General features: G+C 44.7%; 59 protein-coding genes. 26 read left to right on the top strand and 33 right to left on the bottom strand.

Annotated elements, in window-relative coordinates:
• Positions 1-192: 192 nt before the first annotated feature.
• The 3 genes from GVN16_RS25265 (at position 193) to GVN16_RS25255 (ending at position 2352) form a co-directional block, all read left to right on the top strand.
• On the top strand, positions 193-1599 hold the full coding sequence (locus tag GVN16_RS25265) for a M56 family metallopeptidase (protein WP_166566762.1): 1407 nt from the start codon (positions 193-195) through the stop codon (positions 1597-1599).
• 125 nt (positions 1600-1724) lie between these two features.
• Positions 1725-2063, top strand: a complete 339-nt coding sequence (locus GVN16_RS25260; protein ID WP_166566761.1) for a type II toxin-antitoxin system RelE/ParE family toxin — start codon at positions 1725-1727, stop codon at positions 2061-2063.
• Positions 2053-2352 carry a helix-turn-helix domain-containing protein gene (locus tag GVN16_RS25255; RefSeq protein ID WP_205748992.1) on the top strand — a complete coding sequence of 100 codons (300 nt, stop codon included), beginning with the start codon at positions 2053-2055 and terminating at the stop codon, positions 2350-2352. Before GVN16_RS25260 ends, GVN16_RS25255 begins: the two co-directional genes overlap by 11 nt.
• Positions 2353-2498: 146 nt before the next feature.
• Here the strand turns inward: GVN16_RS25255 and pafA are convergent, their stop codons facing one another.
• The 5 genes from pafA to GVN16_RS25230 form a co-directional block, all read right to left on the bottom strand.
• Positions 2499-4121: an alkaline phosphatase PafA gene (pafA, locus tag GVN16_RS25250; RefSeq protein ID WP_166566760.1), complete on the bottom strand. Its 1623-nt coding sequence runs from the start codon at positions 4119-4121 to the stop codon at positions 2499-2501.
• A gap of 109 nt (positions 4122-4230) precedes the next feature.
• Positions 4231-7086 carry a beta-sandwich domain-containing protein gene (locus GVN16_RS25245; RefSeq protein WP_166566759.1) on the bottom strand — a complete coding sequence of 952 codons (2856 nt, stop codon included), beginning with the start codon at positions 7084-7086 and terminating at the stop codon, positions 4231-4233.
• A 202-nt stretch (positions 7087-7288) separates the two neighbouring features.
• Entirely contained in the window at positions 7289-8371 is a 1083-nt protein-coding gene (locus tag GVN16_RS25240; protein WP_166566758.1) for a FecR family protein, read from the bottom strand.
• A gap of 81 nt (positions 8372-8452) precedes the next feature.
• The gene (locus GVN16_RS25235; protein ID WP_166566757.1) at positions 8453-9040 is read right to left on the bottom strand and encodes an RNA polymerase sigma factor; all 588 of its coding nucleotides are present in this window, start codon (positions 9038-9040) and stop codon (positions 8453-8455) included.
• A gap of 181 nt (positions 9041-9221) precedes the next feature.
• Positions 9222-10505, bottom strand: coding sequence for an acetyl-CoA hydrolase/transferase family protein (locus GVN16_RS25230; RefSeq protein ID WP_166566756.1), 1284 nt, complete (start codon positions 10503-10505; stop codon positions 9222-9224).
• A gap of 99 nt (positions 10506-10604) precedes the next feature.
• Here GVN16_RS25230 and GVN16_RS25225 point away from each other — a divergent pair, with 99 nt between their 5' ends.
• The 11 genes from GVN16_RS25225 (at position 10605) to GVN16_RS25175 (ending at position 25381) form a co-directional block, all read left to right on the top strand.
• On the top strand, positions 10605-10952 hold the full coding sequence (locus GVN16_RS25225; protein WP_166566755.1) for an MmcQ/YjbR family DNA-binding protein: 348 nt from the start codon (positions 10605-10607) through the stop codon (positions 10950-10952).
• Between the two features lie 165 nt (positions 10953-11117).
• Positions 11118-12764, top strand: a complete 1647-nt coding sequence (locus GVN16_RS25220) for a TldD/PmbA family protein (protein ID WP_166566754.1) — start codon at positions 11118-11120, stop codon at positions 12762-12764.
• Positions 12765-12782: 18 nt separating this feature from the next.
• Positions 12783-14099 (top strand): TldD/PmbA family protein, encoded by a 1317-nt coding sequence (locus GVN16_RS25215; RefSeq protein WP_166566753.1) that lies wholly within the window; start codon positions 12783-12785, stop codon positions 14097-14099.
• A gap of 148 nt (positions 14100-14247) precedes the next feature.
• Positions 14248-15888, top strand: coding sequence for a TldD/PmbA family protein (locus GVN16_RS25210; RefSeq protein ID WP_166566752.1), 1641 nt, complete (start codon positions 14248-14250; stop codon positions 15886-15888).
• Positions 15889-15940: 52 nt separating this feature from the next.
• Positions 15941-17278: a TldD/PmbA family protein gene (locus GVN16_RS25205; protein ID WP_166566751.1), complete on the top strand. Its 1338-nt coding sequence runs from the start codon at positions 15941-15943 to the stop codon at positions 17276-17278.
• A gap of 85 nt (positions 17279-17363) precedes the next feature.
• Positions 17364-17978 (top strand): DUF4159 domain-containing protein, encoded by a 615-nt coding sequence (locus GVN16_RS25200; protein WP_166566750.1) that lies wholly within the window; start codon positions 17364-17366, stop codon positions 17976-17978.
• Between the two features lie 3 nt (positions 17979-17981).
• Positions 17982-18956: a MoxR family ATPase gene (locus GVN16_RS25195; RefSeq protein WP_166566749.1), complete on the top strand. Its 975-nt coding sequence runs from the start codon at positions 17982-17984 to the stop codon at positions 18954-18956.
• Positions 18957-19297: 341 nt separating this feature from the next.
• Entirely contained in the window at positions 19298-20164 is an 867-nt protein-coding gene (locus tag GVN16_RS25190; protein WP_166566748.1) for a DUF58 domain-containing protein, read from the top strand.
• Positions 20161-21384 (top strand): BatA domain-containing protein, encoded by a 1224-nt coding sequence (locus GVN16_RS25185; protein WP_166566747.1) that lies wholly within the window; start codon positions 20161-20163, stop codon positions 21382-21384. The genes GVN16_RS25190 and GVN16_RS25185 overlap by 4 nt, the downstream gene beginning before the upstream one ends.
• A gap of 121 nt (positions 21385-21505) precedes the next feature.
• Entirely contained in the window at positions 21506-23725 is a 2220-nt protein-coding gene (locus tag GVN16_RS25180) for a DUF4175 family protein (protein WP_166566746.1), read from the top strand.
• Positions 23726-25381 (top strand): hypothetical protein, encoded by a 1656-nt coding sequence (locus GVN16_RS25175; RefSeq protein WP_166566745.1) that lies wholly within the window; start codon positions 23726-23728, stop codon positions 25379-25381. It abuts the gene before it with no gap.
• A gap of 194 nt (positions 25382-25575) precedes the next feature.
• Here the strand turns inward: GVN16_RS25175 and GVN16_RS25170 are convergent, their stop codons facing one another.
• Together GVN16_RS25170 and GVN16_RS25165 are read right to left on the bottom strand one after the other, a co-directional pair.
• Positions 25576-26079: a hypothetical protein gene (locus tag GVN16_RS25170; protein WP_166566744.1), complete on the bottom strand. Its 504-nt coding sequence runs from the start codon at positions 26077-26079 to the stop codon at positions 25576-25578.
• A 79-nt stretch (positions 26080-26158) separates the two neighbouring features.
• Positions 26159-26884 (bottom strand): hypothetical protein, encoded by a 726-nt coding sequence (locus GVN16_RS25165; protein WP_166566743.1) that lies wholly within the window; start codon positions 26882-26884, stop codon positions 26159-26161.
• Between the two features lie 753 nt (positions 26885-27637).
• On the opposite strand from GVN16_RS25165, the gene drt2 reads away from it, so the two are divergent.
• Together drt2 and GVN16_RS25155 are read left to right on the top strand one after the other, a co-directional pair.
• Positions 27638-29221 carry an antiviral reverse transcriptase Drt2 gene (gene drt2, locus GVN16_RS25160; protein WP_166566742.1) on the top strand — a complete coding sequence of 528 codons (1584 nt, stop codon included), beginning with the start codon at positions 27638-27640 and terminating at the stop codon, positions 29219-29221.
• 390 nt (positions 29222-29611) lie between these two features.
• Positions 29612-30715 carry an acyltransferase gene (locus GVN16_RS25155; protein WP_166566741.1) on the top strand — a complete coding sequence of 368 codons (1104 nt, stop codon included), beginning with the start codon at positions 29612-29614 and terminating at the stop codon, positions 30713-30715.
• A 280-nt stretch (positions 30716-30995) separates the two neighbouring features.
• On the opposite strand, the gene GVN16_RS25150 is transcribed toward GVN16_RS25155, so the two are convergent.
• Complete coding sequence (locus tag GVN16_RS25150) at positions 30996-31577, bottom strand: tRNA-(ms[2]io[6]A)-hydroxylase (protein ID WP_166566740.1); 582 nt, start codon at positions 31575-31577, stop codon at positions 30996-30998.
• A gap of 536 nt (positions 31578-32113) precedes the next feature.
• On the opposite strand from GVN16_RS25150, the gene GVN16_RS25145 reads away from it, so the two are divergent.
• From GVN16_RS25145 to GVN16_RS25130, 4 genes are all read left to right on the top strand, one after another.
• The gene (locus GVN16_RS25145) at positions 32114-32401 is read left to right on the top strand and encodes a YtxH domain-containing protein (RefSeq protein WP_166566739.1); all 288 of its coding nucleotides are present in this window, start codon (positions 32114-32116) and stop codon (positions 32399-32401) included.
• A gap of 37 nt (positions 32402-32438) precedes the next feature.
• Complete coding sequence (locus tag GVN16_RS25140) at positions 32439-33383, top strand: hypothetical protein (RefSeq protein ID WP_166566738.1); 945 nt, start codon at positions 32439-32441, stop codon at positions 33381-33383.
• 77 nt (positions 33384-33460) lie between these two features.
• A complete protein-coding gene (locus GVN16_RS25135; protein ID WP_166566737.1) occupies positions 33461-33817 on the top strand; it encodes a phage holin family protein in 357 nt (118 codons plus the stop codon).
• Entirely contained in the window at positions 33804-34301 is a 498-nt protein-coding gene (locus tag GVN16_RS25130; protein ID WP_166566736.1) for a hypothetical protein, read from the top strand. The genes GVN16_RS25135 and GVN16_RS25130 overlap by 14 nt, the downstream gene beginning before the upstream one ends.
• 164 nt (positions 34302-34465) lie before the next feature.
• Here the strand turns inward: GVN16_RS25130 and GVN16_RS25125 are convergent, their stop codons facing one another.
• From GVN16_RS25125 to GVN16_RS25090, 8 genes are all read right to left on the bottom strand, one after another.
• Complete coding sequence (locus GVN16_RS25125) at positions 34466-35395, bottom strand: ketopantoate reductase family protein (protein ID WP_166566735.1); 930 nt, start codon at positions 35393-35395, stop codon at positions 34466-34468.
• Complete coding sequence (locus tag GVN16_RS25120) at positions 35385-37277, bottom strand: CocE/NonD family hydrolase (RefSeq protein ID WP_166566734.1); 1893 nt, start codon at positions 37275-37277, stop codon at positions 35385-35387. The genes GVN16_RS25125 and GVN16_RS25120 overlap by 11 nt, the downstream gene beginning before the upstream one ends.
• A complete protein-coding gene (locus GVN16_RS25115) occupies positions 37278-37559 on the bottom strand; it encodes an antibiotic biosynthesis monooxygenase (RefSeq protein WP_166566733.1) in 282 nt (93 codons plus the stop codon).
• Positions 37556-38059 (bottom strand): hypothetical protein, encoded by a 504-nt coding sequence (locus tag GVN16_RS25110; RefSeq protein WP_166566732.1) that lies wholly within the window; start codon positions 38057-38059, stop codon positions 37556-37558. Before GVN16_RS25110 ends, GVN16_RS25115 begins: the two co-directional genes overlap by 4 nt.
• Entirely contained in the window at positions 38056-38859 is an 804-nt protein-coding gene (locus GVN16_RS25105; RefSeq protein ID WP_166566731.1) for an alpha/beta hydrolase, read from the bottom strand. Before GVN16_RS25105 ends, GVN16_RS25110 begins: the two co-directional genes overlap by 4 nt.
• Positions 38860-39042: 183 nt before the next feature.
• Entirely contained in the window at positions 39043-39639 is a 597-nt protein-coding gene (locus GVN16_RS25100; protein ID WP_166566730.1) for a TetR/AcrR family transcriptional regulator, read from the bottom strand.
• A gap of 176 nt (positions 39640-39815) precedes the next feature.
• Positions 39816-41792, bottom strand: coding sequence for a KUP/HAK/KT family potassium transporter (locus GVN16_RS25095; RefSeq protein WP_166566729.1), 1977 nt, complete (start codon positions 41790-41792; stop codon positions 39816-39818).
• A 265-nt stretch (positions 41793-42057) separates the two neighbouring features.
• Complete coding sequence (locus GVN16_RS25090) at positions 42058-42234, bottom strand: DUF1328 domain-containing protein (RefSeq protein ID WP_166566728.1); 177 nt, start codon at positions 42232-42234, stop codon at positions 42058-42060.
• Between the two features lie 414 nt (positions 42235-42648).
• Between GVN16_RS25090 and GVN16_RS25085 the strand changes: the two genes are divergently transcribed.
• Positions 42649-43191: a PA2169 family four-helix-bundle protein gene (locus tag GVN16_RS25085; protein WP_166566727.1), complete on the top strand. Its 543-nt coding sequence runs from the start codon at positions 42649-42651 to the stop codon at positions 43189-43191.
• A 61-nt stretch (positions 43192-43252) separates the two neighbouring features.
• Here GVN16_RS25085 and GVN16_RS25080 read toward each other — a convergent pair whose 3' ends face one another.
• The 7 genes from GVN16_RS25080 to GVN16_RS25050 all read right to left on the bottom strand — a co-directional run bounded on the left by GVN16_RS25080 (position 43253) and on the right by GVN16_RS25050 (position 56127).
• Positions 43253-43726, bottom strand: coding sequence for a hypothetical protein (locus GVN16_RS25080; RefSeq protein WP_166566726.1), 474 nt, complete (start codon positions 43724-43726; stop codon positions 43253-43255).
• A gap of 209 nt (positions 43727-43935) precedes the next feature.
• Positions 43936-46248, bottom strand: a complete 2313-nt coding sequence (locus GVN16_RS25075) for a DUF11 domain-containing protein (RefSeq protein WP_166566725.1) — start codon at positions 46246-46248, stop codon at positions 43936-43938.
• Positions 46249-47013: 765 nt separating this feature from the next.
• Positions 47014-49245, bottom strand: a complete 2232-nt coding sequence (locus GVN16_RS25070) for a PAS domain S-box protein (protein WP_166566724.1) — start codon at positions 49243-49245, stop codon at positions 47014-47016.
• Between the two features lie 42 nt (positions 49246-49287).
• Positions 49288-49686 carry a response regulator gene (locus GVN16_RS25065; protein ID WP_166566723.1) on the bottom strand — a complete coding sequence of 133 codons (399 nt, stop codon included), beginning with the start codon at positions 49684-49686 and terminating at the stop codon, positions 49288-49290.
• The gene (locus tag GVN16_RS25060; RefSeq protein WP_166566722.1) at positions 49683-50663 is read right to left on the bottom strand and encodes a response regulator; all 981 of its coding nucleotides are present in this window, start codon (positions 50661-50663) and stop codon (positions 49683-49685) included. The genes GVN16_RS25065 and GVN16_RS25060 overlap by 4 nt, the downstream gene beginning before the upstream one ends.
• Position 50664: 1 nt before the next feature.
• A complete protein-coding gene (locus tag GVN16_RS25055; protein ID WP_166566721.1) occupies positions 50665-51102 on the bottom strand; it encodes a response regulator in 438 nt (145 codons plus the stop codon).
• 468 nt (positions 51103-51570) lie between these two features.
• Positions 51571-56127: a PAS domain S-box protein gene (locus GVN16_RS25050; RefSeq protein WP_166566720.1), complete on the bottom strand. Its 4557-nt coding sequence runs from the start codon at positions 56125-56127 to the stop codon at positions 51571-51573.
• A 383-nt stretch (positions 56128-56510) separates the two neighbouring features.
• Here GVN16_RS25050 and GVN16_RS25045 point away from each other — a divergent pair, with 383 nt between their 5' ends.
• Positions 56511-57518, top strand: a complete 1008-nt coding sequence (locus tag GVN16_RS25045; protein WP_166566719.1) for a hypothetical protein — start codon at positions 56511-56513, stop codon at positions 57516-57518.
• Here the strand turns inward: GVN16_RS25045 and GVN16_RS25040 are convergent.
• The 6 genes from GVN16_RS25040 to GVN16_RS25015 form a co-directional block, all read right to left on the bottom strand.
• Positions 57498-58907 (bottom strand): hypothetical protein, encoded by a 1410-nt coding sequence (locus GVN16_RS25040; RefSeq protein WP_166566718.1) that lies wholly within the window; start codon positions 58905-58907, stop codon positions 57498-57500. The two genes, GVN16_RS25045 and GVN16_RS25040, sit on opposite strands and share 21 nt — an antisense overlap.
• A 36-nt stretch (positions 58908-58943) precedes the next feature.
• Entirely contained in the window at positions 58944-59813 is an 870-nt protein-coding gene (locus GVN16_RS25035) for a ParB/RepB/Spo0J family partition protein (RefSeq protein WP_166566717.1), read from the bottom strand.
• Positions 59800-60639, bottom strand: a complete 840-nt coding sequence (locus GVN16_RS25030; protein ID WP_166566716.1) for a ParA family protein — start codon at positions 60637-60639, stop codon at positions 59800-59802. Before GVN16_RS25030 ends, GVN16_RS25035 begins: the two co-directional genes overlap by 14 nt.
• 239 nt (positions 60640-60878) lie before the next feature.
• Entirely contained in the window at positions 60879-64169 is a 3291-nt protein-coding gene (locus GVN16_RS25025; protein WP_166566715.1) for a T9SS type A sorting domain-containing protein, read from the bottom strand.
• Between the two features lie 261 nt (positions 64170-64430).
• Positions 64431-66614, bottom strand: coding sequence for a TonB-dependent receptor domain-containing protein (locus tag GVN16_RS25020; RefSeq protein ID WP_205748991.1), 2184 nt, complete (start codon positions 66612-66614; stop codon positions 64431-64433).
• A 185-nt stretch (positions 66615-66799) separates the two neighbouring features.
• Positions 66800-67339 (bottom strand): hypothetical protein, encoded by a 540-nt coding sequence (locus GVN16_RS25015; protein WP_166566714.1) that lies wholly within the window; start codon positions 67337-67339, stop codon positions 66800-66802.
• Between the two features lie 63 nt (positions 67340-67402).
• On the opposite strand from GVN16_RS25015, the gene dnaG reads away from it, so the two are divergent.
• The 3 genes from dnaG to dnaB all read left to right on the top strand — a co-directional run bounded on the left by dnaG (position 67403) and on the right by dnaB (position 73815).
• Positions 67403-69355, top strand: coding sequence for a DNA primase (gene dnaG / locus GVN16_RS25010; protein WP_166566713.1), 1953 nt, complete (start codon positions 67403-67405; stop codon positions 69353-69355).
• Positions 69356-69527: 172 nt separating this feature from the next.
• Positions 69528-72113, top strand: a complete 2586-nt coding sequence (locus GVN16_RS25005) for a zinc-dependent metalloprotease (RefSeq protein ID WP_166566712.1) — start codon at positions 69528-69530, stop codon at positions 72111-72113.
• 238 nt (positions 72114-72351) lie between these two features.
• Positions 72352-73815: a replicative DNA helicase gene (dnaB, locus tag GVN16_RS25000; RefSeq protein ID WP_166566711.1), complete on the top strand. Its 1464-nt coding sequence runs from the start codon at positions 72352-72354 to the stop codon at positions 73813-73815.
• A gap of 107 nt (positions 73816-73922) precedes the next feature.
• On the opposite strand, the gene GVN16_RS24995 is transcribed toward dnaB, so the two are convergent.
• From GVN16_RS24995 to GVN16_RS24980, 4 genes are all read right to left on the bottom strand, one after another.
• Positions 73923-75695, bottom strand: coding sequence for an ABC transporter ATP-binding protein (locus GVN16_RS24995; RefSeq protein ID WP_166566710.1), 1773 nt, complete (start codon positions 75693-75695; stop codon positions 73923-73925).
• 70 nt (positions 75696-75765) lie between these two features.
• Entirely contained in the window at positions 75766-76572 is an 807-nt protein-coding gene (locus GVN16_RS24990; RefSeq protein ID WP_166566709.1) for a ParA family protein, read from the bottom strand.
• A gap of 149 nt (positions 76573-76721) precedes the next feature.
• A complete protein-coding gene (locus tag GVN16_RS24985; RefSeq protein WP_166566708.1) occupies positions 76722-77519 on the bottom strand; it encodes a Rossmann-like and DUF2520 domain-containing protein in 798 nt (265 codons plus the stop codon).
• A gap of 51 nt (positions 77520-77570) precedes the next feature.
• The gene (locus GVN16_RS24980) at positions 77571-78830 is read right to left on the bottom strand and encodes a 3-deoxy-D-manno-octulosonic acid transferase (RefSeq protein WP_166566707.1); all 1260 of its coding nucleotides are present in this window, start codon (positions 78828-78830) and stop codon (positions 77571-77573) included.
• Positions 78831-78990: 160 nt separating this feature from the next.
• Here GVN16_RS24980 and ileS point away from each other — a divergent pair, with 160 nt between their 5' ends.
• Positions 78991-82383 carry an isoleucine--tRNA ligase gene (gene ileS / locus GVN16_RS24975; RefSeq protein ID WP_166566706.1) on the top strand — a complete coding sequence of 1131 codons (3393 nt, stop codon included), beginning with the start codon at positions 78991-78993 and terminating at the stop codon, positions 82381-82383.
• The last annotated feature ends 524 nt before the right edge of the window (positions 82384-82907 follow it).

The following is an 82907-nucleotide window of genomic DNA, read 5'->3' as shown; positions in this document are numbered from 1 at the left end:
CCTCCGCCCCCACCGCCTGCTGTGGATCGTGACAGGAAAGGAGTTCCGCCGCCACCGCCGCCGCCTGTGGAGAGATCATTAAAAAAGGCGGTTCCACCGCCACCTCCTCCACCGCCACCAAAAGAAGGAGAGGGTGAGTATAAGAACTGAGCCCGTTTAATATGGAGTATTGAAATTAAATCAACCTGAAAAATGACAACTTACCTGATCAAATCGGTTTTATGCTCCGGTATATTCCTGCTGGCATACTTCGTCTTGCTCGAAAAAGAAAAAATGCATCAGTTCAACAGATTCTATCTGTTAGGCAGTCTTATACTATCATTGGTAATCCCGTTGATCTCTTTTGAAACGTCCTCCCCGGTAACGGAATCATTGAGAACGATAATGCAGGATCCGAAGCGTCTTTATCTTGCAGAAAATACTCTCACCAGGCAGCCTGTTGCTGAAAACTTTGATTTCACGAAGCTCTGGTGGGCCGTTTACGGACTTGTAGCATTGATCTTTTCATTCCGGTTTGTCAGAAATCTAAGGAGCATTTTCACTAAAATACCCGGTAATGCCGTCATCCCTTACCAGGAGTCAAAGATCGTACTCATAAATGAACAGCTGACTCCACACAGCTTTCTGGATTACATTTTTGTCCATCGCCAGGCTTACCAGGAAGGCAGTATTGAAGAGGAAATTTTGTTGCATGAACTTACCCATGTGAAACAAAAGCACTCACTTGACATCCTCTTCATCGAAGTCATCAGGGTGATTTTCTGGTTCAATCCGCTATTTATGCTTTACAAAAAAGCTATGCAATTGAATCATGAGTTCCTGGCAGACGAAGCCGTCGTCCGGACATTTAATGACACGCCGGCTTATCAATACCTGCTGATTGACAAAGCAAGTCAGTCATGCAGTCCTGTATTAACCAGCCAATTCAATTTTTTAATGACTAAAAAACGATTAATGATGATGACCAGAACAACCCACCCCGTAAAAGCTTTTTTCAAACAATTAGCTATTGTTACTGTCACAGGACTATCTGTTTTCCTGTTTAGCTCAAGGATTACAGCCCAAAGTCCTCCTAAAGCAGCGAAACCACAATCAGTGACTAAAGAAGTACCATCCAATCCTCAAGGAGTATCGGAGGAGGTAGTAAGAGAGTACAATGAGATTGTGAAACGTAGTACCGTAAAAAAAGGGAACACGATTAGGTATCAAATACCTAAAAATGAACAGGCAAAACTTGAAAAGATATTTCTTTCAATGAGTAAGAAGCAGCAGGATAGTCAAATGGTCTATTTTCAAAAATTCAATGACCCGTTTAAAAATGAAGTCCCTACGCAATTACAAATTGACACCTGGAAGGATAGTAAAAAATATGGCATCTGGATAGACGGCAAAAGAGTCAGCAATAATGTATTGAATAATTTCAAAAACACTGATTTTGCTGACGCCTCTTCAAGCAGACTGGAAAAAAATGCCATTAATTATGGCAAACACTATTTCCAGGTCGACCTCATGACCAAGCCGTATTATGAGAATTACGTAAAAGAAACCCTGGTAGATAACAGAAACTACATGATGATCAGGTTTGGAAAAGACATCTGATTATGTCAGAATATTTTGAAGCAAAAAGACAGGAGGTTTCCTGTCTTTTTGCTTTTCAGATAGGTCACTCTGAAAAAAGGAAATATTTCATTTGAAAAAGTTGTCTGAACAGTTAACTTTGTACTGTGAATGCACACAGACAAATAATCGCTTATAAGAATTATTTTCTGGACTTTTACGAGAATCAACCGGACAACGTTCAAGCTAAAATCGAATGGACTTTGAAACTCATCCAGGTAACTCGTCAGGTCCCGGAAAAGTATTTCAAACACCTGGAAAATACAAAAGGACTTTACGAAATAAGAGTTGAAGTCGGGAATAATATTTATAGAATATTTTCTTTTTTTGACAAAGGCAACCTGGTTGTTCTTGGAAACGGATTCCAAAAAAAATCACAGAAAACACCGAAGCAAGAAATTGAAAGAGCATTAAAAATAATGGAAGAATATAAAAATGAAAACTAGTAACATAACAACACTTGACGACATACTTGATAAAAAGTACGGAAAAAAGGGGCAGCCAAAACGTGAGGAATGGGAACAGGAATTTGAAGCTTTCCGCCTCGGGGCTCTTCTTGAAGAAGCCAGAACAAAACTTGGTATGACACAGGAACAACTCGCCGAAAAATGTGGCACCAACAAATCTTATATTTCAAGAATTGAAAATAATTCATCAGATATTCGTCTTTCTACACTGATGAAAATTATCCAGAAAGGACTTGGTGGACATTTAACATTAAAGCTCGAGCTCTGACTCTGCTTAGTGATTAAATTATTTCGAATCGGCTTTTGTGTGCGTTACTTGCCCGCAGACTCTCATCCAATCTAATGTTTTAAAAGTTAAAAATATTGAAACAAATAAACACCAGGCTCCCGTGTACCATGAGCCTGGTGCATTCATTATTTTCTCAGAGCCTCCTCAATCACCTTCCCGATGTTTCCGTTGGGCTCGAGGATACTGAGTAATGCAGCCACAGTTGGTGCTGTATCAGCCACAGACGTCCTGCCGAAAGTCTGGCCGGGTCTGACTCCCCAGCCATAAAACAAAAGCGGGATGTGCGTATCATTATTATAAGGGGAGCCATGATTGGCGGCAATAGGGCCTGCCATCCAACCAGGCTCTACCACGATCTGTAAATCTCCGCTTCGTTTCGTATGGTAGCCATTTTTGTACAACTCTGTCAGGTAGGAATTGAGGTTAGACTTGTACAATTCCGGCAGATTCAGCACGTCAGCAACGCCATCAAAACTCATCAGCACTTTTCTGACTATTTTGAAGACTTCCTCCTCTTTTATTTGTTTCGCTTCCAGCAAATCATGATTCAGGTAGAACTGGAAATTTTCGAATGCCCTGATAAAATCTCCCTCACCGAATTTTTCCTTCAAAGCAGCTTTCACATCCGCATTCATTTTCAGATAATTGATCCTTCCTGCAGGCAATTTATGTTCTTTCCAGAGGTCCACTACGTCCATGACCCCGTGGTCGGCTGTAATGAACAAAAGGTAATTATCTTTCCCCACCGCTTTGTCCAGGTTAGTCAGCAAATCGGCGATATCCCGGTCAAGTTTCAGATAAATATCTTCTGCTTCCACAGCATTCGGACCGAAACCATGCCCGACATAGTCAGGTGACGAAAAGCTGATCGTCAGAAAATCAGTGGCTTTGCCTTTGCCCAGATTCTCGTTTTTCAGGGCTTCCAGGGCCAGTTCTTTCGTGAGGGTATTGCCATGTGGCGTCGAAGACAAAATACCGAAGGCGTCCCCGGCCGTTCCGGCCAGTTCATAAGGGAAGACCGGCTTTTTCGCTCCGGCCAGTTTAGCTTCGTAAGGTTTATCATCTGCGGTGCTTTCGAGGTATTGCTCAACCGGCAAAAGCGTTTTCCAGCCTTCCTGCATCAGCTGAGCAGGGCGTTTCTTTTCATTGTATGATTTCACCCACGAAGGCAGTTCATCCATATAAAAGCTGCTGCTGATCCAGTTACCGGTTTTGCTGTCAAACCAGTAAGCGGCATTGGCGGTATGCCCGGCAGGAAGTATGGCCCCGCGGTCTTTCAATGCGATACCTATAACCCTGGATTGATAATTGGTACCGATCCTCAGCTGATCTGTAATGGCACTCACCTGCATGTTTTTGGGAGACATTTTCCCGGCGGTCACATTGCTGCTGCCCACCGTTTGCACCGAACTGTCGCCTACACAGTACACCCTTTTATTTAATGAAGGATCAAACCAGTCATTACCCACAATCCCATGTACAGACGGAGCAGATCCGGTGTAAACAGAAGCGTGTCCGGCAGCTGTTACTGTCAATGCGTAATGATAATGATGATTCCGGCAGTTAAATCCCTGGTTCAGCAATCGTTTAAATCCTCCTTCCGAATATTTATCATAATAGCGGTACCAGTAATCGTACCTCATCTGGTCTACCACGATACCCACTACCAATTTTGGGCGTTCGGGAACAGGCCCGGCCAATGCTGTCAGGGAACATAGCACAGCTATGAACAATTTGAAACATCTCATAATTCTTTAAATTTAAATAGGCCCCGGCCTTCAGGCCGGGGCAATGATGAATGGTTTTGGGTCTGAAGGCCCGAGGATTGCACAAGTGCAATCCCATTTGAATGAGTTTTTAGAAAGCGAATGTCAATGAGGTCCAGAAGCTTCTCGGAAGGATGACACGGCCGATCTGAAGAGAACCTTTTTCGAAGTTTCCGTTCAGCAGGAACTGATCTCCACGGATGTTTCCTTCGGTCAGTCCGCGGCTGTTGGTCAGGTTATCTGCCCATACCCTCAGTCCGATGGCTTTGGTGATTTTAACATCTAAACCGGCCGAAACTTCATTGTATCCGTCAAGACGGTAAACATTACTCGGAGAAGTCCATCTTTTACCGATGCGTCTGAAACTGGCAAAAGCATCGAATATTTTGTAGGTATAACTGGCCGACAGTTCGGTGATATAATTAGGTACACGCTCAGCCTGGTTGCCAGACCAGATGTAGGGTTTTCCGGCAAGGTCCGGACGGGCATTGGCCGGGGCGGTCACTTCATATTTGGTGTACTTACTATCCTGCAAGGTGGTCGTAAGTCTGAAATTCAGGTTTTTATTCGGCGTATAAATGGCCTCCACTTCTGCACTGATGTTACGGCTTGAAGCAAAAGTAGCGATACTGATAAATCCGTCTGTCGTATTCGGAATCAGCATACTGGAGGCAATGTTGTTCAGCCTGGCATAGATCAATGAGCTGAACAAGGCAAATTTGGAGGTATTAACCTTATATCCGGCCTCAGACATAAACACTTTCCTGTCTTTGATATTATCAGGATTAAAGTTAAAAGCAGAATAATTGGAAATGTTAAGGGCACTGTAGGTGCTGGTTGCTCTTTCGAACAAGGCATGCTGTTCGTTGATTTTATAATTAAGTCCCAACGAAGCCGTCATATAAGAGTTGGATTCGTCAAAGGCGGTTTTATTGGTAAACGGCGTACTGTTCTGAAGCCTGTCGCCTTTTACATGGAACCTGTCAGCCCTGATACCGATATCCGTAGTCAGTTTGCCGAAATCAATCTCATCCGAAACCGTCGCCGAAGAAATCGTAGTCATACCATCCATAAAAGTACCGATGTTAACTCCCGAAAAACCATTTCCGGTGTTGTTGGCAATTCTCAGGATCCTCGGCTGATTTTTGATTTCAGTATTGAAGGTAGCTCCCAATGAATACATATACACATCGTAAGTGTGAATGCCAAGTCCGAAAGAAAGGGAATTTTTACCTATCTGTTTGTTGATATCCAGGAAATCAGAGAACTGCTTATCTTCAGAAGTGGTACCTATAAGCGACTGCCCCGTATAAAACCCGGTAGGATTGCTTAGCTCCTGTCCGTCAAGATAATAATACTTCACATTGGCTTTATAAGCTGTCGCTGCTGTGACGATCGATCCGGTAAAGCTGCTCTTTGTACTCTGGAATCTCAGGTTATTTTTAAAACTCCATTCGTTTTTGGTCACATGTTTCAGCTCAATTCCTCCGGCCAGCGACTTCAGGTGCACGCCGTCTGAAAAATCAAAGTTCATGTTTTTGCCGTCAGGACTGGTGAGTGAAAACTTCGTGTCTCTGGTAGCCAGTATTTCTTTCAGCAGGTCAAAATCAGGCAAGGCTTTCCCCTGCCCTGTTCCGTCGTAGCTATAGTAAGAAGGTACCAGCCAGGCCGTTTTATCGTTCAGGTATTTCCCGTAAAACCTGATGTAGGAATTCGGTTTAAACTGGTAGGTAAGATTGGCTTTGATTTGTCCTCCTTCGTTCGCACGGTACGATGGCGGACGGATACCGTCGTCAGCCCTGTAAAATCCTCCTACATTGAACTTCACTTTTTCACTCAAAGGCCCTCCCAAATTAAGGTCAAACCTGTTGGCATTTTGGGACAAACCACGGGTATATTTCACTTTTCCTCCGAATTTGGCTCCTCCTGTGTTAGACAACACGTTGATCAATGCTCCCGGTGTGTTGGCCAGGATCACCGCCGCATGACCTCCACGGATAGCTTCCACGGTCTTTACGGTCAGATCTACTTTATAATACTGATCAGCAGAGGGGCTGGTGCTGTAGCCGGTAGGTAAAACAGGCAGACCGTCTTCCATCACGCCCATAAACACATAACCTCCGCCAGGTAAACCCCTTACACGCACACTACCCGGGCCATCACCGCCACTGCTTTCTACTGAAAGACCTGGAATTGCTTTTAACATGTCTGTACTATTCAACGGTGGTCTCTGACTCAGTTGTTTGGCAGAGATGGTCGAAATAGCCACACTTGACTCAATTTTCTTCTTCGCCGAACCGCTTGAAGTCACCACCACCTGCTCCAGTTGAAGGTTATCCTCCTGCATCAACAGGTCTATCTGCACCTCAGGGCCTTTCACGGTAATTTCTTTCTTCAGGCTTTTATATCCTACACTTGTCAAAGTCAGGGTGTAGGTTCCTTCAGGGATATTATTAAAAGTAAATGCTCCGTCTTTATCCACGATCTGGTTCCTGCTCTGGTAATTAAGAATCACCGTAGCACCGATCACAGGTTCTCCTTTTGAGTCCGTCACCTTTCCTTTGATGTTAACGTCCTGGATCACAAATTTGGGAAAACTCATGGCCGGAGCGTTCAGCATTGTCAGGTTACTCCTTCTCAGCACAATGTACTTGCCCGACACCTCATAAGTGATTCTCAAAGGTTTGAATACACCATTCAGGATTTCTCCTAGGGTTTCGTCTTCCGCCGAAATAGAAATCCGCTCTTTGGAATCTACCAGCTGGGGCACAAAACTAAACTTCACATCTGCATTTTTCTCTATCTTAGACAGCACTTCCCTGAACTCCCCACGCCTAACCTCTATAGATAAACGTTTATTCAGTAATTCCTGCCCATAACTGTCTTTGGCCACACTCAGCCCGAAAGTCAGCATCATCAGAAATAAAGGGAGGAAGGTAATTTTCATAATCGTCAACAATGTTTTGACTAATTGTCGATCTTTTTTCATAGTTTTGAATTGTTTTGTTAGTTAATAATCTCAATTGGCAAATCAAACCCGGAAATCCTTGCGAGGGATTGCTGACCGGGAAAGTCGGTAATGTTGCGAGCATTGCCGACTTTTTTTTGGTCCTGTTTTACTTCATATCAGAAACTTTGGGGTTAAATACTCAGAATTTACAACCCTTACCTGAAATCAGCACCTTGGTATCGATCACCTGGTAAGAGGCATTGATGGTTTTACAAATGATTTTCAGTTTTTCAAAAAGTTCTTCGTCTTCCAGGCCAACGGTAAGCGAGCAACTTCTGAAAATGTCTTCGTCGTAAATGATCTCAACGCCGTAAGCTTTCGACAGGATATCGAATACCTCGTTCACAGGTTTGTTTTCAAAGTTAAAATCATACGATTTTGCAGTTGATGTGGTAATCAGTGACGGTTGCTCCACCAGCGTTTTCTTCAACTGTTCTTCATTTTTAAGATACACCGCTTTCTGGTTGGGTGTCAGTATGAGTCCGGACAAAGTCTGGTTTTGCTGATCACGCGACTGATCGAATTCATTTTTGGACAAAACAGACACCCGGCCTGTTTTAACTGCCACCGTAATATCCTTGTCCTGTTCAAATGCTTTGATGTTGAAACTTGTTCCAAGTACCTTCGTCACCACTTCATTGGCAAAAACTACAAAAGGCTTCTCAGGATTTTTGGCGATGTCAAAAAAGGCCTCTCCTTCCAGGTAAACCGTCCTGGTCTCTTCGTTAAAATCTTTGGGGTATCTTAATGTACTGTTGGGTTGAAGGCTGATCACACTGCCATCCGCCAGGTGGATTTGTTTTACTTTTTCGCTGGTATTTTTCTCTACGGTCTGTGTAGCTTCACTCTGAGAAACAATTTTGCCGGAGATTCCGTCTGTTCTCAAAATCCGGTACCCAAACCAGCACCCCAGGATCACCGCTATCGAAGCCGCAATCCTGAATACTTTAGGCATGAAAGGCACAACTCGGGCCGGAGCCTGGATGTCTTTTCTGATGTTGTTCCAGATAAGCCGGGCTGTTTCAGCATCTTCAGGCGTTTGTTCTGCCTTTTTCAGATCCAGGATCAGTTTTGCCGCGTCTGAAATGACCTGGTGCTGATGCGGATGCCCAGCGACAATTTTTTCCCAATGTCCGTTACCGGCTTTGGTAAGCACCCAGCTTTTGAAAGACTCGTCTTCCAGGAAATCCTCTACATCATATGTCGAATAGTCCTTTGCCATTTCAGTAATATGTTTCTTTATTACCAAATGACAAAAGCAGATCTTTTTAATCCATTATTTTCAGAAAATATTTATAAAAATTTACAACTCCCTGAAATACAGCAGGATAATTATCAATAATTTAATATTTTCTTTGAGGAATTTAAGCCCGGAGTAGATCAGTTTACAGGCAGACTGGTAATTAAGGCCCATCATCGAAGCGACCTCATCATTGCTGAAATCATGAAAATAGCGTAGGTTGATGGCTTCCTGCTGTCTTTTGGATAACCTGGACACAGCAGCTCTCAGGCGGTCGATACGGTCGGATTCCATTTCATTTTCCATCATCAGGAATTCTGCGGAGGGCTCAGTCAGCTGGAGCATGTCCTCTTCTGATGACATTTCAGGTCGACCGGCCCTGAAAATCTTGTTTCTTAAGGCCCTGAAAAGATAGAATTTAACAGAAGTAGTATCGTTTAACCGCTGGCGGCTATTCCAAAGCTCAATAAACAGATCATGGATGGTATCCTGTATCAGTTGACGGTCCGGAGAAATTTTGTTACCGTAATTAAGCAGCCCCTGAATATGTAGCCGGTAGATCTCCGCAAAAGCCACCTCATCACCTGCTTTGAAGGCTTTCCAAAGCGATAATTCGTCAAGGTTAAGATTTTGGTCAGAGGCAGGTTCCATGGTAATACTTCAATAGAGTCCCTGCAAAGTAATTGAATTAAAAAGGAGTAAACAAAGAAAATTTTACTATTTAAAGATTTTGTGTGATTTTACAAATATGCATCAGGTAAGAAATTCAGGATCAGATTTAAAACATATAAATCTGATCCATTCAATCAGTGAATCATTCAAAATTGACTCATTAATTGCCTCCAAACCTCTCGTAAAAACTCTTTTCCAAAGCCCCACGATGCTCAGGATGGGCAATACTGATCAGGGCTTTGGCTCTTTGTCTCATGTTCAGGCCGAATAAATTAACTGTTCCAAACTCTGTGATGATCCAGTGGACATGCCCGCGAGTAGTAACCACTCCGGCACCTTCCTTCAGAAAAGGAGTGATTCGTGAAATGCCTTTAGCCGTAACAGACGGCAAAGCAATGATGGGTTTCCCTCCGGCAGAAAGCGACGCCCCGCGGATAAAATCCATCTGCCCGCCGATGCCTGAATACTGGTAAGTACCGATAGAATCGGCACAAACCTGGCCTGTCAGGTCGATTTCTATGGCACTGTTAATCGCTATCATGTTCGGGTTTTGCCTGATGATGCTGGTATCGTTAACATAATTGATCTTCAGAACCTCAACAGAAGGATTATCATCTACAAAATCATACAATTTTCGTGTTCCGGCCATAAATGCCGTGACCGACTTGCCCCGGTTGAGTTTCTTCAGCTTATTATTGATCACACCACTTTCCAGCAAAGGGATCACCCCGTCAGAGAGCATCTCTGTATGCAAACCAAGGTCTTTATGCCCCGTGAGGTTTTTCAATACCTGATCAGGGATGGTGCCGATGCCAAGCTGGAGGGTAGCTCCGTCGTCAATCAGCTCTGCAATATTCCTTCCTATCTGTTTGATAGCATCGGTAGCTCCGGCAGAATAATCCAGCTCCGGCAATTCAGCTTCGTGCCACACCATGCTGTTGATCTGGCTGACATGCACAAAACTGTCGCCATGCGTACGCGGCATCTTCGGATTCACCTGGGCAATAACATGCCCGGCCACTTCAATGGCTACTTTGGCAATATCAACGGATGTCCCCAGAGAGCAATAACCGTGACTGTCAGGAGGTGAAACGTGAATAATTGCCACATCAATCGGGAAATTCGTGGTTCTGAACAACTGAGGAATCTGGCTCAGGAAAATCGGGATATAGTCGCCATGACCGCTGTTAACGGCCTTACGGGTGTTGGCTGACACAAATAAGGAGTTGATATAAAAGCTGTTATCATATTTAGAGTCACTGAAATTGACATCTCCGAGACTCGTGATGCTGACCAGTTCTACGTTGCGGAGTTCTTCGTGTCTGTTCTGAAGGGCCTTGATAATATGAATGGGTGTGGCAGCACTGCCATGTAAAAAGACTCTGTTGCCGGATTTAATGACATTAACAGCATCTTCTGCGGTGGTATAGTTGAGATTTTCCAATGTTTCTTATTTTTGAGCAAAATTAACAGGCGAATATGCTCATTTTTATGATTTTATTCATGTTTTCAGCTGATTAAACTCAACCCATATTACTGTACTATGAATTTAGAAGAACTGCAAACGATGTGCAAATCCCTCCATGGTGTCACGGAAGATATCAAATGGGAACATGACCTATGCTTTTGTATCGGTGGCAAAATGTTCCTGGTCGCTTCGCTTGACGGCACTCCCTGCAGTGCCTCTTTCAAGGTAAATGATGAAGATTTTGAGTCATGGTGTGCCAGAGAGGGCTTTATCCCCGCCCCCTACCTGGCCCGGCACAAATGGGTGTATACAGATGACATCAAAAGATTGACTGCGAATGAGTGGGAAAAAGCAATAAATGACTCTTACAGGTTGATATCTTCGAAATTGCCCGCCAAAATAAAAAAGGAGCTGGGCTTATGACTTTTTAGCTTCCGAAAACGGGGGATAGTCTACACATTTTTAAAAAATCATAAGATTGGAACACCAACTTAACTGTTTTTTTCTAATTTTAGCGGCACATTACCGCGAGGTAAAATTTGTGTAAAACTATTATTTATTTTTTAACTTCAATCAACGACCTCAAACATGAAAAGAAGGGATTTTATCCAATTGTCGGGTATGGGCCTGGGGGCTATGATGGGTGCATCAATTCCCGTCCTCGGTAACAGCGTTTCAGTCGAAAGATTGCTTGAGCCTGCCGCCGACGCCGCTCAAAAGAAAAAAATGGCTGACGTTGCTCTCAACGCCGCCAGATCAAAAGGGGCTACTTATACTGATGTCAGAATTGGCCGGTATCTTCAGCAATTCTTATTTACCCGTGAAAAAAACGTCCAGAACATCGTCAACGCCGAATCTTATGGTGTGGGTATCAGGGTGATCGTCAACGGAACCTGGGGATTTGCTGCCACCAGTGATGTAAGCACCGCCGGAATCGCCAAATGTGCTGAAACCGCAGTAGCGATCGCCAAAGCCAATTCCAAAATCCAGACCGAACCTGTGGTGTTAGCTCCGCAGAAAGGTGTGGGAGAAGTAGTATGGAACACCCCGATCAAAAAAAATGCGTTCGAAATCCCTGTACAGGATAAGATCGACCTGCTTTTGAAAGTCAACAGCGAAGCTCTTAAAAACGGAGCAGGTTTTGTGACTTCCAATATGTTTTTTGTTAACGAACAGAAATATTTCGCCTCAACAGACGGCTCTTATATAGACCAGGACGTACACCGCATCTGGCCGACTTTCACTGTAACGGCTATAGATAAAGCCGCCGGTAAATTCAAAACCCGTGACGCCATCAGTTCACCGATGGGTATGGGCTATGAATACCTTGACGGCCTGGCCAGCGAAAAAATTGCCGGACCCAACGGGCTGGTAGGCTACCGCAACTCTTATGATATGGTGGAAGACGTGATTTTCGCGGCGAAACAAGCCAAAGAAAAACTGACCGCCAAATCGGTACAAGCCGGTAAATATGACCTGGTACTTGATCCTAACCACCTGGGTCTGACCATCCACGAGTCGGTAGGACACCCTACTGAGCTGGACAGGGTACTGGGTTATGAAGCCAACTATGCAGGAACCAGCTTTGCTACCCTGGATAAGTGGAAAACCAAGGCCTTTAATTATGGTAGTAAGGAAGTCAATATCGTGGCAGACAAAACCCAGCCTCATACGCTCGGTGCCGTTGGTTATGATGACGAAGGTGTGCCTTGTAAGCAGTGGGACATCATCAAAGACGGTATCCTTGTGAATTATCAGGCTACCCGTGACCAGGTGAATATCCTTGGCGAAACGGCTTCTCACGGCTGTTGCTATGCTGACAACTGGAACTCTGTTCAATTCCAGAGAATGCCGAACATCTCGTTGTTGCCGGGTAAAGAAAAACTGAGCGTTCAGGACATGATCAAAGGTGTTGAAAAAGGTATCTACATTGTCGGAAGAGGTTCTTACTCTATTGACCAGCAGCGTTATAACTTCCAGTTCGGAGGCCAGTTGTTCTACGAAATCAAAAACGGTCAGATATCCGAAATGATTGATGACGTCGCTTATCAGTCTAATACCCAGGAGTTCTGGAATTCCTGTGCACAGATTTGTGACAAAGATGACTACCGTACCTTCGGTTCATTCTTTGACGGCAAAGGACAACCTTCACAGGTGAGTGCCGTTTCACATGGCAGTTCAACGACCCGTTTCAACGGCGTCAATGTCATCAACACTGGTAGAAAAATCGGATAATTAAAAAAGTAATCAACAATGGCTATATTAACGAAAGAAGAGGCTAAAAAAATCATAGATAAGGTTCTGGCATTTTCTAAAGCAGATGAAATGAGTGTGGGCCTTAACGGCGACCGCACCGGCAATATCCGCTATGCGAGAAATTCAGTTTCTACCAGCGGTGAGTCAACCAACCTCGCCCTGTCCGTCACTGCGGTTTTCGGCAAGCGTTCAGGCACCGCCACTATCAACGAGTTTGATGATGCTTCCCTTGAAAAAACCGTAAGAAGAGCAGAAGAAATCGCGAAGCTGGCTCCGGAAAACCCTGAGTATGTCCCGATACTCGGGCCTCAGACTTACACCGAAACCAACTCCTATATCGAAAAAACCGCAGCCATTAACCCTGATTTCAGAGCTAAAGCGGCTTTCGACAGCATCGACCCATGTGTTAAGAAGAACCTGACTGCGGCCGGATACCTGGAAGACACCACGGGATTCTTCGCCATCGGAAACAGCAAAGGGCTTTTTGCCTATAATAAATCTACTTCGGTTGACTTCTCCATCACGGTGAGAACAGCCGACGGACAGGGTTCAGGCTATGCAATCCAGGATTATAATGATGTGACGAAACTAAGCACCAAGAAGTCTACAGAAGTGGCGATGCAGAAAGCCATGGCTTCGAGTGCAGCCAAGGCCCTTGAGCCCGGCAAATATACCGTTATTCTTGAACCTGCGGCCTCTATCGAACTGCTTCAGAACATGATGAGAAGCATGGACGCCAGGAATGCAGACGAAGGAAGAAGCTTCCTGAGCAAAAAAGGCGGCGGAATACGCTTGGGAGAAAAACTTTTTGACGAGCGTGTCAATATCTATTCAGACCCGACCAACATTGAAATTCCTAAAGCCGGGTTCTCTGGCGACGGACGTCCTCAGGAAAAAGTATCATGGATTGAAAACGGTGTGGTAAAAAACCTGACCTATTCAAGATTCTGGGCTGAGAAAAAAGGCGTTAAAGCCGTACCTCCGCCACAGGGCTTCATCATGCTGGGAGGAACACAGTCACTCGCTGACCTCATCAAAGGGACAGAGAAAGGTATCCTGGTTACCCGTTTCTGGTACATCAGGGCGGTCGATCCTCAGACCTTATTGTACACAGGTCTTACCCGTGACGGAACTTTCTACATCGAAAAAGGACAAATCAAATATCCGATCAAGAACTTCAGATTTAATGAAAGCCCTGTGATCATGCTCAACAACCTGGAGGCCATGGGTGCTCCTGTGAGGGTAAACGGCAGTCTCATTCCGCCGTTAAAGATCAGGGACTTTACGTTCTCAAGTCTTTCAGATGCAGTATAATCAGATTTAAAGGTGAAAGAACATACTCTTTCACCTTTATTTTTGTAAAAATCCCCCTGCATGGGTTATATTTTTATGGATACAAATCCGTATTTTTATTCTTTAGTAATTCCTAAAACTATTATTTCACTATAAAACAGAAAAAGCTTTGAAAAGAAGAGATTTTGTTCATTTATCCGGCTTAGGTTTGGGAGCCATGATGTTGCCCAATTTCCCTGTTTCCGGCAGGCCGGTTTCGGCCGAAGCCCTTTTGGAATCAGGCGTTGATGTGGCTGTCAAAAAGCGTCTGGCAGATGCCGCTTTAAATGCCGCCAAAGCCAAAGGAGCTACCTATACCGATGTGCGTATCGGCCGCTACCTGAACCAGTTTGTCGTTACCCGTGAAGACAAGGTGCAGAACATTGTCAATACCGAATCTTATGGGGTCGGTGTGAGGGTAATCGCCAACGGATGCTGGGGTTTTGCTGCCATCGTTGATGCGAAAAGCGAAGCCGACACTGCCAGGGCTGCCGAAGAAGCGGTGGCCATTGCCAAAGCCAACGCCAAACTCATGAAAGAGCCGGTGATCCTGGCCCCTCAGAAAGGTTACGGAGAAGTGTCATGGAAAGCCCCGATCCAGAAAAACGCCTTTGAGGTGCCTATCAAAGAAAAGGTGGATTTATTACTGGGTGTGAATGACGCTGCCCTGAAAAACGGTGCCAACTATGTCAACTCAGTGTTATTTATGGTCAACGAACAGAAGTATTTTGCTTCTTCCGACGGATCATACATTGACCAGGACATTCACCGCATCTGGCCGATTTTTGCCGTGACGGCCATCGACCCGAAATCAGGTAAGTTTGAAACCCGCCAGACCCTCAGTGCTCCGGTAGGTATGGGTTATGAATACCTTCAGACCAATCCGAAAGATAAGATCACTGGTATCACGACAAGATACAATAAAGGATATGATATGCTTGAAGATGTGATTGCCGCTTCTAAACAAGCCAAAGAAAAACTAACTGCCAAATCGGTGGAAGCCGGAAAATACGATCTTGTTTTGGATCCATCTCACTTGTGGCTGACCATCCACGAATCGGTAGGTCACCCGCTTGAGCTTGACCGCGTGCTGGGCTATGAAGCCAATTTTGCCGGAACGTCATTCGCGACACTGGACAAATGGCAGTCCAAGAACTTCAATTACGGCAGTAAAGAAGTGACCCTGTTTGCAGATAAAACGCAGGTAGGCTCACTGGGAGCTGTAGGCTGGGATGACGAAGGGGTCAAAACCAAACGCTGGGACCTGGTGAAAGACGGTACACTGGTGAATTACCAGGCGATCCGCGACCAGGCTCACATCATTGGTGAAAAAGAATCTCATGGCTGCTGCTATGCAGACAGCTGGAGTTCGGTACAATTCCAGCGTATGGCCAACGTGTCGCTTGCGGCAGGTAAAACGCCGTTGTCAGTGGCCGAAATGATCAAAGATGTGAAGAAAGGCATCTATATCATCGGTGACGGTTCATTCTCTATTGACCAGCAGCGTTACAACTTCCAGTTTGGCGGACAATTGTATTATGAGATTAAAGACGGTGAAATAGTCGGTATGCTGAAAGATGTGGCTTACCAGTCGAATACCCAGGAATTCTGGAATTCATGTGTCAAAATCTGTGATGAGCGTGATTACCGTTTGGGCGGTTCGTTCTTTGATGGTAAAGGCCAGCCGATGCAGTCAAGTGCCGTGTCACACGGAAGCTCGACAGCACGTTTCAATGGTGTCAATGTCATCAATACAGCCCGTAAAGTGTAAATCACACTTTGCCAAGACAGGTCTTATTATCCAAAATTAATGATCAAAAACAATGTCCGTAATATTAACCGAAGCTGAAGCCAAAGCCTTGTTGCAAAAGGTTTTAAAATATTCCAAAGCAGATGAATGTGAAGTCAATCTGCTGGGCGAACTGCGTGGAAATTTGCGTTATGCCCGAAACGAAGTGTCGACGAGCGGTTTGCTCATCAACCAGAACTTATCTGTTCAGTCCTCATTCGGCAAAAAAGTAGGGGTAGCCACCATCGATGAATTTGATGATGCCTCCATCGAAAAAGTTGTCAGAAGGTCCGAAGAGCTGGCCAAGCTGGCTCCTGAAAACCCCGAATACATGGGTGTACTGGAACCTCAGACTTACCTCAAAGGAAGCGGTTATTTCGAATCAACCGCCAAAATGACGCCTGAGAGCAGGGCTGATGCAGTCGCCAAAAGCCTTGGGCTGTCCAAAGGTCAGAACCTGCAGGCAGCGGGATTCCTTGAAAACCGCAATGGCTACACTGCCATGATCAATTCAAAGGGATTGTTTGCCTACTATGCCAATACCAATGTCAATTTTTCGCTGACTGTCCGTACAGATGACGGAACAGGCTCGGGATATGTCATCAAAGGCTACAATGATTTCAACAAATTAGATACGGCTAAAGCTTCCAGCATCGCAGTCCAGAAGTCACTGGGCTCAAAAGGTGCCAAAGCATTGGAGCCGGGTAAATACACCGTTATCCTCGAACCGACCGCGGCGGTGGTTTTACTTGAAAATATTTATTTCGATATGGATGCCCGCGGAGCGGATGAAGGACGTACGTTTTTCAGCAAGCCCGGAGGCAAAACCAAACTGGGTGAGAAAATCGTGGACGAAAGAGTGACCTTCTACTCCGATCCTCAGCATCCGGACCTTCCGGCCTCGCCATGGTCAGGCGACGGACAAGCCCAGGGCAAAACCAAATGGATCGAAAAAGGGGTGGTTAAAAACCTTTCCTATTCGCGTTACTGGGCGGCACAAAAAGGCGTTAAACCTTTGCCTGGCCCGAACAACATGATCATGGAAGGCGGTACCGCCACACTCGAAGAAATGATCAAAAGCACAAAGAGAGGGATCCTGGTGACCAAATTATGGTACATCAGACCTGTGGATCCCCAGACTTTGTTGCTGACGGGGCTTACCCGCGACGGAACGTTCTACATTGAAGATGGAAAGATCAAACACCCGATCAAAAATTTCCGCTTCAACGAAAGTCCGATCATCATGCTCAACAACCTGGAGACGCTCGGCGTTTCGGAAAGGGTGGTGAGTACTGAGTCGGATCAGAGTTACATGGTTCCTCCCATGAAAATCCGTGAGTTTACTTTCAGCTCACTTTCAGATGCGGTTTAAGAATATCAGAAGTGCCGGCTCACAACCGGCACTATATTTCTTCTTACTTCGTTTCTAAATACTTGATAACTAATTAATTTTTCGTTTGAAACCTTTCGTTTTTACCCGGATTCAATACAACTCAGGAGATTGGGATACTGATCAGCGGATGCCTTCCAATATCCTCAATTCTTTAGTGGAGTATACCACAATCCCGATTGATGAAAAGGAAAAAGTCGTCTTGCTGAGCAGCAATGATATCTTTAAAAGTCCCTTTTGTTATTTAAGCGGACACAAACTGGTGGAGTTCTCGGGTCAGGAGCGTGACCATTTTTACAAATATGTCCAGAATGGCGGATTTGTGTTTGTAGATGATTGCAATCATGACATCGACGGTTTATTTGCCCGGTCCTTTGAACAGGAAATGGCCCGGACTTTCGGACCGAAAGCCCTTCAGAAAATACCTAACAGCCATCCTTTATACAATTGTTTTTTTCATTTCGACGGCCCTCCGACCACGAGTTTCGAACTCAACGGCTGGGGAGACGACCTCGTTCATGACTACCTGAAAGCTGTGCTGGTCAACGGAAGAATCGGTGTGCTATACAGCAACAAGGATTATGGCTGCGAATGGGACTACGATTTCAGAAACAAACGCTGGCTGGCGGAAGACAACACCAAATTTGGTGTCAATATTATCAATTATGCATTAACCGTTTAAGTATTGGAAACTTCATTAGAACACTATAAATCACTGGTAACTAAGCTACCGGACCTGAAAAAAGAAATCGGCAAAGTCATCATCGGACAACATGAGGCCATCAACGAAATCCTGATCGCTTTACTCGCCGGAGGCCACTGCCTCCTCGAAGGTGTACCGGGACTGGCCAAAACCCTGATGGTCAAAACCGCCGCTGACGCCCTGGACATGAAATTCAAGAGGGTGCAGTTTACTCCCGATCTGATGCCGGGAGACATCGTCGGAACGGAAATCCTGGAAGAAGACCACGAAACAGGCAAGAAGTTTTTCAAGTTTAACCAGGGACCGATCTTTGCTAACATCGTCCTGGCCGATGAGATCAACCGTACACCGCCCAAGACACAGGCGGCATTGCTGGAAGCCATGCAGGAATATAAGGTGACTTACGCCGGGACAAACTACGCCCTGCCCCTGCCCTTCCTGATCATCGCTACCCAAAACCCGATTGAGCAGGCCGGAACGTACCCGTTGCCTGAAGCCCAGCTCGACAGGTTTTTATTATACATTAAGTTAGGTTATCCTTCAGAGTCGGAAGAGCTTCAGGTGTTAAAAAGCACCACGGGATCATCCAAACCTGATATTAAAACCGTGCTTTCTGACAAAGACATTATAGACCTACAAAAATTGACCCGTCAGGTACACATCAGTGATGAACTGATCGAAAAAGTAAATCAGCTGGTAAGATCAACCCGTCCGGCACAAACCACTTCGGAATATGTAAAACAGTGGTGCGACTGGGGTGCAGGTCCGAGAGCCGGTCAGGCCCTGGTGTTGTGTTCCAAAGCGAGGGCAGTGTTAAATGAAAGGTTCTCGGTGATTCCGGAAGACATTGAAAACCTGGCCTACCCTATCCTGAGACACCGCATCGCCCTGAATTTCAGAGCTGAAGCAGAGAACATCACGACGGATGATGTGATCAGGGAGTTGTTGAAGAAATAAAATAGCAAATCCGAACGGGTTTTATTGAAAAGCATCAACACGGAAAGGTGCGACCCCGTCAGGGTCGGATGACATGAATGAAACAATCTTTCTATAAACATTTGACCCCGTTGGGGTCAGGAAAGGAGAAAAGAATCCGGTTAATGAATCCAAAGGATTCAAATGTTTATAGATGGAACAGGCAACATAAAGATTTTACGACCCTGAAGGCCCGCACAAGCTGGCGATCACATCGGGCGGGGGTCGAATGTTGTGAATGAATGATGGTTTTTATATAAATCTGGCTCCTCTAGGGTCATTAATCTAAACAATTTCCCCTCTGGGAATATCAACAAACAAAAATGGCTCCGCTAACGACCGAATTGGTAAAACTCAACAACCTGCAGCTGGCCGGGAAACTGGTCAGTGAACAGCTTATGCTGGGTATTCACAGCAGTAAACGCTCCGGAGTCGGCACCGAATTCGAACAGTACCGCCACTATGAACCGGGCGATGATCCAAAGCGTATCGACTGGAAACTGTATGCCCGGGCCGGGAAACACCTGGTGAAGGAATCAGCCACCGAAAGTAACCTGCAGGTGAGGATGGTGCTGGACTTGTCAGGCTCTATGAATTATGCGGAAAAAGGCATCAGCAGACTGCATTATTGCAAAATATTACTGGCTTCGCTGGCCTACCTGGCTTACAGGCAAAGTGACCAGATGAGTTTATACAGCCTCAAAAACGGGGCATTACAAACCCTGGTGCCCAACGGCAAAAGTGCTTTTCAAAGGATATTGTACAGCCTGGAGAAAGCCGAAGCAGCGGGCAACTGGCAAAACGAAAACCCTAAGTTTCCGGAGTTTCAGACCAAACAGAAAGAGCTCGTTATCATCGCTTCTGATTTTCTGCAGGTGGGAGAAGAATGGTTGCAACTGATCAAAAACACCGCCAGCCCGAGACGGGAAGTGGTGATTTTCCAGGTGCTGGGTGAAGAAGAACTTGATTTCAAACTGGAAGGTTTTTACAGGTTTAAGGACCTCGAAACCGGGAAAGAATATGAACTGGAGGCTTCTGCGATCAAAGAAGAGTTCAGAACTGCTTCTGCAAGTTACCTGGCTCAGCTGGAAGAGGCCCTGCGGATTCCTAATGTGCACCTGGTGCGGGCTTCTTTGCATGACCCGATCTCAGGCGTGATTTCAGAATCATTAAAGAAAATGAAGCTATGACGATGGAACTACTGAATCCTTTGATGTGGTGGGGAGCATTGGCCGTGGCCATTCCGCTGATCCTGCATTTCTGGCATCAGAAGAAAGGCAAGTTGCTGAGCTGGGCCGCTACACAATGGCTCAGCGAGAAAAACATGCAGCAGTCGCGGGGACTTAAACTGGACAACCTGCTGCTCTTAGCCTTAAGGATATTGATGATACTGATCCTGGTATTTTATTTAAGCAAGCCGCTGATCCATGGCTGGGGAGGTAAATCTTCTCCGGAAAAAGTGCATTTTATACAGCCGGACAAAAGGGTGGTGGAAAACTTCCGGTTTGAAATAGAGGAGGCTCAGAAAAAAGGAGAAAAGCTATTCTGGCTCAACAGCCACGGCGAGGCTGTCAAAAGCCTGACGGATATTCCCGCACAAAACGATACCCGGCCGCTCGACTGGCAGTCCGGCATTAACCAGGTGTATCAGGCCAATCATCTCAAAGGGCATGAGCAGCCGGAGATTTACTTTCTTAATCAGAAGACTCTCATGAACGGTACTCATGTGTATGTCCCGGATACATTTAATCTGCATCCGCTTACAGATACAAGCGGTGCCGGTAATCAGCCTTATATCCTCTCATCTGATCAGAAGAAACTGATGGTGAGTGAAGCGGGCATTTTAAGCAATCAGACTGCTCAGCCATCTTCAGCTGAAGGTAAACCTGTACACTCGGGAGCCATCCAGGTGTTGATCAGCCATCAGGATAAAACAGAAAAACAGACCATAACGGCAGCCCTGAAAGCTTTGAAAGAAGTTTACCAGGTTGACCTGCTCATTGACGAAGCGGCGGTAGCTCAAAAGAAATACGACTGGACATTTACCGATACCATGCCGGACAAATTCCCGTCCTCCGGCCTGTTGATTGTTTCGGGAACAGACAAGCTGCCCGCTGCCAAAACAGTCATTCAGCCCAATGTGGTTAATATCCCGTTTCATCTCAATCCGCAGACCTCTGATATGGTTTTTAACGGAGAATTGCCTGAATGGATCGGGGAAGTACTGGTGAAGCATTATCAGCTTAACCCGGATCATCAGCCCTTAAGCAGAAAACAACTGAATACGATATTCAAAACCAAAAAATATACACCCAAAGCAGAGAACTCATGGTTTCCGGCCTCTCTGTTATTGGTTTTCATCCTTGTCCTCGGAACCGAACGGTGGATAGCTATCAGGAAGAATGCATGAAATGAGCTTAAAATTTATTCAATTCAAATTACACCGTAAAGAATGAATAAATTTCAGGTGAATTCCTGAATGTCTTAAAATTTTTAAGATATTCATTTCCTGGCTTAAAAATTTTAAACAGATGAAAGAGATCAATAAAATCATATCAGGGGTTAATTTCCAGTTGCATGGGGCAGCTTTGCTGAAGAGTTTGTTCTGCGGAGCGGCAGCTTTCCTGCTGATCTCTGCCTTTACCCCTGCGGTAGTGTGGAGTGCTGTAGCCGGACTGGCTGTTTTTGCCGCAGCAGCTTACCTGACGGGTTTGTTCAAAGATAAAAAACAGGAAGCCGTGAGATTGATCCACCGCACCATCGGTGATACAGAATACAGCCTGCCGCTGCTGGAAGTAGAACAGCCCAACCTGGCCGAACAGCTTCAGCTCGAGCGGTTGCTCACCAAGATTCAGGGACATCAGATCCCCAATGTTTTATCCTCCCGGCTGGGTATTTACCTGCTGGCCTTTACTGCAGCACTGGCGGTGCATTTCGGATATCCTTTGCTCAGCAAAAAACAATCGGCGACAGGGAGTATTTTCAGTGAGCTGCAACCTGACAAAAAAGTGAATGAGGCTTTACCGCCGAAATTTGCCTCTGCCAGACTGGGCATTTATCCCCCGGCTTATACCGGCATCGCTGCCAAAGAAACGGATGAGCTAAATGCCTCCGCCATCACGGGTTCGGTATTGCGTTGGCGGGTTAAGTTTGATCACAGCAAGCAACTGGTGATGAAACTGAGCAATAACCGCGGCGAAGAATTACCTTTCAAATTACACGACGGCACTTTTGAATATTCCGATCACCTCCTCAACTCAGGCCTTTATGCCTTAAAAGCTTACTGGAAAGATTCGCTGGTATATCAGTCGGATTACTACCGCCTCGAGGCCATTCCTGACCTTGCCCCGAAGATTGAGCCGGCGTCAAAAGAATTATACCGCTATCATTTCCTGAAAGATCCGAAAACGATACAGATCTCGGCCAAAATCTCTGATGATTTCCTGGTGAGTCAGGCCTTTATTGTGGCTACCCTGGCGAGGGGGTCGGGAGAGAATGTGAAGTTCAGGGAAGTGCGGTTCCCTGTGGGGCAGGCCAACTTCAAAACGGCGTCTGTGTCTAAAACCATCGACCTGAAAGCACTTAATTTTGCACCGGGAGATGAGCTTTACTATTACTGGGGGGCGGTTGACAACAAAAGACCTGAGCCTAATTTCACCAAATCTGATACTTATTTCATTGTTTATAAGGATACTTCGGCCACAGAAGAGGGTGACCTGGCAACCATGGCGATGAACATCATGCCGGAATACTTCAGAAGCCAGCGACAGATCATTATCGATACGGAGAAGCTGATTGCGAAGCGGAAGAAGATGGATAAAAAGGAATTCAACAGCACTTCCAATGAGATCGGCTTTGACCAGAAAGCCCTGCGTCTGCGTTACGGGCAATACCTCGGCGAAGAGTTTGAGAATTCCATCGGTGGCGGGGCGGCTTTGCCTCCCGGTGGCGGCGGAAGTAACAGTACAGCCGATTTACTCAAAGGTTTTGTGCATGCCCATGATGAAGGGGAGCACGACACTGAACCGGGTGGCGGACATGAACACGAGCATGAGCACGGCGGAAGCAAAACCATGAATGAGGACAAGGATCCTGTGGCGGCACTGCTGGAAGATTACGTGCACTCCCATGACGACGGCGAGGCCAATACTTTTTACGAAGAATCGACCCGGAGTCTGCTGAAAATGGCCCTGGAACAGATGTGGCAGTCTGAGCTTCACCTGCGTTTGTATGAACCTGAGAAAGCCCTGCCTTTTGAAAAGAAGGCCCTGGAGTTTCTGAAATCGGCACAACACAAAGCCCGGACTTTTGTCAAGAAAACGAGCTTTGATCCGCCGCCGATCAAAGAAAAGGAGAAAAGGCTGACAGGAGAGTTGACCAAGTTCAACGACAAATACAGCGTGGAGAAGGTACTGACGAAAGTGCAGCTGGAAAAACTGGTGGCGGAAGTCCTGGGGATCCTCGACACACAGCAGGCAAATCAGAAACTGGGGGCCGTTCAGAAACAAAAAGTGCTCACGCTGGGGACTTATCTGAGCCATAAGGCAGTCAACAGCAGCCTGTCGAGCTGGTCGGTGCTGACGTTGTTGCAAAAAATCATCAATGATAAAAGCTTATCGGAAGACGAGCAATCGGAATTAAAAACCAAAATGTATGCTTTGACCGGGACGGGATTGCCAGGCAATCTTCCCGGCAAATCATATTCAAGTGAAAAAAGACTGGAAAAAGCTTTCTGGAAAAACCTTCAATAGATGTACTTAAACACTGTTATACTTTCATTTCTTTCGGGCTACAACTGGCTTGTTTTCATCGCGTTGCTGTTGTTACTGGCGGTGCAGCTCCGGGCCATACTGACCCGCAAAAACCTGAGTAAAGCCCAGGTGAGGGTGAAGCTGTTCCTGAATGTTCTGCTGTGGGTGATCCTCCTGCTGTTTGCCATCCAGCCTACCTGGACGAGCTCTGCGGGGTCTGATAAGCTGCTGGTGGTGAGCGATGAGGTACCGTCGGCGGTCGTGAGTAAGATGAAAGACAGCCTGGCTATTCCGGCGAGCATGTCTTATGCTGAGTTTAAAAGAAAAAGCAATAAGGGGGCTGTTCATGCGGGAAGTTTCTATTTCCTGGGGCAGGAATCCGACCCCGAAATCATCAGCCGCCTGAGCAGTCAGCAGGTGACGTGGCTGCCTTATTATGAACCGGACCAGCTGCAGGATGTGCGGTGGAAAACAGTGCTGAGGCGGGGTGACGTGCAGGAAGTTTCGGGTAAAATGGACCTCAGCGAAGCAGGCACCCTGAAAATAAAGTATGCCGGAAAGGTGCTCGATAGTGTGATGCTAAAAAAAGGGTTTAATGCTTTCAGACTGAGTTTCCCGGCTTTTTCGGTGGGCAGAACTACCGCCGAACTTGAACTGCATGAGAAGGAACTTCAGCAGGTACGTTTTTATACCGTCAACCGGCCTCCGCTGTCTGTTCTTTTCCTGCTCGACAACCCCGATTTTGAAAGTAAAACGCTTGCCGAATGGCTCGGACACCAGGGGTATCGTGTCGAAATGAGCACCCAGGTGGCTAAAAATACCTTAAACAGAACTTCGATTAATAAATCGGCCGGGGCTTTTGTACCGGATCTCATCATCACTGACGCGGGCAATGCTACCAATAGCCAGGTAAAAAAGGCGGTGTCGGAGGGCAAAAGTGTGTTCTTTTCAGGACTGACCGAACCGGGACGTGACCTGAATGCGATTAACCTGGCCCTGGGCACCAGATGGAAAGCGAAAAAGATATCGAATGAGGAGTCTGTGGCGGTAGGCAAAGAGCTCACCACACTCCCCTACCAGATAGAGCCGCACCTCAACCAGAAAAATGTGGCCGGATACCCGGTAGCCGTGCAGAAAACTGCCGGAAAAGTGGGTGTAAGCCTCCTTAACGAGACTTTTTCGCTAAAACTGAGCGGCGACAGTGTAACTTATAACAAAATATGGGCGGGTATTCTGCAAAATCTCACTCCTGCCTTTGACAACAACGTGGTGCTGGATGGCCCCGTGCTGAAAGATGTGCGGACAAGTTTCCGTGTCAATCAGCCGGCTGCTTCTGCTGAAAAACTCCATCTCGAAAACGACACGGTTTCATTGAAAAAGTCGGCCGTAAATGCCTTAAACTATGGTACAGATTACCGTTTCAGTCAAACAGGCTGGCAACCTTTCCAGGATTCTCTTGAAGTGTATGTGGAAGATGGCCCTGCAGCCCGTGCGAAACAGATAGAAGAAACCGTGCTGGCCCATGCAGAACTTGAAACGGGCAGTTCAGGTAATGCCACCGGGACCATTACCTCAGAGGTGCCGGATTGGGTGTGGTTGGTGGTGATTATGGTGGTGCTGACGGCATTGTGGGTGGAGCCGAAGCTTGGGTACTGAACAGCTGTTAGCTTTCTGTTCTGCACGGATGGAATATTTGTTGTCACATGTCAAAACATGGAGGAGTCATCAGCCCTAGGCAGTCTGTTTTCGGTCTTTTGTATTATTTCGTTGGGACATTTGTTCTTTGCTCTTCAGGATATTAAAACCCCGGTGGCTGATATGTGTTTGTCAGAGGTACTATTGTCAGATATTCAGGTTGTTTTATGTTTTACGTTGTCAGAAATGAAGCAGCGGCGGGTTGTTTTTTGCGGGTAGCCTGCATTATTATGTTTTACTTTCGGGGTATTGAGAAAGATGTCCGTTAGTCTGACTCTCGGGTCGGTAGTTCCCTCACTCCGGTTGGTATGTTCTTCATTCGTGTCGATAGTTCCCTCTATCAGGTTAGTATATTCTTCACTCTTGTCGGTAGTTTCCTCACTCCGGTTAATATGTTCTTCACTCATGTCAGTAGTTCCCTCTCTAAGGTTAGTATGTTCTTCACTCGTGTCGGTAGTTCCCTCTCTCAGGTTAGTATGTTCTTTACTCATGTCGGTAGTTCCCTCACTCTGGTTATTATGTTCTTCACTCGTGTCGGTAGTTTTCTCACTCCGGTTAGCAGGTTCTTCACTCGTGTTACTATATTCTTCACTCATGTTACTATGTTCTTCACTCGGGTCGGTAGTTTCTTCACTCGGGTTAGCAGATTCCTCACTCATGTCGGTAGTTTCCTCACTCGGGTTAACATGTTCTGCTCTCGTGGCGGGTGTTTCCTGGTATCGGCAGGGACATCTGAGCTTAATGCATCAGGGTCCGGAACTGGAGGTGGTTGATCTCAGCGAAGGCAGGGTCGGCGGCTCCGAAGACTGACCTGAGGTAGTCTTTCACCATAGTGGCCAGGCGAACGAGGCCGTCTTCCGGGCTGTACAGTATCTTATCACGGGCTACGCGGGCAGAGAACCAGGGGTTCTCGGAGGCTCCGACAGCGTCGTAGAGGGCTTTCAGTTCTTTAGAAAACTGTCTCAGGCCGTCGGGTTTCATGAATGGCTCGTTGGGCTGGTATTCCGGATGTGAGCTGACAAACTGGATTAAACTGTCGAGGTTGCTGATGCGGGTGTCGTAGCTGAGTTGTGAGCCGGAGATGGTTTTCAGGCCTTGTTCTTCGGCGAGTTTGCGGGTCTTGAGGCGTTTTCCCTGAATGCGGCGGTTGATGCTGCGGGCTCCTTCCATGGTCTGGGAGCTGACGCCGGAGACCGACAAGCCACTGATGATCCTGGTGGCGAGGGGCTTCAGTTCTTTGAAGGCCTCAATGCGGGCACCGACGGCGTTCTGGTAGGCTGTGCGTTTTATGTTGCATTCTACGAGGATTTCGCGGGCCTGTTTTGCTTTGTCCCTGAGGGCGTTGAGGGAGATGAGGGCATTGCCGGGTTGGTACACATCTTTATTGCTTACACAGAAAGCGATGAGGGTTTCGAAATTGGCGACATTGATGACATGTCCGGTGGAGGTGGAGTTTCTGATCATGTTTTTTATCTGGTTGTGATTCAATATTTTAAAACCGGATAAATGTAGGAGAGATTGGGGGATTTGTCAAGGGGGTGAGGGGATATTTTTAGAAAGCCATGCTAATTCATGACATATTTACATACACTTCCGATATCAGGCATAAACACGATGCTTTTTCCCATTTTGACAGGCTCTAACATGATTATCCTTCAAATTCACAATAATTAACCTGCCATAATGACAGCAAAAGCAAATGGCACAATTATAGACGAAACGAACATGCATAGGTGTCAGGCCGATGGTAGAATGTTAAAGTTACCGAAACGAACTGATATTTCCAACACAGCAGCAATGCTGGTAAGAATATCGGGAGTGCAAGTGCTCGTAGCAGCTGCTACCGTAAAGAGTAACAGCTGAACAAGATTGCATAATGTAGGTACTGCTTTCATCCTTCTAATGTTAAGAATCCCCTCCAAAGAAATTTGGAATGCCCGAGGGGCTGAAAAGTCTTAAGGTTTCAAGGAAAACGAAACTAGGATCCAATCATCCTAGCGGTAATCTTGAAAAGGTTGTTATTACAATCTGAAGTGCCACATCCCAACATACATTGTTGGTTTGATTGGCCATGGGTGGATAGGTGCTGTAGAGGTTAAATCCTCAAAGTTTAGGGGTAGACTTTCAGCCCAGGCAATTTAAAAAGTGCACACCGTCTGGTTTAGTTATGATTTGGTATTGCTTTCCAGACGGTGTCCCATTAAAAACTTATATTCTATGCTACTAAATGAAAATGATGAATTTGAGAAAAACTGGCAAGAGTGGTCGGAATTAGAGGAAGCTAACTATACTGTTATAAAAGATAAAGCCGGCAGAGAAATTAAAAAAAAGTATAAGAAGAAGGGCTACACCCATTTTGACTTAAGGATTTGGTTTCCAAAAAGAAAAGAAGAGTTAAAAGCTCTTTTGAAAAATCAACTAAAAACGCATCATAAGGAACATAAGAAAGAAACGTGGTGGAGTTTTCGCCCCTTTTTAAAAATTCTCATAAAAACTCCTCGATATAAATATCAAGAATCTGATAACTCTTACAACTTAGAAACAAAAATCCGCCCCATATGCTTCGCTTCACACACTGACAGTCTTATTTTTAGTTTTTATGCCCATGTACTTAATAAGAAATATCAAGAATACATTTCCAGCAAGAATTTTGATGAGTGTGTATTAGCCTATCGTTCGGATCTTGGGGGAAAATGTAATATACAATTCTCGAAAGAAGTATTTGACGATGTTAAAAAGAGGGGTAATTGCACGGCAATTGCGTTGGATATAAAAGGATATTTTGACAATATTGATCATTTAATCCTTAAAGAAAAATGGAACAAAGTAATGGGAGGTACTCAAATTCCAGAGGATCATTATAAGTTATATAAAGCCCTAACTAAATATTCTTATGTAAATAAATCGAGTCTTCTCAGGAAATATAATAATCCCAAGGAGAACAAATCTGTAAAGACGCTTCTAGACTTGATCCCCGGTAAGGCAGACTTCGAGAAATACAGCCGACTAAGAGATGACAAATTAATAACTGTTAACAAAGGAGAAAATAAAAACAGGCCAATCGGCATCCCTCAAGGTTCCGGTATGAGTGCGGTACTTTCAAACATCTACTTACTTGACTTTGATAGAGAGTTCCACAGAAAATCTCAGAGTGAAGGATTTCTCTATAGAAGATATTGTGACGATATTTTATTAGTTTGTGAAAGTTCAAAGGCTGAGGAACTAGAAACGTTTATTATTGAAAAGATAAAGAATGATTGTCTCTTAACTATTCAAGATAAGAAAGTTGAAATAATTGAATTTAAAGCAAACTCCAAAGGTGTGATCAGAGGATTTAATAAAAAGAAAAAAAGAGAAAAAAACATCAAAACGATAGACTATACTAATGAAAAACACTTTTATAAACCCCTTCAATATCTTGGCTTTGAGTTTAATGGCCAGGACGTGTTAATTCGGTCTAGTAGCCTTTCAAGGTACTATAGAAAAATGAAATCTCGCATAATAAAAACTGTCTCCATGGCCTACAACAATAAGGAATCTGAAAAAATATGGAAAGCACAATTATTTGAAAAATACACTCATCTTGGGAAACGGAATTTTTTAGCTTATGCATTCAAAGCGTCAAAGGAAGTCTACAAAAATTCTAAAAATGAATCTAAACCAGGACTAAATTCTCCTGCAATTCGCAAACAACTAAAGAGGCATTTTGATATCCTATTAAGTTCATTACAAACTAAAAACAGGCAAAGATTTAAATTTAAGTCAATAACTAAAAAAACAATAGCTCTCAAAAAGGTATAGATGCCATTATTCTACTTATTTGCCAACACCCACACAAAATGTAATTCATAACTCTTACACATCAAAAAAACAATAAATCAGACTTGTTTTTGTGCAATTTTTCTTTATCTTTACCAACATGGTGAACTGCACCCGGAAGGGAAATGCGGCGGATCCATAAAAACTAACAAGACGTTAATTAAAAAATCACTTTTTGAATCCATGGATAATTGTACAAAATCGCCTCGTTTGAACATGCCGGCAAAGAGCTGACCTGCGTGCTTCAAATATTGATTCTTATTCCGTTTTACCCGTTGGTAACCACCTTTTGACATCCTCCCGGAGGTTGTCGGACTGTGTATTTTTTCGCGGAACTATTCTTAACAACAACCCAAAGACTTTAAATTCCAGATGAAAGATCAGCAACTCACTTTTACCCGTTTTATCGCTTGTTTTATCGTGGTGGTCAGCCACTTCGGATTTGACGGCGAAACCATCATCTTCCCACTCAACTATATTCCTCACCACGAAGTCTTCCACTACGGGGGCCTGGCGGTGCTGTACTTTTTTATGTTGTCCGGCTATGTGCTTTATGTCTCTAACAAAAAGAAATTCACGAGTTATACCTTCCCCAAAATATCGACTTTCTGGCTGTTGAGGTTCGCCCGGATCTATCCTGTTTACCTGTTGTCGTTCATTGTGATGGCGGTTTTGGGTACGCGGAGATACGGCGACATCAACCTGTCAACGATAGAATGGCTGTCTAATTTTACGCTGACGAACAGCTGGTACGACGGAAAAATCATTACCGAACCGAAGATGATCAACGGCACGAGCTGGTCGCTGTCGGTTGAGCTGATCTTTTATCTTCTCTGCCCGTTTTTGTTTTACCTTATTGACCACAGGGTTTTCAGGGTTTTCTTTTTGCTTTCCCCCTTCTTTTTCTATTTCGTAGAGCGGCCGCTGACGCGTGAATACAACTGGTACCTGCTGCTGATGTATCATGTCTTCTTCATATTCGGGCTGCTGGTGGCTCATTACAAACCTGCATTTGAGGCGTTTCTCAGCCGGATAAAATATAAAAAGCTCTTTCAGTACGCCTTCACGATCGTTGTCTATTCCGCCCTGCTGATCCTGACGATGAAGTTTAAGGTGAGTTCGTGGTACAGGACAATCTACATCGTACCTGTTTTTGCCCTGATGATTTTAGGGGTGGCTTCTTTCCGGTCTTTGTTACTTGACCTGTACAACACCTGGATCTGCAGAAAGCTGGGCGAGATCAGCTATACGATATTCCTTTTCCAGTTGCCGGTGTATCTTTATCTGTATGCGAGGTATTTTCATGAGGATTCTTTAAACGTGAAATTCTGGAAGACCTTTGTGATCCTGCTGGTGCTGAGTTATTTTATCAATCTGTTGTTCGAAGAGCCGGTGAGGAATTGGGTGAAGAACAGGTTGGTTGGGCCGGAGAAAGGAGGAAGGAAAAAGGAGGAGGCGTTAAGCAGTAAGCTGTAGGGAGTAAGCAATAGGCTGTAGGCTGTAGGGAGTTTTGAGGTTGCGGGCAACCTCGTGGTTTCGGTAGATACGCACAGCCTTCTGAAACCATGAAGGGGAAAGGTAATCGGGATATGAAGTATTGCTGGTTACAGTTCGCGGTAAACAGACGTTGCGTGCAACGTCTCTACAAAAAAGCTAAAGGCTAACAGCCAAAATCTAAACAGCCAAAGACGTTGCCTGCAACGTCTGTACAGAAAGGCGGAGCCTCAATCCGGGCAATCATTCAATCATTCATTCATCACCCATGTATCCGTTCTTCTTTCCCGTAGTTTTCGATGATGGAGGCTTCGTAGGCGAGCCATTCTTTCCATCTTTTGTCGACGTCGACACCTTCGCCATACTGGCGTGCATAACCGATAAAGGTGGTGTAGTGTCCGGCTTCGCTGACCATGAGGTCATAGTAAAACTTAGAGAGTTCTTTGTCACTGATGTTTTCTGAGAGGACTTTAAACCGCTCACAACTGCGGGCTTCGATCATGGCTGAGAATAATAGTCTGTCCACCAGCACTGCCCGGCGGCTTCCGCCCTTTTCCATGAACTTATATAGCTCGTTGACATAATTGTCCTTGCGTTCACGGCCGAGCACCAGTCCGCGGCTTTTGATGAGGTTATGTACCTGCTCAAAGTGGTCGAGTTCTTCTTTGGCGAGGGCCAGTAAGTCGGTGACCAGGTCCGTCAGTTCAGGATTGTTGGTGATCAGGGTGATGGCATTGGTGGCGGCCTTTTGCTCGCACCAGGCGTGGTCTGTCAGAATCTCTTCAATGTTAGATTCAACGATATTTACCCAGCGGGGGTCGGTAGGAAGTTTTAGTCCAAGCATAGTTTTGTAATTGGGATGTAAAGGTAAGGAATTTCCGGGGAATTAGTTTTGAGTGAGTGAATGATAGAATGAGTGAATGCCTCAATGAATGAGTTAGTGAATGATTGAATGCCTGCCCGGCCTGGAGCTCTGCTCCGGATGGGCCTGCCCGGCCTGAGGCTCGGCCTCGGAAGGGAGTGAATGTTTCAATGAATGAATACTTCAGTAAATGAACAATACAATCCTGATCGAATTTCATGGCAGGGAACAGACCCGACAAGACATCGACGAAAGGAGACGTTGCATGCAACGTCTTTACAGAATAACCGAACAATAAACAATCCCGCCGGGGCGGAGCCTCAGGCCAGGCAAACATTCACTAAACCATTCTATCATTCTACACTCAATCAATCATTCTATCACTAAAAATCCCCCTATTAGTCAACAGATTGGGGAATATGCACCCCGGAATAGTTCCCAAATCTCTGAAAACCAGCGGGGAATATGATTTTTATCTTGTCTGTTATAAATTATTTCAAATTAAAACTCCTACAATTATGACTAACAGAAGCAAATTATTCATCGGACTTGGGATATTGTCAGCTGCCACTGCAGGCGTAACCATCGGATTGGCTTTTGCTCCGGATAAAGGAACAAAAACGAGGTACAAATTGAAAAGAGGTATAAATGATATCGCCAACACACTGCTTGACTACATTAATTCTTCAAGATCAAACGTGATGAACAAAGGTGAAGAAGTGATCGACAGAGCTAAAGCCAAAGGAAATGAACTGAAAGGATACGCCAAAGCGAAAGTTGAGGAGTTGGAAGAAGAAGTAAAATGAATATGATGATCCGGTATCGGGATTAAATAGTACAACAATGGAAGCGAATCAGCCAAAGCCTACGAGCCTGGTGGTTATGTCTTTGAGCATAGCCCTTGTAGGGGCCGTCATGTTTGATCTGTATAAGAACAGGTTGGATTTTGACAAGTCTCTCGAAAATGCCTCGGTAACAGCTGCAGTGGATTCGCTTTCATTTGTTAAAGAAAATCTGAAGAAGGACGTAGAAACAGCGGCCCGTAATCTTCAGAGAAAAGCCGATAAAATGAATATGATTGTTGAAAAATACAACGACATCAATTCAAGTATTGAGCAGAAAACGGTCTTACTCCGGAAATTCAAGTCCCAGAATGCAGAATTGAGAGACTGGGGACGGGACGGAAACCGCCAGGTGGCCTTACTGAACAAACAGATCGAGGACCTGAATGTGGTCAAAAATAAACTTGAAAATGAAGCCAGGGAGATTCCTGCTTTAAAGGAAGACCTGGTTAAACACAAAACCTCAAACGACTCTCTGACAGTCCTTTATGTTGAAAAAGAAAAGGCCTATGAGAAAGTCAGCAAAGACCTGAACGAAGTGAGTAATTATCTTACGGCGGACCATTTCAGGGTGGAGGTTTTGAATTACAGGAAGAATATTACGTCTTTGGCCCGCAAGGGTAAAAGCCTTAAAATATCACTCACGATACCTGAGTATCTGAAGAAACTGCTGACAGATCATGAGAAAATATATGTCACGGTTTACGACAGTAAAAATCAGCCGGTAGCAGGGTTACTGACTGAAAACATAAGCACTCAGGGAGAAAATATGCCGATTAAATTCCACGCATCTCAATCCATAGAATTAACGCGGAATCCACTTGAATTACAAATGAACGTACCACTTTCAAAACGCTTGAATCCCGGAATTTACGCTGCTAAATTTCACACCACTCAAAAATACCTTGGTTCGGTCGGATTTACGCTGAAGAACGGGATTTTCTGATCATTACACATCTTTACACGTACAATTGACGTATTTATGTCATGTAACTTATTTATGAATTTTTAAATACTATCATCATGGAAAACTACGAAAACAATCAAAATATAATTGAAAATGTAACCGAATACGTTAACCTGAAAAAGGAGCTTGCTCTGCTTTCTCTTTCAGAAAAAGTTTCGGAGGTAATTTCAAAAATGGCCGTTTCGGTATTTACACTGGTTTTTGCGGGTACTATTCTTTTATTCCTGAGTTTCGGTCTGGCTAATTCTATCAATGCTTTTCTGCAAAGCACTTCCATGGGATATTACATCGTTGCTTTTATATATCTTCTGACCGGCGGGTTGATCTATGTTTACGGCCAGGCGTTTCTGAGACAGTTCTGGATTGATAATATTTTATCTACCTTAAACGACGCAGATCATGAAAAAGACTAATTTAGAAAGCATACAGGCAAGAAAAGAGGAGATCAGGTTCAGGCTGAATGAAATCGAGAATGACGTAGCCTACGATGTGGCCTCTTTTGCCGATAAACTGAACCCTTTGAAAGCGGTTTCCTCCTTCGTTTCCAATGCGGTAATCAAGCCCAAAAGCAAAGACCTGGCCACCTGGGGTATCAATATGGGTGTCGACCTGGTGGTTTCGAGGGTACTGTTTCGCAGGGCGGGGCTGATCGGCAAATTTGTGGTGCCGTTTATCCTGAGGAATACGCTGAAGAATGTCATTAATAACAACCGTGAGAATATAGTAGAGGGTTTTCTGAAATGGGTGGTCCGCAAAACGGAGACGCACGACGAGCCTCAGCTGAAAGACAAGGAGATCAGGGTGATGCACGTCAGCGAATCATCGAACGGTGTGGTGAATGTGGAAAAAGAGAGAATCAGTACGCTCTATCTGCCACCAAATACGAGTTTAAGTTAACGCATATAAGTTGGGTTGTATTCATATTAAAAAAACGCCGGGGTTTTGCTCTGGTGTTTTTTTTGTTGTGACCGGAGGAAGGAAAAAGGTATTAGCTGATAGCTTTAAGCGATAGGCAGCATGCGATGTAAAAAGAGAAACTCCGTTTCTCTTTTTACGGGGCTTCAGGCCGGGGAGATAAGATTCAGGTCTGATTTCATTTTTGTGAGTTCGCCGAGTAGTTTTGTCCGGGTAACTTCATGCTCTTTTCCTAATTTACGGGCAATGTCCACTACAGCAAAATTGAGTGTTTCAATCTCGGTCTTCCGTTTGTTGTTGATGTCCTGTAAGGTAGAAATCAGCTGGCCGTCAGACATTTTACTGATCATCAGCACGCTTTCCGTCACTTCCTGCTCAGTGATGTCAACTCCTGATAAATTGGCAATTTTAACACATTCACTGATTACTTTTCCGGCTAATTCCATCACCGCTTTATCCCTTACAAATATGCCGTTGTCAATATCTAAAAGCGGACAAATAGAATTGAACACACAATTGGCAATGGCCTTTTTCCAGATGACCGGCTGAATATTTTGTTCTCCGCGAAACTGAAATACAAGATTATCAAGGCGGTTGACAACATGCTGCAGGTTTTCCTGTGTGCCCTTTACTATCCCGATTTGCGATGCAGCTACGGGTTTAAATCTTATCATATTTTCAGCAACAACCTGGCATGTCGTAAATAAAACACACCTGTATAGATCAGTAAATTCCTTTTCAATAAAAGGCGATTCTACTCCCAGGCCGTTTTGCAACAGGACTACCGGTGTATTCCTAGCCCTGGATTTTAAGGTCTCGGCCAGCTTTTCATTCCCGAAAGACTTGCTGGTCACTACCAATATGCCGTCAAAAGAAGGATAGTCAGAAAGTGAACTCACTTCAATATCGGCGGTCAGAATGGCATCTTTCGCCAGGACAGAAACGGTCTCTACCTGGGACGGTATATTGTCTACGCTTCCCCTGATGATGCCCACCTCTTTACCACTCAATTTCAAAAAAACGGCTAATGCTTTGCCAACAGCCCCTGCCCCGATGATGTATATTTTATTTCCCATTTTTGTTATTTGTTAAAACCTGTACTGAAATTTTACTGTCGCTGTAAATCTTGTGGGTGGCTTTTATGAAATCCGCTTGCGTGGCTTGATAGATGTCAGGTACATATTTTTGCGGGTTTATATCGAAAAGCGGAAATGCTGAAGATTGCACCTGGACCATTATTTTATGCCCTTTTTTGAAAGTATGCAGTACATCCTGCAGCTTAAAATTCAAATCTGTTTTTTTGTCTGACTTCAAAGGCTCAGGTTTTGTAAAAGAGTTACGATACCTGGCTCTCATGATTTCACTGCGGACCATTTGCTGATAGCCGCCCAACGTAACACCTGTCGGAGTGAAAGGTCCATCAGGTTCATTCTGAGGATATACATCAATCAGTTTTACAAAAAAGTCTGCATCCGTTGCTGTGGTGGAAAAACTGATGTGGGCCATAATTTCTCCCGTCAGGGTTATTTCTTCCGTCAACGCTCCGGTTTCAAAAGTGAGCACATCACCCCGGCCGGCGACAAACCGCTGGTCAGCGATCATGTAATCAGGTAAAAAATCTGCAGTTTCTTTTACTTCTTCAGCATAAGGTACCGGGTTTTCGGGATCAGAAATGTAATCACGGAAACCCTCCCGGGGTAGAGTGTCTGATAATTTTCCGTCTGCGGCCAGGTAGAAATCGACTTTCCTTGTGTTTTTTATGGGGTATTCACCGAACATTTTCCACACTTTAGTTCCTGTATCAAATAAACAGGCCTTGGGTAACGGAGCCTCTGTAAGCCCCGGGGTTTTCAGGTAATGTCTGAAAAATACCAGCTCTATGTTCTTCTGAAAAAAGGTGGACAGGCTGTCTCCGAAATAGACATTGCCCTGCAGGTGATGACCCTGTTCTTTGGTCCAGTTGCCATGACCAAAAGGCCCCATGATCAGAGTATTGGGAGAACGGGAGTCAATATGCTTATACACATCCAAAACGCCGGTCATGTCTTCGGCATCAAACCACCCTCCGACGTTTAAGACGGGAGGCAGGTTTTTTCTATTCTTCAAATGCGGAATCAGGCTGCGTTTTTGCCAGAAATCATCATAATCGGGATGCTGCACTATTTCGTTCCAGAAAAAATTATTAGGATATAACTTTCCCAGGTTACTCAATGGGGTCATTGACTTATACCAGTCGAATCCGTTGTTGGTTTTGATCTCCGGGAAAAAATCCAGGTACCAATGATTTGCCGTCGGCTTTTGCGGCTGAATCCCAAAAACGGGCAGGGCGTTGGCCACAGCCAATACAAAGGCACCGTTATGGTGAAAATCTTCAAAGAAAAAATCGGACACCGGGGCTTGCGGGGAAACGGCTCTGATGGCAGGATGACCACTTAAAGCACCGGATAAGGCATAGAATCCGGCATAAGAAATACCATATAAGCCCACCTTCCCATTGTTATGAGGGACATTTTTGAGTAGCCACTCAATGGTATCAAAAGCATCTGTTGATTCATCCACTTCATTAGCGGCAGTTTTTCCGGCGATAAAAGGAGTCATATTGGTAAATGTACCTTCCGACATGTACCTGCCCCTGACGTCCTGCCTGACAAAAATGAATTTTTCACGCATCATGTGTCTTGAGTAGTATAACAACGAGGCGTAGTTACCAACCCCGTAAGGAGCAACGCCAAAGCAGGTGCGTTGTATTAAAAACGGATAGGGATTCTTTTCAGAAATATCCCGTGGTACATAAATGGAGGTAAATAGCTTAACGCCATCTCTCATCGCAATGAATACCTCGTGTTTCACAAAATTTTCTCTGACGAAAACCGAATCCTGCCGGGCTTCTGTAAGCTGCTGAGCAGCCGCAAAAAGAGGTAAAATAACTACCAGTATGGCCAAAAAGATGTATTTCATTCAGAGTATCCCGTTTTCCAGTTGTTCCAGGTAAATAAATTCCGGGGCTTTCACACCCGCCTCTTTCCTGATCTGTACCAACCTTGGCGACTCAAAGAACCCCCTGGCTCTCTCAATGGAAACCCACCGGGAAAAATGCACGATCCTGTTGGCATCTGCCTCATACCTGAGGAGCTGAAAGGAAATTTCCCCGGCGTCTTTCCTGATCCCGGCTGCGTCATCAAAAACCTTTTTCCAGATGGGATAATCTTCTACTTCGTGAATGATCAATACGTATTTCATGCTAAAAGGGTATTTATTTTCCTGATAAAAATCCAGTGGACAAGCACCAAAACGAACCCAAGAAGACCGGCCACCTGGCCGATATCATTGGGAATGAAGGATAAAACCTGGGCGATGCTCCAGCCAATTCCCGAAACCATCCCGAAGTCTTTTAAGGCCGCCAGTTTCGGATTTACCCTGGCCTCCGCCTCGATGGAATTTGACAAGTTGATGACAATAAAAAAATCCTCTATGAAGTTAAAAGGCAACAAAAACATACGCCAGGCAGCTTTCGGGCTCATTTTCCTGTTTTCCGGACTTATCAGTTCCAAACAAATCTGAATATCCCTGCAATACAGGGCTACCATGCCCAGGAAAGCCGAACAGATCAGACCGAGGTTTACTTTACCTATGGATCTCAGCAGTTCCGCCTGGGGGTTGACGGCTTCCTTATCATTATAGGGCAAAAATGCCCAGAGCATCAACAGGACCGTGAGTGAAATTCTGGTAAAAATGTTCATTTGATAAACCCGATAATTTCTGAAAGCAATGCCTCATTTTTTAACTCATGCCCGAGTCCGTGGGTAATCTTCAGGGTGGAACCGCCCCAGGCACGGCTGAGCTTTTCTGAATCTGTGTATTTTGTAGATTTATCAGTTTTGTCGTGTATGATCAGTACCTTGGTCCTGATGTCACGGGCAAAATTGACGGCAGAAAAATAAGATGGTTTTTGTTTCAGTACCGCTTCAAAATGATCGGTGATCAATTGTATGGTCTTTTTTCTGAGCCCTAGAAACTGCACGAAGAATTCAAAAAACTCCTCCACTTTTCCGGGGGCAGCTAAAATAACAGCCTTCTGAACGGAGGTCTCCGGATTAAGGCTCAGGTAATAGGTAGTCGTAAAACCCCCTATCGAATGGGCGATGATGGTATCTACGTCATTATGCCTGCTCAGAAACACCGACAAAACCTTCTCATAAATAACCAGGTTCATGATTTTCCCGGTGGAGTTTCCATGTGCCGGAGCATCCAGGGCCAGTACCGTAAAATCATTTTCAATCAAGGTGTTTACATAGGTTTTCCATCTGAAACTGTGGCTCTCCCAGCCGTGTACCAGCAACACCTTCCGGGAGCCCTTACCCCACCGGTAAGTCTGTATCCTGTTTGCGTCTATTTCCAGCACCTCAGCAAGACCGGAATTTAAAAATGCCTGGTGGTGGGGCTTCAGACTTTTTGAGAACGGGGTGCAAAACAGGTTGAAGCCGTCTCTCTTTAACTTTTCAGGATTAATGTAGGCTAATGAATTAAGGTAAAATCCCATTAAACCTGCTGATATTTTTTTTATGGTTACCATTATAAGATTTCAGATGTGGTTATTATACCATTTGAAACATGATGCATTTCTGCCGTTGAGAGCGTAAAGAACAGACTTTGTTTTTCCATTATTTTAGTTAAATGCATATATTATAAATAAACCGTTCGGTCTTTTTTCGGGCAAAAAAAATCAGTTAAGATATTGCGAAGTAATCGTGATTTTCAGGTGATCCAGTAAGCCGTTCAATATTTTCGGATTGTCTGAAAGCTTACTCATCATCAGGCCGCCCTGTATGATACTGAAGATCAAGGTTGCTTCTTTCTGAGGGTCTATTTCTGCTTTAAATTCTTTGGTCTGGACGCCCTTCTGAATGATGATCTCCAAACCGCTCAATAAATCGTCCAATGCTTTCTGGGCTTTTATTTTCAGGAAGGGTAAATTATCATCCGCTTCAATGGCCGTATTAAGCAACGGACAGCCGCCTTCTGTGAGGGGATTCAGGCTGTAATTCTTGTAAAACCCCAGAATGGCGAACAGTTTATCTTTTGCAGTGCTCTCTTTTTTTATCTTGAAACGCAAGGCCTCGAGCAGTTTCCCGATGGAATGTTCAAATGCTTCAATGGCGATCTGGTCTTTGCTTTCAAAATTTCCGTACACGCCGCCCTTGGTCAGACCGGTGGCTTCCAGGATATCACTCATAGTGGTAGCACTATATCCCTTGATATTAAAAATCGGTGCCGATTTCTCAATGATGGTCTGCCTGGTGATATCTGATTTTGAAAACATGGAACAAATATAAACCGATCGGTTTGTAATTTCAAAATAAAAACCGTGTTTTTTTCCATCCTTTATTTTCAGGCCTGTGCAGGAAAGACTTCACTCCTCCTTAAAGATCAAGCCCGCCAGGGTCCGTTACCGGGGCCTGGCGGGCTTGTTGCTTCAGAAGGAATGTCTTCTGTTATTTAAGAAACTACTTTATGAGAGTTTCGTTTCAATGTGACTTCGGTGACCGGTGAATAAACCAGCGGGGTGTATTCCACCACCACGTCGCTTTTATCAAGACCAAAGGCCTCTTCGTCGCTCTGACCGAGGTTTTTCAGGTAGAAATAGCCGTTGAGCAGTACGCCTTCTTTCAGGGCGAATTCGTTTTCTACAGAAAGGAAACGCTCAATGACCACAAACTTGAAATCCGGTTCACGATTGTATTTGGTTGAGCCATCAGGGCGGATATGCAGGCTGAGCTCCTGGTTTTGTACCAGGTCCTGTACGATCTTTTTGAAGAACAATTCTGATTTGGGCTGAATTCTGAACCCGATGTTCAGATTTATTTTGATGACTTTATCATCCACCAATTCTACCACATCATATTCGAGGGTGTAAGGTTCATTTGTCCTGTTGATGTGCAAAAACCAGTAGACATCTGCCCGCTTGGGCTTTTTGGCTAAGATGGATTCTATGATCCGTTCTTCTATCTGGTGAACACGGTCAGACTTCGAAAGGTAAATCAAATGCGTGGCGAACTTGGGAATCCCGTCGTCCTCGCTGAGTTCGGTAAGCAGCTGGCTGTACTTGCTCAGGTCCACAAACCTCATAAAACGGTTATTGATTTTGCGGGAGCTGTACCAGATATACATGACTGCGAAAATGCCGAAAGCCACAAACATAATCGCGAAAGACTCTTTCAGCTTGATGATGTTGGCAACGAAAAACGAAGCCTCGATGACTACAAAAAGGGCTATTATGCCGAATACGGCCAGTTTCTTCCATTTTTTCACATAACGCAGGTAAATAGACAGGAGCAGGGTGGTCATGAGCATGGTCAGGGTAATGAAAAAGCCGTAGGCACCTTCCATGTGTTCTGACGACTTAAAATAAAGCACGACGGCCACACAGCCTATCCAAAGCATCAGGTTGATGCTTGGAATGTAAATCTGGCCTTTGCTCTCAGAAGGTTGTCTTACCGCCACACGTGGCCAGAAGTTCAGGTTTATGGCCTCACTGATAAGCGTGTATGACCCTGAAATAAGGGCCTGTGAGGCAATAATGGTAGCCAGAGTCGCAATAACGATGCTCGGCAGCAAAAACCATCCGGGCATCATTTCAAAGAAAGGATTTCTTCCTTCCAGGAATCTATCGCCCTGGTTCATCAGCCATGAGGCCTGTCCCAGGTAACAGATAATAAGACTGGTCTTTACGTAAATCCAGCTCAACCTGATGTTCTTGATACCGCAATGCCCTAAGTCTGAATACAGGGCTTCGGCCCCGGTTGTACATAAAAACACCCCTCCTAAAAGCCAGAAACCCTGGGGGTAATGGGTAAGCATGTTGTAAGCATAGTATGGATTGAGGGCCTTGATGATTTCAGGATGCTCAAAAGCACGGAACAAGCCGACGATCAGAAGCATGGAGAACCAGACCGCCATGATGGGTCCGAATGACTTGCCGATGATCTGTGTTCCGAACCGCTGCACGAAAAACAGGGCCGACAGGATGACAATAATAGTACCGATAGTGATAGGGCTGCCGGCAACGAAAATATCCTTGAGGCTTGCGACATTGGCCAGTCCTTCCACAGCCGAAGCAACTGAAATGGGCGGCGTAATAATACCATCGGCCAGCAAGGTGGTGGCACCGATCATCGCGGGTATGCTCAGTTGTTTACCGTAGCGTTTCACCAGGGCATAAAGCGAAAATATCCCTCCTTCCCCCTGGTTGTCTGCCTGCAGGGTTATCCAGACGTATTTGATAGTGGTCTGAAACACGAGCGTCCAGAAGATGGCCGAGACCCCCCCGTACACCAGGGTTTCGTTTATTTCTCTCGAACCGATGACGGCACGTAAAGCATAAAGAGGGCTGGTTCCGATGTCGCCGTAAATAATACCCATAGCCACCAGAATGGTACCGGCGGTAACTTTACTGTGATTGGTATGATTGCTCATAAATAAGTCAAAAGGTGGTTTTACTTTAAAATGTCCGGCAAATGTACATTTTTTCTGATAACCTCCACTCAGAGCATGATAAATTTACTGTTTAAAAAAAGAAGGATAATATCCGGGGAGGATAAGGAATAAAATACAAAGCGATATCAGAGGGAAAAAAATCCTGTAATCCTGTCAATTAAAGAGCTAACAGCTATAAAAAACAAACCCCGGAAACAGAAGCTTTGAACTTCCACTCCGGGGCCTGTCTGATATAACTCCTTACCTAATTTTTCTTATTATTCGAGCTGAAGCCTCTTGAAAACAGGCTGATGACAAATAAAATAACAAATATAAAGAACAGGATTTTAGCGATTGATGCTGCTCCGGCGGCAATTCCTCCGAAACCTAAGATCCCGGCGATTAACGCGATGATTAAAAAACTTATGGTCCATCGTAACATAGCTGTACAGTTTAAAGGTGAGACATATTATTTATACCTGAAATAATAAAAAGAGCGTTCCCCGCACCCCGGGCTTCACAAAAAACATGAATATTAAAATCTATACGAATCTGCAGCAAACAGAGGTAAATTCTGAGCAACTATTTCCCCGTATTTTCCACATTAACAAAAAGATTACCAATCACTTAACCACAAAACAACCGGATCATATGCTGAATGGGCCCGTCCGCCTCAGTCATAGGTAATCAGATTGATGATCCGCCCGTTTCTAACCTCCGATTATGCCCGGAAGACACCGTCAAGCCCGGAAAAACGTCGTTTTCATCTTCAAAAAAATGCCTCTGCCGGCAGGTATTCCCCGGACCTGACGGAATGGTTTTTTAATCAATATGTCATAACCAATTCACTAAAGCTATGGAAACTACAGTAAGGATTTTCGGAGATCTGTTAAGGATCAATAATGACAGGAACAACGCCTATAAGAAGGCCGTGGAAGCAATCAGTGACATTCACCTTAAATCAATGTTTCAGAGTTTCCTGGACGAGACAGAGGCCCACATCCGCGAGATTTCGAAAGTGATCGTCAAACACGGAGGCGAACCTACCAATAACGGTACAGCTGCCGGGGCGTTTCATCAGGCATGGATCAATTTAAAACATGCTATTGGTAAAGGAAACAAAAAGAACATCATCGACTCATGTAAGGCCAGTGACAAAAGTACCTTGTCAGAGTACAATCATGCAATTGAACTATTTGAAAACAAAGGACTTAAAGCCCCGGCACTGATCTGTAAAGCCCATTACTGCAGAATTGAAGATGATATAAAAATGCTGGATACCCTGACCATATCCAGTGACAATCCCAATACTGCCGAAAACGAAACTCTTGACCTACAAAAGATCATTGAATGCCACGATAAAAATATCAATGTGGATGAAATCATCGCAAAGATGTAAAGGCTGACATAAAAAACCAGGCGTTGAAAAATCAACGCCTGGTTTTTACTTTAAAGGAAAGTCATGCGGAAAGCTGCGTAGAAACCTGAAAGATTTCAATGCGTTCAATATGGTCCATGATTTTTTTCAACTGAAGCTCCAGCTTGGTTTTTATGGCCGGAAAAAGACTGATATTCTGATAATTAAGCAGATCCTGGTAAGCTTTGAGCGAATAGCTATCTCCCAAAAGGCAAGATAAAAAGACGGTTCTGGAGTTACTTTGTGATTTGGCCACGGCATAATAAAACTGCGACTGATGCAGTCTCTGTTCTTCCTCTTTATAATTAAGGGTACATTCTTTCTCGATTTCGACCAGGAGATTTTCAAGGTCGTCATTAAACTCTTCCGATTCCCTGATGATGTCGACGATAAAATGCTTGAGGTCTGTTCCTGTCGCTTTTCGTTCCGCCTGCTCGTAGGCCTTCACCCTGTACTTGTGTATGTAAGAAAGTTTTTTCAAACCTTCAAAGGCGATAGTTAAATAATTGGTAATCATGGCTTAAAAGTTTAAAGTAAGTAGTAAGTACCTTTAAGCATTAAAAAATTGTTCCGCTGTTTTCAGCCTGTGTTTTTTACTCAGTTTTCCACAAAAAAAGCAAGCCCGGAAACCAGGCCTGCTTTACTAAAGAAACTTCATTATAACCTAATTGAAATTCGTTCTGATTTATACTAAGAGTTGCAGGAAAGCTGCATAAGACGGAACCCCTAGTTCTTAGTAATAGTAATCGGTATACATATGGCCGGCAAACAGCTCGAACAACTGGCTGGGGCCGCGACGACCGCATCGGCTAAGGTACACCCGTTGGCATCCGTGATCGTTATGGTCCGGTTACCTCCTGCTATCGTGAACGGCGTCGGCGTTCCTGCAATATCAGCTGTTCTGACTCCGTAACTCTGGTTCGTCAGCGTCGTAAAGCCGGCACCTGAAACTGAATAAGTGGTACCGCTACCTCCTGAAGGACTCAATGTGAATGTATAAATATCATCTGCCGAATCATTCACTGTTCCATTGTTGTTACACATGGCTATTGCACCTGTCAGAGTCGGCTTCTGATTAACCGTGATCGATATGGTATCTGTGTTAGAACATCCTGCCAGGTTGGTCTTGGTTACATTATAGATAGCCGAGACGAGCGGACTGACGGATATGGAGGCTGTGGTAGCTCCTGTGGTCCACAGATAAGTATCGCCCGCCGTACTGGTACTGCTCGAAATCGTGGTCGGAGTACCGGAACAAACGGTGATCGGCACTAAGCTTGCCAGAGGTCTGGCCAGCATTTCAACGATGACAGGACAACAGTTTCCGGTAGGACAAGTCGATGTAGTCACATTGACGGTATAATTTCCTGCGGTCGTGACAGTATACAAAGAATCCGTTGCTCCTACAATCAAGGTGTCGTTTCTGAACCATTGATATGATCCTAAGCCCACCGGTGCATGCAATACCAGGGTACTCGCTTCGCAAAGTTGTTCCGGGATAGTCACACAAGATGACGCTGAAGTAGCCGAATTGAGGTTGGTCTCAACCATCGCTTGTATCGTTGCCACGTTCAGTAAAACCCCCCGGGCAGTAGCTGTAGCCACAATCTGGAGACTGAGATCATCATTGGCCTGACCTGAAGCCTGTAAAGCACTGCCCACGTTCCAGATTCCTGTTACAGGATTGTACTGGGTTCCTGTCGGAGCAGTGTGACTTGAGTAAGTTAAACCGGCTGGAAGTAAATCCATGATTTTGATACCTACCGGATTGGTAGTGGAAGTATTGGTCAAAGTAATCGTAAAAGTAACGTTATCATTCAAAGCCAAAGGACCTGAAGCACTGTTTGTTTTAGACACACCTACGTTAGCCTGGTTAAGGTCACAAGCATCAGGTTGGCCATCTCCGTCGGTGTCCTGCAGGTCATTACCACCGGCACATTTGTCAAGGCAATCAGGCATACCGTCACCGTCTGTGTCTGTTTCAGTATAAGCATAGAAAACGTTGGTGTTAAATAAGAGCGTAACAGTACCCCCTACAGTTATTCTTATTCTTGAGAAACTTTTGGTCGTTTTTATTCCCAATCTGTAGCTTCCGGCTGTTCCGCTTAGTAACGTTAAGCCTAAGACAGGTCCTCCCTGAGAGTCATCCTGCAAAATACCTGCTGCATTATACGTCTGTATTCTCATCTGTGCAAGCAATGAGGCAGATATTAATCCACTCCCATCTGAAATCACAAACCCGGCTTCTGTTCCTGCAGGTATCACCACGCTGTTATTAGCTACTTCGATGTACTTCGTACAAGCGATACCTACGGCGATAGAAAGATTGGAAGAGTTAGCCAGGTTGGCATCTGTAGCATTACCGTCATTCGTCGGAGGACTTAGAAGACATACTCCTGCAGCCCCTGTGGTCATCGAATACCCACCTGAGGTAAGCAAAGGCACCGCACAATCCACCGCACAGGTTCCCGGCCCTTCGTAAGCGTAGTAAACCCTTACCGTAGTCAGAGCCGTCAATACAGAAGCGGCATAAAGCTGTACTTCGTCAAAAGGCAGTGTAGTGGTAAAACTCACCATCTGTTTTCCAGAACTGGCCCCTCCCAACACAGCAGCTTTCAAAACTGAGCCTGAGGTGGTGGCCGTTTCTACCAGTGTTCCGTTACGGTATGTCCTGATCTGAAGGTTTCCCAATGCAGCAGCTGTTAAAAGTCCGCCCTGAGCTGAAACCACAAAACCCACTACATTGCCACCAGGGTAATATTGCAGGGAATCCTTAACAGAGATTGCCGAACCTCCACCTAATAAAGAAATACCGGTTGTGAGGACTGAATAGTTGGATAAGTTTCCGTCAACGGTATTAGCACCGTCTGTGGCTGTACAGCCTACACATAATCCAGTATTTGTGCCATTAATGTAAGTACCATATCCGACGATCGGGTCCATACAGATCCCGTTGTTTTCGCTGGTTTGGTTTTGAGCGAAAAGTGTAAAACTACAACACAACAGCAGTAGCAGTAACTTGAGTGAAATTGATTTCATGTGCATAATTAATTTAGTTAGACATTTGATTTTTTATTAGAAAAAAGCCCGGCCATTGGTTTCAAAAACACGATACTGAAGCGGTCAATCAGTCTGGCTTTCTGGCACGACAATCAATGAAAAACAAATAATATACCACAAAAAACGAAGGTTTTGGCCATAAAACGACCAAAAACTAGGACAAAACGAAGAAATAATCAGGAGCTAAAATTGCACAAAACCGGCAGTCATTTCAGAGGTTACACAAATTATTAATATACGATAAGGTTAGTCGTATATTAACTTTCAATAAGTTACGATAAATATTGCGTATATTAATATTAGTCAAATATATGAAAACTTTTTGTGTTATACGCATATACGCAGAAAAAATAAATTGGAGTATTCAAATATTCAGAAAAGCAGATGCCAAACCAAAAAAACGGTAGCAAAATTCAAAAACTTATTAAACGGGTACATTCTAAAAATATTTTTCTGGACCAGTATACTCTGGTTCAAAATTGGACTATGGAAAACGCCGGAAAAAAATGCAAAATCCGAGGCCAAAACCTTCGGAAATCTCAAAAAGCAGAAATAAAATTTCAGAAATTCCGGATCACGTGGCATGCCAGATTGTGAGTATGTCTGAAAATTTCAAAAAAAAGAAACAATAAGGATAGTCTGTAACACAAAACCGCAGAAATAAGGATTAAAAAAGAAGGAGAAATAAGGGGTTTTGGAGTCTGAAAAGTAAAGGAAATCGCCCATGCCACTTTGCGGGTAAAATCACACCAGGTCAACCGGGAATCTGATCAAAACCCTGGTACCTACGTCTTCTGCACCATTTACAATATCCGTTTTATCGTCTATAGAAAACTCGATATTCATATGGCTGATTTCGCTGTAGGTAATGAGCCGTTCAGTGGTGATTTTCAAACCTTGTGACTGATAGCCTTTCTTGTTGAGCGACTGTATCTTTTTAGCGTTATCGCGTCCTACCCCGTCGTCTTCAATACTACAGAGAAGGCTGGATGAATCACAGTAAAAATGAATCAGCAGTTTCCCTTTGCTTTTTTTGTACCTGAGCCCGTGGTTGATGGCATTTTCAACAAAAGGTTGCAGAATCATTGTCGGGATTTCCCAGAACTTGTCTACATCAGCATCTGTTTTGATCTCATAATCAAACTTCTGGTCAAACCTCAGCTTCTCCATATCAATATAGAGCGATAACAACCGGATTTCTTCGCGGATAGAAATGTATTTATTCCTGGAAGAGTCGAGGAAAAGCCGGATCAGCTGGGCAAACTTGGTGAGGTAGGTATTGGCCTGGTACAAATCCTTGGACATCACATAGCTCTGGATGGAATTGAGGGCATTGAAAATAAAATGAGGGTTCATCTGCAGCTGCAGGGTCCTCAGTTCAAGTTCAGCCACTGAGCGGATGGCCACGCCTGCTTCTTCCCTGGCTTTCATGGCTTCCTGCTCTGCCAGCACTTTTTCCGTCACATTAATAAAACTACCGATGATCATCGAAGGCTTATTTCCGTACCCTTTGATGATTTTTGACGTATTTTCAATCCATTTAATATTGCCGGCACTGTCAATGATCCTGTAGACGCCCTGCGATTTCCCGTAATTGATAAGATCTTCATCTATTTTGAGGCTTTTGGCCTTGTCATCGGGGTGAATGAGCGTCTTCCAGATGTCGATGTTCCTGTTGAGTTCATTGGCCTGGATCCCAAAGACCTTATTGAGGGAATTGCTGACGAAAAGCAGTTTGCGGTCTTCAATATTAGCCGCCCAGACCACCTCTTCCAGGGCCTGAAGTATCTGATGAAGGTTCTCCTGGCTTTCCTGCATCTGCATTTCAGCCCTTTTCCGCTCGCTGACGTCCCGGGAGTTGCCTACAATGCCTTTAATGGAAGGATCCTCTATCCTGTTGGTAAGTGTGGTTTCCACCCATATCCACTCGCTTCCCTGCTCTTTAAACCGGTAGGGAAAAATGTTGACCGTAAGCCCGGAAAAAATTTTGCTGAACTGGTTGCTGACCTTGTCTTTGTCTTCAGGGTGGACATAGTCAAACAGATTATCGGAGGCCTTCTGAGTATTACTTAATAATGAAGGGGAATTGGCAGGATATTTAAAAAGGTAATTGGCGTCCTGGTCAAAAATAGCAATCCTGTCCACCCCGTTCTCCACCAGCAGCCTGAACTTCCTCTCACTTTCTTTCAAGGCTTCCTGTGCCTCCACTTTCTCTGTGATGTCATTAGCCAGCACAAGCCGTGCCCGCTTTCCTTCAAATTCAATATAAATGCTGTTGATTTCAACAATAATGAGGTCTCCGTTCTTTTTCAGATGCCGGAAGAAACGGTCTACCTTATCACCGGGCCGTGAAGAATGAATGATCTCCAGTTTCCTTTTGATCAGGTCTATGTCTTCCGCAGGGCGGATGTCCATAATGCTCATGGACAAAAACTCTTCTTCTGTATAACCATAATGGTCACGGGCGGCCTGATTGACCCTCAGAAAACGATAACTGAGGGGGTCAAACACCCACATGGGTACGGGACTGAGCTCAAAAAGATTCCTGTACTTCTGCTCCGATTCTTCCAGTCTGGAATAAATGCGGTTTCGTTCGATGCTGTAAGCGATGCTTTTCTCTAACTGTGCTGCGGTCAGTTCGTCCTTCAACAGATAATCGGATACACCCCAGGCGAGCGTTCTGATGCCAAAATCCTGGTCGGTATGCCCTGTGAACACAATAACAGGTGAGCCATTGCCCAAACGGATGATTTCTTTTACCAGGTTTTCCCCGCAGGAATCGGATAGGGAGAGGTCAAGCAGGATGACGTCCAAAGGGCTGGAAGTATCGGTGAGTTCTGCAGCTCCGGCTAAGGTTTGTGCATGGAAAATCAATGGATTTTTTAATTTCTCCATCAGGAAATCACAAATCAGGGTGTAATCTCCGGGATTGTCTTCCACAATCAATATCCGCAAGCCTTCTTTTTTATCTGCCATTTCTCACTCGTCTTTATTATCAGACATTAACAGAGCCAGTTCTCAAATAAAATCACGGAGTTTTTCATGTTTCATCAGCCTCAGCATTAATTCAGATTTAATAGGCTTTTCAAGATAATCTATCACCTGTGCGTATTGCTGTGACCTCTCCAGGTCTTCTATATCGAGTGAAGAACTGATGATCACAACCAATATCCTGTTTTTCGACTTTTGTTTATTCAGTTCTTCCATAAAATCCCAGCCACTCATCACCGGCATATTGATGTCCAGGAGAATGAGGTAGATGTTACCCTCGCCACCGTCTTCAAGCAGGTAGTCAAGGACTTCCTTACCGTTCCTGAACGAGCGGATCGGTGCCGAAATGTTGCATTTTTTTACTATTCTTTCGTGTAAGAACAGCATCATCTCGTCATCGTCCACCAAAAGCAATTCCTTATTCATATATTTTGTGACGTTTTTATCCGGTCTGCCTTCTTTAAAATATCCCTGATGATTCCGTCGAGTTCATGACATGAACTTTTCAGATTGAGTATAATATCTTTCTGATCATCTTCGATTTTATATTCTTCTTCCATCATTTCGATCAATCCCATCATCCTGACCAAAGGGGCCCTCAGAATATGAGATTGTATCCAGGCGATATCCGACAGCTTTCTGTTTTGTTGTTCTATTTTATTGATATAATTCATGCGGTCTGTAATATCGCTCGCAATAATAAGCACAGCTTCCTCCTCATCAAAAAAGACGGAATTGCTCTGTACTTCCACAAAGATAGTTTCTCCGCCCTTAGTTTTATGCCCTGACACCCCTTTGTATTCCGAATCAACGATTTCAGAAGAAAAATCATCTGTTTCAAGGTCTTTTAATCTCATCGACAGAAACTCGCCAAGACTGAATCCATATTTCCTGAGAGCGGCTTCGTTGACACTCAACAGTTTTTCAGAGCCCTTCTCGCACAAAAACATGGGCTGGGGGCTTAACCTGAAAATATCCTTGTAGCGTTGTTCCGAGTGTTCAAGCTTATTGCTGATGGCTTTACGCTCAATGCTGTAAAGAACACTTTTGAATAAGGAAGAAGAAGTGAGTTCGTCTTTAAGGAGATAATCTGAAACTCCCATAGATAGTGATTTCACACTGAATTCCTTGTCGGCAAACCCTGTTAAAACAATCAGCGGCACAGTCCCTGCAAGTTTGAGTACATCATTGACCAGCGTCTCACCTGAGCTGTCGGGAAGGGACAGGTCAAGCAGAATAATATCCAGTCCGCTGATCTGATGAAACAAGGCCCTGGCTGATTTAAAGCATTCAGCACGACTGATGTGCACCTCTCCAAACTCTTCCTCAAGAAAATCCTGAATAAGCAGAAAATCCCCGGGATTATCTTCTATCACCAGCACATGGTATTTCCTGTTTTCCACATTAAAATTCCGTTTTATTAGGTAGCCTCGCCACTTGCATCCAAAAATGTTCTATACTTTCTATTACTCCCTGAAAATCTTCAATATCCGTCGGTTTCGTAATATAACAATTGGCAAAATTATCATAGGAATCAAATACGTCTTTGTCTGCACTTGAAGTCGAAAACATGATAACGGGAATGTGTCTGAGCCATTTGTTTGCTTTGATAAACTTCAGTACCTCATGACCGTTTTTTTTCGGAAGATTGACATCAAGCAGGATCAGATCAGGAAAACCGGCTTTTCTGGAAACCGCCCTGGAACCAAGGTACCTGATGGCTTCCTCCCCGTCTTTGATGACCACAATGTCTTTAATGAAACCCGCTTCATCAAGAGCCTCGGTGGTCAGAAGGATATCTCCCTCATTATCTTCGATCAAAAGAATATCTAATGACTGCATTTTTTTATTATGTTGATTTGGGATTCCACAAACTATCTTATTACTGCTGAAAGCCACCTTACATTCTGGCATCCCGAAATCATTTTGTCGCACGCAATGACTAAATCAGCGACAATTCCTATGCCAACAAATCAAATAAAGCCTCTCCGAACAGCCAAAAAATCATTTATTTATTAAAGCGTGCCAAATCGCAATTCTTTTATGGAACGTAACAGCTATAATGAAGAATCTTATATACGAAAACGGCGGTTTTCTGATTTATTTTAGTGGAAATGTCAATCTCTGAATCAGGATATTCAGAGATTTTATATTGTTAAATTATGCAGAATGATAATTAAATCTCACACGATCACCACAAATTACTATTATTAATTTAAATAACACTAAAAATTCCAGGTATTTAAACAGACAAATCGTACATTATAATAAGTTTATATATAAATAACGGTAAAGAAATACAGAAATCTGTTATTCTCCCAGGTTGCCTTTCAGCCCTTTCCTGATGGTGAAATAAAAAGTACTGCCCTCAGACTCCTTTGATTCTACCCATATCCTGCCTTTGTGATTTTCCACAATCTTCTTACAAATGGCTAAGCCCATGCCCGTTCCGGAGTACTCTTCCCTGTTATGCAGCCTTTGGAAAATGACAAAAATCTTTTCAAAATACTCAGGGGCAATCCCTATGCCATTGTCAGCTATGGAAAATTGCCAGTGGGTTTCATCTTCTGATGCTTTGATCTCAATCTCCGGTTTCACTTTGGCCTTCTGGTATTTCAGACCATTAAGAATCAGGTTTTGAAAAACCTGCCGGATGGTGGTCCTTGATCCGTGAATCACCGGCAGGCCCGTCCACCTGATTTTAGCCTGCTTTTCAGTAATGATCTTCTGGTTAAGCAACAGTATCTCTTCCACAAGCTCCACCGTGTCGATGTCTTCGGTTTCCTGGTGTCCCCGTCCGATCCGGGAAAACTCAAGGAGGTCAAGAATGATCTGCCTCATCCTTTTGGCTCCGTCAACTGCAAAAAAAATGTATTTTTTCCCCTTTTCGTCAAGTACACCCTCGTATTTTTTCTCTAACTGTGTCAGAAACCCTGAGACCATCCTGAGGGGCTCCTGAAGGTCATGAGAAGCTACATAAGCAAACTGTTCAAGCTCGGCGTTGGAAATGGCCAGTGCTTTTACATTTTTCTTTAACTCTCCATGCAGTTCGTTTAGTTTCTGCTCGGCATCTTTTCTTTCCGAAATATTCTTAAAGTAAATAGTAAGACCATTTTCAGATGGATAGATACTGATTTCGGACCATCCACCCCAGGCATCGAAATATTCTTCAAAACTTATCGCCTCGCTACTTTCCAGGGCCCTTTGGTAAACAGGATAGATCTTTTCCTTCTCCTTTTCAGGTAAGATGTCCCAGAGGTTTTTCCCGACGATATTTTCCCGTGCTATTCCCGACAATCGCTCCAGTTCTTTATTCCAGTAGGTGACGATCCACTGGTTGTCAACGGAATAAAAACCGTCCTGGATACTTTCGAGAATGTTCTCGATTTTTTTATTGGCTTCCGCGATTTCGTTTTCCTGTTTTTTTCTTTCTGTAACGTCCCTTTCTATCGCAATCCAGTGGGTAAACCACCCGGTTTCATCCGCTACAGGGGTCACAGAAAAACTGATCCAGAACTCTTCTCCGTTCTTTTTATAATTGATGGTTTCTATTTCACAGGGTTGCCATTTCCTGAGGGCCCTGCCGAGTCTTTGCAATTCACCCCGATCAGACTTCGGCCCCTGCAATATCCTCGGGGTTTTGCCGATGACTTCTTCTGCGGTGTAGCCTGTCATTCTCGTAAAAGCCTCATTCACATAGATTATCCTTGGTCCGGGTTCATCAAAAGGCTCGGCTTCTGTGATCAGCACCGCATCATCAGCGTTAGTAATCACCGACTCCAGCAGATTCAGGTGTTCCTCTCTTTCCTTCTGTATGGTGACGTCCTGCATGGCCCCGATCATCCTGATGCCCTTGCCTTTTGAGTCACGTATTACTACTCCCCTGTCAATCACGTAAGCATAGTCACCGTTGGCTTTTTTGAACCTGTATTTATCGTCCCAATTGTTTTTTGTACCGTTAATGTGTTCAAAGATTTTCTCTTTCACCCGCTTATAGTCATCGGGATGGATGTGATCTGTCCAGGATTCGCTGCTTTGTTTCAGCGTTTGAAGAGGATGTCCGAATATTTTTTCAAAGTTTTCACCCCAGAAAATGTGGTCTTTTTTCAAATCCCAATCCCAGATCGCATCAAATGTGGCTTTTGACACATATTCATAACGGATGTTACTTTCGATGAGAGCGATTTTGGTCTGAATGGTCTCTGTAACATCCTGTGCGGTACCATAAAGACGGGTTACTTCTCCATTTTCATCTTTATTTACATAACCCACTACCTGGATGTTCTTTCCGTTTCCTTTCGGGGTAGTAATCCGGTACTCCATTCTGAAATCCTCACCATTTAAAAATGCCTTTTCTATTATTTCACTCACCCTCTGCCTGTCCCCTTCTTCTATAAGACTCAAGACGGAGTCATAATCCAGTTTAAAAATTTCTTTATCCACCTCAAAAATATTGTCGAGTTCTCCCGACCAGATGATTTTCCCTGTAAGGCGGTCCATATTCCAGCTTCCGAGTTTAGCCAGCCTCTGGGCTTCGGCGAGTTCTGCTTCACTGATCCGGATTTTCTCTTCGGCCAGTTTCCTTTCAGTCATGTTCCTTTCATAGCAGACGATTCCAATAGTTTCTCCCTCTCCGTAAATGGGATTAAACCTTATTTCAGACCAGACGTCTTCTTCCATTAATTCGGATTTCGGAAAAAACATTTCATACTTGAAATTTTCTCCGGCCAGTGCCCGGTTGTAAAGCGATTCCCAGAAGACTACGAAATCTTTCCCAAAAACCTCTTCCGACCCCAAATAATCGCCAATAGAAAATTTCAATCCTGAATACCGTTCCAAGCTCCTCAGAAAAGCATTATTGGCTGCCAAAATCCTTAAATCCTTACTTACGCTCCAGACGAGATCTTCGGTGCTGTTAATAAGGGCTTCATTTTCACGCCTTTCAGACTCTATCAGAGCCTGTATTTTTTTCCTTTCGGTCACATCCTTTCCTACACAAAACAGCAAACCTTCCGCTTCATCCCAGCGGATGGACCATTCCATGTGCACGTGAGTCCCGTCTTTTGCGACATACCTGTTTTCAAAATTGACTTTTTCTATTTCACCGATGACCTGGACGCCTACATTGGTAGTGGCTATGTGATCTTCTTCAAACACAAAATTAACAAACGATCTCCCTATCATTTCCTCAGGAGTATAGCCCCAAAGCCTGAGGGAGGCCGCACTCACCTGCTTATAGCGTCCGAATGAATCCAAAGTACAGATGACATCCAGTGAGCGGTCAAGTATTTTCTGAAGCATGGCCTGGCTTTTCCTGACGTTTTCGTGGGCCAGTGTCTGTTCAGTAATGTCCTGCACAGTACCGTAGGAGTATTCAGGATGGCCTTTTTTGTCGTGATAGGTTTTGCATTCCTCTATCACGTACTTGATCTTCCCTGAGCCGGTCAAGATCCTGTAACTGATATTGTAGTCGGTCTTTTCGACGATCGAGTTGGAATAAGCTTCAATGACCCTCTTCTGGTCGTCGGGGTGGACAAAATTCAAAAAGGTCTCATAATCAAGTGATTCTTCCCCAGGTTCCTGATCAAAGATATGATAAACCTCTTCCGACCATTCCAGTTTCTGATTCGCCAGCGTTAGTTTCCAGTTGCCGATTCTGGCTATCCTCTGTGCTTCTTTCAGTACTTTTTCGCTGTTGATCAGTTTCAGTTCGGCTTCTCTTTTCTCGGTTATATCCCTGAAATTAACGATGATCCCCCGGATGGTCGGCTCATGAATGAGGTTGGTAAAGACAGATTCGACCCATCGCCAGCCCCCGTGTTTATGGATCATCCTGAAAATAATACCCGGCTGCGAAACACCATGCTGATCAATGGCCCTGGTCAGTATTTCATTTACCAGTTCAATATCATCATTATGAATAAAAGAGATGATGTTTTTGGTCAGGAGCTCTTCCTCGAAGAATCCCAGCATCTTTGTCGTGGATGGGGAAATATATACCGGCTTCCCGGCCGCACTGAGTATAGCTACCGCATCTTCTCCGTTTTCGACCAGGGCCCTGAACCTCTTTTCATTGGCCTCCAGTTTATTCTGTGATTCCTTTTGTTCCGTTACATCGATAATGGAGACGAAAGCTCCGAAAAGCTCGCCTTCAGAGGTCTGTGCAGGTTTATAATTAAGCCTGAAGTGTTTGGGCGGCAGCCCTTCAGGAGATATTTCAATATCATAATTTACAGACTCTCCGGCCAATATTTTCTGATACAGATCTGCCATAAACTGGGCCCGCCCCTCTTTGGCATAGTTCAGGATACTTTTTCCGACTTCAATCTCTCCGCCGAAATACTGCTGGTAAGTGATTGAAAACTGCTTGTTAAAGGAAACGATCGTGAGGTCTTTGTCGGTGAGGATAAACGACTCTTCCGTGTTGTTGATCAGGATGTCGGAATGTGTTTCTGAAATGATCTTGTCGGTAACATCCGATGAAGAGTATATTATGTAGGCCACTTCCCCCTGATCATTAAGAACTGGTGATGACTCCGCTCTCCAGTACCGGGCCAGGTAAGCGGTTTGCGTCTCATTTTTGATATCGTACCGCTGAATGGGGAGCTTCTGAGCGTTTTTTGTCCTGACCAGCTCATCGAAAGAAGACCTGATCATTTCTCTGAACAAAATGTTGGATTCAAGAGGAGCCACAGGAAATGTATCAAAGAGCGGTTTACCTAAAATATCTTCTCTTCTTGCCCTGGAAACCGAAAGGAAATTATCATTCACCTCCACAATCTTAAAATCAGGTGAATCAGGCAACAAAATAACAGACGCTGCCGGCGTGGCCCTGAATATCGATCTCAAATCATTTAAAGTCAGCATTTCCAATTTCTGTTTGATACCCGTACTTTTTTCCCCGCAAAAATCATTCTAATTCTTACAAAGGAATGAAAGTTAAATTTTAAACTTATATAAATATACTACAATCCAAAAGGCTGCATTATAAAACCGGGTGCAAAGAATGCCTATTTATTTTCATTTCATATAAAAAACTTCCTCCTGAAATCAGAATGTTATTAAACGGAGTCATAATTGAAATATTTTCCAGACAAAGTAGCCCCGCTGTTTCAAAAAAGCCGTAATCCTGCCACGGCTAAAAAAAATGAGCCCTGATTATATATTCGATTTTGTATAGTCGTTCCCACTCCTTATTTTTGCGTAACCAGGAGATTATTTACAACCCTTACTAAAAAGCCGTTCCACGTTTGAATAGAAAACTACAAATAGCAGTTTTGCTTTTAATTACGTTTTTTTGCTTTAGTACCGATGGACAGACTGTGTCTATTGAGGTATTGCAGCAGGGGAATTCTTTTAAAGATTCTTCCTACTATGACATCATGCAGGTAGGTGAAAAATACTGGATTGGCGGCAAGTACGGCATCCTGCAAACCATTGATAACAAGGGCAACCTCTCTGCTATCGACTACCCTTCCGAAAAAGTGGACATCTACAAGTTTGACAGGTTTGATGAGCAGAATATCATTGCCTGCGGCGACAAAGGGGTGATTTACAAACACAACCTTACCGATAAGTCCTGGAAAACGATTAAGGTGAAAGGTTACGAAAATTCATGTTTTTATAACATGGTGGTCGTCAACAGTTCCAAAGTTTACATTTGCGGCGGAAAATCAAAAATAGCCCATTCAGGAAAAACAGTGCCCAACGGCTTCATACTCGAGTCAAACGACGGCGGAATTTCATGGAAACGTATTTATTTCAATCCGTTCCAGATGGTCTGGTGTGTAAAGTACAATCCTTTCAACGAACGCGTCTATGCCCTGATGTACACACCCAACAAGACCAAGTTGTTTGTACTGAATGACGAAAAATGGAAAAAGAAAAACAAGATCGGTAAGAACATATTCCACGAGGTTCAGTTTCTCGACAAAGACAATTATGTAGCCACAGGAGGCTGGATCGGCAAGAAAGGCGAGATTTACCACAACCGTAACAGGGTGATCATTCCGGGCTCAGGCTTGCTTTGGGGGCGTGTTGCCGGTCAGAAATATGACATTTATTCTGCCTGCGACGGCCAGATAGTACTGGATGACAAATCCGGAAACTTCCAGGTATTCGGAGCAAAACTCAATAAAGCCTTCAGTATTTACGAGACCATTTTCACGTCCGACCATACGGCCATTGCCATCGGAAGTGCCCGGACGATCCTGATGATTAAAATTGAAGATCCTGCTTCAGAGGTTGGAGGAATCTGATTTGATAAGCCTTTCATATTTCTGAAATGCCAGTGCCACCAAAGCCGTGGTGTAAGCATCCGAAGTGAAATAAAGCAGGTTTCTGACCACTGTCCCCCCGGAAAAGAAAACACCGCCCTCCCAGTAAGTCTGCCCTCCCTGTTGTTTCCTGTGACTGTGAATGAACGCCATCGATTTATGGATCATGTCCACAGGCACCTGCTGCCCCGATTCTTTCAGATAAAGCAAGGCCAGGGTGGCATAAACAGAAGATTGCAGCCTGTCGTGCCTATTGACCTTCCTGCGGCTTGTAAAACTCCCGTCAGGGTGTTGTGTTTTCGTCAGATGCCTGATCAGGTATTGAGACGATGAAACCAACGCGGTGTCGCCTGAGGCCAAAGCCCTCGAAACCGCATAATGAAAATGATAGCGGTTGGGATAGTATATGCCCATCCGATTCCAGCGGCCCCTTCTGGCATGTTTCCGGATCAGCTCACCTGCCCGGGCACTGCCTGCACTTTCACCCACTTGCCCGCTTTTAGATAAATAGGTCAGTACGTTGGCGTTCACTACCACATCCACGTCATTTGCTCCCCAGGGAATGTACGGCTCATAGGCATGAGGGTAACAGATACTGAAAGGCATAAAAAAGACCATGTTGTGCAACACCACTTTATGAAAGCTCCATTCCGTCAGTTCTTTCTCCTGACCAAACCAGGTCATGTAGGCTCCTGAATTCCTGAATCCGTGAAAAAGATAATTGTACCAGTGGCGGTTATACCTGTCCTTGTCGACATAGCTGTCAAACAGACGGTGGTCAGCCCGTTGAAGTGTGTCATGCCCGCCGAAAATCTTTTGATGATACCACACCGCAAGGTTGCCCATCGAGGTATCGTCAGCGTCATTTTCCACATTGGCGGCATTATTCATGAAGCGTTCCTCAAGCAGGAAAGTCGTCGGCCTCCGCACTTTGGGCACGGGATCGGGCTCTTTGCTAAACATCTGAAGGTCTCTTCTCGGGGGGAGGTTTTTCCAGAAATTAAAGCGGTTTCCGGTAGAATAGCTCAGGATTTCGGGATATACTTTATCCAGCATCGGCAGAATCTGCTTCTTCGAAGTATCTGCCAGGTACAGCTCAGCCAGGCTGTTGTAGATCCCGGCCATGGTAAAACAATTGGAATCGCGGTATTTATTACGGGGGCCCAGCAAAAAAAAGAAGCCTTTCATTCTCATATAAGCCTCCCATTCTCCTTTATATTGCTTACCCTCTATGGTTTCAAGTGTTTGATTTTCAGCAAGATAAGTCAGACTCCTGTCCAGGTCCATGCGGATAGAATCGGGATGAACCACCTGCCCGGATGACACGAAGGGAATTAACAGGAGAAATAAAAGAGTAGACTTATAACTCATAAGCTGTCAGGCAAACTTAGGTTTTCAGAGCCGCACTTAAGCCTTGATAGACTCCAGTTTTCTCAGAATGGTCTCCAGCTGCTCATCATTGGAGAATTTAATAGAAACGTGTCCTTTCTCAATATCCGAGATATTGATCTTGATGGGCACCAGTGTTTTACCTTTTAAAGTAATTTCTTCGATCCTCATGTCTTCCCGGTATCTATCCAGGGCCGAGGCCTCTCTTTCAAAAGTATTTTCTTCCTTGACCAGTTGTTCCACTTTTCTGGCACTCAGGTCCTGCTCAATAATCCTCTTATATAATTCAATCTGAAAAAGTTTGTCTTCAAGGGTAATCAGAGGCCTCGCCTGCCCCACACTCAGCAGTCCCAATATCAAACCCGTCTGAATTTCAGCAGGCAATTGAAGCAATCTAAGGTAATTGTTTACCGTAGTCCTGTTTTTACCGACTCTTCCTCCCAGTTCTTCCTGCAGCAGGTTACATTCATTGATCATCCTCTGGTAAGACAATGCAATTTCAATCGGGTTGAGGTTTTCACGCTGAATGTTTTCGATAAGGGCCATTTCAAGCGACCGCTGATCATCCACATCCCTGATATAGGCAGGCACTTTGGTCAATCCGGCTTTCAGGGCCGCCCTGTAACGCCTCTCCCCTGAAATGATCTCAAACTTATCTTTTTCCAGCTCTCTGACGGTGATGGGCTGAATGATGCCGTGCACTTTGATTGACTCCGCCAGTTCACGAATGGCCGTTTCATCAAAATCCGTTCTCGGCTGAAATGCTCCTGCCTGAATTTTATCGAGTTCAAGTTCTTTTACACCTTTAAAAGCTGCCACTTTCTGGCTAACAACCAGTTCGCTGTCAGACAGTAAGGAGCCTAAACCTCTTCCTCTATTTGGTAACATTCTCCTGATTGTTTTTTATCTCTTCCAAATTATTTCTTTTCAACATCTCTTTGGCCAGGTCGATATAACTCAGAGCTCCTTTGTTTTCCAGGAACCTGATATCGAATTCGCCTTCTTTTTCTCCTGAGAACATCAGCAGGGCAGGCACACCGTAACTCGGGGCTTCGGCCAGTTTGATGTTACGCGGCACGATGGTCTCAAAACACAACTTACCGAAGTATTTCCTTACGTCTTCCACCACCATTTTAGAAAGATTGGTCCTTCCGTCATACATGGTCAGAACATACCCTTCCATGATCAGGTTCGGGTTCAGCCTCTTCTTGATGATCTCGATCGTATTCTGAAGCTTGGCGATACCTTCAAGGGCGAAATACTCACACTGAACAGGGATCAAAACCGAATCAGAAGCCACGATGGAGTTGATGACCATCAGACCCAGGGACGGAGAACAGTCAATGAAAATAAAATCATACTGATCTCTCAGGCCATCTATCAATTCCTTTAAAATATATTCCCTGGCCACCTGGTTGACAATTTCAAGCTCAAAACCTGCCAGATCAATGTGTGATGAGATCAGGTCGAGATTAGGAATATTGGTTTTGATGATACAATCTTTCAGTTCCGACTGTCCGATCAGGGCGGTGTATATATTATTCTCAATGTCCTTACTGTCAATACCAATACCTGAACCGGCGTTGGCCTGTGGATCAGTGTCAATGATCAGCACTTTATAATCCAGAATAGCCAGTGAGGCAGACAGGTTGATAGCCGTAGTTGTTTTACCTACTCCACCTTTTTGATTTACGATTGAGACAATTTTTCCCATGGTTCCTTGGTTTGTTTAGGGCAGGCACATCCATGCGGACACTCCTGCGGAACGCAAAGATAATACATTTTAAAAACATATTTACCGCGGTAACAGGATTGTAGAGAAGTTTTAAAAATGTGGATAAGTCTTTTTCAGGGACTTACAGATTATACGGGTATTGATGTAAAAGTCTCCTGAATGTAAAAGAAAGGGCAACTTCCAAAATTGCCCTTTCAATACCGACATCGTAATTAGTGCTAATTCTGTTTCACAAATTGCTTCACAAAGGTCTTTTCATCAACCACGGATTTGATGAGGTATTTGCCGTCGTTCAGCGTTTCCACATCAATTTTGATTTCCTGTTTACCCAAACCTGATATCTTTGAAACACTTTTAACCATCCTGCCTGACATATCATAGATAAGAAAATCCGCTTTCGCTTCCTTCTTGGCATAAAACACAAGGGTTAGCGTAGTCGTAACCGGATTAGGGTAGATCGTAAACAAACCTTCATTTGATTCAGACAATGAAACGGCCTCTTCTGCACTTAACCTGGCCCCGCCACTGAGGTAACAGACCCTGAAAAGCTGGTTGGCAGCGGGAGGATTATCAACGCCATATTGCCTGATCAGACCATACTCTCCTGAACCTGTATAAGTTTCCATTTGCAAACCCCATGACCATGTTGAGGTGTGCTTGGGAACAATCTTGAAGAACCCTGCATTATTGTAAACGAACGCAAACTTCTGATATTCCTGACTGTTGTAAGTCCCCTGGATCATATTCGCTCCGTTGGCCAGAGGGTCGCTGCCTCCCATCACCTGAACACCGGTATTTTCATTATTATTAGTGATTTTATAGTATTTTATGTCATCTACGGTTTCTGCAAGTTCTATTTTGAAAGTAGCTGCAGATACCCCTTGTTTATATTTCCCGCTGCTCTCTTTTCCGATAAACCCTGACTGGTCTTTTACATTGATATGGTACAAACCACCGGAGGTTATTGACGTCGAAGCGGAACAGGTCCCAGAAGGAGAATTTATGATAACCTGAACCGATACTCTGGAGCTTTCACAAGTGCCATTATTACAGGCAGCATAATAAGTTGTGCTACTTGAAACCACCGGCGTAGTCCAGGAACTTAAAGAACTCAGGGAAGTACCACCCGAAGCCACGTTATACCATCTGATGGTACTACCCGATGCACAGGTTCCGCTGAATGACCCGCTTCCGCTGGCAGCATTTATGGTGACACTCGAAGGCGAAACAGAAGGAGAATTGACGCTACAGGGAGGGTCAGTGCTGGTAGGACAAACTTTAAAAAGAGCATAGTCACCTACCGGACTGCCATATCCATATTGCCTGATCAACCCGTATTCTCCTGATCCTGTATATGTTTCCATATTAAGACCCCAGTTCCAGCCATCCACACTCATTGGGATGATCCTGAAACTGTTACCGTCCAGCTGGAATCTGAATCTTTTGTAACTTTCATTATTATAAGACCCCGACGAAACAATATAAGCCCCCTGGCTTTGAGAACCATTCTGAACTTCCATCACCTGGTTAGTGGCAATGTTCGTTACTTTATAAATACCGGAATTGAGGATCACCTCATCAAGACGATAAATATTGTTATTATCGGTCGTACTTTGCTCAAGTTTATTACTGCTGTTAAACCGGACTGCCTGATTGGTGGCATTGAGACGGATTTTATAATTGCTACCGGATGTTATGGCGGTTCCGCAGCTTCCTTGTGTATCTATATTTACAGTGACCTGAACCCTGCTGCTCTCACAAGTACCATTATTACAAGCTGCATAATAGGTGGTTGGAGCAGTAAGAGAAGGGGTAGACCACGGACTGACGGAACTCAACGAACTTCCTCCTGAGCTCACGTTATACCATCTGACGCCACCCGAAGTACAGGAAGCACTAAGAGAAGAACCTGTTCCTGATGGAACAGAAGGCGGAGTGGCCTGAACGTTTGTTGGTGCACCAACACTACACCCGCCTGTCCCCAAATAAAAATTTGCCGTTGAAACATCGGAATAGGCATTTCCTGCCCTGATTCTCTGAAATTGTATATAGAATTCGCCTGATTGTCCGGAAATGTTAAAAGAAGCCTGTCCCCCGGAATAGGAAGGAGATATATAGGTGTTCGCGAAAGTGTTTCCTGACTTTTTGAAAAGCTTGTGGCTTATGTCATTGTATCCATTTACATTTCCTACAGGAACTGTTACCGTATTGGTAGTAAGAAGTGGGGATATTGGATTTTCACTTAAAACAAGGCTACTCTGACTGGCATTCATAAAACTTAAATCCATTTTCTGAAACCATCTGTCTGCAACAACATTTAACATGTTCGTGGTTCGAAAGTGTACATCACCTCCTCTGTCCAAAAGAGTTATGTCATCAGTAGATGGTCCTGAAAAAACACTGGAATTATTTACAACAGCCGTCTGTGCATCTATAATTGCCTGGGAAGTGTTGTTGGGGGCTACTCCTTTTCTGCAATTGCCAAGACTATAATCATGACGGGAAGCTTTTGAAACCATCCATGTCAGGCTATTACCAAAATTACCCCTGATATTTGAAATCAGGGCTTCCATTCGATACTGATAAAAGCTCTTCATAGTAGAGTAATCCGGAGTAGCATGTTGTGGATTTCTATCTCCCATTACAGCGTCAGCTTCCCCCTGATGCCATAACACAGCTCTGAAGCCCAGTGGCTTTAAGTAATATGTTACTGCAGGGTATATATCTGCGGTGGAAGGATAAATGATACCGGTAGAATCACAATCAAAGGTTCTTTTCCCAGCACTGTGCCAATTGTCAATATTTGAGTCTTCTACGGCAGCATTAAAAAAAAGTACCGGAACATCTTTTCTATAATAACCTGAATTGACGTCCCTGGTCAGTTTATCTCCCAGAATATGCCAGTAGTATTTACCTTTACCATTAGGTGCAAAGGACTGATTATTAGAATTGTTTATGTTTGCCCCGATAGAGTTCAAGGTCACAATCGAAAAATTCTGATGTTGTTTTTTATGCAAAACCTGATCTGACGAGAAGCCCAACGGGTTCATACAAAATACCATATCGTTTCTTTTCGGAACATCGTCGTAATTACCATATCCTCCGGCATTGGATTGACCGGCAATGACAAAAACATCCCCTACCCCCAAATTCGTTGTAATTATCCTGTTATTGTCTGAATTAATACGGAACTTAACCTCAAAATAACCTGCAATAAGGTTCAGACTGATGTTATAATTATTCATTCCGTTTCCTGTGGGACTGACGCCACTCCAACCGCTTGGAGAACCATCGTCTGTAAGCGAACCATCTGACAAAAGCTTCTTCTTCTGATAATTATATTCAATAAGGGTAGCTCCTGTATTTAGCCTGAAGAAAACCTTAAAAGAAGCCTGTTGAGAAGAATTTCTCTGAAAAATTGTGTTGTTCTTCGGCCAGACTATCACATCCTGTGCCTTGGCCTGAATAAAAAAAGAAAGGAAAAAGAGAAGTGTAAGTGTTTTTTTCATAAAAAAAATTGTTTAAAAGTGTTTGAATGTCAAAATCCGTTCACAATTGACTAAAAACTGATTCATTTTGATTTTGTCATCGGTCTTTTAAGCACAAGATTCCGGATACGTAAAAATAACCGTTACTTATAAACTTTTCATTAATTTTATGAGAAATGTTTGTGATATTTATTGAAAGGTAACAAAAAGATTATCACTCAATTAAATAAAAGAATCCCGGCACAGGTCAAATATCTGTGCCGGGATTCTTCATTTCAACTATCATATCTGCACCACAAACGTCCCGACAATGCTGCGGCCATCTGAACTCCAGACGCCTACACCAGGATATCCGGTAGGTCTTTTGGTGAAATACTGCGTGTTCGTCAGGTTATTGATACCCAGTTTGAAAGTATAATTTTTAGCAATACCGATAGAAGTGTTCAGGTCCCACAGGCTGTAAGAAGGCACCACGCCTTTGGCTCCGTCCACGCCCGGTGTCACGGTATTCAGGGCATCTGAGAAGCTTTCAGCCACATAGCTGTATTGCAGTGAGGCACTGAACTTGCGGAACTGCACATTCAAACCACTTCTGCTGATCCACTCCGGAACAGTCTCCAGTTTATTACCTACAATACTTTTGTTTTCTCCTGTCAGTACCACGGAGCCTTTGGTATATTCCGCATCAAAATAAGAGGTTGAGGTAAATAAAGAAATCTGCCCCTTATTGGTCTGATATGCCTTAAACTCTGCAAAGACTTCCAGCCCTCTCGTCACAGTAGTTCCGGTATTGGTCTTATACACATAATTCGTTCCTGTAGAAGCATCCGGAAGTATCAGGCTGCCGATCCTGTTTTTATAATCAATCTGGAAGTAAGTCACATCAAAATTCAGCTTTTCAGCCAGATGTCCTCTCAAACCGATTTCGGTGTTGGAGCCTGAGGCGTCTTTCAGATCAGGATTGGTCCTGTCCAAAGCTGTAGGAGGAATGATATCAGAGAAAATAACCGGCCTGTAAGCCTGGGCCCATCCTGCATATAACTCCAGGTCCTTTTTGAGCTGGTACTGGGCCGTCACACCAAACAATGGAAAAGTGTGTTTGATTGACGTCGGCAGTTTTTCAGGAGCGTAATAAGAGATGGCCCCAGTCATATCGGTATTGCCGCTTTCTACCCTGAACGAAGGGGATACTTTCAGCTTAGATGTCAGATAGAAGAGGTTTTCAGCGAAGAAGGCCACATTCTTTGTTTTGTATTGAAGATCGCGACCCCAGTTACCGGTAATGCTAAGGTCATATTCCGTGCCGGTGGTTCCTTTTCCCACCTGACGTCTGTGAAGGCGGTTATTGATCACCCTTACCCCACCGATCAGGATGCTTTTCTGGTTGCCTATCTTATATTCTCTTGTCAGCTTCAACTCACTCGCGTAGCTGTTAAAACCATCAATATCCACTTGCCTGTTTTTGGTGGGATCATCCGCGACATTGGCCAGAGCGATATATTGTACGCTGCTTCTTGTGCCTAAAACCGCCGAGTTGACCCACGACAGCCTGGTTCTGGCATTGATATCCCAGTCAAAACTCAGCGACGGCACATAAATATCCGGGCTGAAATAGTTTCCGCTTCTGGTCGACTGACGCGGGTCGGCATTGAACAATGCATCGGTCAGTGGCCCCGGAATTCTGAAACGATAAGTACTCCTGCCTGTCTCAGCTTTGATCCTGAAGTTCCTGGCCGCCTGGTAAGTCAGGCTGACGAACTGAGATTCAGCATCTGATCTGGCATTTTTACGGTATCCGTCTGAAACCCTTTTGTGATAATACGCATAATACTGCCACTTGCCCACTTTACCGCCGACGGCATTGTAAGAGCTGAACAAACCATACGAACCCGCAGAATTGATGCTCTCAAAACTGATGGGTTTGGTAGTATCGGCCGTTTTGGTGACATAGTTGATCATACCGCCAAACTGTGCTCCGTACTGTAATGAAGACGTGCCTCTGATGAGCTCGATTTTACGGATGGACTCCATCGGCGGGCTGTAATGACTCGCCGGATATCCATATATGTCAGAATTCGTCATGATACCGTTTTGTCTTACATTGTACTCCCAGCTTCTGTGGGGGTCAAGCCCTCTGGTCGAAAGGTTCATCTGGTTGCCCGAGCCGTCCATGTCATAAACAAATGCCCCGGGCACCTTGGCAAAAATCTGTCTTCCCGTCTTTTCCGCCAGGTTGGCGTTCAGGTTCTGAACCAGGATCACTTCGTTCTTTTTACCGGCTACGATAAAGTTCTGATGCAGGTCTCCGAGGCGTTCAAGGTCGTTTTTGTGATACGATCTGATGATAACCTCGTTCAGTTTTTTGACGGCAAGGGAGTCCTGAGCTTCCTGCGATAAGGCAGGAAAAACCACCCCGATATGGTATAAAAACAGGATAATGATAAATGTATTTTTTCTGATGTTCATTTCAGTTCTGTTAAAAATTTACGAAAATATTCATACAGGAGCCCATGCAGAACCTCGTCTGGAGACAGCGTCCGGCACCAAAAACCTGTTATTGGAAATTTCAGCTCATATACCGTAACCGGCATAACCGCCATTGGCCGGCAAAACATGGCCGGCGAAACGTTTTTGAGCTTGTATCTTAAAAATCAGAACCTGGGAGGAGGAGAAACCGGGCTGGTCTTAAATGAAATAAAAAGATTCACGGGGTTAAAATGTCCGAAACTGAGATAGTCCGTCCAGTAAAAAGTATAATAAGAAACGATGTTCTTCACATAACTTTTCGAAAAATTCTTGAGCAGGTCTATCAGGTTCTGGACAGGGTCTAGCGGCTGGGTATCGTAGTTTTTGGTAATTTCGCCGATCAGCTGGAAAAAATTCTGGCGGGTAAAGTTCTCTTTTTTCAGGTAAGTATAGAGCGTGTCATTGGCGAAAGTCTTTTTGAACGCACTGAAAAACTCTCCTTTGAAAATAACCACTTCATCAATGTTCCTCAGGGTCGTCACCGTACTTTGATAAGGCAGCTGAAAGGGTTTCTTAATGAGCAGACTGTCTCCGTTTTCCACAAAAAACACCGACTCCTCATATTTTTCTTCCTGGATTTCTTCCTGGTAAAACTCCAGCACAGGCTTACCGATCATGTTGATGATCAGCAAAAGACAGAGCAATATGGCAAATGTTCTTTTCAAACCTGCTAAATAAGTACTGACAAATTTAAGTAAAATTAAACATTAATCGCATAAATTTACGGTATGATTCCTCAGGATACTATACAGCAGATCATTCAGGCCGCCGATGTTGTCGAAGTCATCGGCGATTTCGTTTCTTTAAAGAAGCGTGGGGCCAGTATGATCGCCTGCTGTCCGTTTCACAACGAGAAAACGCCTTCTTTTTACGTCTCTCCCGCCAAGCAGATCTATAAGTGTTTCGGGTGTGGCAAAGGTGGCGATTCTGTGCGTTTTGTGATGGACCTGGAAAGCCTCTCCTATCCTGATGCTCTCAAGTGGCTGGCCAAAAAGTACAATATTGAGATCAAGGAAAAGGAATTTACCGACCAGGACCTCATCCAGCAGAATGAGAAGGACAGTTTATACATTGTCACGGAGTTTGCCAAGAATTTCTATGCCAGCTACCTCAACGAAAACGAGGAAGGACAGAGCGTAGGCCAGTCCTACTTTAAGGAAAGGGGATTTTCAAAAGCCACCATACAGAAATTCGAGCTGGGTTTCAGTCCCGACTCTTGGGATACCTTTACCAAACATGCCTTAAAGAACGGTTTCAGCCTGGATATTCTCGAAAAAGCCGGGCTAACGATCCAGAAAGAAGGCAAAGACCCTATAGACCGTTTCAGGGGCCGGGTTATTTTCCCGGTGCATAATGTTCCCGGAAAAACGATTGCTTTCGGAGCCAGGATCTTAAAACCGGACCCCAAGGCCCCGAAATACCTCAACTCGCCGGAAACAGAGATTTATCATAAAAGCAAGGTTGTTTACGGTATTTACCAGGCTAAAAATGCGATCCGACAGCAGGACAATTGCTTCCTGGTAGAAGGTTACACTGACGTGATATCCCTGCACCAGGCGGGTATTGAGAACGTGGTAGCCTCCTCAGGCACCTCACTTACCAAAGAGCAGATTCAGCTGATCAGGCGTTTCACACCGAATATTACCGTTTTATACGACGGTGACACTGCAGGCATCAAGGCCTCCCTCAGGGGAATCGACATCATCCTTGAAGAAGACATGAATGTCAAATCGGTCGTGTTTCCTGATGGTGACGACCCCGACAGTTACATCCGGAAAGTTGGTGGTGAAAGTTTCATCAGCTATGTGAATCAGACCGGTAAAGATTTCATCCGGTTCAAAACCGAGATTTCCCTCGCTGATGCAGGCAATGACCCCATCAAAAAAGCCGGACTGATCACCGACCTGGTGGATACAATCACCAAAATACCGAATCCGATCAAAAGATCGGTGTTTTATAAGGAAGTAAGCACCTTGCTTCAGATTGATGAGAATATCCTGATCAATGAGGGCAACAAGCTGATCCGCAATAAATCAAACCATCAGAGGAAAGATAACAGAAACCAGCCGCAGGGCGTCCCTGACGAACTTCCACCGGATTTCTTCATGCCTGTGGACCCGTCGGAGTATCTTCAGCAGGAGGTCAAGGAAACCACCTCAACCAAAAACCACCAGGAAGAAGCCCTGGTGAGGGACTTGATTGCCTATGGACATGTCATCATAGAAAAAGACGAAGAAAACGGACAGGAGTTTACCCTTGCCGATTACCTTTTCCATGAAACGGCAGATATTACTTTTGAAACCCCTGTGTATGTGAAGATTATAGAAACCTACAAGAGTTTTTATGATCAGGGGCAACTGCCACCCACCACCACATTCAGCTCACACCCTGACGAAGAAATACAGAAGACCGTCATCAACTGGCTGGCCTCTGAGCATGAACTCAGTGAAAACTGGCATAAATTTGAGATTTTCATTCCCAAATACGAAGATTTGCTGCACTTGCTTTCCTTCAAGATGATTCTCAGAACCAGGATCAAAATTCTTGAAAATAAATATAAGGAAATGATGGCTGAACTGGCCGAAAGCAGTGAAGATGATCAGGATGTCATCATTTCGGAACTGGATAAAATCAAGAAAAAGATCATCCCGCTTTCTAAGGAGCTCGGTTCTGTTTTTTAACTTTCCTGTAACTTCTCCTACGTCTTCTCAAAAGGCCATTTTGTCTGAAAACTATCTTTTCAGGTCACATTTGTAATTATTTTTACTTCGCAATTGCGTTTATAATATTTTTTCGCAAAATTGGCCTTCTTTTACTTATAAAGTTTCAATCAATTAAAAAACAAATTAGAAAATGAAATTACTTCGACAGACGCTTCTTTTGTGTCTGATGCTTGTTGCTGCCCTAGGTGTACAGGCTCAGAAAAAAAAGAAAAAAGACCAGACCCCAGAAACACCTGCTGCCCCGGTAGCTGCCAAGCCGGCTGCCCCTGCTAAAAAACCTGACGCTCCCAAAAAAGGCCCTAAGCCTTACAAAGAAGTGGTAGACAGTACTGCTGTTACTAAAAAAGGCTTGTTTACCGTTCACAAAGTAGACGACAAATGGCTTTTCGAAATCCCAGATTCATTGTTCGGAAGAGAGATCATGACGATCACCCGTTTCTCCAAAACAGCTGCCGGTGGCGGACTTTTTGGTGGGGAAGAAGTGAACAGACAAGTGGTTAAATGGGAAAAAGGCCCTTCTGATAATATCTTTTTAAGATCAATCACCTATGTATTGATGTCTCCGGACAGCACCAAGCCGATGGCCCAGGCCGTTAAAAATTCAAGTGCTGACCCGATCATCGGTAACTTTGAGATCAAAGCCATTAAAAAAGACTCTGCTTCGAAAAAAGCAGTTGCCTACGTGATCGACGTTACTTCAACTTTTGACGGCGATTATCAGACATTTTCACTGGACCCGATTTCAAAACAAATATACAACATCGCTGCGTTCATGAAGGACAGATCATTCATCCAGAAGATCAGTGCCTATCCAAACAACGTAGAGGTAAGAACTACCAAAACTTTCAGCGTCGTTCCTCCGAGAATTTCACTGACCCCGATTCCTCAGATCGGTACGTACCTGCCTGCCAGTCTTGAGTCAGGTGTGGTGACAATGGAGTTTAACACTTCACTCATCCTGCTGCCTAAAGTTCCGATGAGAAAAAGGTTCTTTGATGCCCGTGTGGGTTACTTCGCTAACCAGTATTCCGTATTTAAAGAAGAATCACAATCTTCTGCACAGGATGTATTTGCTGTGAGATGGAGACTGGAGCCTAAGTCAAAAGAAGATGCAGAAAAACAAAAAAGAGGTGAGCTGATTGAGCCTAAGAAACCAATCGTTTATTATATCGATCCTGCCACGCCTGAAAAATGGAGAAAATACCTGAAACAAGGGGTAGATGACTGGACCATCGCGTTCGAAAAAGCAGGTTGGAAAAACGCCATCAGAGGTGAATACTGGCCTGAAAGCGATACTACCATGAGTCTTGAAGATGCAAGATTCTCTGTCATCAGATACTTTGCTGCTGATATCCAGAATGCTTACGGTCCGAACGTCCATGACCCGAGAAGTGGTGAGATCATTGAAAGTCACATCGGCTGGTATCACAACGTCATGAGATTATTGAGAAACTGGTACATGATCCAGGCTGCTGCCGTAGACCCTGCTGCCCGTAACAAAAACTTCAAGGACGAACTGATGGGTCAGTTGATCCGTTTTGTGTCTTCTCACGAAGTAGGTCACACTTTGGGTCTTCGTCACAACATGGGAGCCAGCTCGGCCACCCCGGTTGAAAAACTGAGAGACAAAGATTACACTGCAGCCAACGGACATACTTCTTCTATCATGGATTATGCCCGTTTCAACTACGTGGCTCAGCCTGAAGATGGCGTGAAAGACCTGTTCCCACGTATCGGTGACTATGATAAATGGGCTATCGAATGGGGTTACAAGTATTTTGCAGATGCGAAAAGCGACACTGAGGAAAAGGCAATCCTGAACGGCATGACCAAAGAAGCTTACAAAAACAACAGACTTTGGTTCGGTACCGAAATCAGCCCTTATGATCCGAGATACCAGACTGAAGATTTGAGCGACAACGCTATGAAAGCTTCAGAATACGGCATCAAAAACCTTCAGAGAATCCTTCCTAACCTGATCAACTGGAGCAAGGAAGACGGCGAAAGCTACAAAGACCTGAATGAACTATATGCCAACGTAACCGGTCAGTACAGACGTTATATCGGTCACGTGACTAAAAACGTCGGAGGTATTTATGACAATCCTAAGACCTACGACATGACGGGCAACCAGTTTGAAAATGTACCGAAAGCTACGCAGAAAGAAGCGGTGGCGTTCTTAAATGCACAATTGTTCAAAACTCCCGTATGGATGCTTGATCAGACTGTGTTGAGCAAAATCAAGCCTGAAGCCGGAACTGAATTTGTAAAAACTATCCAGGATCAGACTTTGAGCAACCTTCTTGCCGGTGACAGAATCGTGAGATTACTGGAAGGATCGAGCCAGAGTGCAGCTAACTATTCAGTGGATGAATTCCTGACCGATCTTAAATCAGGTATTTTCTCTGAACTGAAATCAAGCTCAGCCATCGACCAATACCGTCGTAACCTTCAGAAAGTTTATGTCGACAAACTTGTTGTGTTACTGACACCGGGCAAAACCCTGGTAAGGTCAATTCCTGTAGGGGTTACTTACGGTTTTGATACCAAGCAGGTAGACCTGAACCAAACCGACTTACCTTCTATCGCCAGAGCTCAGCTGGAAGCGTTGAGAGCTGAATTGAAAGGTTCTTCAGTAAGAATCACTGATAAAATCAGCAAATACCACGTTCAGGACCTGGTTAACAGAATTACGAAGGGACTTGATCCTAAATAAGGAGTATGGAGAACGGAGTAAGGGAAAAAGCCCGCCCAGCGTGACCGCCAGGAGCAAGGAGAAGGGAAAGGTAGATTTCTCGTTTAGCTTTTGCTTTCAGATCTGATCCGGCTCCGTATATTTCAAAAAGCCTGCTGAAAATATTTTCGGCGGGCTTTTTGTTTTTTGGGTTATCTTATCAAACGTTTTTATTTGCTATCTTTAAGCCCGGTTTTTAAAAACCGTTAAAGCCAGCTGAATGAAACAGAGAAAAAGAACACCTGCCAATGCCAAGCGTAACCCTGACCAGGTTTACGAATTTCAGCAATCCTCTCATATCATTGAGCTGGAAGCAAGTGTTTTAGGAGGGGTCATCAAAGAAAAAGATGCCCTTACGGCCGTCATCGATATTCTCAAGCCTGACAGCTTTATTGCTGAAAAGCACGAAGCCATCTACCAGGCTATTCTTTTGCTTTTCGGAAAATCAGAACCGGTGGATTTGCTGACTGTCACCAATCAGTTGAGGCAGTCAGGCGAACTGGAGTTTGTGGGAGGGGCCGCTTACCTGGCCAGGATGACGGGTAAAACCACGGTTTCGCACATTGAGCAGGACGCCAGGATCATTGTCCAGTATGCCATCAGGAGGAAGATCATCCAGGTGATGTCCGATGTCAAAGACAAAGCTTACGAAGACACCACGGACGTATTCAACCTCATGGATTTCACAGAACAGAGCCTCAGGGATATCCAGGAAGGCAACCTGAACAAGAACATCCCTGACCTGAGCCTCGTGGTTCAGAAAACCCTGCAGGAACTGAGAAACAAAGCTGAACAGGACGCAGGAGATTCCAGCTGTCCATCAGGTTTTCCGTCACTCGACAGGGTAACAGGTGGCTGGCACAACACCGAATTGATCATCATCGCGGCCAGGCCGGGTATGGGTAAAACCGCGTTTGTGGTTTCGGCATTGAGAAATGCCGCCATCGACTTTAAATTGCCCGTTGCTTTATTCTCTCTTGAAATGTCCTCCCAGCAGGTCATGCTGCGTCTGATTTCTGCCGAAGCAGAGATTGACTCTCAGAAACTAAGAAAAGGGGACCTGGAAGAACCGGAGTGGCATGCCTTGCACTCGCGGCTCAACAACCTGGCGACTGCCCCTATTTATATTGACGATACCCCGGCTTTGTCGGTACTTGAACTTCGAACCAAGGCACGAAGACTGAAAGCCTTCCATAATATCAAACTGCTGATCGTGGATTATCTCCAGCTGATGACCGCCGGAAACGGCAAGGCCGGAATGAACCGTGAACAGGAGATTGCGGCCATCTCAAGGTCGTTGAAAACCATTGCCAAAGAATTGAACATCCCGGTGATCGCCCTTTCCCAGTTGAGCCGTTCGGTTGAGACCAGGGGTGGTGATAAGCGTCCCCAGCTATCGGATTTGAGGGAATCGGGTTCCATCGAGCAGGATGCCGACGTGGTAATGTTCCTTTACCGTCCTGAATACTACCAGATTACCGAAACAGAAACTGGAGAAAGTACCCAGGGTATGGCCGAGGTCATCATTGCCAAAAACCGGAGTGGCTCTGTGGACAATGTCAACCTGAGATTTGTCGGAAAATATACCCGCTTCGCCGAATTCGATGGCTTCTCTGTCTCGAAAGAAGAATACGAACAACTCAGCGGCAACAGGATCATGGGCAGCAAGGCAAATGACTTGTAAAACCTGGTTTTATATCATCGGCAACCTGCTCAGTTGACGCCCGGTTAAAAATTACATCAGGTGTCCCCCCGGAGTATGCCTGTCTTCACCTTTGATTTTATTAAATTTCAATCCGTTCTCAACCTTTCCTGATGCATCCAAAGGTCCTGGAAAATTGCATTGCCGGCCCGCAGCTCTTCAAAAGTACCCTCTGCAACAACTCTTCCTTTGCCAAGTATATAAACATAATCGAAATGTCTGAGCAGGTGCAGCCTGTGGAGAGAAGAAATGACGGCCTTATCGGAAAACGCTTCGAAAAGCCTCTCGTAGATCAAGGCCTCCGTTTTGGAATCAACGCTGCTGGTGGGTTCATCCAAGAGCACTACCTGACTGCTTTCTGCTGCCAGAATTCCACGGGCCAGAGCCAGGCGTTGCTTTTGTCCTCCCGACAAATTCACCCCTTTTTCCTGAATGTTTGACTTCAGACCATTGGGCAGTTGCTCTGCAGTTTCAGTGAAGAGGGCTTTTTTGCACATTTCCCAAACTTCAGTTTCGGTAAACGGCAGCCCGAGAGTGATGTTATATTCAATCGTATTTTCAAAGATCTCCGGTTCCTGAGGAAACAGCGTCACCGTTTCGTTGAGCGAAGCGATGTTCATTTTTTTCCCGTCTACTGAAAACCCAAAACCAGGTTCGGCTTCATACAATCCCCTCAGCAATGCCAGAAGCGTACTTTTCCCGCTGCCGCTTTCACCAATAAAGGCTATGCGTTGCCCCCTTTTTATGTTGAGATGAATATTATGAAGACTTTGGGGAGCGTGGCCGTCGTCATAAGCTCCCTGATATGAAAAATTCAGACCCTCTATCTTGATGGTGCTCCAGTCCTGCGGAAGAACTGTTTGTGCTTCCGGCCTGTGCTGCTTTTCATAAGACTCTCCGATAGACCGGGCAGTTTGCACATCTGTATTAAGCATCACAATTTCGGTATATTGCCAGGCAACGTCATGAAAAACACTGGTAAACTGATTGACATAACCCAGCAAAGCCACCAACCCGCCTACATAAAATACCTGACCGGGGTGCCAGTTTTGGTAAACATAACCAAAGGCAATGACCGCATAAGTTAAAGCGACCAGAAGATCGGCAAAAAACCATTTCTTTTCATTGATGATCACATTTCTGCGAAAAGGTGATAAAACCGCCTGCACCTTTTCCATCAATCCGTTTTCCATGCTTTTCTCCAGGCGTAAGGTAATAACTGTCATGATGTTGGAAAGGCTGTCAAACAGCGTTGACGAAATAACATGCTCCTTTTCATTGACCTCGTCAAGTGTTTTGATAAACGGCTTGTCGAATTTAAAGATCACCCAAACTGTAAAAATGCCTATTAAAACACCAATCCCGCCGAAAAGGGGAGAATAATAGATAATGGCAACAAAGGAAAACAGGAACTTTGACAAAGCGTAAAAATACATAAAGCCGTTCTGGAAAAAGGTTTTAAGAGCTTCGTAAGCTTTCCTGATCCTGTTAATGGTGGCTCCGCTGTGGTGATCCTGATGCCACTTTACCGGCAGATGCAAAGCCTGGTGATACTTCTCCCTCAGAAAATTCCTGCCCAGATTAAACGCCAGCAGCCTTTCCCAAACCCTGGCTGGCCCGTGAAATGCCCATTCAAAAAGCTTCAGAATCATGTAGGCAATCCCATACCAGCCCGCATATTCGACCACACGGGAATTATCACGCTGAATGGCGTCGATAAACCAACCAAACATAAGTGGCAAAACACCGTAGGTGATGCTCGAAACAGCAAACATCAGGTATATCAGGATGTATCTTCTACGTTCATGCTGAGCATATTTCCAGGCAGTACGCAGCAACGATATGTAAGGATTCTGGGTCATAACGATGTCGAACCTGGCAGATTCCCACCATGTTTTACAGAAAAGGATGTCTACTCAGGACGAAGGAACCTCAATTCAACTTCCTCGAACCGTTCTTTTTAATTTTATTCAGGTTATATTTCTCCAGGAATTCCAGGATCAGACGATCATAGGCCTTGGCTCCTACAGAAGGAACTTTCGACAAAATAACAGGAACCTGGCTGGCAGTAGAATCAATAAATGCCGGGTCACGCGGAATGTAGGTATCAAAGACTTCATCTTCGAAATTAGTCCTCATCAGATCCAGAATCTGGTTTGACAGATCATTGTCTTCATCATGCATGGTCAGCAAAACGCCTTCCACATACAATTCCGGCTTTAACCTTTTCTGGATAATCCTGATGGTACCCAGGATCAGTTCAAGCCCCTCGATCCCGAAATACTCACACTGTAACGGGATGATGATCGAATCGGAAGCCATGAGGCTGTTGACCGGTACAATCCCCAATGAAGGCGGGCAATCGATGAAAATGAAATCGTAAAGCGGCTTGACGACCTCCAGCTTTTCGGTCAGGATATATTCTCTTTCGGTGACATTCACCAGTTCAATTTCAGCTCCTACCAAATGCGGGGTTGAGGGAATAATGTCAAGGTTTTTATATCCGGAAGCAAGTATACAATCCTGAATCGGGGCAAGGCCCACCAATGCGGCATAAATACTTTTGTTGTCGAAATCCTGTTTGAGGCCCAGGGCCACGGAGCAGCTGGCCTGGTGATCGGTGTCTATTAACAACACTTTATAGCCCCTTGCAGCAAAACCTGCGGACAGGTTCACAGCAGTGGTGGTTTTACCGACTCCACCCTTCTGATTGGAAATAGCTATTATCTTAGGAAGCATCTGTTGTTAAAATTCTGAAGGCAATTTACACAAATATTTTATTCGTATCATCTTTTAAAAGATTTCAAAGAGATTAAATTGTATAAAGTATCAGATTAATTTACTTGTTGAGTTCCCACAAATCTAAAGAATAAGTCGATAAAAACCTATTATTCTCCGTGCCAGTCTCTTATGCTGTCGGTCATCGTCTGGTACACTTTCCTCAGGTCGTCGTCATCCGCCAGGTATTCGAGATGTTTTTTAACCGTGGCCTGGTCGCCTCTTACTGCCGGACCCGTCTGAACATCCGCCGGGTGAGTGGCTAAGATGGCTTTGTTGAAAGTCTCTGAAATAAGCGGTTTGAGGATGTCAAACTCCATATCTTCCGATTCGACAATTTCTTTGGCAAGGCCCCATAAGTGATTGGTAAAGTTACAGGCAAACACGGCGGCCACATGCAGGGCCCTGCGTTCTTCCGAGCTGATCAGGTAAATCGCATCTGACATGGCACTGCCTACCTTGACAAGAAAAGCTTCTGTTTTTTCGTCGGCGGCTTCAATACAAAGCGGAATATGGGCAAACTCTATTCTCCTGTTTTTGGTAAAGGTCATCAGCGGATAAAACACGCCGCAATTAACAGGCAGGTCATGGTGGATCTGAAAAGCCTGCTGCATTTCACTGAGGTATTTTGCTCCGGAAGTATGGACCACAATGGCATTTTCAGGCAGTAACATCTTAGCACAAACTCCCAGAACGGCGTCGTCTGAGACTGCGATGATAAACAACTGGGAATTACTTTCAGAAAAATCAAGGTCGTTTTTAACTTCGGCACTGTACAGCAAGCCCGCCAGATGTATGGCTTTGGCTACATCTCTTCCATAAATTTCGGCAATTCTGTATCCTGCCTGTTCAAGTGCCTGGGAAAGGTGCCATGCAAGATTGCCTGTCCCTATGATTGAAATATTCATCGTTAATTTTTTACAAATTTGTCAGGTTGTAATGGTAAAGATAGTAAAAAATCAAAGAGCCTGACGTATGTATTGCATGATTTTGGCGGTTGCCCCTACATGGTCTTTGATGTATGAAGATGACGATTTACAAGCTTCTGAGTAGATTTTGGGGTCTTTTTGAAAACCGGTCATCAGGTTTTCAAGCTCCCGGATGTCTCCAACAGCAAAGGCCGAGCCACCTTCTATGAGATCAAGTGCTTCTCTGAATTTAGTGTAATTTTTATTCCCGAAAAACAAAGGCACTCCGAAAACCGCGGCTTCGAGGGTATTGTGCAGGCCTTTACCAAAAGACCCGCCGATATAGGCAAAGTCGGCATACTGATAGAGGGACGACAACATACCCACATTGTCGATAAATAAGACCTGTGCCTGACTGATATCTGTATCAGGCTGAATTTCAGAGTATTTAACAGTAGCTGATTTGATTTCAGACTGCCAGGCGATGATCTCCTGCCCGCTGATTTCATGGGGAGCCACGATAAAGCTCAGTTCCGGATGATTGTTCATCAACGGGATCAGCACCTTCATGTCCTCTGCCCAGGCACTGCCGATCACCATCGTCTGCCGGCCAGCTTTGAAACGCTGAGCCACTGAAATCTCCCTGACGGAACCCGCAATCTCCGCCACCCTGTCAAAACGGGTATCTCCGGCCAGGGTATAACGGTCGTAGGCTATGGATTGAAGTAAATCTCCTGACTCTTTGTTCTGCACAAAAATATGATCGAAACGAAACAAAATACTTCTGAAAAATCCGCCGTAAGGCTTAAAAAACATCTGTCCGGGTCTGAGTATGACCGAAAACCCCACGGTCTTAGCTCCGGCGGCTTTCAGTTCTTTCAGGAAATTGGACCAGAACTCATACTTGACAAAAAATGCAATCCTGGGCTGAATGATTCCCACAAACTTCCTGGCGTTTTCCGGTGTATCGGTCGGCAGGTAGACGATATAATCAGCCTGGGCATAGTTTTTACGGACTTCATAACCCGACGGAGAAAAGAAACTCAGCACGATTTTAACTTCCGGATAATCCTTCTTAAACGCCTCAATGACGGGCCTTCCCTGCTCAAATTCACCCAGAGAAGCACAATGAAACCAGGCAAAATCTATCTGCGGATGGATGGATCTGAAAACCGAGATTTCATCCAGCACCTCTTCGGTAATCTCCCGGCCGTCAAGCCATTTTTTTGCTTTCGGATTGAAGACAGAGGCTAATTGATAAACCCAGGAAAGACAATGAATGGACAGATTATATAAAAGGCTGTTTATCATTTGCTGATAAGGATAAAGATGAAGACTGCAAATCTACCGCATTATTTTCAAAAAACAGATCAAACACTAATTTTCTGTTCTTTCATGGCCTTAAAATTGTTATCTTTGCGGCTTGTTTTGAACCAGGGTTTGCGACCAATCCCATTTTAGCATTAACGATATGAATTATCCAGAGTACAAATCGGTCAGTTACGCAGAAATAGCAGACGAAATATTGAAATTTTGGCAGGACAACGACATTTTCAACCAGTCCGTCGAAATCAGGGAAGGAAAAGAAACTTTCACGTTTTTTGAGGGGCCGCCATCGGCCAACGGAACTCCCGGCATTCACCACGTCATGGCCAGAACGATTAAGGATATTTTCTGTCGTTACAAGACTTTACAGGGCTTCCAGGTCAAAAGGAAAGGAGGCTGGGACACCCACGGTCTGCCCGTAGAACTCCAGGTAGAGAAAGAACTCGGCATCACCAAAGATGATATCGGCAAGAAAATCTCGGTGGCAGAATACAACAAAAAATGCCGCGAAACGGTCATGCGATTTACCAGCCAATGGGATGAACTGACCGAGAAAATGGGATATTGGGTAGACCTTGAGAATCCGTATATCACTTATGAAAACAAATACATTGAAAGCGTATGGTACTTACTGAAAGAGCTTTACAAAAAAGGATTGCTTTACAAAGGGTACACCATACAGCCCTATTCTCCGGCTGCCGGAACAGGACTTTCATCGCATGAGCTTAACCAGCCGGGTACTTACCATGAAGTAAAAGACACTTCCATGACTGCCCAGTTTAAGGTCATTAACAACGAAAAATCAGCCTTCCTTTTTGAGAAAGCAGACAGTGAAGAGGTATTCATCCTGGCCTGGACCACCACGCCCTGGACTTTGCCTTCCAACGCGGCTTTGACAGTAGGAAAAAACATAGAATATGCTCTTGTAAAGACCTTCAATCCATATACTTACGAAGCGGCTTATGTGGTATTGGCCAAAGACCTGATCGGGAAGTATTTCTCTGAAAAAGGGAAAGACGGTGACTTCGAAGGCTTTGCAGCTTCTGATAAAAAAGTAAATCCATGGAGCATCCTGACGACCTTCAAAGGATCGGACCTGGAAGGCATAGATTATGAACAACTGATGCCTTATGTGCAGCCGGAATCTCCTGCTTTCAGGGTCATCACCGGTGACTTTGTGACGACCGAAGACGGAACAGGTGTGGTGCACACTGCCCCTACTTTCGGTGCGGATGACTTCAGGGTAGCCCAGCAAAACGGTATCCCTGCCATCATGGTCAAAGATGAAACAGGTAAAGATGTGCCTTTGGTAGACAAGCGGGGCAGGTTTGTTAAAGAAGTGACCGACTATGCTTCAGAATATGTAAAAGAAGCCTATCTGACCGACGAAGAAAAAGAAGCGGAGCGTCAGAAACAGGGCAGAGACAAATATTTATCGGTGGATGAGCGTATTGCCATCAAGCTAAAAACCGAGAACAGGGCGTTCAATGTACAGAAATTTGATCACCCGTACCCGCATTGCTGGAGAACCGACAAGCCGGTGTTGTATTACCCACTCGACAGCTGGTTTATCAAAACAACGGCCATGAAAGACCGCCTGGCAGAGCTGAACACGACGATCAACTGGAAACCGGAATCTACCGGAACAGGACGTTTTGGCAACTGGCTTGAGAATCTTGTTGACTGGAACCTTTCGCGTTCGCGTTTCTGGGGCACACCACTGCCGATCTGGAGAAACGACGACGGAGAAGAAATATGCATCGGATCCATCGCCGAACTGGAAGAAGGCGTAAGAAATGCACTGGATAAAGGCCATCTGACTTATGATGAATTAACCAGCAACCATGCTTTTCTGGATGCCGTGAAAAGCGAGACCATGGACCTCCACAGACCTTTTGTGGATGAAGTCTACCTGGTTTCTGCTACCGGGAAAACCCTTTACCGTGAACCCGACCTGATCGATGTATGGTTTGACTCAGGGGCAATGCCTTATGCCCAATGGCACTATCCGTTTGAGAACCAGGATATATTCGACAAATCATATCCGGCCGATTTCATCTCTGAAGGTGTGGATCAGACCCGTGGTTGGTTCTTTACCCTGCATGCCATTGCAGGTATGCTGTTTGATTCAGTGGCCTTCAAAAACGTGGTCTCTACAGGCCTGGTGCTGGATAAAAACGGCAATAAAATGTCGAAAAGACTGGGCAATGCGGTCGATCCTTTTGAAACGCTTAAAAACTATGGTGCCGACCCGACCCGCTGGTACATGATCACCAATGCACAGCCATGGGATAACCTTAAATTTGACCTGGCGGGCATCACGGAGGTCAGAAACAAGTTTTTCGGAACGCTGACCAACACGTACAATTTCTTTGCTTTATACTCGAACCTCGACGGTTACACCGCCACAGGAAATATAGATTTCAGCAAAACCACCGAACTGGACAGGTGGATTTTGTCCAGGCTTCAGACCCTGGTGAAGGAAGTGGGCGAATCATACGAAACCTACGAACCTACCAAAGCCGCCAGAGCCATACAGGATTATGTATGTGATCAGTTGTCCAACTGGTACGTGCGTCTGGGCAGAAGAAGATTCTGGAACCCTTCAGCGGGTGAGGCTGAGAAAAGCGATAAACAGGCTGCTTACGAAACCCTGGCTTATTGTTTGAAAACCGTTGCCCAGCTGATGTCGCCGGTGGCACCGTTTTACGCCGACTGGTTGTATAAAAACCTGAGCGAGAAATCAGATAAGGTTTCTGTTCACCTGAGCGACTTCCCTGTTGTGCAGGAATCATGGATCAATGAAGAGCTGGAAACCTCTATGGAACTGGCCCAGAGAATCAGTTCAATGGTACACTCCATCCGCAAGAGCCACAGGATCAAGGTGCGTCAGCCCCTCTCAAAAATCCTGGTGCCGGTATTGAGCGAAAAGACCAGGGAGCAGATCCGCCACGTAGATGAACTGATCAAAACGGAGGTTAACATCAAGGCTGTAGAGTATCTTGATGATGCCTCGGGCGTATTGTCGAAGAAAGTGAAGCCGAATTTCAAGACCCTCGGGCCGAAGTTTGGTAAAGATATGAAAGCAGTAGCTGCTGCCATCAGTGAATTGAATGGTGATCAGCTGAAAACCATCGAAGCCCAGGGCTTTATCGATTTGCCGGTAGGAAAGATTGCGATCGAGGATGTGGAAATCCTGACAGAGGATTTACCAGGCTATCTGACTGCACAGGATGGCGGTCTGACCGTTGCCCTGGACGTGAGCATCAGCGAAGAACTTAAAAACGAAGGTATCGCCCGTGATTTCGTCAACCGTGTTCAGAATTACCGTAAGGACAACGGTTTTGAAGTAGTTGATAAAATCAGCATCCGGCTGGAAAATAATAATGAAGAGCTGATAGCCGCTATCTCGGCCAACCAGGCCTATATCAGCCAGGAAGTTCAGGCCGTAAGCCTTGACATCGTGGATACACTGGCAGAAAAAGCAGAAATCGAAATGGATGAGTTTGTGCTGCTGGTGGAGATTAAAGTGGTTTAATGGCTGGAGAAAGCAGTAAGGAGAATGGAAAAAGGAGGACTTGGTCTTCCTTTTTCCGTTTATGCCGCTGTCCCGCGTCTTCAGACGCACCGGACGGCGTAATTCGGTCTCTGACCGAAGTCAAGAGTATTTATCTGAGCTGCTGTTGGAGATTAAAGTGGTTTAATGGCTGGAGAAAGCAGTAAGGAGAATGAAAAAAGGAGGACTTGGTCTTCCTTTTTCCGTTTATGCCGCTGTCCAGCGTCTTCTAGACGCACCGGACGGCGTAATTCGGTCTCTGACCGAAGTCAAGAGGGCCTGTCTGAGGCAAAAAGGCTTATAAAAATGTTTGCATTGGCCAGATCAGCCACTTCGGGGCCCTCCATTGAGCTACCATGAGGGTCATGAGGAAGAGGAGAAAGCTTCGAAGATAAGCCAAGGGGCTCTTATTACACGTAAAGCATCAATGATGAAGTTTCGAAAGTATCCGTCCGAGCTTTTAGCCAGCTGTCCCGCGTCTCCAGACGCACCGGACGGCGTAATTC

The organism is Emticicia sp. CRIBPO, assembly GCF_009905725.1.
In the GTDB taxonomy this organism is placed as follows: domain Bacteria; phylum Bacteroidota; class Bacteroidia; order Cytophagales; family Spirosomataceae; genus Leadbetterella.
This window is presented reverse-complemented; position numbering and strand designations above follow the sequence as displayed.

Bases quoted from the DNA above. Each gene is read 5' to 3' on its own strand.
- GVN16_RS25265 (WP_166566762.1), top strand. From the start codon at position 193: ATGACAACTTACCTGATCAAATCGGTTTTATGCTCCGGTATATTCCTG.
- GVN16_RS25255 (WP_205748992.1), top strand. From the start codon at position 2,053: ATGAAAACTAGTAACATAACAACACTTGACGACATACTTGATAAAAAG.
- pafA (WP_166566760.1), bottom strand. From the start codon at position 4,121: ATGAGATGTTTCAAATTGTTCATAGCTGTGCTATGTTCCCTGACAGCA.
- GVN16_RS25245 (WP_166566759.1), bottom strand. From the start codon at position 7,086: ATGAAAATTACCTTCCTCCCTTTATTTCTGATGATGCTGACTTTCGGG.
- GVN16_RS25240 (WP_166566758.1), bottom strand. From the start codon at position 8,371: ATGGCAAAGGACTATTCGACATATGATGTAGAGGATTTCCTGGAAGAC.
- GVN16_RS25235 (WP_166566757.1), bottom strand. From the start codon at position 9,040: ATGGAACCTGCCTCTGACCAAAATCTTAACCTTGACGAATTATCGCTT.
- GVN16_RS25225 (WP_166566755.1), top strand. From the start codon at position 10,605: ATGAATTTAGAAGAACTGCAAACGATGTGCAAATCCCTCCATGGTGTC.
- GVN16_RS25220 (WP_166566754.1), top strand. From the start codon at position 11,118: ATGAAAAGAAGGGATTTTATCCAATTGTCGGGTATGGGCCTGGGGGCT.
- GVN16_RS25215 (WP_166566753.1), top strand. From the start codon at position 12,783: ATGGCTATATTAACGAAAGAAGAGGCTAAAAAAATCATAGATAAGGTT.
- GVN16_RS25205 (WP_166566751.1), top strand. From the start codon at position 15,941: ATGTCCGTAATATTAACCGAAGCTGAAGCCAAAGCCTTGTTGCAAAAG.
- GVN16_RS25190 (WP_166566748.1), top strand. From the start codon at position 19,298: ATGGCTCCGCTAACGACCGAATTGGTAAAACTCAACAACCTGCAGCTG.
- GVN16_RS25185 (WP_166566747.1), top strand. From the start codon at position 20,161: ATGACGATGGAACTACTGAATCCTTTGATGTGGTGGGGAGCATTGGCC.
- GVN16_RS25180 (WP_166566746.1), top strand. From the start codon at position 21,506: ATGAAAGAGATCAATAAAATCATATCAGGGGTTAATTTCCAGTTGCAT.
- GVN16_RS25175 (WP_166566745.1), top strand. From the start codon at position 23,726: ATGTACTTAAACACTGTTATACTTTCATTTCTTTCGGGCTACAACTGG.
- GVN16_RS25170 (WP_166566744.1), bottom strand. From the start codon at position 26,079: ATGAGTGAGGAATCTGCTAACCCGAGTGAAGAAACTACCGACCCGAGT.
- GVN16_RS25165 (WP_166566743.1), bottom strand. From the start codon at position 26,884: ATGATCAGAAACTCCACCTCCACCGGACATGTCATCAATGTCGCCAAT.
- drt2 (WP_166566742.1), top strand. From the start codon at position 27,638: ATGCTACTAAATGAAAATGATGAATTTGAGAAAAACTGGCAAGAGTGG.
- GVN16_RS25155 (WP_166566741.1), top strand. From the start codon at position 29,612: ATGAAAGATCAGCAACTCACTTTTACCCGTTTTATCGCTTGTTTTATC.
- GVN16_RS25150 (WP_166566740.1), bottom strand. From the start codon at position 31,577: ATGCTTGGACTAAAACTTCCTACCGACCCCCGCTGGGTAAATATCGTT.
- GVN16_RS25145 (WP_166566739.1), top strand. From the start codon at position 32,114: ATGACTAACAGAAGCAAATTATTCATCGGACTTGGGATATTGTCAGCT.
- GVN16_RS25140 (WP_166566738.1), top strand. From the start codon at position 32,439: ATGGAAGCGAATCAGCCAAAGCCTACGAGCCTGGTGGTTATGTCTTTG.
- GVN16_RS25135 (WP_166566737.1), top strand. From the start codon at position 33,461: ATGGAAAACTACGAAAACAATCAAAATATAATTGAAAATGTAACCGAA.
- GVN16_RS25130 (WP_166566736.1), top strand. From the start codon at position 33,804: ATGAAAAAGACTAATTTAGAAAGCATACAGGCAAGAAAAGAGGAGATC.
- GVN16_RS25125 (WP_166566735.1), bottom strand. From the start codon at position 35,395: ATGGGAAATAAAATATACATCATCGGGGCAGGGGCTGTTGGCAAAGCA.
- GVN16_RS25120 (WP_166566734.1), bottom strand. From the start codon at position 37,277: ATGAAATACATCTTTTTGGCCATACTGGTAGTTATTTTACCTCTTTTT.
- GVN16_RS25115 (WP_166566733.1), bottom strand. From the start codon at position 37,559: ATGAAATACGTATTGATCATTCACGAAGTAGAAGATTATCCCATCTGG.
- GVN16_RS25110 (WP_166566732.1), bottom strand. From the start codon at position 38,059: ATGAACATTTTTACCAGAATTTCACTCACGGTCCTGTTGATGCTCTGG.
- GVN16_RS25105 (WP_166566731.1), bottom strand. From the start codon at position 38,859: ATGGGATTTTACCTTAATTCATTAGCCTACATTAATCCTGAAAAGTTA.
- GVN16_RS25100 (WP_166566730.1), bottom strand. From the start codon at position 39,639: ATGTTTTCAAAATCAGATATCACCAGGCAGACCATCATTGAGAAATCG.
- GVN16_RS25095 (WP_166566729.1), bottom strand. From the start codon at position 41,792: ATGAGCAATCATACCAATCACAGTAAAGTTACCGCCGGTACCATTCTG.
- GVN16_RS25090 (WP_166566728.1), bottom strand. From the start codon at position 42,234: ATGTTACGATGGACCATAAGTTTTTTAATCATCGCGTTAATCGCCGGG.
- GVN16_RS25085 (WP_166566727.1), top strand. From the start codon at position 42,649: ATGGAAACTACAGTAAGGATTTTCGGAGATCTGTTAAGGATCAATAAT.
- GVN16_RS25080 (WP_166566726.1), bottom strand. From the start codon at position 43,726: ATGATTACCAATTATTTAACTATCGCCTTTGAAGGTTTGAAAAAACTT.
- GVN16_RS25075 (WP_166566725.1), bottom strand. From the start codon at position 46,248: ATGAAATCAATTTCACTCAAGTTACTGCTACTGCTGTTGTGTTGTAGT.
- GVN16_RS25070 (WP_166566724.1), bottom strand. From the start codon at position 49,245: ATGGCAGATAAAAAAGAAGGCTTGCGGATATTGATTGTGGAAGACAAT.
- GVN16_RS25065 (WP_166566723.1), bottom strand. From the start codon at position 49,686: ATGAATAAGGAATTGCTTTTGGTGGACGATGACGAGATGATGCTGTTC.
- GVN16_RS25055 (WP_166566721.1), bottom strand. From the start codon at position 51,102: ATGCAGTCATTAGATATTCTTTTGATCGAAGATAATGAGGGAGATATC.
- GVN16_RS25050 (WP_166566720.1), bottom strand. From the start codon at position 56,127: ATGCTGACTTTAAATGATTTGAGATCGATATTCAGGGCCACGCCGGCA.
- GVN16_RS25040 (WP_166566718.1), bottom strand. From the start codon at position 58,907: ATGAGTTATAAGTCTACTCTTTTATTTCTCCTGTTAATTCCCTTCGTG.
- GVN16_RS25035 (WP_166566717.1), bottom strand. From the start codon at position 59,813: ATGTTACCAAATAGAGGAAGAGGTTTAGGCTCCTTACTGTCTGACAGC.
- GVN16_RS25030 (WP_166566716.1), bottom strand. From the start codon at position 60,639: ATGGGAAAAATTGTCTCAATCGTAAATCAAAAAGGTGGAGTAGGTAAA.
- GVN16_RS25025 (WP_166566715.1), bottom strand. From the start codon at position 64,169: ATGAAAAAAACACTTACACTTCTCTTTTTCCTTTCTTTTTTTATTCAG.
- GVN16_RS25020 (WP_205748991.1), bottom strand. From the start codon at position 66,614: ATGAACATCAGAAAAAATACATTTATCATTATCCTGTTTTTATACCAT.
- dnaG (WP_166566713.1), top strand. From the start codon at position 67,403: ATGATTCCTCAGGATACTATACAGCAGATCATTCAGGCCGCCGATGTT.
- GVN16_RS25005 (WP_166566712.1), top strand. From the start codon at position 69,528: ATGAAATTACTTCGACAGACGCTTCTTTTGTGTCTGATGCTTGTTGCT.
- dnaB (WP_166566711.1), top strand. From the start codon at position 72,352: ATGAAACAGAGAAAAAGAACACCTGCCAATGCCAAGCGTAACCCTGAC.
- GVN16_RS24995 (WP_166566710.1), bottom strand. From the start codon at position 75,695: ATGACCCAGAATCCTTACATATCGTTGCTGCGTACTGCCTGGAAATAT.
- GVN16_RS24990 (WP_166566709.1), bottom strand. From the start codon at position 76,572: ATGCTTCCTAAGATAATAGCTATTTCCAATCAGAAGGGTGGAGTCGGT.
- GVN16_RS24985 (WP_166566708.1), bottom strand. From the start codon at position 77,519: ATGAATATTTCAATCATAGGGACAGGCAATCTTGCATGGCACCTTTCC.
- GVN16_RS24980 (WP_166566707.1), bottom strand. From the start codon at position 78,830: ATGATAAACAGCCTTTTATATAATCTGTCCATTCATTGTCTTTCCTGG.
- ileS (WP_166566706.1), top strand. From the start codon at position 78,991: ATGAATTATCCAGAGTACAAATCGGTCAGTTACGCAGAAATAGCAGAC.